Source organism: Lacrimispora xylanolytica, from assembly GCF_026723765.1.
GTDB lineage: Bacteria > Bacillota > Clostridia > Lachnospirales > Lachnospiraceae > Lacrimispora > Lacrimispora xylanolytica.
In genome coordinates, this window is record NZ_CP113524.1 from 1,318,700 (window position 1) to 1,434,042 (window position 115,343).

General features: G+C 39.4%; 113 protein-coding genes, 3 tRNA genes and 2 pseudogenes (2 of these 118 running past the window's edge). 89 read left to right on the plus strand and 29 right to left on the minus strand.

Translation table 11 applies throughout. From position 1 onward, the window contains the following. From OW255_RS06205 to OW255_RS06215, 3 genes are all read left to right on the plus strand, one after another. Positions 1–741, plus strand: partial view of a M20/M25/M40 family metallo-hydrolase gene (locus tag OW255_RS06205; protein WP_268116021.1) — the 3' portion only. It extends 408 nt beyond the left edge of the window; 741 of the gene's 1,149 nt are visible here — the last part of the coding sequence; its start codon lies off the left edge, out of view; its stop codon occupies positions 739–741. Positions 742–1,192: 451 nt separating this feature from the next. Then, the gene (locus OW255_RS06210; protein ID WP_024836761.1) at positions 1,193–1,747 is read left to right on the plus strand and encodes a DUF3793 family protein; all 555 of its coding nucleotides are present in this window, start codon (positions 1,193–1,195) and stop codon (positions 1,745–1,747) included. Between the two features lie 32 nt (positions 1,748–1,779). Then, positions 1,780–2,202: a flavodoxin gene (locus tag OW255_RS06215; protein WP_024836760.1), complete on the plus strand. Its 423-nt coding sequence runs from the start codon at positions 1,780–1,782 to the stop codon at positions 2,200–2,202. 79 nt (positions 2,203–2,281) lie between these two features. Here the strand turns inward: OW255_RS06215 and OW255_RS06220 are convergent, their stop codons facing one another. The 4 genes from OW255_RS06220 to OW255_RS06235 all read right to left on the minus strand — a co-directional run bounded on the left by OW255_RS06220 (position 2,282) and on the right by OW255_RS06235 (position 4,212). Beyond that, entirely contained in the window at positions 2,282–2,635 is a 354-nt protein-coding gene (locus OW255_RS06220) for a DUF4180 domain-containing protein (protein ID WP_268116023.1), read from the minus strand. After that, on the minus strand, positions 2,632–3,486 hold the full coding sequence (locus tag OW255_RS06225) for an alpha/beta fold hydrolase (protein WP_268116024.1): 855 nt from the start codon (positions 3,484–3,486) through the stop codon (positions 2,632–2,634). Before OW255_RS06225 ends, OW255_RS06220 begins: the two co-directional genes overlap by 4 nt. Then, positions 3,467–3,946, minus strand: coding sequence for a helix-turn-helix domain-containing protein (locus tag OW255_RS06230; protein ID WP_268116026.1), 480 nt, complete (start codon positions 3,944–3,946; stop codon positions 3,467–3,469). The genes OW255_RS06225 and OW255_RS06230 overlap by 20 nt, the downstream gene beginning before the upstream one ends. Positions 3,947–4,140: 194 nt before the next feature. After that, positions 4,141–4,212 (minus strand) — tRNA-Glu (locus OW255_RS06235). A 147-nt stretch (positions 4,213–4,359) separates the two neighbouring features. Here OW255_RS06235 and OW255_RS06240 point away from each other — a divergent pair. From OW255_RS06240 to OW255_RS06250, 3 genes are all read left to right on the plus strand, one after another. Beyond that, positions 4,360–5,427 (plus strand): acyltransferase, encoded by a 1,068-nt coding sequence (locus OW255_RS06240; RefSeq protein ID WP_268116027.1) that lies wholly within the window; start codon positions 4,360–4,362, stop codon positions 5,425–5,427. A gap of 2 nt (positions 5,428–5,429) precedes the next feature. Beyond that, positions 5,430–5,612, plus strand: coding sequence for a DUF6472 family protein (locus OW255_RS06245; RefSeq protein ID WP_024836755.1), 183 nt, complete (start codon positions 5,430–5,432; stop codon positions 5,610–5,612). 267 nt (positions 5,613–5,879) lie between these two features. Further along, on the plus strand, positions 5,880–6,803 hold the full coding sequence (locus tag OW255_RS06250; RefSeq protein ID WP_268116028.1) for an ABC transporter substrate-binding protein: 924 nt from the start codon (positions 5,880–5,882) through the stop codon (positions 6,801–6,803). Positions 6,804–6,813: 10 nt separating this feature from the next. Here the strand turns inward: OW255_RS06250 and OW255_RS06255 are convergent, their stop codons facing one another. Continuing rightward, complete coding sequence (locus OW255_RS06255) at positions 6,814–7,785, minus strand: helix-turn-helix domain-containing protein (RefSeq protein ID WP_268116029.1); 972 nt, start codon at positions 7,783–7,785, stop codon at positions 6,814–6,816. A gap of 313 nt (positions 7,786–8,098) precedes the next feature. Here OW255_RS06255 and OW255_RS06260 point away from each other — a divergent pair, with 313 nt between their 5' ends. From OW255_RS06260 to OW255_RS06285, 6 genes are all read left to right on the plus strand, one after another. Continuing rightward, positions 8,099–9,100, plus strand: coding sequence for an ABC transporter substrate-binding protein (locus tag OW255_RS06260; protein ID WP_268116031.1), 1,002 nt, complete (start codon positions 8,099–8,101; stop codon positions 9,098–9,100). A gap of 20 nt (positions 9,101–9,120) precedes the next feature. Beyond that, positions 9,121–10,143 carry a FecCD family ABC transporter permease gene (locus tag OW255_RS06265; RefSeq protein WP_024836751.1) on the plus strand — a complete coding sequence of 341 codons (1,023 nt, stop codon included), beginning with the start codon at positions 9,121–9,123 and terminating at the stop codon, positions 10,141–10,143. Further along, the gene (locus tag OW255_RS06270) at positions 10,140–11,156 is read left to right on the plus strand and encodes a FecCD family ABC transporter permease (RefSeq protein WP_024836750.1); all 1,017 of its coding nucleotides are present in this window, start codon (positions 10,140–10,142) and stop codon (positions 11,154–11,156) included. The genes OW255_RS06265 and OW255_RS06270 overlap by 4 nt, the downstream gene beginning before the upstream one ends. Positions 11,157–11,177: 21 nt before the next feature. After that, positions 11,178–11,990, plus strand: coding sequence for an ABC transporter ATP-binding protein (locus OW255_RS06275; RefSeq protein WP_268116033.1), 813 nt, complete (start codon positions 11,178–11,180; stop codon positions 11,988–11,990). 5 nt (positions 11,991–11,995) lie between these two features. Beyond that, positions 11,996–13,720, plus strand: a complete 1,725-nt coding sequence (locus OW255_RS06280; RefSeq protein ID WP_268116034.1) for an ABC transporter ATP-binding protein — start codon at positions 11,996–11,998, stop codon at positions 13,718–13,720. A 151-nt stretch (positions 13,721–13,871) separates the two neighbouring features. Further along, positions 13,872–14,783, plus strand: coding sequence for an ROK family protein (locus OW255_RS06285; RefSeq protein WP_268116035.1), 912 nt, complete (start codon positions 13,872–13,874; stop codon positions 14,781–14,783). 66 nt (positions 14,784–14,849) lie between these two features. Here OW255_RS06285 and OW255_RS06290 read toward each other — a convergent pair whose 3' ends face one another. Then, complete coding sequence (locus OW255_RS06290) at positions 14,850–16,313, minus strand: nicotinate phosphoribosyltransferase (protein WP_268116036.1); 1,464 nt, start codon at positions 16,311–16,313, stop codon at positions 14,850–14,852. Between the two features lie 1,189 nt (positions 16,314–17,502). Here OW255_RS06290 and ileS point away from each other — a divergent pair. From ileS to OW255_RS06315, 5 genes are all read left to right on the plus strand, one after another. Then, entirely contained in the window at positions 17,503–20,616 is a 3,114-nt protein-coding gene (ileS, locus tag OW255_RS06295) for an isoleucine--tRNA ligase (protein ID WP_024836745.1), read from the plus strand. Between the two features lie 21 nt (positions 20,617–20,637). Continuing rightward, positions 20,638–23,097 carry a glycogen/starch/alpha-glucan phosphorylase gene (locus OW255_RS06300; protein ID WP_268116038.1) on the plus strand — a complete coding sequence of 820 codons (2,460 nt, stop codon included), beginning with the start codon at positions 20,638–20,640 and terminating at the stop codon, positions 23,095–23,097. A 110-nt stretch (positions 23,098–23,207) separates the two neighbouring features. Continuing rightward, positions 23,208–24,128: a SpoIID/LytB domain-containing protein gene (locus OW255_RS06305; protein WP_268116040.1), complete on the plus strand. Its 921-nt coding sequence runs from the start codon at positions 23,208–23,210 to the stop codon at positions 24,126–24,128. A 40-nt stretch (positions 24,129–24,168) separates the two neighbouring features. Beyond that, a complete protein-coding gene (locus OW255_RS06310; RefSeq protein ID WP_024836742.1) occupies positions 24,169–24,927 on the plus strand; it encodes a peptidoglycan DD-metalloendopeptidase family protein in 759 nt (252 codons plus the stop codon). Positions 24,928–25,033: 106 nt separating this feature from the next. After that, the gene (locus OW255_RS06315; RefSeq protein ID WP_268116041.1) at positions 25,034–25,486 is read left to right on the plus strand and encodes a CBS domain-containing protein; all 453 of its coding nucleotides are present in this window, start codon (positions 25,034–25,036) and stop codon (positions 25,484–25,486) included. A 42-nt stretch (positions 25,487–25,528) separates the two neighbouring features. Here the strand turns inward: OW255_RS06315 and OW255_RS06320 are convergent, their stop codons facing one another. Next, positions 25,529–26,923, minus strand: coding sequence for a GGDEF domain-containing phosphodiesterase (locus OW255_RS06320; protein ID WP_268116043.1), 1,395 nt, complete (start codon positions 26,921–26,923; stop codon positions 25,529–25,531). A gap of 153 nt (positions 26,924–27,076) precedes the next feature. Here OW255_RS06320 and OW255_RS06325 point away from each other — a divergent pair, with 153 nt between their 5' ends. Next, positions 27,077–28,411, plus strand: coding sequence for an FAD-dependent oxidoreductase (locus OW255_RS06325; RefSeq protein ID WP_268116044.1), 1,335 nt, complete (start codon positions 27,077–27,079; stop codon positions 28,409–28,411). Between the two features lie 96 nt (positions 28,412–28,507). Here OW255_RS06325 and OW255_RS06330 read toward each other — a convergent pair whose 3' ends face one another. Next, positions 28,508–29,539 (minus strand): hypothetical protein, encoded by a 1,032-nt coding sequence (locus tag OW255_RS06330; protein ID WP_268116045.1) that lies wholly within the window; start codon positions 29,537–29,539, stop codon positions 28,508–28,510. Positions 29,540–29,558: 19 nt separating this feature from the next. Here OW255_RS06330 and OW255_RS06335 point away from each other — a divergent pair, with 19 nt between their 5' ends. The 3 genes and pseudogenes from OW255_RS06335 to OW255_RS20965 all read left to right on the plus strand — a co-directional run. Next, positions 29,559–29,675, plus strand: a complete 117-nt coding sequence (locus OW255_RS06335; protein WP_268116046.1) for a spore coat associated protein CotJA — start codon at positions 29,559–29,561, stop codon at positions 29,673–29,675. After that, positions 29,675–30,010 carry a spore coat protein CotJB gene (locus tag OW255_RS06340; RefSeq protein ID WP_331485810.1) on the plus strand — a complete coding sequence of 112 codons (336 nt, stop codon included), beginning with the start codon at positions 29,675–29,677 and terminating at the stop codon, positions 30,008–30,010. Before OW255_RS06335 ends, OW255_RS06340 begins: the two co-directional genes overlap by 1 nt. Further along, a pseudogene (locus tag OW255_RS20965) lies at positions 30,010–30,105 on the plus strand (manganese catalase family protein); the annotation flags it as partial. The gene OW255_RS06340 and the pseudogene OW255_RS20965, both read left to right, overlap by 1 nt. A 58-nt stretch (positions 30,106–30,163) precedes the next feature. On the opposite strand, the gene OW255_RS06350 reads toward OW255_RS20965, so the two are convergent. Then, positions 30,164–31,612: a recombinase family protein gene (locus OW255_RS06350; RefSeq protein ID WP_024836736.1), complete on the minus strand. Its 1,449-nt coding sequence runs from the start codon at positions 31,610–31,612 to the stop codon at positions 30,164–30,166. A 92-nt stretch (positions 31,613–31,704) separates the two neighbouring features. On the opposite strand from OW255_RS06350, the gene OW255_RS06355 reads away from it, so the two are divergent. Further along, the gene (locus tag OW255_RS06355) at positions 31,705–31,863 is read left to right on the plus strand and encodes a hypothetical protein (protein WP_197029662.1); all 159 of its coding nucleotides are present in this window, start codon (positions 31,705–31,707) and stop codon (positions 31,861–31,863) included. A 256-nt stretch (positions 31,864–32,119) separates the two neighbouring features. Then, positions 32,120–32,470: a phosphatase domain-containing protein gene (locus tag OW255_RS06360; RefSeq protein WP_024836735.1), complete on the plus strand. Its 351-nt coding sequence runs from the start codon at positions 32,120–32,122 to the stop codon at positions 32,468–32,470. Between the two features lie 34 nt (positions 32,471–32,504). On the opposite strand, the gene OW255_RS06365 is transcribed toward OW255_RS06360, so the two are convergent. Continuing rightward, the gene (locus OW255_RS06365; protein WP_024836734.1) at positions 32,505–33,170 is read right to left on the minus strand and encodes a DUF3298 and DUF4163 domain-containing protein; all 666 of its coding nucleotides are present in this window, start codon (positions 33,168–33,170) and stop codon (positions 32,505–32,507) included. Positions 33,171–33,283: 113 nt separating this feature from the next. Here OW255_RS06365 and OW255_RS06370 point away from each other — a divergent pair, with 113 nt between their 5' ends. From OW255_RS06370 to OW255_RS06385, 4 genes are all read left to right on the plus strand, one after another. Next, positions 33,284–33,439 carry a hypothetical protein gene (locus tag OW255_RS06370; RefSeq protein ID WP_268116047.1) on the plus strand — a complete coding sequence of 52 codons (156 nt, stop codon included), beginning with the start codon at positions 33,284–33,286 and terminating at the stop codon, positions 33,437–33,439. Further along, entirely contained in the window at positions 33,423–34,028 is a 606-nt protein-coding gene (locus OW255_RS06375) for a manganese catalase family protein (protein ID WP_268116048.1), read from the plus strand. Before OW255_RS06370 ends, OW255_RS06375 begins: the two co-directional genes overlap by 17 nt. A gap of 435 nt (positions 34,029–34,463) precedes the next feature. Beyond that, positions 34,464–34,736: a hypothetical protein gene (locus OW255_RS06380; protein ID WP_268116049.1), complete on the plus strand. Its 273-nt coding sequence runs from the start codon at positions 34,464–34,466 to the stop codon at positions 34,734–34,736. 378 nt (positions 34,737–35,114) lie between these two features. Continuing rightward, complete coding sequence (locus tag OW255_RS06385; protein ID WP_268116050.1) at positions 35,115–35,990, plus strand: LysM peptidoglycan-binding domain-containing protein; 876 nt, start codon at positions 35,115–35,117, stop codon at positions 35,988–35,990. 80 nt (positions 35,991–36,070) lie between these two features. On the opposite strand, the gene OW255_RS06390 is transcribed toward OW255_RS06385, so the two are convergent. Beyond that, the gene (locus tag OW255_RS06390) at positions 36,071–36,766 is read right to left on the minus strand and encodes a hypothetical protein (RefSeq protein WP_268116052.1); all 696 of its coding nucleotides are present in this window, start codon (positions 36,764–36,766) and stop codon (positions 36,071–36,073) included. 243 nt (positions 36,767–37,009) lie between these two features. On the opposite strand from OW255_RS06390, the gene OW255_RS06395 reads away from it, so the two are divergent. The 8 genes from OW255_RS06395 to OW255_RS06430 all read left to right on the plus strand — a co-directional run bounded on the left by OW255_RS06395 (position 37,010) and on the right by OW255_RS06430 (position 44,403). Beyond that, positions 37,010–38,965, plus strand: coding sequence for a cell division protein FtsA (locus tag OW255_RS06395; RefSeq protein WP_268116053.1), 1,956 nt, complete (start codon positions 37,010–37,012; stop codon positions 38,963–38,965). A gap of 151 nt (positions 38,966–39,116) precedes the next feature. Further along, the gene (locus OW255_RS06400; protein ID WP_024836729.1) at positions 39,117–39,371 is read left to right on the plus strand and encodes a Yae1 family protein; all 255 of its coding nucleotides are present in this window, start codon (positions 39,117–39,119) and stop codon (positions 39,369–39,371) included. A gap of 264 nt (positions 39,372–39,635) precedes the next feature. Further along, positions 39,636–40,448, plus strand: coding sequence for a gluconate 5-dehydrogenase (locus OW255_RS06405; protein ID WP_024836728.1), 813 nt, complete (start codon positions 39,636–39,638; stop codon positions 40,446–40,448). 86 nt (positions 40,449–40,534) lie between these two features. Next, positions 40,535–41,239, plus strand: a complete 705-nt coding sequence (locus OW255_RS06410) for a GntR family transcriptional regulator (protein ID WP_024836727.1) — start codon at positions 40,535–40,537, stop codon at positions 41,237–41,239. Further along, on the plus strand, positions 41,239–42,033 hold the full coding sequence (locus OW255_RS06415) for a DUF7402 domain-containing protein (RefSeq protein ID WP_268116055.1): 795 nt from the start codon (positions 41,239–41,241) through the stop codon (positions 42,031–42,033). Before OW255_RS06410 ends, OW255_RS06415 begins: the two co-directional genes overlap by 1 nt. Positions 42,034–42,192: 159 nt before the next feature. After that, positions 42,193–43,125 carry a type I phosphomannose isomerase catalytic subunit gene (locus OW255_RS06420; protein ID WP_268116056.1) on the plus strand — a complete coding sequence of 311 codons (933 nt, stop codon included), beginning with the start codon at positions 42,193–42,195 and terminating at the stop codon, positions 43,123–43,125. 13 nt (positions 43,126–43,138) lie between these two features. Beyond that, on the plus strand, positions 43,139–44,023 hold the full coding sequence (locus OW255_RS06425) for an ROK family protein (protein WP_268116057.1): 885 nt from the start codon (positions 43,139–43,141) through the stop codon (positions 44,021–44,023). 98 nt (positions 44,024–44,121) lie between these two features. Then, positions 44,122–44,403, plus strand: coding sequence for a hypothetical protein (locus OW255_RS06430; protein ID WP_024836723.1), 282 nt, complete (start codon positions 44,122–44,124; stop codon positions 44,401–44,403). A gap of 60 nt (positions 44,404–44,463) precedes the next feature. Here OW255_RS06430 and OW255_RS06435 read toward each other — a convergent pair whose 3' ends face one another. Next, positions 44,464–44,607, minus strand: a complete 144-nt coding sequence (locus tag OW255_RS06435) for a hypothetical protein (RefSeq protein ID WP_024836722.1) — start codon at positions 44,605–44,607, stop codon at positions 44,464–44,466. 107 nt (positions 44,608–44,714) lie between these two features. Between OW255_RS06435 and OW255_RS06440 the strand changes: the two genes are divergently transcribed. After that, positions 44,715–44,867, plus strand: a complete 153-nt coding sequence (locus OW255_RS06440) for a hypothetical protein (protein WP_166429847.1) — start codon at positions 44,715–44,717, stop codon at positions 44,865–44,867. Between the two features lie 367 nt (positions 44,868–45,234). On the opposite strand, the gene OW255_RS06445 is transcribed toward OW255_RS06440, so the two are convergent. Then, positions 45,235–45,519: a hypothetical protein gene (locus tag OW255_RS06445; protein WP_024836721.1), complete on the minus strand. Its 285-nt coding sequence runs from the start codon at positions 45,517–45,519 to the stop codon at positions 45,235–45,237. A gap of 482 nt (positions 45,520–46,001) precedes the next feature. Between OW255_RS06445 and OW255_RS06450 the strand changes: the two genes are divergently transcribed. Further along, positions 46,002–46,211, plus strand: a complete 210-nt coding sequence (locus OW255_RS06450; RefSeq protein ID WP_024836720.1) for a hypothetical protein — start codon at positions 46,002–46,004, stop codon at positions 46,209–46,211. A gap of 153 nt (positions 46,212–46,364) precedes the next feature. Beyond that, the gene (locus OW255_RS06455; RefSeq protein ID WP_268116059.1) at positions 46,365–46,793 is read left to right on the plus strand and encodes a DUF5684 domain-containing protein; all 429 of its coding nucleotides are present in this window, start codon (positions 46,365–46,367) and stop codon (positions 46,791–46,793) included. Positions 46,794–46,885: 92 nt separating this feature from the next. Here the strand turns inward: OW255_RS06455 and OW255_RS06460 are convergent, their stop codons facing one another. The 6 genes from OW255_RS06460 to OW255_RS06485 form a co-directional block, all read right to left on the minus strand. Further along, positions 46,886–49,279 carry an HAD-IC family P-type ATPase gene (locus OW255_RS06460; protein WP_268116060.1) on the minus strand — a complete coding sequence of 798 codons (2,394 nt, stop codon included), beginning with the start codon at positions 49,277–49,279 and terminating at the stop codon, positions 46,886–46,888. A 439-nt stretch (positions 49,280–49,718) separates the two neighbouring features. Beyond that, positions 49,719–50,372 (minus strand): DUF4397 domain-containing protein, encoded by a 654-nt coding sequence (locus OW255_RS06465; RefSeq protein WP_268116061.1) that lies wholly within the window; start codon positions 50,370–50,372, stop codon positions 49,719–49,721. 366 nt (positions 50,373–50,738) lie between these two features. Further along, positions 50,739–52,832 carry an SPFH domain-containing protein gene (locus tag OW255_RS06470; RefSeq protein WP_268116062.1) on the minus strand — a complete coding sequence of 698 codons (2,094 nt, stop codon included), beginning with the start codon at positions 52,830–52,832 and terminating at the stop codon, positions 50,739–50,741. Between the two features lie 823 nt (positions 52,833–53,655). Beyond that, a tRNA-Val gene (locus OW255_RS06475) sits at positions 53,656–53,728 on the minus strand. Positions 53,729–53,903: 175 nt separating this feature from the next. Continuing rightward, positions 53,904–54,329: a GNAT family N-acetyltransferase gene (locus OW255_RS06480; RefSeq protein WP_268116063.1), complete on the minus strand. Its 426-nt coding sequence runs from the start codon at positions 54,327–54,329 to the stop codon at positions 53,904–53,906. 232 nt (positions 54,330–54,561) lie between these two features. Further along, complete coding sequence (locus OW255_RS06485) at positions 54,562–54,762, minus strand: cold-shock protein (protein ID WP_268116064.1); 201 nt, start codon at positions 54,760–54,762, stop codon at positions 54,562–54,564. Between the two features lie 513 nt (positions 54,763–55,275). Between OW255_RS06485 and OW255_RS06490 the strand changes: the two genes are divergently transcribed. The 3 genes from OW255_RS06490 (at position 55,276) to OW255_RS06500 (ending at position 56,631) form a co-directional block, all read left to right on the plus strand. Next, positions 55,276–55,953 (plus strand): hypothetical protein, encoded by a 678-nt coding sequence (locus OW255_RS06490; protein ID WP_024836713.1) that lies wholly within the window; start codon positions 55,276–55,278, stop codon positions 55,951–55,953. 18 nt (positions 55,954–55,971) lie between these two features. Next, entirely contained in the window at positions 55,972–56,202 is a 231-nt protein-coding gene (locus OW255_RS06495; RefSeq protein WP_024836712.1) for a hypothetical protein, read from the plus strand. A gap of 174 nt (positions 56,203–56,376) precedes the next feature. Continuing rightward, positions 56,377–56,631 carry a hypothetical protein gene (locus OW255_RS06500; RefSeq protein ID WP_024836711.1) on the plus strand — a complete coding sequence of 85 codons (255 nt, stop codon included), beginning with the start codon at positions 56,377–56,379 and terminating at the stop codon, positions 56,629–56,631. Between the two features lie 54 nt (positions 56,632–56,685). Here the strand turns inward: OW255_RS06500 and OW255_RS21050 are convergent. Both OW255_RS21050 and OW255_RS06505 read right to left on the minus strand, forming a co-directional pair. Beyond that, positions 56,686–56,859, minus strand: a pseudogene (locus OW255_RS21050) (IS3 family transposase); the annotation flags it as partial. A gap of 543 nt (positions 56,860–57,402) precedes the next feature. After that, entirely contained in the window at positions 57,403–57,555 is a 153-nt protein-coding gene (locus OW255_RS06505; RefSeq protein WP_155857743.1) for a hypothetical protein, read from the minus strand. 136 nt (positions 57,556–57,691) lie between these two features. Here OW255_RS06505 and OW255_RS06510 point away from each other — a divergent pair, with 136 nt between their 5' ends. Then, positions 57,692–58,171: a tyrosine-type recombinase/integrase gene (locus OW255_RS06510; protein ID WP_268116065.1), complete on the plus strand. Its 480-nt coding sequence runs from the start codon at positions 57,692–57,694 to the stop codon at positions 58,169–58,171. A gap of 144 nt (positions 58,172–58,315) precedes the next feature. Here the strand turns inward: OW255_RS06510 and OW255_RS06515 are convergent. Next, positions 58,316–58,389 (minus strand) — tRNA-Pro (locus OW255_RS06515). A 127-nt stretch (positions 58,390–58,516) separates the two neighbouring features. On the opposite strand from OW255_RS06515, the gene OW255_RS06520 reads away from it, so the two are divergent. Further along, entirely contained in the window at positions 58,517–59,299 is a 783-nt protein-coding gene (locus OW255_RS06520; RefSeq protein ID WP_268116066.1) for a Cof-type HAD-IIB family hydrolase, read from the plus strand. A 46-nt stretch (positions 59,300–59,345) separates the two neighbouring features. After that, positions 59,346–61,133, plus strand: coding sequence for an aminopeptidase P family protein (locus OW255_RS06525; protein WP_268116067.1), 1,788 nt, complete (start codon positions 59,346–59,348; stop codon positions 61,131–61,133). 48 nt (positions 61,134–61,181) lie between these two features. Here the strand turns inward: OW255_RS06525 and OW255_RS06530 are convergent, their stop codons facing one another. Beyond that, entirely contained in the window at positions 61,182–61,502 is a 321-nt protein-coding gene (locus OW255_RS06530) for a helix-turn-helix transcriptional regulator (RefSeq protein ID WP_331485811.1), read from the minus strand. A 171-nt stretch (positions 61,503–61,673) separates the two neighbouring features. On the opposite strand from OW255_RS06530, the gene OW255_RS06535 reads away from it, so the two are divergent. Beyond that, the gene (locus tag OW255_RS06535; protein ID WP_268116069.1) at positions 61,674–62,549 is read left to right on the plus strand and encodes a GGDEF domain-containing protein; all 876 of its coding nucleotides are present in this window, start codon (positions 61,674–61,676) and stop codon (positions 62,547–62,549) included. Between the two features lie 102 nt (positions 62,550–62,651). Here the strand turns inward: OW255_RS06535 and OW255_RS06540 are convergent, their stop codons facing one another. After that, on the minus strand, positions 62,652–63,221 hold the full coding sequence (locus tag OW255_RS06540; protein ID WP_268116070.1) for a prolyl-tRNA synthetase associated domain-containing protein: 570 nt from the start codon (positions 63,219–63,221) through the stop codon (positions 62,652–62,654). A gap of 688 nt (positions 63,222–63,909) precedes the next feature. Between OW255_RS06540 and rlmD the strand changes: the two genes are divergently transcribed. The 29 genes from rlmD (at position 63,910) to OW255_RS06685 (ending at position 96,206) form a co-directional block, all read left to right on the plus strand. Then, positions 63,910–65,652, plus strand: a complete 1,743-nt coding sequence (gene rlmD / locus OW255_RS06545; protein ID WP_268116578.1) for a 23S rRNA (uracil(1939)-C(5))-methyltransferase RlmD — start codon at positions 63,910–63,912, stop codon at positions 65,650–65,652. A gap of 576 nt (positions 65,653–66,228) precedes the next feature. Further along, complete coding sequence (locus tag OW255_RS06550; protein WP_054875897.1) at positions 66,229–66,435, plus strand: helix-turn-helix domain-containing protein; 207 nt, start codon at positions 66,229–66,231, stop codon at positions 66,433–66,435. Positions 66,436–66,481: 46 nt separating this feature from the next. Further along, on the plus strand, positions 66,482–69,682 hold the full coding sequence (locus tag OW255_RS06555; RefSeq protein WP_054875898.1) for a site-specific DNA-methyltransferase: 3,201 nt from the start codon (positions 66,482–66,484) through the stop codon (positions 69,680–69,682). Positions 69,683–69,685: 3 nt separating this feature from the next. Further along, positions 69,686–72,916, plus strand: a complete 3,231-nt coding sequence (locus OW255_RS06560; RefSeq protein WP_054875899.1) for a DEAD/DEAH box helicase family protein — start codon at positions 69,686–69,688, stop codon at positions 72,914–72,916. A 326-nt stretch (positions 72,917–73,242) separates the two neighbouring features. Then, the gene (locus OW255_RS06565) at positions 73,243–73,395 is read left to right on the plus strand and encodes a hypothetical protein (protein WP_268116071.1); all 153 of its coding nucleotides are present in this window, start codon (positions 73,243–73,245) and stop codon (positions 73,393–73,395) included. Further along, positions 73,395–74,459 carry a rolling circle replication-associated protein gene (locus tag OW255_RS06570; RefSeq protein WP_054875900.1) on the plus strand — a complete coding sequence of 355 codons (1,065 nt, stop codon included), beginning with the start codon at positions 73,395–73,397 and terminating at the stop codon, positions 74,457–74,459. Before OW255_RS06565 ends, OW255_RS06570 begins: the two co-directional genes overlap by 1 nt. Before the next feature lie 268 nt (positions 74,460–74,727). Then, a complete protein-coding gene (locus OW255_RS06575; protein WP_054875901.1) occupies positions 74,728–75,198 on the plus strand; it encodes a hypothetical protein in 471 nt (156 codons plus the stop codon). Continuing rightward, the gene (locus OW255_RS06580) at positions 75,185–75,538 is read left to right on the plus strand and encodes a hypothetical protein (protein ID WP_268116074.1); all 354 of its coding nucleotides are present in this window, start codon (positions 75,185–75,187) and stop codon (positions 75,536–75,538) included. The genes OW255_RS06575 and OW255_RS06580 overlap by 14 nt, the downstream gene beginning before the upstream one ends. Positions 75,539–75,798: 260 nt before the next feature. Next, entirely contained in the window at positions 75,799–76,059 is a 261-nt protein-coding gene (locus OW255_RS06585) for a hypothetical protein (protein ID WP_054875903.1), read from the plus strand. A 264-nt stretch (positions 76,060–76,323) separates the two neighbouring features. After that, the gene (locus OW255_RS06590; protein ID WP_054875904.1) at positions 76,324–76,899 is read left to right on the plus strand and encodes a recombinase family protein; all 576 of its coding nucleotides are present in this window, start codon (positions 76,324–76,326) and stop codon (positions 76,897–76,899) included. A gap of 280 nt (positions 76,900–77,179) precedes the next feature. Continuing rightward, complete coding sequence (locus OW255_RS06595; RefSeq protein ID WP_054875905.1) at positions 77,180–77,545, plus strand: hypothetical protein; 366 nt, start codon at positions 77,180–77,182, stop codon at positions 77,543–77,545. Between the two features lie 317 nt (positions 77,546–77,862). Further along, positions 77,863–78,219, plus strand: a complete 357-nt coding sequence (locus OW255_RS06600; protein WP_054875906.1) for a hypothetical protein — start codon at positions 77,863–77,865, stop codon at positions 78,217–78,219. Between the two features lie 340 nt (positions 78,220–78,559). Then, positions 78,560–78,943, plus strand: a complete 384-nt coding sequence (locus tag OW255_RS06605) for a hypothetical protein (protein ID WP_054875907.1) — start codon at positions 78,560–78,562, stop codon at positions 78,941–78,943. After that, positions 78,918–79,484: a hypothetical protein gene (locus OW255_RS06610; protein WP_054875908.1), complete on the plus strand. Its 567-nt coding sequence runs from the start codon at positions 78,918–78,920 to the stop codon at positions 79,482–79,484. Before OW255_RS06605 ends, OW255_RS06610 begins: the two co-directional genes overlap by 26 nt. Positions 79,485–79,697: 213 nt before the next feature. Further along, entirely contained in the window at positions 79,698–80,072 is a 375-nt protein-coding gene (locus OW255_RS06615; RefSeq protein ID WP_054875909.1) for a DUF3846 domain-containing protein, read from the plus strand. 231 nt (positions 80,073–80,303) lie between these two features. Then, complete coding sequence (locus OW255_RS06620; RefSeq protein WP_162838566.1) at positions 80,304–80,447, plus strand: hypothetical protein; 144 nt, start codon at positions 80,304–80,306, stop codon at positions 80,445–80,447. A gap of 111 nt (positions 80,448–80,558) precedes the next feature. After that, positions 80,559–82,049, plus strand: coding sequence for a recombinase family protein (locus OW255_RS06625; RefSeq protein ID WP_268116075.1), 1,491 nt, complete (start codon positions 80,559–80,561; stop codon positions 82,047–82,049). Positions 82,050–82,179: 130 nt separating this feature from the next. Then, positions 82,180–82,599, plus strand: coding sequence for an IS66 family insertion sequence element accessory protein TnpA (gene tnpA, locus OW255_RS06630; protein WP_268115331.1), 420 nt, complete (start codon positions 82,180–82,182; stop codon positions 82,597–82,599). Beyond that, positions 82,593–82,937 carry an IS66 family insertion sequence element accessory protein TnpB gene (gene tnpB / locus OW255_RS06635; RefSeq protein ID WP_268115330.1) on the plus strand — a complete coding sequence of 115 codons (345 nt, stop codon included), beginning with the start codon at positions 82,593–82,595 and terminating at the stop codon, positions 82,935–82,937. Before tnpA ends, tnpB begins: the two co-directional genes overlap by 7 nt. A 71-nt stretch (positions 82,938–83,008) precedes the next feature. Further along, a complete protein-coding gene (tnpC, locus tag OW255_RS06640) occupies positions 83,009–84,610 on the plus strand; it encodes an IS66 family transposase (RefSeq protein WP_268115329.1) in 1,602 nt (533 codons plus the stop codon). A gap of 46 nt (positions 84,611–84,656) precedes the next feature. Beyond that, positions 84,657–84,899: a hypothetical protein gene (locus OW255_RS06645; protein WP_268116077.1), complete on the plus strand. Its 243-nt coding sequence runs from the start codon at positions 84,657–84,659 to the stop codon at positions 84,897–84,899. Positions 84,900–85,373: 474 nt separating this feature from the next. Further along, the gene (locus tag OW255_RS06650; RefSeq protein WP_268116079.1) at positions 85,374–85,550 is read left to right on the plus strand and encodes a hypothetical protein; all 177 of its coding nucleotides are present in this window, start codon (positions 85,374–85,376) and stop codon (positions 85,548–85,550) included. A gap of 507 nt (positions 85,551–86,057) precedes the next feature. Continuing rightward, positions 86,058–87,092: a hypothetical protein gene (locus OW255_RS06655; RefSeq protein WP_268116080.1), complete on the plus strand. Its 1,035-nt coding sequence runs from the start codon at positions 86,058–86,060 to the stop codon at positions 87,090–87,092. A gap of 1,041 nt (positions 87,093–88,133) precedes the next feature. After that, positions 88,134–89,546: a group II intron reverse transcriptase/maturase gene (gene ltrA / locus OW255_RS06660; protein WP_268116081.1), complete on the plus strand. Its 1,413-nt coding sequence runs from the start codon at positions 88,134–88,136 to the stop codon at positions 89,544–89,546. A gap of 673 nt (positions 89,547–90,219) precedes the next feature. Continuing rightward, positions 90,220–90,714 (plus strand): MarR family winged helix-turn-helix transcriptional regulator, encoded by a 495-nt coding sequence (locus OW255_RS06665; RefSeq protein ID WP_024836703.1) that lies wholly within the window; start codon positions 90,220–90,222, stop codon positions 90,712–90,714. Between the two features lie 24 nt (positions 90,715–90,738). Next, complete coding sequence (locus OW255_RS06670) at positions 90,739–92,469, plus strand: ABC transporter ATP-binding protein (protein ID WP_331485813.1); 1,731 nt, start codon at positions 90,739–90,741, stop codon at positions 92,467–92,469. Then, positions 92,466–94,307, plus strand: a complete 1,842-nt coding sequence (locus OW255_RS06675; RefSeq protein WP_024836701.1) for an ABC transporter ATP-binding protein — start codon at positions 92,466–92,468, stop codon at positions 94,305–94,307. The genes OW255_RS06670 and OW255_RS06675 overlap by 4 nt, the downstream gene beginning before the upstream one ends. Positions 94,308–94,321: 14 nt before the next feature. Then, on the plus strand, positions 94,322–95,002 hold the full coding sequence (locus tag OW255_RS06680) for an efflux RND transporter periplasmic adaptor subunit (RefSeq protein WP_024836700.1): 681 nt from the start codon (positions 94,322–94,324) through the stop codon (positions 95,000–95,002). A 22-nt stretch (positions 95,003–95,024) separates the two neighbouring features. Further along, positions 95,025–96,206 carry an efflux RND transporter periplasmic adaptor subunit gene (locus tag OW255_RS06685; RefSeq protein ID WP_024836699.1) on the plus strand — a complete coding sequence of 394 codons (1,182 nt, stop codon included), beginning with the start codon at positions 95,025–95,027 and terminating at the stop codon, positions 96,204–96,206. A 323-nt stretch (positions 96,207–96,529) separates the two neighbouring features. On the opposite strand, the gene OW255_RS06690 is transcribed toward OW255_RS06685, so the two are convergent. Further along, the gene (locus tag OW255_RS06690) at positions 96,530–97,459 is read right to left on the minus strand and encodes a ketopantoate reductase family protein (RefSeq protein ID WP_024836698.1); all 930 of its coding nucleotides are present in this window, start codon (positions 97,457–97,459) and stop codon (positions 96,530–96,532) included. A gap of 158 nt (positions 97,460–97,617) precedes the next feature. Here OW255_RS06690 and OW255_RS06695 point away from each other — a divergent pair, with 158 nt between their 5' ends. From OW255_RS06695 to OW255_RS06745, 10 genes are all read left to right on the plus strand, one after another. Beyond that, positions 97,618–98,184, plus strand: a complete 567-nt coding sequence (locus tag OW255_RS06695; RefSeq protein WP_024836697.1) for a TetR/AcrR family transcriptional regulator — start codon at positions 97,618–97,620, stop codon at positions 98,182–98,184. Between the two features lie 370 nt (positions 98,185–98,554). Next, positions 98,555–100,513 (plus strand): glycoside hydrolase family 9 protein, encoded by a 1,959-nt coding sequence (locus OW255_RS06705; protein ID WP_081752318.1) that lies wholly within the window; start codon positions 98,555–98,557, stop codon positions 100,511–100,513. 327 nt (positions 100,514–100,840) lie between these two features. Further along, positions 100,841–101,251: a peptide deformylase gene (locus tag OW255_RS06710; RefSeq protein WP_268116082.1), complete on the plus strand. Its 411-nt coding sequence runs from the start codon at positions 100,841–100,843 to the stop codon at positions 101,249–101,251. 40 nt (positions 101,252–101,291) lie between these two features. Then, positions 101,292–101,744, plus strand: a complete 453-nt coding sequence (gene bcp, locus OW255_RS06715) for a thioredoxin-dependent thiol peroxidase (RefSeq protein WP_268116083.1) — start codon at positions 101,292–101,294, stop codon at positions 101,742–101,744. Positions 101,745–101,747: 3 nt separating this feature from the next. Beyond that, on the plus strand, positions 101,748–102,488 hold the full coding sequence (gene yaaA, locus OW255_RS06720; RefSeq protein ID WP_268116084.1) for a peroxide stress protein YaaA: 741 nt from the start codon (positions 101,748–101,750) through the stop codon (positions 102,486–102,488). A gap of 133 nt (positions 102,489–102,621) precedes the next feature. Next, positions 102,622–103,602 carry a VanZ family protein gene (locus OW255_RS06725; RefSeq protein WP_268116086.1) on the plus strand — a complete coding sequence of 327 codons (981 nt, stop codon included), beginning with the start codon at positions 102,622–102,624 and terminating at the stop codon, positions 103,600–103,602. Between the two features lie 117 nt (positions 103,603–103,719). Next, complete coding sequence (locus OW255_RS06730) at positions 103,720–104,193, plus strand: MarR family winged helix-turn-helix transcriptional regulator (RefSeq protein WP_024836692.1); 474 nt, start codon at positions 103,720–103,722, stop codon at positions 104,191–104,193. 362 nt (positions 104,194–104,555) lie between these two features. Next, positions 104,556–104,969, plus strand: coding sequence for a metal-dependent transcriptional regulator (locus OW255_RS06735; RefSeq protein ID WP_268116087.1), 414 nt, complete (start codon positions 104,556–104,558; stop codon positions 104,967–104,969). A gap of 226 nt (positions 104,970–105,195) precedes the next feature. After that, positions 105,196–107,436: a right-handed parallel beta-helix repeat-containing protein gene (locus OW255_RS06740; RefSeq protein WP_268116088.1), complete on the plus strand. Its 2,241-nt coding sequence runs from the start codon at positions 105,196–105,198 to the stop codon at positions 107,434–107,436. 86 nt (positions 107,437–107,522) lie between these two features. Then, a complete protein-coding gene (locus OW255_RS06745) occupies positions 107,523–108,467 on the plus strand; it encodes a helix-turn-helix transcriptional regulator (RefSeq protein ID WP_268116090.1) in 945 nt (314 codons plus the stop codon). A gap of 8 nt (positions 108,468–108,475) precedes the next feature. On the opposite strand, the gene OW255_RS06750 is transcribed toward OW255_RS06745, so the two are convergent. After that, entirely contained in the window at positions 108,476–109,387 is a 912-nt protein-coding gene (locus tag OW255_RS06750; RefSeq protein WP_268116091.1) for an AraC family transcriptional regulator, read from the minus strand. A 68-nt stretch (positions 109,388–109,455) separates the two neighbouring features. Continuing rightward, on the minus strand, positions 109,456–110,616 hold the full coding sequence (locus tag OW255_RS06755; RefSeq protein ID WP_268116093.1) for a DJ-1/PfpI family protein: 1,161 nt from the start codon (positions 110,614–110,616) through the stop codon (positions 109,456–109,458). 291 nt (positions 110,617–110,907) lie between these two features. Between OW255_RS06755 and OW255_RS06760 the strand changes: the two genes are divergently transcribed. From OW255_RS06760 to OW255_RS06780, 5 genes are all read left to right on the plus strand, one after another. Then, positions 110,908–111,186 carry an aminoglycoside phosphotransferase/kinase family protein gene (locus OW255_RS06760; protein WP_268116094.1) on the plus strand — a complete coding sequence of 93 codons (279 nt, stop codon included), beginning with the start codon at positions 110,908–110,910 and terminating at the stop codon, positions 111,184–111,186. Positions 111,187–111,264: 78 nt separating this feature from the next. Beyond that, the gene (locus OW255_RS06765) at positions 111,265–111,774 is read left to right on the plus strand and encodes a phosphotransferase enzyme family protein (protein ID WP_326498146.1); all 510 of its coding nucleotides are present in this window, start codon (positions 111,265–111,267) and stop codon (positions 111,772–111,774) included. Between the two features lie 55 nt (positions 111,775–111,829). Beyond that, positions 111,830–112,348 (plus strand): transcriptional regulator, encoded by a 519-nt coding sequence (locus OW255_RS06770; RefSeq protein WP_024836685.1) that lies wholly within the window; start codon positions 111,830–111,832, stop codon positions 112,346–112,348. Between the two features lie 475 nt (positions 112,349–112,823). Next, positions 112,824–112,910 (plus strand): hypothetical protein, encoded by an 87-nt coding sequence (locus OW255_RS21060; protein ID WP_268116580.1) that lies wholly within the window; start codon positions 112,824–112,826, stop codon positions 112,908–112,910. Between the two features lie 15 nt (positions 112,911–112,925). Continuing rightward, complete coding sequence (locus tag OW255_RS06780) at positions 112,926–113,624, plus strand: nuclear transport factor 2 family protein (protein WP_268116097.1); 699 nt, start codon at positions 112,926–112,928, stop codon at positions 113,622–113,624. 539 nt (positions 113,625–114,163) lie between these two features. Here the strand turns inward: OW255_RS06780 and OW255_RS06785 are convergent. Both OW255_RS06785 and OW255_RS06790 read right to left on the minus strand, forming a co-directional pair. Next, positions 114,164–114,397: a hypothetical protein gene (locus OW255_RS06785; protein WP_024836683.1), complete on the minus strand. Its 234-nt coding sequence runs from the start codon at positions 114,395–114,397 to the stop codon at positions 114,164–114,166. 61 nt (positions 114,398–114,458) lie between these two features. Next, positions 114,459–115,343 carry the 3' portion of a M56 family metallopeptidase gene (locus tag OW255_RS06790; RefSeq protein ID WP_268116098.1) on the minus strand. It continues 225 nt past the right edge of the window, so the window shows 885 of its 1,110 coding nt (coding positions 226–1,110); its start codon lies off the right edge, out of view — the gene reads right to left on this strand; the stop codon is at positions 114,459–114,461.

A 115,343-nucleotide genomic window follows, 5' to 3' on the forward strand; every position in this document is an offset into this window, starting at 1 on the left:
TCTCATCCGGACATTGAAATACTTTTCCCAGTGGCAGAAGAAAACTATGGAAAAGGAAGTCAGATCTTTGACTATTCTAAAGTCAGTTCCAATCTGGCATACGTCTTTGATTTAAGCGGAGAGATTGGTCTGGCCGCCACGGCAGCTCCAACCCTCATTTCTTTTGAAATCAGAATACAGGGGAGAAATGCTCATGCGGGATTTTGTCCCCAGCTTGGAATCAATGCCATTGAAATAGGAGCCCATGCCATCTCCCAGTTAATGCAGGGCTGGGTGGATGAAGTGACAACGGTGAATATCGGAAAAATAAGCGGCGGAAAACAGACCAATATTGTACCGGATGACTGCATCATACTGGGAGAAATCAGAAGCCTAAAGGATGAAAGGGCACTTGAGCAGCTGGAAAAATTAAGAGAAATATTCTCAAAGACAGCAGCTCTTTATGAGGGAAGTATAGAATTTATTTATGAGAAGCAGATTGAAGCCTATGAAATCGGTGACGAAGAGGAAGTGGTAAAACGATTCCGCAAGGTCTGCGGCCAGCTTGGTCTCACTCCTGTGACTCAGGTTACGTTAGGAGGAAGCGATAATAATCATTTTGTAAAGAATGGTATCCGCGGAATTGTAGTTGCCTGCGGCATGAATGAAGTCCATACCACAAAGGAATATACCACGGTGGATCAGCTTGAGAAAACCGCTTCTCTTGCCCTGGGATTGATCACCGTAGAATACGACCAATAAAAAAGAAGAAGCCTTGGCTTCTTCTTTCTCTATATAAAAGACTGTTCCAAGTGTTTGAAATTCAGGAATCAGTCTTAATCATTAGGTTGAGCCGGCAAAGAGGCCATTCAGGACGACTCCGCCGACTTAGAAAAACATATGTAGTAAGCTCTCTGACTGCTTTGGGTTTTTTCTATGTTCGTATTAATATCATACCGTAAAATTGTGAAGAAATTTTGTCCTGCTCCTAAAGAAAGCATAAAATTAATGAAGAATTTCTGTAAAAAATTGGAAAAGTATACGAGCCTATGTTGCAGATAATATGATATAGTAGAAAATTTCCCATTAAGCAAATTCAGTATTGCCTGTAGGTGCAAAATATGATATTTATATATTAGTTAGCCAAAACTAACCTAAAACCTGCAAAAAATGGAATAATGGGAAACAACAATTTGACTGTGGAGGTATTGAAATGCTATTGGAAAGACATCTAATCGAATATTGTTCCCCAACGCTGGCTTCCTTAAAGACAGCCAGTCTGTTTAATCATTCCTTCACATCGGAAGAAGAGCTTCAAAAACAGCTGGATCACTTAAACAACCAGCTGGGTGAAAAAGGAATATCTCTCATAGAATTATACCGTCGCAATAACAAGGCGCTGATCTATGTTTATCGGAAAACTCATTTAGAAGCTGATTTAAATCGACCCGGTGTGTGCAGATTTCTTAAAAAATACGGTTATGAGCATATGGATGTAGAGTATGCTCTTAGCAGGCTGACAGAGCGGTTGAAGGAATCCGGCTCCTTCCCTCATGAAATAGGACTCTTTCTTGGATATCCTTTGGGTGATGTGATCGGATTTATTAACAATGCAGGTAAAAACTGCAAATGCATCGGCTGCTGGAAGGTTTATTGCAATGAATGCGAGGCGGAGAAAAAATTTGCAAGATACCGCAAATGCAGAGTCATTTACTCGCGTTTATGGAAAAATGGCAGAACGGTCTGGCAGTTAACAGTGGCTGCCTGAGCAAATAAAGAGGAAAGAAGAGGTAGGATAAGATGAGTAAAGTAGCAGTTGTTTTTTGGAGCGGCACAGGAAATACAGAAGCAATGGCAAAGAAGGTAGCGGATGGAGCGAAGGAAGCGGGCGCAGAAGTATCTTTATTTACAGCATCTGATTTTCAGCCAGAACAGGTGGATGAATTCGATGCGATTGCCTTTGGATGTCCATCCATGGGAAGCGAAGAATTAGAAGACGGCGAATTTGAACCAATGTTCAAGGGCTGTGAGCCAAAGCTGTCAGGAAAAAAGATTGCTTTATTCGGTTCCTACGGCTGGGGAGACGGCGAATGGATGAGAGACTGGGAAGAAACCTGTAAAAAGGATGGCGCAGTGCTCGCTCATGAAAGCGTAATCTGTAACAATGAGCCAGATGCAGATGGAGAAGCACAGTGTGTAGAGCTTGGAAAGGCACTTGCATAACTTTTAATGAAAATAAGCCATGGATCATTGCTAGCGCTTAGCAGTAATCCATGGTTTATTTGATGGAATGATATCTGGTTTAAGGAACAAGTGCCAATAGTGCCTCATCCAGACTTCCCTTAAAGAAAGCCAGATTCCCATGATTGCTCTCATATATAAAATCTCTCAGACTTTTGCTGGTATAATGGGAATAATCCCCGATCACTGCCAGCTTCATATTATAATTAGCAAATTTCTGCAAAATCTCACCTGCAAAGCCAGTCTTAAGATCAAAAAAGCTTTCATCCAGACTCTCCTTATATAAAACAACACCCATGCACTCACTGTTGTAATGAGCAGAAGCCATAATATCAAGCATGGTCTGAACGTCTTTGATTTTCATTTCCTTATCCACCACTCCGATGGACCGATTGTTTCTTATAATCACATTCATTTGTTACCCTCCTTTTCAAGAAATGGGGCGATGATGTCACCTGCATCCCCAATGATATGACCATAACCGGAAAGAATATGGATTTCAGGGGAAAGTGTAAGAGCAGTGAGCCGGTTAGCCACCTGATGAACATCAATGGTCACATCCTGTTCTCCTGCAATCAAAAGAACCGGCATACGAAGTTTTTTAATTTCTTCCTCTGAAAATGCGGGAAGAGGATCTGTCATAGGGTTAAAGTTCCTTAGTATCAGCATAATAAATTCTTTTGCTTTATCTGGTATATCGCTCTCTCCAATAATGGAATCGTCAAAAGACTCCAGCTCATCAGAACCCTGAGCTACATACTCAGATGATTTTGATAAGAATTCAGGCTTAATGGGAGATAGTCCGGAAGGGGAGATCAGCACCAGTTTATCAGCATATTCCGGAAATGCAGTTGTAAATTTAAGAGCCATCCATCCGCCAAAAGAATTCCCTATAATAACAGCATGGGAAATCATAAGCTGGTCAAATACCTCTTTCAGCCAAAGGGAGTAGGCGCTGTCGTTTACATCGTACCGATTCTCCTCACTGTTACCAGCTTCACCGATGGTATCAATGGCATACACCCGGTATTTTTCTGAAAACCGGGAAATCTCAGCAGCCCAGAATGCACTGTTGCTGCAGGAACCATGCAACAATACCATAGGCGGAAGATGAGGCTGTCCACAGGCAAGCACAAACGTTTTTCCATATGTGGTATCAAGATAAATAGATTCTCCGGGAAGATGGTTTATAATCTGATTGTAATAAGTTAAAAATTTTTCTTTTCCTTCTGGTGTTTTAAACACCTTATTGGTCTGATGATTCATAAGAATCTTCTCCTTTCATTCTTTCTGTCAAAGTATCAATAAAGTGAAGCACATCCTGAGCCAGCTTCAAGTTTCCATATAACGTAATTCTAACCTTACTTTCTGGCTGGATGAACAGAGCGTGAACGGCTGGATAATCGTAATCGGTGTGAGGGGAGTTAAGGGCCGCGAGAAGCATATTTGTGATGCGGTCAGCTTCGTCAATTCCTTTTACTTCAATATCAATCACAGAAGATACCTTTATATCATACTGTCCTTTCACTTCCTTCTTGTCTCTATCAAAATCAACGGTTGTTTTCGTAAGCTCCATAAAAATACTTAAATCATGTCCTGTTACTCGCCAGCTTTTCCCCAGCTTGGAAGCCCGAAGCTTTCCTTCCCGGATATAACGCTGAACTGTCTTCGGGTGAATGTGAAGCATTTCTGAAATCTGTTCCACAGAGTAGTATGTCTCATTCATATATTTTTGCTCCTTATTGTTACTTGTAATCTGATTATAGGGAACAATAAGGAATAAGTCAAGGCGTATTTTGAAAAATTATATTCCTTATTATTCCTTTTAGATGGATTCATATCCAACGTTCTCTAGCCTTTAATCAATCAGTAAGGAACGCAAAAAAAACCTGATTTTCCAAAAAGAAAAATCAGGTTTTATGACCTATCCGGGAATCGAACCCGGGTTTCCGCCGTGAGAGGGCGGCGTCTTGACCGCTTGACCAATAGGCCGTTTTTTTCTCTGTCCTTGCTGACAGCTTCATAATAATACCATAGGATTTTTCGTTTGTCTACACTTTTTTTGAAAAAAATAAAAAATTTGTCAATGACCGTATTTTTATGATATACTTTCTACTAAAAAGGGAGGTGAAAGCTGCCATGGAATCTAAGAAACGTGAAATCAAATATGACTATTTAAGAACCCTGGCTGTCCTTGCAGTTATCATGGTTCATGCCATTCCTGGAGAGACGGCAAATGAAAAGCAATGGCTGTTTTCTGCTGCCCTAACTCCACTGCTCTTAACCTCAGTGGGCATCTTTTTTATGCTAAGCGGCCTTTTTTTATTGCAATCCTACAAACAGGATATCAAAGAATTTTACTGGAAGAGATTTTTGGGAATAGTCATTCCATTTATAGTCTATAGTGGAATCTATTACTGGTATTATAACGTAAATCTGTCCCTGACACCGCGCCCCTTACATGAACATGCAGGACTCTTTATCCGGGAGTTCATTACAGAGTCAATCCCTTCGGCCCCCCATCTGTGGTTTATGTATGTCATCATAGCGCTTTACGTGTGCACCCCGTTTCTTGCCCGTATGTTCCATGCCATGACGGACCGGGAATTAAAAAGCTTTTTCATCATGATTCTTTTGGCTCAGGGAATTAATACCTATTTGCCGGCTCTTGGCCTGGAGGTTTCACCGGTTATGGAATACCTGATATTTAAAGGCTGGCTGATATATTTTGTTTTAGGATACATCATCATTCGTTTATACGGAAAAAAAACGTATCTGCCCTTTGGAGTCCTTGGGGCGGCAGGCTTTTTCATTACCTTATTTCAAAAAATTGTCACTCCTGGCTTTACTCCCGGAATCCACGATATGGCTTATCCCATGATAGCCATGTCAATATCCATACTCTTATTGTTTGAGCATTACGGCGATATTAAAATTCTGGTTTTTAGGAAACTTGTGACCATCATCAGCCGTTACAGCTTTTCTATCTATTTGATTCATTACCTGATCTTAAATCAGGTGGTCAAAGGAATCATAGAAAGAACAGGATTTCGTCATTACTATATCCCAAGGATACTGATTGAGACAGCACTGACCTTTTTGATTTCCCTGGCAGTGGCGGTCATTTTAGATGAAACAGTGGTAAAGCTGTTAAAAAGGGGAGCGGAGGCTCTCAAAAGCAAAGGGAAGTTAAAAAAGGAGAATTAGACATGGCAGGAAAAGATAGCTGCGAAAGCTGTATGTATTATAATTATAACGAAGAATATGAGTACTACGAATGTGAAATGAATTTAGATGAGGACGAGTATATGCGTTTTATCACCAGCTCGTCCAGGCAGTGTCCGTACTACAAATTCGGAGATGAGTACACCATAGTAAGAAAGCAGATATAAAAAAAAGCCCTGTAAAAAGGGAGGAGCCGGTATTCCAATCTGGAACACCGGCAATTATGAAAAAAATTTTTTCTTAAAGTATGTTGGCAACATCTTTATCTGATAAACTTAGTATATCGGTCAAATATGAAGAGAGTTTGACCATGTTGTAAAAAGATTATGACCAGAATGTGAACATTGTCCACTGACATGGTGTACTTTTATTCCCTTCCATGATATACTTTTTCGAGTTAGTCATAACGAACTCATATAAAAGGAGTAACTATCATGTACAAAATGAAAAAAATTGCTACAGCATTTGTGTCTGCAATATCCCTTACCCTCATTATTTCTGGATGCAGCAAGGCTCCGGCAGCCAATGCTGTTACGGAAGCTTCCAATGATTTAAAAACTTCAGGGAGAATTGTTAACACTTCCCAGGGAGATGTGGAGGTGCCCGCAGAACCCAAACGGGTGATTGCTACCTACGGAATGGGAGATTTGCTGGCACTGGGGGTAAAGCCGGTAGCCACCTATAATGCCAGGGGAACCGCCTACGAAAAAGAAGTGGCAGATTTGCCGGTCTGGGATAAGTTTGAGTCAGAAGAGATTATGTCATATGATCCGGATTTGATTTTTGTCGTCAATCAAGAGCAGTATGACAAGGTTTCTAAAATTGCACCAACTATTATGATTCCTTTCACAGAGCTATCCCTGGAGGAACGTGTTACATACCTGGGAGAAGTCCTTAATAAAGAGGAAGAGGCAAAGAAAGCTCTTTCAGAATTTAGGGAAAAGATAGGAAAAGCAAAGGAAACCATGAAAGAGAGCGGTCTTGATACCATGACCTATAGTATTTTTGACACCAGCAGCGATGGACGCATTTTTGTCTATGGTGATAAGTGGGGCCGGGGAGGAGATTTGATTTACAGCCAGCTTAAACTGAAAGCACCTGATGTGATCCAGAAAGATATCATAGGGAAAGACCAGTACCGGGAGCTTTCCATAGAGTCTGTCAAAGAGTATGCCGGTGACTATATCATATTAAGCGGTGAACTGGGATTTCTTTCCGATAATCCTGTCTGGAACTCCATTCCTGCAGTGAAGGCAGGCCATGTTATCCGGATTGACCACGACCTTTTCTATGACATTGATTTATATTCATCCAATGTACAGCTTGATTTCCTCATGAAAGAGCTGACCGGGAAATAAATGAAAAACCCTACAAACCAAATCCTTTCCGGAATTCACTTGGTGTGATTCCGTGAACCTCTTTAAATGCCGCAGCGAATTTTGCGGCATTTTCATATCCACAAAGATGGGCTATGTTTTTGATGTTCAAATCGTCATCAGCCAGCATCTGCATGGCCCGTTTCATAATGGATTCCCTGATATATGAATAAAGTGTTTTGCCGTAGAGGCTCTTAAAGGAAATGCGCAGCTTGCTTTCACTCATTTGAGCGATGCGGCATAATTCCTCGTTGGAGGGGAGGGAGAGAGGAGACTCATCAATCCGCTCCTTGACCCGGTAAAGCTTTATTTCATCGCTCCAGGTGACGTATTTGCGGCGTTCTGGTTTCTTCGCTTCCTTGTCCTTGTTATGTGCAAAAAGGAAAAGAAGCTCCATGGCCTTTAAAAGGTATGCCGGGAGAGGAAGCCGGTTTCCTCGGACACCCCAGCGGAGCTGCTCCATGACCAGCATGACATTGGGGGCGTCTATATTCCCAGGTTTCCATTTGACTGCATCAAGAACCCGTATGGGGTAGGAATATCCTGTGGCAGAGAGAAAATTATCAATGCAGGAATCAAAAATCAGCACACTGGTAAAGCACATATGCATACCTGCCGGTATGGTCAGGCGCAAAGGGGTCCCTTTGCTGATGATCAGTTGAGTGAAAGGACTTAGGGTTTTTGCCTTCTTGCCTTTCTGCGTAATCGTCATATCTCCCGTATCTATGCAGAGAATAAGAAGACATGGTTTTTCTGTAAACATCTTATAATCCAGCTTTTCATCCGCTTTAAACCAGGCACTGGCAATAAACAGACCCTTGGCAGGATTCACCTCTGTGATCCAGCCGTTTTCCCAGTTGCCAGGTACCGTATGCATGGCATAATTTCCCTCTCTTTTTGTATCAAAACCAAAATGCTTTGAAAAAGCGCCCCAGCCTAAATTGTATTCATCGGTATATTCCAAGTCAATCCCTCCTTCCGTCAGTTCTTAAAAGTATATCATGCTTTCCCCGGAGCTTTCAAGCTGATATAATCCAAAATGTGATAAGGGTAATCCAAAATAATAATATAAAAAAAGTGAATTATAGATAGAAAGCTATATATAACGGGATAAATCCAATCTATATCATCGGAATCCACCTACCCTTATAATTGCTCTTCCTCATTGACAGAATAGAGGTAACATGATAGAATATCACCGCGAGTTAGCTAAGTCTAACTAATGTTCGTGCAATATAATAAATACCATTTCAGGGATAAGGATTAAAGGAGATATTATGATGAAGAGAAGCAGCAAACGAATTCTTACTGCTATTTTAGGTATGACCATGTTACTGGCAGTAACTGGCTGTCAAAACACAAAACAAGCTTCCAGTACCAGCACACAGGCGGGCACTGGGACAGAGACAGAACAACCGACTCAGTCTGAGGCAAAGGGGACCCGGAAGGTACAGACGGTAAAGGGAGAAATTGAAGTGCCAACAGACCCAAAGCGGGTAGTAGTAAATTGGTATGTTGGAGATGTAGTAGCACTTGATTTAAATATAGTTGGATATTATGGCTGGGAACATGAAGGTATGCCTTACTATGATAAGATGATGGCTACAACAAAAATCCAAAACTGGGAGCAGGAAGAGGTCATGGCCTTGGATCCGGACCTTATTGTAACCTATAGTGATGAAGATTACGATAAGTTTAAAAGTATTGCTCCTGTTATTGTAATTCCTGAGGGAGACTTAAGTTCCATCGACAGGGTATTGTTTCTGGGAGAAGCAACCGGCACAAAAGAAAAAGCCCAGTCAGTGGTAGACACCTTTGAAACAAAACTGGCGGCTGCAAAGGAAACTCTTCAAAGCGATAAGTTTAAAGACAAAACATTCAGCATCAATGAGGATTGGGGTTCTGGCTCTTATGGCATTTTTTATGAAACAGAATCAAGAGGAGGCACTCTTGTTTATAAATATCTTGGCTTAAAGAAGCCGGAAAAGCTGGAGCAGCTCATTAAAGAAAAAGGGGAAAATCGAGAAGGCTTAAGCTATGAAGTGGCAGCCAATTATTTTGGTGATTACATGCTTTGGTTTCACCCCTATGATTCCGCTGAGGGAGAGCCCAGCGAATATGAAATGTCTGACATATGGAAAAGCCTTCCGGCAGTGGTGAACAATCAGGTGATAAGCATACCAAGCAGTAAGTCTGGTCTCTTCTATTATTCAGATGTGTTAAGCTTGACCGCCCAGATGGATTATATCGTAGATGCCATCAATTCCATAACAAAATAGACCGGAAAGGAACGAAAATAATGCAGAATTTCCCCAACAAGTGGAAAGGCGTGGCCCGCTTTTCCTTCTATATGATATTGGGGGTTGGACTACTTATACTGGTATCGGCAGCATCCATTTCTTTTGGCGCTGCCGATATGCGTTTGTCCACCGCCTGGGGTGCGGTTTTTAACTTTGATCCCACATCCACAGAACATCAGATCATTCAGTCCCTGCGGTTTCCAAGGACCGTGGCGGATATTATCGTGGGATGCAGTCTTGCAGTCTGCGGTGCCCTGATGCAGGGAACCACCAGAAACCCGCTGGCTGATTCCGGACTTATGGGAATCAGCAGCGGTGCTACCTTTGCCATTGCGGTTGCTATGGCATTTTTTCCGGCACGTACCTATGGTCAGACCATGGCATTTGCCTTTTTGGGAGCAGCAATCGCCACTGGGATCACATATTTCATTGCCTCCCTGGGAAAACGGGGGATGACGCCTCAAAGACTGGTACTCGCAGGTATCTCCATCTCCATGTTATTTGGGGCATTCAGCCAATACCTGTCTATTCGGTACCATTTAGGACAGGCACTGGCCTACTGGACCGCAGGCGGGACCGCGGGCGCTAAATGGAGTGAGCTTGCCATCGTTGCTCCCTTTTTTGTGTGCGGTCTCCTGATTGCCATAGGAGTGTCTTCCCAGGTTACCCTCATGAGCTTAGGAGAGGATGTGGCAATCGGACTTGGGCTCAACACCGGATTATTAAAAATAATTTCCACTGTCATCGTTCTGGTCTTAACCGGTCTTTCCGTAGTCGTGGTAGGGCCTGTTGGCTTTGTCGGCTTAATTACCCCTCATATTGTCCGCTATATGGTTGGCGTGGATTACCGTTACATCATTCCAGCCTCAGGGCTTTATGGAGCCCTTTTAACTGTGTTTGCAGATCTCACAGGACGTCTGATCAATAAACCGTATGAGACTCCCATCGGCATTATCTTCGCAGTCATTGGAGTTCCCTATTTCCTCTATCTTGCAAGAAAGCAAAGGAGGGAATTCGAATGAAAAAGAAACGGTTTACCTATGGCCGGGGAATTACGATTCTCCTATTAATGGTCTTTATTATGGTGTTAGCTGCAATCATCAGCATCAATACGGGCAAAATGAGCTTGTCCGTCTCTGAAGTATTTCGTGTTCTCATGGGAGAAGGAACGGATAAGCAAAATCTCATTGTATTTGAATTCCGCCTTCCCCGTATTATCCTGGCTATCCTTGTTGGCTTTGGTATGGGAGCCTCCGGCTGTATTATGCAAAGTCTTTTAAGAAATGATATGGCAAGTCCGGGTACCCTGGGAATCAGCTCAGGCTCCGGTCTTTTCGTACTTATATTTGTCGTAATGTTTGCTTCCAAAGGAGTATCCTCAGCCTTTGTCCTCCCCCTTCTTGCCTTTATCGGAGGTCTGACTGCCGCAGGACTGATATTCATACTTTCCTATCGGAGAGGAAGAGATATTTCGCCCACTGGACTGATTTTAACGGGTGTTGCCTTATCAAGCGGCTACAGTGCCCTCACTACACTTCTGACGTTAAAGCTGGATCAGAATCAGATGGATTTTATACAGCGCTGGAGCGCCGGAAGCCTTTGGGGAGATGACTGGAAATATTTAGCAGTGCTGGCTCCCTGGACCCTCATTTTAATCCTGTACGTAATTTATAAATCACGTATCATCAATACGCTTCACCTTGGAAATGAAACCGCCTCTGGACTTGGTGTAGCAGTAAAGCCTGAATTCATAGGGCTTTCCATTGCAGCCGTGGCTCTTGCTTCCGGCGGTGTTGCACTTGGCGGCAATTTTTTCTTTGTGGGAATGATAACCCCTCATATGGCAAGAAAGCTGGTGGGACCAAACCATAAGCTTTTAATGCCTGCATCCTGCTTATCAGGAGCGATCCTTATCCTCATTGCCGACACCATAACAAGAACCATAAGCCTTGGCACTGACGTGCCTACAGGAATTGTCATTACCGTATTAAGCACCCCTTACTTCTTATATCTATTAGGAAAATCAAACGGGTAGCTTTTTAGAAAAGGAGGATTTATGAACAGCATTACGACAGAAGATCTGGATATTGCATATGAAGATGCCATGATTGTAAAATCCCTGGATATAAATATACCGAAGGGAAAGGTAACAACCATCATTGGTCCCAACGGCTGCGGAAAATCAACGGTATTAAAGGCCGTAGGCCGTATTTTAAAACCAAAAAACGGAATGGTCTATTTAAATGGAGACGACATCAGAAAGCTCCCCACCAAAGAAATAGCCAAAAAAATGGCGATCCTTCCACAGACACCAACAGCTCCAAGCGGTCTGACGGTCAGCGAACTGGTCGCCTACGGAAGATTTCCTCATCAAAAAGGGTTTGGAAAACTGACACCAGAAGATAAAAAAATCATACAGTGGGCTCTTTCTGTGACAAAGCTGACAGAATTTGAGAACCGGGAGGTGGATACCCTTTCCGGCGGACAAAGACAGCGAGTATGGATTTCCATGGCCCTTGCCCAGCAAACCGATTTGATTCTTCTGGATGAGCCTACGACTTACTTGGACCTTGCCCATCAGCTTGAGGTATTGGAGCTGTTATACGATTTAAACCGCAGACAGGGCTGCACCATAGCCATGGTACTGCACGATTTAAACCTGGCCGCACGTTTTTCCGACTATATGATTGCAATCCGATCCGGCAAGGTAATTAAACATGGAGCGCCAGAAGAAGTTATGGTGCCGGAGGTACTAAAAGAAGCGTTCTCCATAGACGCTCAGATTGTTCTTGAACCAAAGACCGGGCGGCCTGTTTGTCTTACCTATGATTTATTATCTACAGAACCAGCCGACGAAAAGGAGGTGTAAGGATTATGGAGACCTCCCTTCGAATATTCAGAGAAGCAAAAAAATATTGGATACATTTGATCGCAGCTCTGCTTTCCCTGATTGTTTCAACCGCAGCAGGCTTTTATACGCCCTGGGCCCTTCGGGAACTGACGAAGCTAGCCACAGAGGGCACTGCTGATTTCGGGAAAGAAGCTCTCCGCATCGGCCTTTTTCTTTTATTTGCCACTGCCCTTCAGGCAGCAGGAAGTTCCGCCTCCGGATACTTAAATCACTATGCAGCCTTACATTATGTGGCTGATTTAAGAACCCGGCTTTATGGCAAGCTGCAGCGCATGAGCCTTAAGTATTTCCACAAAAGCCGTACCGGAGACTTAACCGGCCGTGTGGTCATAGACGCACTGGATGCAGAAGTTTTACTGGCTCATGTGATCCCTGATTTTGTTACGAATATCCTGACCTTTTTAGGGGTCGGAGCCCTTCTTTTTACTATTAACTGGAGACTTTCCATTGTGAGCCTTATAACGGTTCCCATACTGGTATGGATCACCATCTGGCAGAGCAATCATGTCTCTCCCGTATGGAAAGAAAATTCCAGAATAAGAGGAGAGTTAGCCGGAACCGTACAGGATAACCTGTCTGGAATTAAGGAAATTCAGATTTTTAACCAGCAAAAGCAGGAGGAATTAAAAGTAACCGAGTTAGCAAAAAAGCACAGCATGGCATACCTTCGCGCTAGCTTCTTTTTTGAGACTACATACCCCCTGTTATCCTTTGTAACAGCCCTTGGAACTGTAATTGTGATTGTATATGGAGGCCATTTAATCAGCGTTGGTACCGTTTCCATTGCTGATATCGTGGGCTTTGTTATGTACCTTTCCATGTTTTACGGCCCGGTCAAAAACTTCTCAAGTCTCGTGGAAAAGGCAGGAGAGGCAGCCGCAGGGTGCCGCCGTGTCTTTGAGGTCATAGACGAGGTTTCTGATGTTAAGGAAGTGGAGCAAGCCAGGGAGCTGCCTCGTGTTAAGGGTGAGATTCAGCTTAAGAACTTATCCTTCTCATACAATGAGGAAATCCCCATTTTAGAGAATGTCGACCTTACCATAAAACCCGGCCAGACCGTAGCCCTGGTTGGAGCTACAGGTGTTGGCAAAAGTACCATTGCCAATCTTGTGAACCGGTTCTACGACCCCCAAAAGGGAGCTGTTTTAGTGGACGGAGTAGATATCCGGGATGTGACCTTAGAAAGTCTCAGAGATAACATTTCCATGGTGCTTCAGGATACCTTTTTATTTCATGGCACTGTGTATGAGAACATCGCCTATGGCTGGAAGGAAGCCACGAGAGAACAGGTCATTGCAGCCGCTGAGGCTGCCAATGCACACAGCTTCATAAAAGAACTGGAACAGGGATATGAGACAGAAATCGGAGAGCGGGGAATCCGGCTCTCAGGCGGCCAAAAGCAGCGAATCTCCATTGCCAGGGCTATACTTCGTAATTCTCCTATCTTAATCCTTGATGAAGCAACCTCTGCCCTGGATACAAAAACAGAGCAGGAGATTCAGGAGGCACTTGATGAAGTCTCCAAGGAGAGGACCACGCTGGTGGTCGCTCACAGACTTTCTACCATTCGAAATGCAGATCAGATTGTTGTTTTAGAGGGAACCGGAATTGCAGAAACCGGCACTCACGAGGAGCTGATTGCCCGGGGCGGTCTCTATGCCAGACTGCATGAGGCGTCAAAAAACTAAAAAATATAACAAAAACATATTGCCTTTTATTTCACAAAATAATAAGATAGGACATATCTGAAGCCGTAAGAAGAATCCGGGAGGGGTTATGGATTCCTGATACCAATGGTTTCAGAATCATGTTACGAATCAGAATGACAGGAGGAGAAGGATGAAATACTTGGCAATTGACAACGGAGGAACTTTTATCAAGTATGCTGTAATGGATGAGTCCGGCAATATTTTGGAGAAAGGCAAAGAGCCTACCCCGGACCATAAAAAAACAGCAGAAGATTACTTTCATGTCTTAGATCAGATTGTTCTGCCCAGAAAACAGGAGATAGAAGGGATTGCGTTCAGCACGCCCGGACAGGTAGATGTTTTAACGGGCTTTTTGCATACCGCAGGCGGTCTTGTATACCTTATGGGCCTTAACCTGTGTGAGGAAATAGAGAAACGATACCATCTGCCCTCTTCCGTAGACAATGACGCAAAATGCGCTGCCATGGCAGAGCAATGGAATGGAAGCCTTAAGGGTGTAAAGAACGGAGCGGTTATTGTTCTTGGAACCGGTGTTGGAATGGGCATTATCATTGATGGCAAGCTATACCGGGGTACTAATTATACGGCTGGAGAAATCAGCTTTTTGAACCTGTATATCGATAAGCCAAAGCATTCAGACAGCTATATGGCGGTAAACGGTTCTTCTCTGGCTTTGGGACGTACCTATGCCAAAGAGACAGGGATTGACCCATCTGAGATTGACGGACACAGAATGTTTGAATTGATCAATGAAGGAGATGAGACAGCCTGCCGGGTCCTTCGTAATTATGTGCAAAAGCTTGCAGGGAGCATCTATAATTTCCAGACACTTTTGGATCTGGAGATCTTCGCCATAGGCGGAGGCATCAGCCAGCAGCCAGTCTTATTAGAAGAGATAAAAAAAGAGATTGATTACCTGTTTGAAGCCCACCCAAGTTCATCCTATGGAATGGCGGTAAAAAAGCCTAAAATCACAGCATGTCAGTATTATAACGACTCCAATTTAAGAGGAGCGCTCTATCATTTTCTTAACAGGAAATAATATAAAAAGAACAGGAGCATGTCCCTTTTTTGGTCATGCTCCTGTTCTTTTGCTGTAAAATCATAATCAGGAGTTTGTAAAATGATAGCTGTCCAGCAGTTCATTTTTCATCTCCCAAAGCTTCTTTGATAAATCCACATGGACTTCGTGAGGGTTTACAAGACGTCTCGACTCTTCCCAAAGGGTGTTAAGCTCCTTGGTACAGTAAGTCTGAATATCCATAACAGCAGGAGAGTGGTAGATACATTCTCCTTTTTTAAATACCTGAACCATAAGATCACGTATGGTATAGGTCTCAGGCGCCAGATGGGTCTTCTTCCATGTCTCAATGGGATCAAAAAGTAAAAGGGAATGGCTTTCTTTAATGGTCTCTCCGTCCAGGCAGATCAAATCAGCAATGATTTTTCCGGTTTCCTTGCTGTAAATACGCTTAATGACCTTATTTCCTGGATTGGTTATTTTCTCCGCATTTTCTGATAGCTTGATTTTAGGTACAAATTCCCCTGTCTTTCGGTCAAGGATGGCAGCCAGCTTATATACGCCTCCGAAGGAAGGGCAGTCCTTGGAAGTAATTAAATTGGTTCCAACGCCCCAGGAATTGATGGTGGCTCCCTGAATCTTTAAGCTGTTAATGAGGGTCTCATCGAGATCATTGGAAGCAGAAATAATGGCATCGGAAAAGCCTGCTTCATGAAGCATTCGCTTTGCCTTCTTAGAAAGGTAAGCCAAATCTCCACTGTCCAGCCGGATTCCATAATTCTTAAGTGGAATTCCGGCCTCCTTCATTTCCTTAAACACCTGGATGGCATTTGGAACACCGGATTTTAATGTATCATAAGTATCGACCAGAAGAATACAGGAGGTAGGATATAGCCTTGCATAGTTACGGAATGCAGTCAGCTCATCAGGGAAGCTCATGATCCAGCTATGTGCGTGGGTTCCCCGAATGGGAACGTTGAACATCTTTCCTGCCAATACATTGGAGGTTCCCACACAGCCTGCGATCATGGCAGCCCTGGCCCCATAGATTCCGGCATCCGGGCCCTGGGCACGGCGAAGACCAAATTCCATGACCCCATCCCCGTCGGCAGCATAAACCACTCTGGCGGTTTTCGTTGCTATCAGACTCTGGTGATTGATGATGGTTAAGAGAGCTGTTTCAATCAGCTGCGCTTCCATAATGGGAGCAATCACTTTAATAAGTGGCTCTCTTGGGAATACTACGGTTCCTTCCGGAATGGCATAAATATCGCCGGAAAATTTAAAATGGCGAAGGTATTCAAGAAAGTCATCTTCAAAGAGTCCGGTTGATTTTAAGTAATCAAGATCCTCCTGGTTAAAGCTTAGCTCGTTTATATATTCAATGACCTGCTCTAAGCCAGCGCAGATAGCATATCCGTTACCGCTTGGATTACTGCGGTAGAAAGCATCAAATATGACAGTCTCGTTGGCGTCCTTTTCTTTAAAATACCCTTGCATCATGGTTAATTCATAGAGATCTGTTAATAAAGTCAAATTTCGCTGGCTCATAGTTTTTCTCCTTTTACAAATCCTTTTCGCACATTATACCACAAGATTACAAAAAAACAATGGAATTGATAAAAAAATAACAATATCGACAAGATCAGAAACAATAAAGAAATTTTCGAAACAGTTTAAATTATCAGAATAAAGCTATACAATATGACAATTAATAATTTATTTTTAAAATAATTTTAAAAAGACTTGCAAAATAGAAGGGTATGGTATATAATAAAGTCATCAACAAAAGATAAAAACAAATCCATTTTTCCAATGGTATTACGAAAGATGGCAGGTAGAAAAGGAGGTCGATTCCACCAAAAATGTAAACTTAGCCTGATTTTTTAAAACATCAGGCAATAGGACCAACCGTTTCACTTTTGCAGAACAAATATTTACCAATCTCATATATGCCTATCATTCGTTATAACTGCAAGGGAATATTCCCCGAATCAACTTATTTGATTCATGTAATCAAATTAACCCAGGCAGTAAAATAACAAGATAGAAGAATAAATCAGGAAAGCAGTTAAAGTAAGATGGTAGATAAGGCTATAAAGACAAAAGGGAACGGAACAAATTCATATAGAGCATCCAAGGATTGCCAAAGGAAAATAACGAGAGAAAGGTAATTAGAAACGAATGGATGAAAGCATGTAGGGCGGGTATCGAATTTCATGAATATGATTCGGTACCCGTTCTTCTTTTTTGCCTTCCTGTTTCCAATCTAAAATGGCCTTGACATTTCATTTCCAAATCCCTATAATTAGGAAGTATATAAGAAAAATATCTCCTTATATTAAAAATAAAAACGTTGATGGAGACAGTAGGTCTCAGCGAAATGGACAGAGAGCCGGGGAGGGTGGAAACCTGGTGAAAGTAGCTGGAATCGAATATCACTCCGGAGTTTCCGGCTGAACGCTTTGGCATTAGGTCAGGACGTAGTTTCTGCGTTAAAGAAAAGCATATGTTGGTATGCGGTAATAGGTGGTATAACGAAGCGTAAGTATAGCCTTCGTCCTGATTACGGGACGTGGCTTTTTTTTATGTAATATTAAGTGCTTCTTATTACGTAAAAAGCCCTGCCGGGCAGGATGCACATGACGCTTAAGAGGAAGATGTCACTGAAGTGACAGCGCGTCAGCGCCTGAGTCTGACAAGTCAGACTCTTTATATAAAAGAAATGGAGGTCGCAAATATGTACAGAAAAGTCCCTACAGACTTGAATTTCGTAGCGAGAGAAAAAGAGGTTGAAAAATTCTGGGAGGACCGTGAAATCTTTAAAAAGAGCATGGAGAACCGGAAAGAAGCGGAGACCTATACGTTTTACGACGGTCCCCCAACGGCCAATGGTAAGCCTCACATCGGGCATGTGTTAACCCGTGTTATTAAAGATATGATCCCAAGATACCGTACCATGAAAGGGTATGACGTACCACGTAAAGCAGGCTGGGATACTCACGGACTTCCGGTAGAGCTGGAAGTGGAGAAGCACCTTGGACTTGACGGTAAAGAGCAGATCGAGGAATATGGTCTGGAGCCATTTATTAAATATTGTAAGGAAAGCGTTTGGAAATACAAAGGGATGTGGGAGGATTTTTCAAAGACGGTTGGCTTTTGGGCCGATATGGATGACCCCTATGTTACCTATGAAAATAACTTTATAGAATCAGAATGGTGGGCATTAAAGCAGATCTGGGAAAAAGGTCTTCTTTATAAAGGCTTTAAAATCGTTCCCTACTGCCCGCGCTGTGGAACTCCTCTTTCCAGCCACGAGGTTGCTCAGGGCTATAAGGATGTAAAAGAACGCTCCGCAATCGTGCGTTTTAAGGTAAAAGGGGAAGATGCTTATATTTTAGCATGGACCACAACTCCTTGGACCCTTCCTTCCAATGTAGGTCTTTGTGTGAATCCAAACGAGACTTATGTAAAAGTAAAAAGCGGAGAATATACCTACTATATGGCAGAAGCTCTTTGCGAAAAGGTGTTAGAAGAAGGCTATTCTATCCTTGAGACCTTTGTGGGCAAGGATTTAGAGTATAAGGAATACGAGCCACTATTTGACTTTGTAAATCCTGATAAAAAAGCTTTCTTTGTTACCTGTGATACCTACGTAACTCTGACCGATGGTACCGGTGTGGTTCATATCGCTCCAGCCTTTGGTGAGGATGATAATAAGGTAGGGAGAAAATACGATCTTCCTTTTGTACAGCTGGTGAATGCAGCAGGAGAGATGACAAAGGAGACCAAGTGGGCCGGTGTGTTCTGTAAAAAGGCAGATCCAATGATTTTAAAGGATTTAGAAGAAAGGGGACTCCTGTTCTCGGCTCCAGTCTTTGAACATAGCTATCCACATTGCTGGAGATGCGACACTCCTCTCATCTATTATGCAAGAGAATCCTGGTTTATCAAGATGACTGCTGTAAAAGAGGATTTAATCCGCAACAACAATACCATCAACTGGATTCCGGAAAGCATCGGCAAAGGACGTTTCGGCGACTGGCTGGAAAACGTTCAGGACTGGGGAATCAGCAGAAACCGTTATTGGGGAACTCCTCTTAATGTATGGGAATGTGAATGCGGCCATCAGCACGCCATTGGAAGCATTGAAGAATTAAAGAAGATGTCTGGTAATTGTCCGGATGAAATTGAGCTTCACCGCCCATATATTGATGCAGTGACCATCTCCTGTCCGGAATGTGGCAAAGAGATGAAGAGAGTCCCGGAAGTCATTGACTGCTGGTTCGATTCTGGTTCCATGCCATTTGCACAGCATCATTATCCATTTGAAAACAAGGACTTATTTGAACAGCAGTTCCCGGCTAACTTTATTTCCGAGGCTGTGGATCAGACAAGAGGCTGGTTCTATTCCCTTCTTGCCATCTCCACCCTTATTTTCAATCAGGCGCCCTATAAGAATGTTATCGTTCTTGGCCACGTCCAGGATGAGAATGGTCAGAAGATGAGTAAGTCAAAGGGCAATGCGGTGGATCCGTTTGATGCTCTTGAGACATATGGAGCCGATGCCATCCGTTGGTACTTCTATGTAAACAGTGCCCCATGGCTTCCAAACCGTTTCCATGGAAAAGCAGTTATGGAAGGACAGCGTAAGTTTATGGGTACTCTTTGGAATACCTATGCATTCTTTGTGCTCTACGCGAATATTGATGAATTTGACCCGACAAAATACTCTCTGGATTATGAAAAGCTTCCAGTCATGGATAAATGGCTGCTTTCCAAGTTAAATACACTGGTAAAAACAGTGGATACCTGCCTTGAGAACTATCAGATTCCAGAATCCGCAAGAGCTCTTCAGGAATTTGTAGATGATATGAGTAACTGGTATGTCCGCAGAAGCAGAGAGCGTTTCTGGGCAAAGGGAATGGAGCAGGATAAAATCAATGCTTATATGACTCTTTACACAGCCCTTGTGACCGTAAGTAAGATCGCAGCTCCTCTCATTCCATTTATGACCGAGCAGATTTATCAGAATCTGGTCTGCGCAGTGGATAAAACAGCACCGGAAAGCATTCACCTTTGCGATTATCCTGTTGCAGAAGAATCCTTTATCGACAAGCAGTTAGAAGTAGATATGGATGAAGTATTAAAAATCGTAGTAATGGGCCGTGCTGCAAGAAATACAGCTAACATCAAAAACCGTCAGCCTATCGGCCAGATGTTCGTAAAAGCACCTCACAGCCTGCCTGTTTTTTATCAGGAGATCATTGAGGAAGAGCTGAACGTGAAAAAGGTAGTATTTACCGATGATGTACGTGATTTCACTTCCTACAGCTTCAAGCCACAGTTAAAGACCGTAGGTCCAAAATACGGCAAACAGCTTGGAAGCATTAAAAATGCCCTTTCTGAAATCAACGGAAATGAGGCAATGGATACCTTAAATGAAACCGGAGCGCTCACCTTTACCTTTGACGGAACAGAAGTAGTGCTCACCAAAGAAGATTTACTCATTGATACCGCTCAGACAGAAGGATATGTATCTGAGGGAGATAATACCATAACCGTAGTACTGGATACCAATCTGACACCAGAGCTTTTAGCAGAAGGCTTTGTGCGTGAGCTGATCAGCAAGATTCAGACCATGCGTAAGGAAGCTGGTTTTGAAGTCATGGATCACATTTTGGTGTACAGTAAGGACAATGAAGCCATTGAAGGAATCTTAAAGGACAACGAAGAGGAAGTAAAGAGCGAGGTCCTTGCAGACAGCATTCAATTTGGAACAGCAGCCGGATATGTGAAAGAATGGAACATTAACGGGGAAAACGTGACCTTAGGAGTGGAAAAGATTCAGTAAACGGTGAGGAGGTTTTGTGGAATGGGCATGGGATTTGATAAGGAAACCTTTAAAAAAAGCGTTCTCTTTAATATGAAGAACGTGTTTCGCAGGACAGTAGATGAGGCGACGAAAGAGCAGATGTACCAGGCAGTTGCCTATGCAGTAAAAGATGTGATTATCGATGAATGGATCGCGACCCATAAGGAGTATGAAAAGCAGGATGTAAAAACGCTTTACTATCTTTCCATGGAATTTTTAATGGGCCGTGCACTTGGAAACAATATCATTAACATTATGGCGCAGCCAGAGGTAAAGGAAGTTTTAGATGAGCTGGGCTTTGATTTAAACGCCATTGAAGACCAGGAGCCGGACCCGGCTCTTGGCAATGGCGGCCTTGGCCGTCTTGCGGCCTGCTTTTTAGACTCCCTGGCAACTCTTGGCTATCCGGCATACGGATGCGGAATCCGCTATCGTTATGGTATGTTTAAACAGAAGATCGAGAATGGATACCAGTTAGAGGTGCCGGATGACTGGCTGAAAAATGGCTATCCATTTGAAATCCGCCGTGCCGAATATGCCACCGAAGTAAAATTCGGCGGTTACGTCAATACTGTATGGGAAAATGGAAAGGAACGTTTTGTGCAGGAGGGATATCAGTCCGTCCGTGCCGTGCCTTATGACATGCCCATTGTAGGCTATGGAAACAATGTGGTGAATACCCTTCGTATATGGGATGCAGAAGCCATCAACACCTTTAGCCTGGATTCCTTTGATAAAGGCGATTATCAAAAGGCTGTGGAGCAGCAAAACCTGGCAAAGACCATTGTAGAAGTCTTATATCCCAATGACAACCACTATGCTGGAAAAGAATTACGCTTAAAGCAGCAGTATTTCTTTATCTCTGCAAGCGTTCAAAGAGCCGTGAAAAAATATATGGAAGCCCATGAGGACATCCATAAGTTCTATGAAAAGACCGTATTCCAGCTTAATGATACCCACCCGACCGTAGCCGTTCCAGAGCTCATGCGAATCCTTCTTGATGAGTATGGCCTGGGCTGGGATGAGGCATGGGAGATCACCACAAAGACCTGTGCATACACCAACCACACCATTATGTCGGAAGCTCTTGAAAAATGGCCCATTGAGCTGTTTTCCAGACTCCTTCCAAGAATCTATCAGATTGTAGAAGAAATAAACCGCCGGTTCCAGCTAACGATCATGGAGATGTATCCCGGCAATCAGGATAAAGTAAAAAGCATGGCAATCATCTATGACGGGCAGGTCCGCATGGCTAATCTGGCCATTGTAGGCGGCTTTTCCGTCAACGGAGTTGCAAGGCTTCATACAGAGATTTTAAAGAATCAGGAATTAAAAGATTTTTATCAGATGATGCCGGATAAATTCAACAACAAAACAAACGGCATTACCCAAAGACGGTTCCTTCTTCATGGAAATCCTCTCCTTGCGGACTGGGTGACAAAGAAGATCGGGAAGGACTGGATTGTTGACCTTCCTCACATCCACCGCCTGGCCGTTTATGCAGAGGATCCTAAATGCCAGCAGGAATTTATGGATATCAAGTATCAGAACAAGGTCCGTCTGGCAGACTATATCAGGGAACATAACGGAATCGAGATAGACCCAAGATCCATCTTTGATGTACAGGTGAAGCGGCTTCATGAGTATAAACGCCAGCTGCTAAACATACTTCATGTTATGTACTTATACAATCAGTTAAAGGATAATCCAAATTTGGAGATGGTTCCAAGAACCTTTATCTTTGGAGCCAAAGCAGCCGCCGGATATAAGAGAGCGAAGCTGACCATAAAACTGATCAATGCAGTTGCTGAGGTAATCAACAATGACCGGAGTATTAATGGCAAGATCAAAGTAGTTTTTATTGAAGATTATAAGGTTTCCAATGCAGAAATTATTTTTGCGGCGGCTGATGTCAGCGAGCAGATTTCCACAGCCAGTAAGGAAGCCTCTGGTACCGGCAACATGAAATTTATGTTAAACGGCGCTCTCACTCTTGGAACTATGGATGGAGCCAATGTGGAAATTGTAGAGGAAGTGGGAAGTGATTATGCCTTCATCTTTGGCATGACCTCGGATGAAGTGATCCGTTATGAAAAAGAAGGCGGATACGACCCCATGGAAATCTTCAATCAGGATTATGAGATCCGCCGGGTGCTTATGCAGCTGATTAACGGCTACTATTCCCCGGAAGACCCGGAGCTGTTCCGCGACATTTATAATTCCTTATTAAATACCATAAGCAGTGACCGGGCAGATACCTATTTTATCCTGAAGGATTTTAAGTCCTACGCAGAGGCAAGAAGCAGAATCGCTTCTGCATACCAGGATGAAGCATGGTGGGCCAAGGCAGCGATTTTAAATGTAGCCTCAAGCGGCAAATTCACCTCAGACCGAACCATAACAGAATATGTCAATGATATCTGGCACTTAAGTAAGGTAAAAGTTGAGCTGGAAGAATAAAGATTAAAACGCTTCGGAAGTGATTCCGGGGCGTTTTTTTGCATATATTGAAAGAGGCCTTGGACAAAATTAAGTTACACTCTCTATCCAGGCAGAAAGGTGGTATGTTTATGGTGAAAAAAATAACAATGGCATGCATCATCGCTCTGTTATTTCCTTATATAATAACTTTGGCCTGGACGGGTAAAATAGAAGAAAAAAAGAGCTTTCCTTTGGAAATGAGCGGAAAGACCATTATCCTTGATAGAAAAGGCGCATCTTCGTCCATGGATGTGGAAGAATATCTCCCGGGAGTTGTGGCAAAACAGATGCCAGCTGACTATGGAAAAGAAGCCTTAAGAGCCCAGGCAATCATTGCAAGGACTTATATCTATGGTAAAATGAATGGCAAAAATGAAATTAACGAATCAGAGCTTCACATGGAGTACCTGGAAAAAAAACAGATGGAGCGGCTTTGGGGCAGCGAATCATTTGTGGCAAGCTATACACTCATTGAGGATGCCGTGCGCTCTACGTCAAAGATGGTTATGACCTATAACGATACCTTGATAGATCCCCTGTTTCATCGTGCCAGCACTGGTAAGACAAGAAAGGGAGATGATAATCACCCTTATCTGCAGCCTGTTGAATGCAAAAGAGATGTGGAAGCAGAGGGATATTTATCGGTGAATGAATTAAGCAAAGAAGATTTTGCAGGAAAAATCAATCAGATAGCAGGAGATGTGCCGGTAAAGGCAGATCAGATTCCAGGAAGCATTCAGATTATCAGCCGGGATGAAGGCGGCTATGTGGGACAGATTCAGATTGGTACCAAAACATACAGCGGAGAAGATATCCAGCGTGCCCTTGGGCTGCCGTCCACTTCCTATTCCTTTGAAGAATATGAGGGAAGAATCCGCATTGTATGCCAGGGAATCGGCCATGGATACGGCATGAGCCAGTTCGGGGCAAAATGCAAAGCAGACGAGGGGTGGACCGCAGAAAAAATTCTCTCATATTTTTATAAAAATATTGTGATTAATCCTGTATAACTCTTTCACACTTGGTAAGAATATTACCGAGGTGATAAACGTGAAAGAGAGAATAGGTCAAATGTTCAAGGATAAAGTATTCCTTGTCCTGTTGGTTCTAGGCCTGCTGACTATAGTAGCTGCAGCAGGAGTTATTACTGTACAAAGAGGAAATGGTGGAGGAGAAAGCCCTTATCTCAAAGTTCCGGATCAGAGCAATATGATTGTTCAGGAATCAGTTCCCCAGGAAACACAAGTAGCCGTTGCAGGAGATTCCAATGCAACCAAGAGCAAAGAAGAAATGCAGGCAGTTGATTCAGCAAAAGCAACTGCAAAGCAGGAAACACAGGCACCAGCAGTAAAAGCCGGAACAGACAAAAATGCTGCAAAGTCTATGGTACTTAATTTTACCGATGCAACCAGAATGACATGGCCGGTAAAGGGAAATGTCATTTTAGACTACAGCATGGATTCCACCATCTACTTCCCAACTCTGGACCAGTATAAATGCAATCCAGGCGTTGTGATCCAGGGAGATGTGAGCACACCGGTTGTCGCACCAGCTAATGCTAAGGTGAAAGAAATCGGAGCCAATGAAGAAATTGGTAACTACGTTGTTCTTGATATGGGCAACAAATATACTGCTGTCTGCGGTCAGTTAAAAGAGATGCAGGTAAAGGAAAATGAATATGTGAAAGAAGGTCAGGTATTAGGCTATGTGGCTGAACCTACCAAGTATTATTCCGTAGAAGGAGCAAACATATTCTTCGAAATTACCCATGAGGACAAAGCCATTGATCCTCTGAATCAGATGAAATAACAATAAAAACTTCTGGAAAAAAGTTATAAAAAAATAATAAATTGTTCATACACGATTAAGAGTCATCTGCTATACTGATACCGAACAATAAACGGGGAGTGTGGCTATGAACATATTATTTTTTTTAACACCTAAGAACGAAGTGGCTTATATTTACGAGGATGATTCTCTGCGCCAGGCGCTGGAGAAGATGGAGTATCATAAGTACTCAGCCATACCTGTTATTAATCGTACGGGGAAATACGTTGGTACCATAACTGAAGGGGACATGCTTTGGGGGATTAAGAACAAGCTGAATCTAAGCCTGAAAGAATCAGAGCGGGTAACTGTGGCGGCCATTGACAGAAGATCTGACAATCGTCCGGTCTATGCGGATTCTGATATGGAAGGCTTAATCGATAAAGCACTAAAGCAAAATTTCGTCCCTGTGGTAGATGACCAGAAGAATTTCATCGGGATAATTACACGCAAGGATATTATCCGCTATTTCTATGAAAAGTCTCAGGAAGTACAAAAACTGGCGGTGAAAAGCCAGTCAGTGATTGGAAATGAATATTAAAAAGAAGCGTTTCCCGCCCCGGTGGCTGGAAGCGCTTCTTTTTTATGATTGGCTCATCTTTTGCTTTTCTTCTGACAGGAGAGGAATGGAATCATCTAAGGACGTACCAAGGATTTGTAACAACGCCTGTTTCTCCAAGGTAGGAGAGTAGTAAAATCCCTGCTGGTAATTACACCCTGCTTCTGTGAGAAGTGTTACCTGGTTTTCTGTTTCCACACCCTCAGCAATTATGGTAAGGTTTAAATCTCTTGCCATTCGGATGAGGCCTTCCATAATGTACCGGGATTTTGGATTGGTTTCCAGCTGCCAAACAAATAAACGCTCCAGTTTTAACGTATCCACCGGAAGGTCTAAAATCGTGGAAATTCCCGAATAGCCGGAACCGAATTCATTAAGAATCAGCTCAACCCCTAAATCCTTTAAGGTCTGCAACGTGACATTTGCATTTAGGTATCCCGTGGTCAGAGCAGATTCCTGAATTTCCAAAGCCAGCTTTCCCTTGGGAATTCCATATTCTTCCATCTCCCGTTTCACTTCCTGGGGAAAGTCTTCCTGCAAAAGAAGTACCGGGGAGATGGGAAGAGCCACAGATTCAAACTCACAACCCTTTTTAAGAAGCCCTGAAATACACTCACACACCTGTTTCAGTCCGTAGTACTGTATGGCTTTAATCTGCCCGGAGTCTTCCGCCACGGGCAGGAATTCACCTGCACCGATCAGTCCAAGACCCTTAATAAAGATGCGCATATAAAGCTCTGCCCGGACAAATACCTTTGTACCTGCATTTAGAGTAGGCCTGTAACGAATTTCCACCTCATCGTTTTCAAGAGCTGTCTTTAGATAATGTGCAATGGTTTGTCTTCTCAGAAGCTGCTGGTACAATGCGGTATCAAAAACAACAGCCTGGTTAGGTCCGCCTTCTCCCGCTTTTGAAACAGCAAGATCCAGACATTTAAGCATCTGATCCGTCGTTTCCGCATGGCCGGGATAGGAACAAATTCCCATTTGAGCTGAGCATAGACAGTCGGTACCATTCACTTTCCATGCCCGGTCAAACCGTTCTGCCACATCTTCTGCCAGATAAAGAGCCTGACCCTGGGTATATCCGTCCAAAATAATGATGAACTCCACACCAATATAATGATAAACGTTCTTTTGTGTCAATTCCCTTAAAAAATCAAGGATCTGTTCTAAAAGAGATTCACAGTAATCATATCCGAAAATCTGATTCAGGCGCTTGAAGTTTTCAATGTAAAGCTTTAATACAACGCCTCGTTCTCCTGATTCCATGGCTTGATTTAAATGCTTATAGAAGGTATCCCGTTCCAGCTTATATTTCTCAGCTGCTGATTCAGCCGTTGATTCGGCCTGTGATTCAACCTGTGGTTTAACCACCGTCCCGTCTGGTTTGTTTTTTGTTTTTCGGAACCAACTCATTGAATCTGCCTCCTGTTTTCTTCAGTCTGTGTCTTAAGTTATTGTATGACAATTAATGGGTGAAAGCAAGAAATAATTGGCAGGAAATTCATAAGCATTATTCTAAAAATTGGGAGAATACTATTGGTATGGAACGCATGCAGGAGGTTAAACATGAAATCAATTTGGATGGATTCAACATTAATTCCCAGACGTAATTCCCTGACAGGAAACAAACGGACTGAGGTTGTGATCATAGGAGCTGGAATGGCTGGAATTTTGACTGCATTTTATTTGCAAAGACATGGAGTTCACGTCGTTGTATTGGAGGCGAACCGCATAGGAAGCGGACAGTCAGGCTTTACCACTGCAAAAATCACATCTCAGCACAATTTAATTTATCATAAACTGGAAAAATCCGTTGGTAAAGAATCTGCCAGACTATACGGAAAGGCAAATCAGTTAGCTGTGGAGGAGTATGGAAAGCTGATCAAACGATACTCCATTCAGTGCCATTATGAGAAAAAAGATGCTTATCTTTATTCCGTACAGGAATCAAAAAAACTTTTAGAGGAAGTCCAGTCAGCAAAAGAGCTTGGTATGCCAGCCTCTTTTGTCAGAGAGACAAAGCTGCCATTTCCAGTTTGCGGGGCTGTTCGATTTACCGGTCAGGCACAATTTAACCCACTGGAATTTATAAAAGAGATTTCCTCCGGGATCACTGTATATGAACGGACAAAAGTATTAAAAGTACAGGGACATGATGTAATCACGGACAGAGGTGTAGTAAAGGCAGAAAAGATTGTCTTTGCTTCTCACTATCCTTTTGTTAATGTGCCTGGATTTTATTTTGCAAAAATGTATCAGGAAAAAAGCTATGTCATGGAGCTTGGTCCGGTTGAGGATCTTGAGGGAATGTATCTGGGAGTGGATAAAAAAGCCTATTCTTTTAGAAATTACGATGGAAAGCTTCTCCTGGGTTTTGGGAGCCATCGGACGGGGAAAGCACCGGATACGGACCCATTTATTACGATGCGGCATACGGCAGAGCATTTATTTCATCAGGCAGAAGAGTTTCGAAGCTGGACGGCTCAGGACTGTATGACTTTAGACAGCATTCCCTATATTGGAACATTTTCAGCCTTCCGCCCGGACTGGTACGTTGCCACCGGCTTTGGCAAATGGGGAATGAGCTCTTCCATGGTAGCCGCTAAAATGCTTTCTATGCAGATAACTGGTAAGAGAACGCCTTATGACGCCGTATTTTCTCCTCAGAGACATCATATAAAAGCGTCCGCTCTGAGGTTTGCAGAACATGGCCTGGAGTCAGTAAAAGGATTGTCAGCAGGAGTTAAGCCTGGAGCAGTCAATTGCCCCCATATGGGATGCAGATTGATCTGGAACCAATATGACAAGCGCTGGGAATGCCCCTGCCATGGCTCGGGCTTTGAAATAAGTGGAAAAATTTCTGCTGGCCCTGCACAACAGAGTCTTCCTTTCATAGATTGATAGTAGAAACTTTTCATAATTGAAAGGAGTCAAACATCCTATGGATTGTTATGCAAAACAAGGATATCCCGACGGCTTCGACCGTAACGGTACATCCTACCCATGGGAGCCTGCTATGGGCTTTGATATGTCTATGAGCCCCGGTACGGTAATCCGCCCTGATATGCCTCTTGGCTCAGGCCCGGCAAGGACCAATGATCCAGTACCAGCTCCCATACCATTGAGCCGCCAGGATATTTCTGTTGGCCCATGTTCCTGGAACCAAAGACCATGCTGTAACGTATCAAACAGCGCTGCAAATAATTGTACAATGAAATGTCCGGAAAGACCAAGCTGCGTAATGCCGGCAAAATGTCCGGAGAGACCAAGCTGCGTAATGCCGGCAAAATGCCCGGAGAGACCAAGCTGCGTAATGCCGGCAAAATGCCCGGAGAGACCAAGCTGCGTAATGCCAGCAAAATGTGTAGAAAAACCAAGCTGTGTGATGCCAGTAAGATGTCCGGAGAAACCTTCTTGCGTAATGCCAGCAAGAGTGATGCCAGCAAAATGTGTAGAAAAACCCTCATGTGTGATGCCAGCAAAATGTGTAGAAAAGCCATCCTGCGTAATGCCAGCAAAATGTGTTGAGAAGCCTTCCTGCGTAATGCCAGCAAAATGTGTAGAAAAACCCTCTTGCGTAATGCCAGCAAAATGTGTAGAAAAGCCTTCCTGCGTAATGCCAGCAAAATGTGTAGAGAAGCCCTCCTGCGTAATGCCAGCAAAATGTCCAGAGAAACCCTCCTGTGTGATGCCGGCAAGATGTCCAGAAAAGCCTTCCTGTGTGAAACCGGCAAGATGTCCGGAAAGACCATCTTGTGTAATGCCAGCAAAGTGTCCAGAGAAACCTTCTTGTGTAATGCCAGCAAAGTGTCCGGAGAAACCATCTTGTGTGATGCCGGCAAGATGTCCAGAAAAACCTTCCTGTGTAAAACCAGCAAAATGTCCAGAAAAACCAAGCTGCGTGATGCCGGCAAAATGTCCTGAGCCCTCATTCACATCTCCAGCTACGAGTCCCTGCTGGTCTCCAGCTCCAAACGTATGTCCGGGCTGGTGTCCGCCTCCCGCTGCTGAAGCAGCTACCGAATGCATTGACCAATATCCAGTTGGAATGGCTTATGTGCCATGGCAGAACTGGCAGCAGGTTTATTCTGTTGAAACAGCAATAAATATGGGTACAATTTTCCCTGATTTATTTAAACCATTTACGATGGGAGGGTGCCGCTGATGAGTTGTAATATGAATTGTAACATGGATTGTAACATCGATTGTAACATGGATTGTAACATGGGCAATACCATGGGCAGTAACGTGGATTGCGATATGTTATTAAAACATGTTTACCAAGCCAGTTTTGCATTGGATGACGTGGTATTGTATCTTGACACTCATCCCTGTGATAAGGATGCATTAAACTTTTATTATTATGTTTCAGATTTAAGAAGAAGAGCAGTTGAGGCGTATGAAGAGCAGTGTGGCCCTCTGATGACAGATGGTGTTATGGATAAAAATTATTGGACCTGGATTAATGATCCATGGCCATGGGAAGGAGTGTGCGGCTGATGTGGAGATATGAAAAAAGATTACAGTATCCGGTAAACATTACCACTCCCAATCCCAAGATTGCCACTTTCATTATGAGTCAGTACGGCGGGCCTTATTGTAACAGCAGATAAGTTTTCACAAAAGAACCCTGGTTCTACTGGTTATAGTACTTTAATAATAGAAGAACCTCACCGTATTACGCTCCTTATCATAAACGATTCTTTTTACAATAGTCCTTAAAGCAGTCCCTTTAATCGTGTTATCGGTATCTGGGTCGGATAATATTTCATAAGCACTTTTGATTTTGAACAGCTGCCGGCTGTTTTTCTTACCGACATTATCAACCAGTTTTCTTTTTATATCATTATATTGTCTGTCTAATTCCATTCTTTCGCTCTCTAAGCGCTCTTTGCTGCATTTATATTCCTCTATGGAATCAATTCCTTTTTCGTATGCTTCCTTAATTCTTGCCAGCTTAGCCGCATTCCTCAGACGGGCTGCTTTATTTTTTTCTGCTTCGTCATCCTTTATTAAATCTGGCTTCTTTTTATATTCACATTCTTGTTCCCCAAAATCAAGGACATTTTTTAAGGACTCCAGAATAAGAGTCTCTGCTTTGCTTACGGTAATACTACAGGATTGGGAGTGAGTCCCCTTGGCATACCGCCAGCATTGAAAATAACCATTTTTAAGATTTGTTTTACCAGCTCTGTTGCACCCCAGGCTTGCCCCGCAATAACCACAAGTCAGGAGACCTGAGGCCCAATGCCTGCAATCGGAGCTTTCTCTTCTGTTTCTGGGGCGAAATTCCCTTTGAAGCCGGCTCTGATTGTCATGAAAGACAGAGGTCACGGAGCTTCTTACTTCATGAGACCCATGAAAGGATATGTCTTTCCATATGACAATCCCGTTATAAAACTGATTGGTCAATATACGTTCGATGGAACGTCTGTCAAATGAATTTCCTCTCTTGGTCAAATACCCTCTTTCGTTCGCTTCTCTGGCAATGGAAGATAAATCCATGCCGTTATGGTAGGATTGGTGAATGAATTCCACAATTTTATATTCTTCCTCCTGAATAAGAAACGGCTTTCCACCTCCCCGGGCAGTATAACCAAGGCAAGGGGTAGTCTGATATCCTTCCCTTAGGGCCTTTTCTGTCATGCCCCGCGTTACCTCTCCGGAGAGATTAAATGAGTAGTACTCATCAAACCATTCAATAATGCTTTCAATCAAACGTCCGAACATGCCTTCCATAATAGGCTCTGATACACTTTTGATGGTTACCCCGCATTTCTTACGGAGAACACTTTTGTAAAAGGTACTTTCCTCCTGGTTTCTTGCAAATCTGGAAAATTTCCATAGATAAAGATACTGAAAGGGAGAGGGCTGTGATTTTGCAATGGAAATCATTCGCTGAAATTCTTTCCGATTATCAGCACGGCGGCCGCTTACTCCTCTTTCTTCTATAAAAATATATTCTTTTGGAATGATAATACCATCTGCTTTTGCAGCCTTCATAATTTCTCTTACCTGAGCAGCTGGTGATAATTCAGTCTGATCATTGGTGCTTACCCTTACATAAGCAGCCCCGGTTTCATTGGATTCATATCTTTTCAATCTATAATCACTTCTTTCTGCTTGCCCCATGGAAAATGGCGAAACAAGTACAATCCATGTCACATACATTTTATCAGGAAGGGGCGGAGAATATGAATAAAATGCCGGTAATAGAAAATTACATAGAAATAAATGGTAAAACGATTCTTATAGATTCATTGCCAAAGGAAAAAAGAGAGGAAATAGCAGAAGTGCTACAGGACAAATTTATGGAATCCATGGGCTATCAGCGTATTAAGACACTAAAATAGGTTAAATGGAGGAAGCCGGCAGAATGATACCATCCTGCCGGCTGAGTATGAAAAAGTTTTGAATAAAAGGGTTATTACCTTCTATACATGTTAATATACAGGTTATATGTGTTGATAATTTGTAGAAAATGTGATGTTTTAGTGAAATAGATGATGCAAATGGTGGAGTCATTTCCTCCAAGGAATAGGATTGTATCAAAGGGGCCAAAATGTAATGAGTAGAGAAAATTTGATGTGGGATTAAAGGAGGAAAAACGTGAAAAGGACAGTGGTATTTGACTTTGATGGTGTGATCCATAGCTATAAACAGCGTTACGTAAGTGCGGAAGTGATACCGGATGAGCCGGTAGAAGGAATCAGGGAGGCCATCCATAGCATCAGAGCTGCAGGCTATGACGTAGTGGTCGTCTCTTCCAGGGCATCAAGTGCAGAAGGAAAAAAGGCAATTGAAGAGTATTTAAAAGAGTACAAGATCCAGGTGGATGATATTAAATGGGAAAAGGTTCCAGCCATCTGCTATATAGACGACAGAGCTATTTGCTTTCAGGGAGATCCATCTACACTGTTAAGCCAAATACGTTCTTTTAAACCCTGGAATAAGAAATAAGGAAAGCCCTGGAACACTTGACCAGGGCTGTTATCTATGTATTAGAATTTTTCGTGCAGTTCTGAAATGGTAATAAAAATTCTGGTATTCCTGTTGAGTATGGGGCTATGTCATACTGCTGATAATAAATGACGATTCCCTCAGGTGTCACGTAGAATCCTTCTATATTAAAGTTCCCCTGTATTAGAGAAGGGTAATCTTCAAAATAGGTAGAAGGTTCTTTTTCCAGACGATCTGTTACCTGCCTGCTGATTTCAGCAAGAATGGATTCCATAAACATAGGATCATCAGGAAAATAATCAGAAAGACTGAGGCGTTTCCCTGTTTGAAAGTCCCAGGTCTCAGACGTTCTCTCTGTAGTTCCATGGGCTCCGCCCAAATACGTATAATAATCAGTATAGAGACTAACGATACAGTTATTGTTGTATGTAATTTGATAGATGGAAAGAACTTCATAGTTGTTAAATGGGTAATTATTTTCCTTTTGATACTTTGCCTGCTCCACTGCCTCCTTATAAAGTGTGGTACGAGCGTAATTCTCTTTTTGTTTCGCCTGAAATCTATAAAAGTTGTTAATCCTCCAGGCAGTTGTGTAACCACAGGTGGTGGTAAAGTATGGATAGTGAATTGTATAGGTAAGAACAGGGATATCCTCATAATAAAGGGTATCTGCAAGTGTCTTATTCGTAATCGTCTGCATAAATGCCTCGCAAAGGAATGTTTCTACAATATATGGATAAGTTTAAAAGATTATGAGTTTTTGTTTTACATAATTCCCTGTCAACGGGACAGACTAATTATGAGGTGATGATTATGAAAAAAGAAGAAAAAGCCAAAGCACAAGAAAATGCGAAAAAAACAGACAACAGGCCTGAGACCTTCCAAAACCACTGGGAAACCGGTAAGTTTCTAGGTCCCAATACCCTAAGATATGAAGAGAACCGTAAACAATATGAAAATGAGGAATAAAGACAAGCAGGAGGAAGTCCATTATAAACTTCCTCCTGTTTGCTTTCAATATCTGTTTTTGAACTCAGGTGGACCCGATGGAGAGATAAGTGCCTCCTTGCGTTATCTTTCTCAAAGATATGCTATGCCGTATAAAGAGTGTAAAGGTCTTTTAACGGATATCGGGACGGAAGAGCTAGCTCATATGGAGATCGTAGCAGCAATCGTTCACCAGCTTACCAGAAACCTTACACCAGAGCAGGTAGTAGAATCAGGCTTTGGACCGTATTATATTGATCATACAACAGGTATCTGGCCTCAGGCAGCAGGTGGAATTCCCCAGAATGCTTGTGAATTCCAGTCAAAGGGTGATCCCATTACTGATTTAGTAGAAGATATGGCAGCAGAGCAGAAAGCGCGCAGTACTTATGATAACATTCTGCGTGTCATAACAGATCCCGAAATATGTGATCCGATACGTTTCTTAAGAGAAAGAGAAGTCGTTCATTTCCAGAGATTCGGTGAAGCACTCCGCATCACTCAGGATAATCTGGATAGCAAGAACTTCTACGCATTTAATCCAAGTTTTGATATTAGAAAACCATGCTAAAAATGATCGGGCTGCAGCGTATTTATGCTGCAGCCGCTTTTTATATTTAGTAAAAAAAGGAATAACCGATAAAATAGAGTTTATATGATATTAATTTAATTTTGGATGCTAGCTTTATATATTAAAATATTAAATTTATTTATACGTATTAGAGGAGTTAAAAAATAACAATAATGAAGGGGAATAAGTAATTAATTTCTCAGCAAATACGAGCAGTACAATAAAGTTAAATTTGAAAATAACGTGGTACATATAGTTTGAAAAATTACAATGGTTATATAATTATATTCTTTTAATTTGATTGTTTTATAAAGAATGAAGAATAGCAAGGGCATATTCCTATCCTTTAAAAACAGCTTTAAATCTCCATTTAACTTCCAAATTTTTTTAATAAATGATATTATAGGAGTATTAAAAGTATGGGAGGAAATAATTGTGAGTAAGAATGATTTAGCAAATGCATTAGGTTGGGGAGTAATTGTAATTGGTATTATAGGAAGTTTTATTGCAGGTAATGCATACAGATTAGTGTCATATAACAGTAGTGGATATGTTAATGGATCTTATAATTTTGGCGTTGCAATTAGTGGTATAATAGCAAGTATTCTATTTGGTATTATATTCATTTTTATTGGAGAAATCTTGACTACTGAATATGAAAATAGAGATAAAATCGCATCCTTATATGATCAAATGAATAATAAATGAAATAAAGATAGTATGTAGATATTTTATATTTATGATAGAACGAGCGAGGATTAAATCCCCGCTCTTTTTGTTGTATCAAAGACGATACTACCTTTTTGTATAGGAGAGATGTTATAGCTTTTATTCATATAAACAACTTCTGACTATAAAGGATGTGAGTTTGCTAGCCGCAAAACAAACAACTGGAAGTATGTGGAGATTCGAGAGCAAAAATTGTGCTGATTTTTTCTCGAAGGTTTTTGAGACCCTCATAATTAATTCATATGTTCAGATTTTATCAGTATTAATTTATACGTAACCCTCAGCTACGTTTTAAATATAATAGTTCCACTATCTTTTATATCAGAATATAATAATAAAAAGATTAAAGGAATTAATATGATATATGTTGTAAAATCAAATGATACTTTATTTAAAATTGCTGAAAGATTTAAAACTACAGTTCCTTCCATTTTAGATGCGAATATAATCTGCAATCCAGATTTTATCGCAGAGGGTGAGCCTTTGCTAATACCCGATGACATATCCAAATCAGATATTCCTAAGGCAGGGGCTGGTCCATTTTATATTACCAGACCTGGTGATACGTTAGACTGTATAGCAAATCAAGTTGGAATGTCAACTGAATTATTAGCTATAATAAATAACATACAAAATTCCAATGTCTTATACAGTGGAAATGAATTGTTAACCACTGGCTTATATTATGACAACCCAGAAGACCTTAAAAGATTATGGGAAACTACTCCGGGCGACGATTGTTTTATAAACGGTATAGCTGATCATGGAATTTATTATCTCGGTTCATTTCAATGGTTAGCTTATGGTGAGGCATCTATACAGCCTTTATTAGAGTTATTAGCAAATCCATGCGAAGATGTACGGTTAAATGCAATAATCAGCCTTGGGAGGCTTGCTCTTAATGGCAAAGTGTTGAAGGCTTTGATTCCATTTACTAAAAATGAAGATTATATATCAGATTTTGCTAAAATTGCGATAAGAAGAATCGGATTAAAATCTATGGGATTAGATAGAGTCCATATCACTATGAACAATTCGTACTTATCAACAGAATCAGATACAATAGAAGTGCCAAAGGGATCTGAGATAGTAGTATTGAAATGGTTTGTCCCCAATTTAGAAGAGGAGGGACCAAGAGGAGGATATCAAGTTTATGATTATGTTCAAATTGTAAATACAGGTCAAACTGGCTTTTTTCCTCGTGCGGGAGACGCAGCAATTACTTTTATATAGTATCTTTTATAGAAGGTAAAAAATACTTGGACTTGTGTCTACATATTACTGACACAAGTCCAAATCGATTTTAGTGTAAACTATGATATCTTTTTAAGTGTATTTAAAATATCCGTTGATCTTTCCCTGCTAGATTTGCTGTATGAAACTTGAACGATAGAAATTACCTTATGATCTTCTACATAACTATAGAAGTCAATATAGGCAGAGTTATATAATAGATATTCTCTATAATACATATAAAAATCGCCTAATTTTTTATATGAGGTACTAACTTGAACGGCTTCATTTTGGTAATCCTTACAAAACTGAGTTTCTGCTTGAAGTCCATAACCCCAAGGATTTAGGTCTGATTCGATATTAGCAAATCCCAAATTAATATAAAAATCTTCAGATTCAATGGAAAAATTTTCATCTGTTGTATTAAATGCATCTGTAGTCACTTTTGTCGGAATATCTACTGAAAACCCAATATCTTCCCTTATAAATGCTTTTGTATTTTTATAATCTATTGTGCCGGGATTCATACATTTCCCGGAGGTATCAAATGTATAGCTGGCACTGTTGATATCCTGTGTAATATTTGCCAACATAATGCCGTTATCATCTAGATAATACCAGTTTCCCTCATCCTCAACCCACTGATTGGATATATAAGTACCAAATAAATCATACTTCCATTGTCCACTATCAACCTGTACCCAATTTGCAAAGGCTTCCATTGAAAACAGGAAAGAAATACATGCTGTAGTTAATAATACTTTTAATTTTTTCATAGCTCCCCCCATAATTATGTTATTTATATCTTATTATACAAAAGATGGTAATAGGACGCAATGAAAGATATACAAGAATTATTTGAGTAATGAATTAACTTCGAGTAACGTAAATCGATGCCTCAGTCATATTTTATTCGCCAAATTCAGCGTTTTTTCCACAAATATTTCCTTTATTTGATTGACGGAGCCAATTTATGCTAGTAAAATAAAAACAAATATACAAGAGGTGGGGCATTATTTATGGATAACAGAAATAGCATTTTGACAGACACACTTCCGGATCAGGCTATTTTCGCACTGGATATCGGAACCCGGAGTATTATCGGCATGGTAGGCATGCCGGATGGGGAGAGAATTCATATCGTTGCCATAGAGAGGGCCGAGCATACGAAGCGTGCGATGATTGATGGACAGATTGAAGACATAGAGCAGGTCGCAAAAATCGCAGGACAGGTAAAGGACAGGCTTGAGAGAAAGCTGGGCTGTAAGCTTAATAAGGTGTGTGTGGCTGCAGCAGGAAGGGCGCTTCGTACAGAAAGTGTTACCTTTGAGATGGAGCTTTCCAGAGCCCAGAAAATTGATGCAGAATCCGTCAGCAAGCTGGAAGCAGGAGCGATCAGTGAAGCTGAAAAGATGTTTATGGACCGGGAAGGAAAAGATTCTGACCGGCAGTTTTATCTGGTAGGTTATACCGTAAGCCGATATTATCTGGACAACTACATGATATCCAACTTAATCGATCATCATGGACGTGTATTAAAGGCTGATATCATCGCCACCTTCCTTCCAACAGAGGTGGTGGAGAGTCTTTATTCCGCTATGCATAAGATCAATTTGGAAGTAGCAAGCCTCACGTTAGAGCCCATTGCTGCCATCAATGCGGCAATTCCCCAGAATATCCGTCTGTTAAATCTGGCAATGGTGGATATTGGCGCAGGAACCTCAGATATTGCCGTGTGTCGGGATGGAAGCGTGACCGGATACACTATGGCTATTCTTGCAGGGGATGAGATAACAGAATCCATTATGAAAGAATATCTGGTGGATTTTGAAACCGCAGAAAAGATAAAGGCAGAGATAGACGAGGCAGAAGAGATCCAGTTTACTGATATTCTTGGATTTGAACAGACCATTACCAAAGACTCAATTTTTCAAAGTATCCAGGAGGCCTCCTCAAGGCTTTGCGAAGAGATATCTGAAAAGATTCTTGAAATCAACGGAGGAATGCCATCAGCAGTATTCCTGGCCGGAGGCGGTAGCCGCTTGTCAGGGTTAAAAGAAGGTATCGTAGAGCATCTGAAAATAGATTCCAAACGAGTTGCCATTGCAGGTAATAATTTTAAGATAAATGCATTTTCCGAGGAGTACGATCTGGAAAATCCAGAGTATGCAACTCCCCTGGGTATCGTTATTTCCGCAGGCTTTAACATTATAAATGACAGTTACCGGATTGTTTTAAATGACCGTCCGGCTAAAATATTTAGAAATGGCAGCTTTACAGTAATGGATGTGCTTATGATGAACGGCTACAATTATCAGGATATGATTGGCCGTTCCGGACAAAATCTGGTGGTTTCTGTAAATGGAAAAAGAACTATATTTTATGGAGAAAAAGCAGAGCCATCTGTATTAAAGGTCAATGGAGAGGAAGCCCAGCTTTCTGATCCTGTAAACTCAGAAGACTGGATCGTATTTGTACCAGCCACCCATGGAAAAAGTGCTAAGGCCAAACTTTCCGATGTAACAAAACTTGGCCCGGATAAGCTGATTTTTATAAATGAGGAAAGAATACATTCCGATATCCCACTTAAATCCGGTGACAGTATTACGATAGAAGAAGTTATAGAAGATGAGGATCTGTCCATAGAAGAGGACGAGACAGATGTCATACCTGTACCTGGAATTCATTCCGCTCCGGCTGAGATGAAGTCCACATCCATACATCTTGAACCGGTTTCGGAATCTCAAAACAAGGAGGAAGTAAGGGGAGAGCTTACTGTTTTTCTCAATGAAAAACCATTAACACTGCCTCCGAAGCCTGACAACCAGCCTTATTATCTCATGGACATATTGGAATATTCCGGTCTTGATTTTAAGAATCTGACCAGACAGGTTATGCTAGAGATTAACGGAGAGAGCGGATATTTTCAGCAGGAATTACATAGCAGAGACAGTATTAAAATTTATCAGGTATAGAAAATTCACAATTTTTCCGCACTCCTATGGAGACAAAAGAGAACTCGAAAAAATAAGGAAAAAATTGATAAAAAGTTGTTCTAAAACTCACATCTTAAGTATATCAGCATAAAATACATTACAAGCCTGATAAATGAGGAGTAAATATAAAATGAGTTGTAATAATTGGAATAACTGCGGATGCAGTAATAATAACTGGAACTCCAACTGCTGTACCAGCAACGCCAGCAATAACTGTAAACCAGCTGTCAGCGATGCCAACATGAATGCGTGCTATCGTCAGGGTTATGCAGCCGGTTTTAAAGATGGTTATGAGACAGGATTCCGTGATGGCTTCTGGACAGCAACTGGTTGTACTAAAAATACAGTTATGGGTGATACCGATACGAACTGCAGCTGCAGATAATCCATCATAAATAAAAGATTCCGGTTCCCTTTATGGGAGCCGGTTTTTTATATTAGGAAACTACGTCCTATCACATGAAAAATTATGACTAAATAAAAACACCATTGTTTGGCAATAATGTACATTGAAAAAGTATGTGCAATATGTTAACATATATACAAGTCATTAAGTTTGTATACAAATAATAAAGTTTGAATACAAACTCGTTTACAGCAATGACGAAATAACTGACCAAAAAAAACACAGGAAAAGGAGAATTGAATCATGAATAAGGATTACTTAACAAGCCAGTTTTCCCTTGAAGGAAAGGTAGCCTTAGTAACAGGTGCTTCCTATGGTATTGGATTTGCCATTGCAAAATCTCTTGCAGAAGCAGGCGCTACCATCGTTTTTAATGATATTAAACAGGAATTAGTAGATAAGGGCATTGCTGCCTATAAGGAAGAGGGCATCACAGCTCACGGATATGTTTGTGACGTTACCAGCGAAGATGGCGTTAATGCTATGGTAGCTCAGATTGAAAAGGAAGTAGGCGTAATCGACATTCTGGTTAACAATGCAGGTATCATCAAGCGCGTTCCTATGATCGAGATGTCTGCAGCAGACTTCAGACAGGTTATTGATGTTGACTTAAATGCACCATTTATCGTAGCAAAGGCTGTTATTCCATCAATGATTAAAAAAGGTCACGGAAAGATTATCAACATCTGCTCCATGATGTCTGAGCTGGGTCGTGAGACTGTTTCTGCTTATGCAGCAGCTAAGGGCGGTCTTAAGATGCTGACAAAGAACATTGCTTCTGAGTACGGTGAATTCAACATCCAGTGTAACGGCATTGGACCTGGCTACATCGCAACTCCTCAGACAGCACCACTTCGTGAGACTCAGCCAGATGGTTCCAAGCATCCATTTGACCAGTTCATTCTTGCAAAAACTCCAGCAGGACGTTGGGGAGAGGCTGAGGACTTATCCGGTCCGGCTGTATTCCTTTCATCCGATGCTTCCAACTTTGTAAATGGACATATTCTGTACGTAGATGGCGGTATTTTAGCTTACATCGGCAAGCAGCCGCAGTAATCAGATTGATTTTTAATGGGGGCAGGCTTCGATGGTTTGCCCCTGTTTTTTTTAATGCTGATAATATAGAGGACGGAGAGAGATCCATGGAAGGAAAAACAAAGACCTATAAAAACCGTGGTGAGCTGGTGTTTGAGACTTTAAAACAGGAGATTTTAGACCTGGAATTAAAGCCTGGACAGATGATCGGTGAAAATGAAATATGCGAACGTTTTGGCGTTTCCCGGACTCCGGTCAGGGAGGCTGTACGAAGACTGCAGGAGCAGGGCTTTGTCATTTCCGTACCGTATTCCGGAACTCAGGTAACCCTTTTAAACCTGGATAACATAAAGCAGATGATCTATATGAGGGTTGCTGTTGAAACTATGGTGATGCGGGATTTTGTGGAAATGGCTACTCCCATGTGGATGGAAGAAGTCCGTTATTTAATCCGAAAGCAGCAGGCGCTGATTCAGGAAAAGGGATTTGAACCGGAGCAGTTTTACCGTATGGATGCGCAGATGCACGCCATCTGGTACCGGGCCACAGGTAAGAATAAGCTGTGGGACATGATACAGGCTCAACAGTTACATTATACAAGGTTCCGTATGCTTGATTTTGTAACTGAAACGGATTTTACCAGAATCATAAGAGAACACACAGAGCTGTTCGAGCTTCTGGAAAAGAAGGATATAGAGGGCCTGGAACGATCTTTAAGAGAGCATCTGTATTATAGCATGAAGAGAATGAAGTACCAGATTGAAGTAGAATACAAAGACTATTTTGAGCAGGAAGAGCAGGAGGAATTCTAATGGCTTCGGTTTCAATTGCTGTGAAAGATAAAGATGGCAGGGAAAAATCTCTGGCATCAGGAGAGAATCAGGCAATCCTCGTATTTGAAGGACAATATGAGGAAGGGGACGTAATCGTTCTTTCTACGGAAAAAACAGACGCCCATTATGTTGTCAGGATTGATGACTGTATGGACGAATCCCTGGTCTATATAACAAAGCGGGAAGTAACATATTTCATTCCCTTTGGGGAGAAAAAGGTATCCTATAATCCAAAAGCATTTACAGGAGAACGCCATTATCTTACCATACGGACTGCCACTTCGTATGAAGAGGAATCCTACCGGAATTTAGGAAAGAATGTAATGGACCAGCATGGGGATACTGGCTGTTACCCACATGCCTTTGCGAATGTAGAAACAAGAGGAGAAGCGGTATTTGCAGCCCGCAACGCCATTGACGGGGTTCTTGCCGGCGAATCCCATGGGGAATGGCCTTATGAGTCCTGGGGCATCAACCGTCAGGATGATGCAGAGCTTACTCTTGAATTTGGCCGTCCTGTGGATTTTGATACCCTGATTCTCTACACACGTTCGGATTTCCCTCACGATAACTGGTGGGTAAAGGCAACCTTTACATTCTCTGACGGGACATCAGAAGTAGTAGAAATGGAAAAGAGCAGTAAACCCCATGTATTTGAAATAAAGCGCGAACATATCACCTGGATACGGTTAAGCAATCTCATAAAGGCAGACGATCCATCCCCGTTCCCAGCTTTGACTCAGATTGAGGTATATGGAAAAGATTCTCAGTAAATAAGGTTAAAAAGTGTTGAAATGAGCCAAGCCAGGCAACGTTTGAGCACTTTTTTATTGTGGTAAATTTGAGAGAATATAGAAATACCTCTTTCCCTTTTGTATAGATTCAGTTAAAATAATGTCAGATAGAAAATTGACCACATAAGGAGGAAGCAGATGGAATTTTTGTTTTTAGAGCCTGTCTTTAAAGAGGCCATCTGGGGAGGCACCAGGCTGCGAGACGTATTTGGTTATGATATTCCTGGCGATACCACAGGAGAATGCTGGGCAATCAGCGCTCATAAGAATGGGGAATGTCAAATCGCAGGGGGAAGATACGATGGAAAGCTGCTGGGCAGTTTGTGGAAGGAGAGACCAGAGCTTTTCGGCCATTATAAAGGAGAGCAGTTTCCTCTTCTCGTAAAGATCATAGATGCCAGGCAGGACCTAAGTATTCAGGTTCATCCCGATGACGCATATGCCGGTATCCACGAAAATGGTTCCCTTGGAAAAACAGAATGCTGGTATATCTTAGACTGTGAACCTGATACGGAAATCGTCATCGGTCATTATGCTAAGGATAAGAAAGAGATGGAATCTATGATCCGAAGCGGCAAGTGGGATGAGTTTATCCGTAAAGTTCCGGTTCATAAAGGTGATTTTTTTCAGATCAATCCAGGCTGCGTTCATGCCATAAAGGGCGGAACCATGATTTTAGAGACCCAGCAGAGCAGTGATATCACTTACCGGGTGTATGATTATGACCGCTTGCAGGACGGAAAACCAAGACAGCTTCATATAGAACAAAGCATTGATACAATAAACGCACCCTTTGAAGCCGATGAGAGCAAACCGGTGACAGAGTCACTTGAGGGAGCAGATCACACTCATTTTGTAAGCTGTCCCTATTACTCCGTGGACAAGTATGATATAAATGGTGTATTTTCTATAGAGTTTCATAAGTATTTTACCAATGTAAGCGTGTTAAGCGGAAATGGATCCGTCAATGGTATCTCTGTTATGGCAGGGCAGCATTTTATTGTACCGGCAGAGAGTGGAGTGTGCAGATTTGAAGGAACGATGTCAATCATCTGTTCCAATCCAGAATAAGCAGGAGGAGACTATGAGACTTGGGGCATTAGAAGCAGGCGGCACAAAGATGGTTTGTGCCATTGGAAATGAAAATGGGGAAATATTTGAACGCGTATCCATACCAACAGAATCACCGGATGTAACCATGCCGAAGCTGATTGCGTATTTCGCTGATAAGGAAATTGAGGCACTTGGTATTGGCTGTTTCGGACCCATTGACTTAAACAGAAATTCAGAAACTTATGGCTGTATTACAACCACTCCAAAGCTTGCATGGAAAAATTATAATATCGTAAAAGCATTCCAAGACGCTTTAAGAGTGCCGGTAGGGTTTGATACCGATGTCAATGGCTCTGCCCTTGGAGAAGCTACCTGGGGAATTACCAAGGGGCTTCAAAACAGCATGTACATTACCATTGGAACTGGTGTTGGAACCGGAATCATTACAAATGGAGGGCTTCTTCACGGAATGCTTCATCCGGAGGGGGGGCATCTTCTTTTATCGAGACATCCAAAAGACTCCTTTGAAGGAACGTGTCCTTACCACAAGAACTGTCTGGAAGGACTAGCTGCCGGACCTGCCATCGAGGCCCGCTGGGGAGAAAAGGGGACGCAGCTGGCAGACCGCAAGGAGGTATGGGAATTAGAGGCCTATTACATCGCTCAGGCACTTGTTGATTATATTATGGTCATTTCACCACAGAGAATCGTTATTGGCGGCGGTGTCATGCATCAGGAGCATCTGATGCCGTTAATCAGGGAAGAAGTAAAGCGTCAGCTTGCCGGATATATTGATACAAAAGAGCTTTCTGATATCGATCAGTATATCGTATTACCAAGCTTAAATGACAATCAGGGAATTATGGGAGCGCTTAAGCTGGGACTGGACGAATATCAACTGGAAATGAAAGGTTAATTGCCATTTTTCTCCTAATGTAATTCCATTTCCTGTATGTTATCATATGTTTGTAACAGAAATGTAATCAATATGTAACATTTAAGGAGGATATTACCATGAAGAAGTTATCAACACTTGTTTTAGCAGCAGCAACCGTACTTACCGTAGCAGGTGTACCTATGACAGCACAGGCAGCAACCTGTTCCAGTCCAGCCGTTCGTTATTCATCAAACTGCAGCACACAGTACGGAAATATTAATGATTTATTAAACTGTTACGGAATAAAGGGAAGCAACTGCAATACTGGAAACAAAAATACCAGCAACTGCACAAAGGGTAAAACAACTTGTAATATCAATTTCAGCCAGTGTGGTTCTTTCGCAAGATTCTGCAGATAATTTAAATAACACATTATGACAGGCCGGACGGTAATCGTTCGGCCTGTTTTTTTGGGAAAATCATTTCCCGTTTACGATTTCCTCCAGCACCTGGATTAAGTCGTAAATGGTGTTAATCTGAACATTCCGCTCCAGAATCTCATTCTTTAGATCGATGGAAAGCGTTTCAAACTTTGCCTGAACGGCGGGAGCTATATAGGACATGGTCATCACCTCACCATTATACTGTGCACTTGTAAATCAATTATACATTATTTGATGATTCACATAAAATTTATGCTCCCAGCCATACTAAGATTGAGGTGATGGAAATGGACAAAAATAAAAAAGACAAGCACGTAATAAAAAATGAATTTGAAGTGCACAACAATACCAATGATAAGGGAAAAGTAGAAAATCAGAATCAGACCCATAATTCACGCAGGGAAGGCATGGGGCCTAATACGAAGAGAAGGTCGGATTAACAAGATGCATCCTGCAGGTCGTGCTTTTTATTATATAGGGGAGTTCGCAGAACTTTCCTATATAATAAAAAAAGGTGGAGGCCAGGATGCGTTGGCTTCCACCCTTTTGAAGTTCCATACTTATGATCGGGCAGTTTTACAAAACTTCTTACCGAAGGAAGGAGCACAAGGGCGTGCAGAAAATGAGTTGTTTATCTGTAGTAAGGCAGTAACGCGGCGGTTTTTACACTGGCCGTGTACCCCTCCCTCTCTGCTCGATAAGTTGTTTTGTAATAGTATTATATGTAGGAATCCTGTACTTGTGAACAAGCAGAATCTGTCCGTAAAAACAGCCGGTCATGAGAATGGACATGACCGGCTGTTTTATCTATTCTTCTTTGGCAGAAACTATATGGAGAGATGGTTTCTCATCAATCTCCAGAAGACCTAATTCCGATAGAATAGAGAGGGTTGCGATGGTAGCAAGCTCAACGGAAACGCTGACAGAAGCTGCTGTAACACATCCAATCAGTGCAGCAGTATCCGGAGTGATCTCCATGTGCTTATAGGAACTGCTGGATACGGTAGTGCTCACTTTTTCTATTACATAATCCATATTTTGATTGATTACTTTTGCTGTTATTTCTTTGGTCAGGTCATTAAGCTTTGGCATATGTATCAACTCCTTTTCTTATCTCTGGCCCAATCAGGCTCTTGACTAAATTTGAGCAATATTGCTGCCTTTTTAAGTGGCTGCTTACTAAGGTAACTACTTATAATATACCAAGACTGGAGATTCAAGTCTATATTTATTTAAAATCGTAACGAGAATTAAGCACCCCAAATAACTGGTAAATAAGATTGTTCTGATTTAAAGCTGGAATCAGGGGAGGAAGCCGGCAAAAGGGGGGAACTTCTGCCGGCTCTATGAAAAAAGTTATATGTAAAAGGTCTTTCACCTCTTTGTAAATATTAATATAGATGAAAACTGTGACGAGAATTTGAGAAAACTGTGAAGAGTCTGTGAAGGAGAAAATATCCCTACGATTCATTCTCTTGTTGATAGCTGGGATTATTTGAGATAAAATGATAACATTATAAGCTTTTATTCTATAAGAGACAAGATAAATGGATATGAGAGAGGAGACAGGTATTATGAGTAAGTATAATGAGTTATGGGAATATGTAGGCAAGAAGGAGGATATGTCTTTCAAACTAACATTCGCCCAAGTACAGGATATCCTTGGATTTGAGATAGATCATTCTTTTTTAAATTATAAGAAAGAGCTGATTGCCTACGGTTATGAGGTAGGTAAAATTTCATTAAAGGAAAAGACCGTTATCTTCAATAAGATAGTTTCCTAACCTCTGTTGCAAATAAATCAGTTCTTCTTTTTATTAGCGCTCCTAAGGAAATGAATTATAATTTTAAAAATAATAATAAATATTATTATGGAATATATTGTAAAATAAAGTCCTTTATTGTATAATAATAAAAAAATAAAGGGGGAATTGTTCATGGATAGTAGTTTATATGCATCATTGGCTGCATTTGGCGCATTTGTATTTGTATTAGTTATAGCAATCGGTATTTTATTAATCGTGGCCAATTGGAAGATTTTTACGAAAGCAGGCCAACCAGGCTGGGCCACATTGATACCATTTTATAATGTTTATGTTATGTCTCAGATTGCATTTGGAAGCGCCATATATTTTATCGCTCTCATTGTTGTGTGGGTGGTTTCCTTTATTGGAAACATTTCTGGTATTGATTTTATATCCAGCCTCGCAAGCTTGGCACAGTTGGTTTTATATATCATTTACTGTGCTAAGATTTCCAAAGCATTTCAAAAGAGCATTGGTTTTACCGTTGGTCTGGTTGTACTGCCAGTCATCTTTTTCCCGATTCTTGGGTTTGACAGTTCTAGATACATAGGACCACAATAAAAATCAAAATTTAGAATTGAAGTTAATAAAAACGGGCATCTGATTTATTTCAATCAGGCCCGTTTTTATTTGTACTATGGGGATTGTGAAGCTTATTTTTTTCTGTGCTTTATTCTGGAATACAATTCATCCAGTTTCTCTATAAGTATTGTAAGATACCGGAACAAGGACTCTGCAGCAAAGGAAAAGACTATGAGTAACAATACACATATCTTGGACATTTCGCTTATTGCAAACAGCTGGTTGAGAAAGATACCGCAAAATACCAATCCAAATATATTAAAAATAAGAATCCCGTATTTAATCCGATTGAAAGGTTCACTGATCTTAAACAGTATGATAAAACCTACCACTGCAAGGAGCATGGTGGATGCTGTTGCTATATCATTTTTCGGAAGGGAAAAGACCTGGCCGCAAATCACAAGAGAGGCCACTGCCAGTACATCGGTCAGACCAGCTGGTAATGCTTTTAACATAACATTTTTAAGGAAATGACCTTCAATCCGCTTTTTATTTGGCTCTAAAGCAAGCAAGAATCCAGGAATACCAATGGTAAACATGCTGATTAATGAAATCTGAGAAGGCTCCAATGGATATGTGAAGGAAAACCACAGAGACAACAGGGCCAGTAACAGGGAAAATATATTCTTAACCAAAAACAAAACGGAAGAGCGTTGCACGTTGTTGACTACTCGTCTTCCTTCCAGCACCACATCCGGCATATGAGCGAAATCTGAATCCAGAAGAACAACCTGCGCAGCCTGAGCTGCAGCTTCACTGCCTGAGGCCATTGCCACGCTGCAATCTGCGTCCTTCATGGCAAGAATATCATTGACACCATCTCCGGTCATTGCAACAGTATGTCCTGCATTTTTCAGTGCCTGTACAAGCAATTGTTTTTGCTTTGGAGTGACCCGTCCAAATACAGTGTACTGTTCCAGTGCATCAGCCAGCTTGCGATCAGTATTAAGGGTTCCTGCATCTATAAACCGTTCTGCGTTCTCAATGCCTGCACGTTTAGCAACCTCTGATACCGTTTCCGGATTATCTCCAGATATGACTTTGACGGTGACCCCTTGTTCTTTAAAATAAGAGAAAGTGGTTTTTGCATTTTCTCGTATGGGATTTGTTAAAACAATGTATCCCAAAGGCACAACTTTGTCCGTAAGCCCATCCTTCATATTGCTGCCGCTGTATTTGCCTAATACAAGGACTCGGTGTCCATTTTTAACATAGGAACTGATTTCTGGTGCAATGGTATTATAATCCTCCCGCATAACAAATTCAGGCGCACCAAGGACAAAGTTTCCGTCCTCGAAGGATATAGCGCTGTACTTGGTGGTGGAAGAAAAGGGAATGATGTTTATAGGCTTTCGTCTTTCTACGTTTATATTTAATTTTTCAGTGTACTCTTTTATGGCATGGATGGTAGCATTATCGTTGGCCATTGAAAACGCATAGTCCACTAAAAGTTGTTCCGGATCCTCCGTAATTGAAAGCTCCTGGTTGGTCAGGCTTTTAATAAACTCATCCACTTCCATTCTTGTTTCGGTTATGGTTCCTGTCTTATCCACACAAAGCACATCGACGCGCGCCAGTGCTTCTATACTTTTCATATCATGAAGCAGGATATGTCTCTTCGCTAATCTCATAGTACTTAAGGCCAGTGCTATGGTTGTAAGAAGGTAAAGTCCCTCGGGAATCATTCCAATCAGGGCTGCCACCATGGAAACAATGCTTTTTTGCATGGTTTCCTGATTCACAACATATCCCTGATAAAATAAAAGTGCACCAATGGGTATGATTCCGATTCCAATCCATTTAACCAGCTGATTGATAGAACGAATCATTTCCGACTGTTCATCGTTACCCATAGCTTTTGCTTCTGCAGTCAGCTTTGTTATATAAGAGTCATTTCCAACATGCTCTAATTTTGCATAGCATTGTCCGGCTACTACATAACTGCCCGATAAGAGCTTACTTCCGGTGGTCTTTTCGATCTCATCTGCTTCCCCAGTTAAAAGAGCTTCGTTGACTTGTACCGTTCCTTCCATTACCACGGCATCTGCGCATATCTGATTTCCTGTTGTTAGTAAAATGATATCATCCCTTACCAGATTTTCGGATAGGATTTGCTCCTGTGCCCGGTTTCTGATTACGATGGAGTGGGGAGCATTGATAATATTCATTTTATCCAGTATTTGTTTTGCCCTAAGCTCTTGTACAATTCCGATTATGGTATTGCCAATGATGATGGGCAAAAATGTAAGATTCCGAAATGAACCTACGTAGATTAATAAAATGGATATAATGAGAAAAATCAGATTAAAATAGGTCAGAGTATTAGACAGGATAATCTCTTTGACTGATTTTCCTGTTGTGATGGTGGAGCGATTTACAAGCCCTTCCTCAACTCTTTCCTGAACTTCTGCTTCTGACAGTCCATTTATTATGTTATTTTTTACTTCATCTGATAGATTGTTCATGCTGCACCTCATTGATATTTTTACCGGACTTATAGAACATCTTCCATAATCGTAATATGCTTCAAAATGTAGAATTATCTATGATTAAGTCGTGAATCATAATGTACATTACAAGTTTCATTCTGAATTTTTGACAGCTAATTTATACAAAAATACTTTATTTTTTGAAATAACATTTTTATTGTATATAATAATCATGAAAACTACAACGAAAGTATTCTTAAACTATCATGAAAATATTCTAAAGCGTTCATTATTATTCTTGAAAGGTTACCCCGTTTATCGGATGATTTTATATTGTTCATTTAAAAGGGAGGAGGTTATTTTTGATGGAAGAGCCGAGATAAGAATTAGATAAACTTATGGGATTAGTGATTCATTAAAACCCACATAAACAGCGTTTTTTAGAAACGTATTTATGTGGGCCATTGAATTCATTTTATTGGTATTCACCATCAGTAGCAATAACTGCTTCCAGTGGTGGCGTATCTCCAACAAGACCGACTGCGAAAATGGTATAAATAGCACCTGGCGTAAGATACACATCTGGTATTGTTAATACAACTTGATTGCCTCCTGCTGGTCTGACTTGAAGGGTATAGGTTCCAGGATTTACAGCAATGTAATCAGTAAATTGAGTATAGGACACATTTTCAAAGAGTTTCGTTCCATCTGTCAGTGTGATGTCTACAGCTGGAGCATTTGGAGACAGATGTACAAAACGTACATAGGAAGCATTTCCCATTCCCATTGGCATATTTGGCGTGAACATTTCAGGAATAGCCATTAAACCTATATTGGCTAATTCGCCTGCAGCCGCAACCGTAAATGCGCTGTCTTGAGGAATTGTCACATTTGTATCTATGACAGCGTTTGTTTGATTGCCTGCGGGAAATACCTGTATCTGGTAATTACCAGGTACAATGGGAAGATAACTGGTTAATTGTTTATAGGAAAGTCCTTCTGCAATTAAATTATTATTTGCATAGATGTCCACGGCAGGAGCATCAGGGGAAGCGTGAAGAATTCTTATGAATGACATCTGATATGCAGGCTGCATGGAAAAATAAGAGTTTCCTTGATGGGTATACATATACATGGTTTTCGACCTTATGATCTTTGATATATATTATGAAAGAAGATTTGCAATGCTACCATTAATTTAGATGCTTTAAGAATATGTTACGTGTTTGAAACATCGTTTTGTTGAACCTTTGCCAACCGTCCAGTAGCAATATGTGTTCTACTGCTTAGATAAATTTGTTACATTCCTTCCTAAGTGGGGAAGTGCTTGTGGACAGGACTGTGTTCTTAATGCGTAATAGAATGATTTTTTCTCATTCCTCTTTTCTATATCAAATCTAGCGTATTAAGTCATAAAAATCCCTTCAAACTAGTAAGTCTGAAGGGATTTTTGCGTAATAAAATTTAAAAAAATTTCAATGCAATGTCTCATTTTTTATTCATTAGCCTTGTCGATATTAGCTTCTGCATTTTTTGTAGATTCTATTTCCGTACGATCTACACCCTGGCCTTGGTTTGGCTTTGCGATAGAACCAATTGCTTGAGCAGTAGTAGTATTAGTTTTAGCAGAGGATTGAGAATTATGTTCCAAAGATACGCCAAGCTTATCCAATGTAATGAATTTAAGCAGGGTATCCATAACGGTGCTATTTCCGCCGGAATTGCTTGCAGAACCGTTTTCGCCACTTCCCATCTGTACAACAGTCTTGGGAACGATATCGACGGTTGTGTTTTTAATTGCATCAGTCAGCTTATCGGTAACCTCTTGAATGACTCTAAATTCAGCACCACCATAAGCTTTGACCTGGGCTTCAATGGCCTGAGCCTTGGCCAGACCGACATTTGATTCCTTAAAAGCTTCTGCTTCGCCTTCCAGCTTGATCTTGGAAGCATTAGCTTTTGCCAGTGCAATAATCTGATTCGACTCCTGTTCTGCACGGCTTGCAAGAGCCGCACCATTGTTACCCTCTATTTCAATCTGAATTTTGGATTTGGTGAGGAAACTCTGCTGTTCTGCAATGGCCTGTGCTTCACGCAGGGATTTTTCACTTTCCGCTGCGGATTGCTGCTTTTGGTAGGTGACCTTTTTTTCTTCGGCAATCTGACGTTCCCTAAGCTGCATCAAAATGTTTTCGATTTGGGTATCGGCTACTGTTGTTTTAGGGGTGCCAATTAAAACTTCCTCTAATTGAAGATTATATTTTTCGAATTTTTCCTTCATTTCTAAGACTGCCCGCTCTCGAATGGCACTACGTTCCTGTATTAGCTCAATCAGCGTTTTCGTCTGTGCCACATCTTTAAAATATGCGCTGACCAGCGGATCAAGCGACTGGTTTACCAGCATACCGATATCACCAAAGCGTTGAATGACCCACGGTGCCTGCTTGTAGTCAATATGCATTACAACGGAGAGAGGGAGTGACGGCTCAAATGCATCCTTGGTGATAATATCCACCTCAGTGAGATTTTCATCATACTTATGATCTCCAGTTTCAGTTTTGTTCCATTTTAAAATAATATTAGTAGTTGGAACGAGTACAACTTTACCAGCATCGGTATTAAACGCATATTTACCAGGCATCAGAGGTTTTTCAAGTACGCCTTTTGATCCAACGCTGACAAGTTCCCCGTGCTTATAGTTTTCTCCCGAGGTATCCACGCCTTCGCGGCCAAAGAAAGAAACTACAACGCCTACAAAGCCAATGGGGACGACTGTTTTAGGCCGGAATTCCACCGTAGCAAATAGGCGGTTAATATAATAGGTGCCATCCGTTAATACCTGAATCTGTTTTCCTCGTCTGCCGCCAAGTTCCAGAAATTTCTCAGGGTCCTGAAAGCTGGCATGCTCTTCGCCCATATCCGGAGCAATAATCTCTCCTTGCTGAATCGACGTTCCGTCATGCACCGTGACAATGCCCATCATATCACTGGATTCATTGCCTTTGCCCATGATAACGACAGGTGTAAACCCATCCCTGTCAATCAAGGTTTTCTGCATACTCACCAATTCATTTTGCTCCTGCTTGGAATTACCGGATATAGATTTAATGCTATTGGGGGTAATTACAATAAACTGAGCCAGATTGATGGCATATGTTCCTTCTCTCAAAATCCCTCTCTGAGGACCCCGCTGACCACCGTTTTTAAGAAATCCCGAGACATCCTGAAAATTGTTTGCTTCCTCCACAATACGTCCCAACGTCTGCACCGGGGAGAGGGGAGAACCGTCACGGGCAAATAAATAGGCAATTTGTCCCTGGGGGATGGTGATAAGGGGGTATTTATGTATCTTGTACATGAGAACGGATTTGAAATGGATGCCACCACGCAGCAGTCCAGGCGCATAACCAGCTTCCCCGTTCAGCGCTATAATGGAATCCTTAAGAGAACCTTTAGGACTCCACCATTTTTCAACGACAGCCACCTCATTAGAACTGATGACTCTTAACCCAAGGATTTTGAAAATGAGCAGGTAAAGCAACACAAGTATTCCAACAGTAGTTCCTGCTATCATTAGCCATTGTTCCATAAATAATTCCTCCTACTATAATGTTATTGATCCGTTGATAATGCTTTGTGTAGAGTGTTCCGTAGCTTTTGGGGTAAAACGTTTCCTTTTTACAGTGTAAAGCACCACCCAGCTTTCCATAATGACACATGGTGAGATATCCACTCTTATGAAGAGAAAATCAACGATAATTTGCTCACTTAACGATAAAAGATAAGGGGTAAGCAAATTTGCCTTGAAATTAGTTTGGATATGGTGTATGAGTTTTGAACATTAAGGAAGCATTAAGTCATTTTTTTATTTATTATTTTGAAATGAGATAGTTATTATTTCTACTATCTTAATGAGATAATACTCCTTATAATTTCAAATATCAATATTGATTTTCTAATATATACTCATAGGTCGTATCCTGTTCCAGACGATATCTATATTGGGATATAAAAAGAAAGTGGGCAACTTCAAGATAGCTGAGTTGTCCACGATTTCGAGGTAAGCATTAGTTGAATAAAGTATATTTGTTTTATCAGGGTGATTTAGAGATGATAGGTGTATAAATGACCATTACCGCATGTTAAAATTCATGACAACGCTCATTATAAAACTCAAAATCGGGCTTTGTATCGTCAAATTCAAAAACGCTGTTCCGTGCACACCTGGGAAAGGGTGGTAATTCGGAGCCGGGCTTAATAAAGAAACAATATCATTTTAGATTTCATATTTCGTGCAATCACGTGTTGTGTTGATGGGTAAATTCATGCCTTTTAATTAAAAATTAATAAATCTGGAAACGCAAAAGCCCTGATATATACAATAATCTCTTGCATATACCAGGGTTGAAAAGTGGAGACAACAGGACTCGAACCTGCGACCCTCTACACGTCAAGCAGATGCTCTCCCAGCTGAGCTATGTCTCCATATAGGAATTGTAACTGAAAGAGTAGAAAAAGGCAAGCAATATTGTTGTTATAGCGACTATTTCTAATCGACATTTTATTTGCAATTTCGCAAGGCTTTTATATAAAAAACACCGGCAATGGGCGATGCTTAGAAAGTCCGAGTGTAAGATATCAATATAAAGAAGACAGCAAATCACGGTAATTTGAAGGTACAGAGATAACGAACAGTGTCCGGATATTTTTCACCTAAGGATACTATCTGAAAGCCACATTTTCGGTAGAATCCAATAGAGCCATCGTCTGTTTCAGCTTTTATTATACTACAATTGAGATTTTTCGACGCAAAGGCTATCAGTTTTGATGCAACCCCTTTACTTCTAACAGATGGATTGGTAGCAATGCTCATAATTTCATATTCGTCATTGATTAGGTGCTTCAGAATAATTACACCGCAAGGAATGCCATTAACATTACAGGCAAAAGCAAAAATATCGGCGTCTGTCTCATATTTGTGGGCAAGACTATTCATTTTTTCTTCCGTAGGCATGTACTGACTAAGGGAGATAATATCTAAAATGCGCTTATCATGAAGATTACCACTAATATTAATAAAATTCATATTATGACCTCCTTATGTATCTTACGATTATGCGAATAACAAAATATCTTATGACTGTATAGAACACTATTTTAAAGCAGTATTCATAAAATATAATTTCGGCAATTAAAATATTGTTCCAAGTGATGTATATAAGAGAATTAAGAATAATTTATAGCTAAGAAATGGTTCTTTCGCTTCTGTTTAGATAACAAAAAAAGACCACTCATGAGCAGTCTTTTTATCACTTAGTTTATGCGAGACAAACATTAACGGCCTGTGGCCCACGATTATCCTCTGCAATATCAAATGTTACAGATTGTCCATCTTCTAATGATTTATAACCGTCCATAGCAAGACCTGAGAAATGAACGAAATATTTTGTGCCTCGTCCGTCGCTGATAAAACCAAAACCTTTTTGTGAATTAAACCATTTTACAGTACCTTTATTCATTAAAGATACCTCCTTAAATTAAATTTATATTAGCTAAAACTAAAAATCGCATATATAAGTAAATCATCAATAGAATAATGACTTACCAATATATGCGAAATCAAGACTTTATTAAAATACTATTTTAATGTAACACAATAATTAGTATAAGTCAATAAGGATTTTAAAAAGTAATAAATAATAAATAGAGCCTATTTCTAATCGACATTTTATTTGTAATTTCGTAAGGCTATTTTATAAAAAAACACCAGTGATCTTATCAGTTAAATCTTTCAGCATCCACTTTTAGCACATACTAAACGGAAGTGTATACCTCACAAAATATTAATAGTAAAGTGAGAACAATAGATAATTACTGCCAGTAAAGGAAGAGTACATTGAAGAAGTAATGAGTAAATAAAATGCTGATTAATAAGTAGGTATACATAACGTTTATTAAGATGACAATATATAAAAAATATGGTATAATTTCCATGTGACTATCAAAAAAACACAGAATTGAAGGGGGTTTTTATGAAAAAGACAAAAAGGTTGTTGACACTGTTACTTGCATTTGTTATGTTAATGAGCACAAATGTTACTGCTTTTGCAAGTAATACAACCACACTAAGCATTGAAACAATTAATGCCAATGATTATATCTACGTAAACGGTAAATATTTTTCACAAAAAGAATTTACTGATTTACTTAATGCAACAACTCCTGAAAAGAGTTTAGTTAAGCAAAGTAATCAAAACAAATCTTCTACTACACTAATGGCAGGACCAGGAATTGTTGCAGTCTATTTTGTTCCCGGCCTAGGTGAAGTTGCTTTATTAGCTACTGGTGTTATAGTTATTGGCGCGGTAGGTTATGCGGCCGGAACTTGGGCTTATGACACTTTTCATAATTGGTTAAAAACTTCTGCGAAACAAGAAGCGAAAGATGCTGCTGATTCTGTATCTAACAAAGTTAAAGTTAGTGGTTCTAACGACAAAATCGATTTAGGTCAATTTACGGATAAAAACGGAAATACACCAAAAAATAAAAAATCTGGTGTGTTTACTAGCAAAAAAGATAATAGATATACCATTGAAAAAGATACCGCCGGGCATTCAGGATATGATGGAACAGTCAAAGCATGGAAACTATTTTTAAGTGGAAAACGTGTTGCTTCTCTGAATTCCGCTGGTAAAATAGTAGGTAAATAATGAGGAGGATTAAACTAGATGTTCACATATAAACTTGGAGAATGGACGTTAGAATTTACACAAGAATATCGAATAGTTCAAGATGGTACGAACGCTGTTGTAATTGATGATGAACGAACCGCATTAGTTTTGATTAGTTTAAAATCTAATGGAAACATTTGTATAGAGCGTACTTATTATGCCATGATTTGTGAAATAAACGCAACAGAGCATAAAATCACTTTTAATAGTACCGAAGATATAGCTTAATAATTACATTTAGAAGAACAGAGCAAAGGCTCTGTTCTTTTTCTAAAATATACCTCTTATAGTCGTAAGTATGAAGTGGAGTTTAACCAGACAATAAAAACAAGATTTAATTAACTATTAACACCTCTATCGTATCATAAGTAATGATGATATATCAAATTAGGAGGATTGATTATGAATATGAGAGCGTTGTGTGTACATAACGAAAGTTTAGGAAGTTTAATTGTTTTAGAATTGGATCATATGAGATATGTAGATAACATTAAAAGTGCAAAAAATGGCACTTATTCTGGACTTATGCTTTACGCTGGAAGAGTAAGGTACAGTATAAGAGATTTATCGTTGGAAACCTGTAATGAAATATGTAGGAAGATGTTGGTTCAAGGATACGTTGATCTCAGTCAATATGGGGAATATGAAATATGGTAAGATATATAAGAGGCGAGAATTTGAACCGCCCCCCAAAAATTATACAAAAGTTATTTAAACAGCTAATGAGGATTGAAGCCTATATTGTACAGGGCTCAGTCCTTTTAGTTTGCTCTTAATCTTTCTGTTATTTTAATAATCAATATATTTTTCCAATTCAATATGAAACTCTTCCATTGAGCTGAATTCTCTTAAGTAAAGCAGTTCTGATTTTAACAAACCAAAAAAGTGTTATCCTGCGGTATCCGTACCGGCCCTGGTTTTCATGATAAATGGTCGTTATTTTTTCTTTAATTGTTTCATATTTGTCAGCTTTCTTTGATTGCTAAACATAGTAATAATAAGTACTGCGTGGCATTTCCGCCAATTGGAGTAATGCTGTCAGTTTATAAATCTGCCTTAATTCTGTTATGACAGCTACTTTGTCGGTCTCTCTGATTTTTCCCGCTCTCAAATTAAGGCATTTAATTTTTTTAGTTATTCATTCTCCATTCGAAGTTTTTGGACTTCCGCTATTAGGTCTTTTTCTATTTGCTTGTCCAGTGTTTTCCTTTTCGAATCATTTGATTTCATTCCAGAGCCCTTGCCACGGTTCTCTCTATAGAGTCCCTGTACCCCTTCCTCGTAATAGACACGCTTCCATTTATCAACGACGCTGTGGCTTGGAATTAAAAACAATGAGACAGTCTCAAGAGATGATATCTGATGTGTATGCATATATTCTACAACGTGTATCTTGAAATAACCAGTATAATTTCGATTCTTTTTTTGTTATTCCTTCCACTCCGTTCTTTCGATACATATGGACCCATTCCTTAATACTACTCCAGTTAATTCCAAGAGCTCGTTCTGTTCACGAAAGGAATGTCCAGCAAGATAATAGTTAATAGCTCTTAATTTATCCTGTTCCGAATATTTACTCAAAAAAATACACCTCCAAATGTAAGATTTATTTGTCTAACATTTGGGGTGCACTTCATTTCTATCCAGATGAAATAGAAGATCTTATTGAAGAATTTGATAGAGGATATGAGTTGAATGGCAATATTGCTAACTTGGGATGAAAGGCAACTTTGAATTAGAACTTCGCATTGGCGAGTTATGTGCATTAAAGTGGTCTGATATTAAATGGCAAAATGAAACCGTATTTATTCAGCGAATGGAAGATAGTTCTGGACAAGTTGTTGACTATGTTAAGTCAGATGCCGAGACAGGTTATAGGGAATTAAATCTAAGTGATGAACTCATTGATATATTTAAGAAGATTCGGAGAAGTAGTCAGATTCTATCTAAATATATATTCATCAAAGAAGATGGAAATCGAGCAGATAAAATGGTATTTGTTCAACGATTGGAAAAGGCTGAAATTGCATTAGGTTGGAAAGAGCCCGGAAACATGAAGAGGTCTCACTGTATCAGGCGTACCGTTGCAAGTAGAATTAACGCTAACGGGTGGGCGCTTGATGAGATTAGGCGTTGGCTTGGACACACTATGACTTCCACTACTTTAACCTATATATATAACCCATTCAGAGAGTGAAACTCAAAAAAGAGTTAAAGAAATGTCTATACTTCATACGAATAAGGATTGTCTACCAACGTCAGCCGAATTGTCTTCGAATAGAATGACAATAAAAATCCCAGAAGCCTTATAAATACTAGCTTCTGGGCAATCTTAATAGAATCGGAGTAACAGGATTTGAACCTGCGACCTCTCGGCCCCCAGCCGAGCGCGCTACCAAGCTACGCCATACTCCGTCTTCCTGACACTATGACATTATAGCAGAAACTTTCTGATTGGTAAAGTATATTTCTTGAAAAAATTCTAAAATTAGGATATTATTATAAGGACAAGGTTAATTATATTAGAAAAAGGTGAAAATAGATGAAGCCAATCGTAAGCTTTGATGTAGACATGACATTGCTTGACCATAAAGACTGGGCCATTCCGGCCAGTGCCATGGAAGCCATTGAACAGCTAAGGGAAAATTACACCATTGTGATTGCCACTGGCAGAGATATGGATTCCATTTTCAGCACAGCCATTCGAGATCAGGTAAGGCCCGATGCCATCATTCATCTCAATGGGACAAAGGTGACCGTAGGAGATGAAATTATTTATGAGCACACCTTTGATAAGAACCTGCTGAAGCAGATCTTAAAATACGCAGAAAACACTCCATACAGCGTTGGAACTACAGTGGGAGACTGGGACTATTATATCAATCCAGAAGGCGTAAAGGCCCACGACATAGCTCTTTGGGGGCAATCCAGAAGACAGTTTGGAGACCCTTATAAGCTGTTAGAACTAAATGTAAGAACTATGGCTTACATGGGAGATGAGACTGGTGCCAAGGAGATGGAAGAGGAGTTTCCAGAGATTCACGTCCATATGTTTGCCGATAAAAAAGGTGCAGATGTGGTGGAACGGAAAGCTTCAAAGGCCGTGGGTTTACTCCGGCTCTGTGAATATTTTAAAATACCCTTATCAGAAACTGTTGCTTTTGGTGACAGTATGAATGATTATGATATTATAAAAGCAGCAGGGAAAGGAATTGCAATGGGTAATGCCATGGAAGAACTCAAAAAGGCAGCCGATTATGTAACCGATCCCATTGATCAGGATGGAATTAAGAATGCCTGTCTTCATTATGGACTGATTCGCTAAATGGCAGAGGTTCTGGTGTAACAGGAATGTAAAGGAGAGAATAGCTATGATTAAGGAAAGGCTTGAAAAGCTTAGAAGCTTAATGGCAGAGCGAAATATGGATGCTTATATGATTCCTACCTCAGATTTTCATGAGTCTGAATACGTAGGAAGTTATTTTAAATGCAGAGAATTTATGACCGGTTTTACAGGCTCTGCGGGTACAGCGGTGATTACCAAGAATGAAGCTGGACTTTGGACCGATGGACGTTATTTTGTTCAGGCAGCTAAGCAGCTGGAAGGAAGCGGCGTTACGCTTCGTAAAATGGGTTACCCAGGAGTTCCGACCATAGAAGAGTACTTAGATCAGGTTCTGCCGGAAGGAGGCTGCCTTGGATTTGACGGACGAGTGGTCAACTGTCAGACAGGACAGGAGTTAGAAACCCTGTTAGGGGATAAAAATGTTACCTTATCTAACGAGGAAGATCTTGTAGATTTAATTTGGAATGAGCGCCCAAGCCTTTCTGCGGAATCTGCATGGATCTTAAAAGATATTTATGCCGGTAAGAGTTCCTCTGAAAAGATAAAAGAGCTTCGTGACAGCATGAAAAAGGAGAAGGCAACCGCTCATGTTTTAACGACTCTTGACGATATTGCCTGGCTCCTTAATATTAGAGGTAACGATATTGAGTGCACCCCTGTCGTTCTTTCCTATGCTTTGATTACTCTTAACGATTTTTCTCTGTTCATCAATGAGCAGGTTTTAAATGAAGAGCTTAAGGCTTATTTAAAGGAACTTGGAGTTAGTGTTTTCCCATATAATGACATTTATAAAACCGTTGGACAGCTAAAGAATGAAAAGATTCTTCTGGAGACAGGAAAGGTAAACTACTCTATCGTAAAGAGCATCGATGATTCCAACCGGATCATTGATAAAACGAATCCGACCGTTCTTGCAAAAGCTGTAAAAAATCAAGTTGAAGTAGAAAATATGAAGCTTGCACATATAAAAGACGGCGTTGCCCTTGTAAAGTTTATTTACTGGCTGAAGCATACGGTGGGAAAAGAGACCATCACAGAAGTAAGCGCTCAGGAGCATTTGGATCAGCTTCGTTTTAAACAGGAAGGAAATCTTGGCTTAAGCTTTGATACCATTTCCGCCTATGGAGCAAATGCTGCAATGTGCCATTACAAAGCAGTTCCGGAAAATGATACCGTTATAGAGCCAAGAGGACTTTATCTGGTGGATTCCGGTGGTCAGTATTATGAAGGTACTACGGATGTGACCAGAACCATAGCAGTAGGTCCGCTTACGAATACAGAGCGGGAGCATTTCACACTGACTGTTATGAGCATGCTGCGCCTGGGAGCAGTGAAATTTCTGTATGGTTGCCGGGGATTGACTCTCGATTATGTGGCAAGAGAGCCATTTTGGAGTCGCGGAATCAACTATGACCACGGAACCGGCCACGGAGTGGGCTACCTGTTGAATGTCCACGAGCGCCCCAATGGAATCCGTTGGCGCATGGTACCGGAGCGTCAGGACAATGGAATTTTAGAAGAAGGAATGGTTACCTCTGATGAACCGGGGGTATACATTGAAGGCAGCCATGGCGTCAGAACAGAAAATCTGATTGTCTGTAAAAAGGCAGAGCTTAATGAATATGGTCAGTTCATGGAGTTTGAATTTTTAACCATGGCTCCTATTGATTTAGATGCACTTGATAAGTCTATTATGACAGAGGAAGATGTGAGACTTTTAAATAAATATCACAAGGAAGTTTATGAAAAGCTTTCTCCATATCTTACAGAAGAGGAAGCTTTGTGGCTGAAAGATAATACAAGAGAGATTTAATAAGAAAGGAAAGCAGAACCAGTATGTTTTGGTTCTGCTTTCCTTTTGCTAGTCCGCCATTTCCTTCAGCCTCAGCAGAATTGGAAAAACTGCTTCCAGATCTTCTGGGGTCAAATCCTTCATCAAAGATGTAGCCTCTTGAAATAGAGGCCTTTCCTTTTTTTCCGTATTAAAAAAATCTTTGGGAGTAATCTCAAGATATTCGCAAATTTCAAAAAACTGTTTCATAGAAGGCATTGACCGTCCTGAAGAGATACCCTGGATATAGCTTTTATTTTTTCCTAAATCCAGGCTCATCTGATACTCAGAGATATCTTTTTTTAAGCGGAGCTCCGTGATTCGATTCCTTACGAACTGCTCATTCAACATAATCACCTCTTGGTTAATCATAAAGGATATTCTAACTAAACATTACGTATTATATGCGTAATAATAGCTGAAAAACAAGTTGCATATACGTTTGAAAAGCGTTATCATATATGTTATACGAATGGAAAAGATGCGGAATGAGGGATTCCGGAAGGTACAGGGGGAAGTATCATGGTAGGAAATTCGGGAAAGGAATTTGTGGATGGGAGCACTCAAAATGAGTATAAATTCTTCCATTACAGTGAATCGGATCATTTATACAGAAACATAAGCCATTTTGCAGATACAGTTTTATTTGAATACACTTACCAGGATAGACAGCTATACTTATCAGCTAATGCGAAAGGGCAGTTGAATTTACCTGCCTTTAAAAATTTTTTTGAAACATACAGAGACAATGCTCCCAGGTTTGGAGAGATACTTTCCACGGAAATATGTCTTGGAGATTCCGGAGAACCCTATCATTGGTGTTCATGTAAACTGAGTACCAAATGGGAAGAAGGAAAGAATTATCCTGTCAGTCTCATTGGAAAACTCCATGATATCACTTGTCTGAAAAAAAGAGAAGAGCAGCTTTTGCTTCAATCCATAAAAGATGGTTTAACCGGGGTATATAATAAGACAGCATTTGAGTACCGGGTAGAGGAAAAGCTAAAAGGCGGTCGTTCCGGTTGGCTGTGTATGATAGACATTGATAATTTCAAGGAAATCAACGACAGCTTTGGTCACCCTGCAGGCGACCGTATTCTGGAGCAGGTGGGAAGAATGCTTTGTCATATATTCCCTGAGCCTGACTTGATTGGAAGAGTGGGTGGAGATGAATTTGTGGTCTTTACATCCGCTGGCGATGTTCATGATAAGGCTCAATGCCTCTTAGATATGGTAGAAAGCATTGTGCCAGAGGAAGAAGGACGTCTTTCCGCCAGCATAGGTATCGTATCAAGTCTTGGGAAAAAGAAAGAGGAATATCAGGAGCTGTTTTCAAGAGCTGACCGTGCCATGTATTTGGCAAAAGAATCCGGCAAGAATCAGGTTGCCTTTTGTTAAAAATCTTAGAGACAATTTCATTAAGTACATGATGCAAGGAATGCAGTTACGGGACAGGAATTAGGAACCTGCCCCGTTTTTTGATGCATCTATTTATATATGTTATGGCAAATCAACCAGTGTGTATCGGCAGCTCATGGCTGGAATAATTTTATCGAATAGATCTGAGGTCTTAAATTTCAAACTGGAAGTATTGATACAGGGATGGCAGGCAAAATACTCATGGTCTAATACTTCACGGTCAATAAGAAGATGCACTCGTTTCTCTTTATCATTCATAAGCCCTAAAACGGAAACAGAGCCAGGAGTGATATCTAAAAACTCTTCCATAAATTCAGGCTCTGCAAAGGATAATCTTGCAGTTCCAATTTGTTTTGAAACAACAGCGGTACGAAACTTTTTATTTCCAGGCAGCAGGAGGAGATAAAAATTAGTTTTTTGAGCATTGCAAAGGAATAAATTTTTACATACATTAGTCTCTAAGATGGAATCCACTTCCTGGCATGCTTCAATTGTTGGAAGAGGAGAATGGTCCAGTCGAACAAAAGAAATATTTAGATCATCTAACAGGTCATAGGTCCGTAGTTCTTTTGGAAGACGACCACTTGAATTAAGGGGGCGTCCGGAATAAAGAGTTTTATCTATATAAAACGAGTCAATTTGATCTGCCATTATAATACTTCCTTCCTGTTTTTTTATAATTATATCCAGAGGAAAAGAAAATGCAAGCCTTTTTCAGCGGTTGAAAGGATTTTAATGGTTTTATGGGACAAAATGTATTATAATAGAATAAATATCGATAACAAATTTACCCGGCGGAAATTCAGAAGGGATATTCTAAACTGAACAGCCGGGGTTTATTATGTGCGATGGAAAGAAAAAGGTGGTTAATTTAATGATAGATAATAGATTAAAAAAAGAAAAATTTCGTAAGGATGTTTTGATAAATGATGAGAGGAAAGATGAAAGAAAAGGAGAGCGGAAAGGATTGAAAACTGGAAAGAGGCCAATGGAAGGGTCAGGAAAAAAGATGGAAGAAAAGGGTCAAAAGAAATTTGGAGATAAGACGTGGCAGAAATCTGGAGATAAGCCTGGAAAGAAAGCTGGAGAAAAGGTCAGAGAAAAAGCTGGAGATAAGTCTGATAAGAGATCTGGAGAGAAAACGTGGGAGAAATCCGGGAATAAGTTTGATAAGAGAGCGGGAGAAAAAGCGTGGGAGAAATCCGGAGATAAGTCTGATAGGAGATCTGAAGAGAAAACGTGGGAGAAATCCGGAAATAAGTTTGATAAGAAGCCGGGTGAGAAGGAGTGGAAAAAAACAGGACAGTGGTCAGATAAGAAGCCGGGAGAAAAGACTCGGATAAATTCAGGGGAAAAGTCAGGTAGGAAGTCAGGAGAGAATACCTGGCAGAAAACTGGAGAATGGTCGGATAAGAAACTGGGAGAAAAGGCACGTAAATATCAAGGAGAAAAATCAGGTAAAAATTCAGAAAAGGAGACATGGCGTAAATCAGAACAGTGGTCAGATAAGAAGCTTGGTGAAAATCCTCGGAAGAATTCTGGGGAAAAATCAGACAAGAAGTTTGGAGAAAAGCAAACTAAATGGAGAAAAGAGAGCGCTGAAGGTCAACAACGTGGAGAAAGAAAGGCTGAGGATAAAGCTTTTTCTAAAGAAACTAAAAAGAACCGATCCCAATGTCCTGTTTTCCGTAAATGCGGTGGCTGCCAGCTTTTGGATATGCCATATAAAAAGCAGTTAGAATTAAAGCAAAAGCAGTTAGAAACTCTGTTAAAGCCTTTTTGCCGTCTTGAAGCTATGATTGGTATGGAAGATCCCTATCATTATCGTAACAAAGTGCATGCTGTTTTTGACCATGATAAAAAAGGAAATCCCTTCTCTGGAGTCTATGAAGCAAACTCCCACCGTGTTGTTCCAGTGGAAAGCTGTTTGATCGAGGATGAAAAGGCAGATGAAATTATTGGGACAATCAGAGGTATGTTGAAATCATTTAAAATTCGTACCTATGATGAGGATACGGGATATGGCTTGCTTCGCCATGTTCTGATACGACGTGGATTTACAACGGGAGAGATTATGGTCGTCCTTGTAACCGCATCTCCCATTTTTCCATCAAAGAATAACTTTGTAAAGGCGTTACGTGACAAGCATCCGGAGATCACTACAGCAATACAGAATGTAAACGGGCGTGGAACCAGCATGGTATTGGGAGATAAAGAACATGTATTATACGGAAAAGGATACATTGAAGATATTCTGTGCGGGTATCGTTTCAGAATTTCTTCCAAATCCTTCTACCAGGTAAACCCTGTTCAGACTGAAATTCTTTATAAAAAGGCCATTGAAGCCGCAGGACTTACAGGTAATGAACGAGTGATAGATGCTTATTGTGGAATCGGTACGATTGGTATTGTCGCCAGTCAGTATGCAAAAGAAGTGATAGGTGTTGAATTAAATAGGGATGCAGTGAAGGATGCGATAGAAAATGCAAAGCTTAATGATGTAAGTAATGTTAAATTTTATTGCAATGATGCAGGCAAATTTATGGAGAATATGGCAGAGAGCGGAGAACATGCTGATGTCGTATTCCTCGATCCACCAAGAAGCGGAAGTACGGTTGAATTTATTGATTCGGTAGCGAAGTTGAAGCCTGCGAAAGTCGTTTATGTTTCATGCGGACCAGAGACGTTGGCTAGGGATCTGGAGTTGTTTAGAAAAAGAGGGTATGAAGCGAGGAAAGGGTGGGGGATTGATCTGTTTCCTATGACGGCTCATGTTGAGACGGTTGTCTGTTTGTCCAGAAAAAATCCTGATGATAGAATTGAGATTGACCTAAGCCTTGATGAGCTTGATATTACTACTGCTGAAAGCAAGGCAACCTATGAAGAAATAAAGGATTATGTTTTAAAAAATCATAGTATGAAAGTATCAAGCCTATATATTTCACAGGTAAAAAGAAAATTGGGTTTGGAGATTGGTACAAGTTACAATCTTCCAAAGTCAGAAGATGCACGAGTGCCACAATGTCCACTTAATAAAGAGAAAGCCATAACAGAAGCTTTAAATCATTTTAGCATGATATGAGTAACAGCAAAAAGTATAAATGAAAAAATCTTGGTATATAAAGAGGATTTGAATGAGGGTAATAGCAATAGATACGGAAAAGGATTTGTCGGAGTTATATAAGCAAATTACATCGGAATTACTGGAATACTATCATTTCGCATACCTTGCTTCAAATCAATTGAAGTATAGATAAGTTTAAACTGCCAGTTCAAAAAGGGTAGCAGGTAACGGTGCCAGCAATGGATTTGCTTAGAGGGGAATGAAATGATACGCATCGATACGACCCATACTACAGTGTTAAGAATTGGTGTCGGTTGCATTGTGTGTTTGAATATGCGGGTTTGAAAGGCTATACTAATACGGAAAATATGAAAAACACAAAAGTTAATTAACCTGTCCTTTTTATTAGGGGGCAGGTTTTATTATTTCAAAAGAGAATTTCTGATTTTTTGTTAGTAAAACTCCTATGTTGAGATAAGCAAAAAAAATGCGACTTATCATAAGTAATTATTGGTTTGTCGGAATAACTGTGATATAATTCTAATTGTTGTAACAAGATATTACTTTTTTATCGTTAAAGATAGGGGTGAAGGCATGAGTGTCAGTTATAAAAAGCTGTGGAAACTCATTATTGACAAGGATTTAAAGAAATCTGACGTAAGAAAATTGGCGAATGTTAGTGCCAGTACATTTTCAAAAATGAGTAAGAATGAGTATGTTGCACTTGAGGTGATTGAGCGCATCTGCAATGTACTTGAATGTGACATAGGAGATGTTGTGGAAGTTGTCAAAGAAAAGTAATTTAGCAAAAAAGGATAAAAATATAGTATAGAGAGAGGTTAAAGTAATGTCTGAAAAGCTAAATCGTTTTGTTAATTTAATGAAAAGCATATTTGAATTGGATAAGTCTGATTTGGATTTTGGTATCTATCGTATCATGAATATTCGCAGAGACGAAATAGAGAGATTCCTAACTGAAGGACTGCCAAATAAAGTTCAGGATACCCTTGCACCTTTTGCTTCAAATACAGTGGACATTGAGAATCGTCTTGCCGAGATAGAAAAGCAATGTGCAGACTTAGGCATTGAAATTTCAGCGAGCCCTAAGCTTGCAGAAGAGTACTCTCGCTTGAAAGGTCAGCTTACGGCAGGTGTTGATTTGTCTGCTTTGGAAACTGACGTTTATTCGGCATTGTATAGCTTTTTTAATCGCTATTATGACGAGGGTGATTTCATTTCAAAACGCCGCTATAAAGAAGGTGTATACGCCATTCCCTATGAAGGTGAGGAGGTCAAGTTATATTGGGCTAACCAAGACCAGTATTACATAAAGACTGCTGAGAACTTCAAGGATTATACCTTTATTGACGAAGGGCGTAAAGTTCATTTCCGTATCGTGGATGCCACAACAGAGCAGAATAACAACAAGGAAAGCAATGACAAAAAGCGTACGTTCATGCTTTATGAGGAGACTGACGAAAAGCCTGAACTTAAGACAATGGAAATATTAAATGGTGAGCTTTATATTCGCTTTGTTTTTGATGTTCCTGCTGATAAGAAGATCAAATATGCCGAAGAAAATTATAAGAAAATCAGCGCTGCTATATCCAGTCAATTTAAAGACTGGTTTAGTTTACTACGTCCGGCTGCAACGAAAGACCAAAAGAAAGTTAAATCTGTGTTGGAGAAGCATTTAGAAAGCTATGTTGCCAAAAATACATTTGATTACTTTATACATAAGGATTTACGTGGTTTCTTAACGAGAGAGTTGGACTTTTTTATTAAAAGCGAGGTCATTCACCTTGACGATATTGATACAACAGATGAAAAAAGAGTGGATGCTTATATTGCCAAAGTAAGGGCTATTAAGCGTGTTGGAAAAATCATTATTGATTTCGTTGCACAAATTGAGAATTTTCAGAAAAAACTATGGCTCAAAAAGAAATTCGTAGTTAGCACGGATTGGTGTATTACGCTGGATAGCATTGATGAGGCTTTTTATGAGGAAATCATAAAGAACAAGATACAAGTACAGGAATGGGTTGATATGTATGCAATCAATGAGATTGAGGGCGATTCGACAACAGTAGCATACTCTGAACCATTGACGTTGGATTTTTTGCATCAAAACAAGAATCTTATAGTTGATACAAAGTATTTTTCAACAGACTTTAAGGACAGGTTGATTTCAAGTTTTGAGAATATTGAAGAGCAAACCGGAGGTTTGATGTTTCATAGTGATAACTTTCAAGCCATTAACTTACTGCTTGAAAAGTATTATGAGAAAATTAGGTTGATATATATTGACCCTCCTTATAATACGGATGCAAGTAAAATTCTTTATAAGAATGGATATGAACATTCAAGTTGGATTTCTCTAATGGAATCAAGGCTCATGGCTGCCAAAAAACTTATTTCACCTAAAGGTATTATTGAAGTTGCTATTGATGATTATGAATTCAGGTATATAAATTTATTACTTGATGAAGTGTTTGGAATTAATAACGCTATTTCAAACATTGCAATCTTCACAAATCCTAAAGGGCGTGACCAAGGATTTATTGCACAAGCGCATGACTATACACTTTTATATGCAAAAGATAAACGATTTGCACAGACTAATAACTTTATACTTAGTGACGAGGAAATAAAAAAGAAATTCTCAAAACAACAAGGCGAGCAGGCGTTAAGAGAACTACCGCTTAAAAGGACAGGAACTGGAAAGCGTAGAGAAGAACGTCCTTATATGTTTTTTCCATTCATTTATGATATAAGTGCTAAAAAACTTAGTGTTATACCTGAAGATGAATATAAAAAAATATATAATCCTGAAGATGATACTTTCAATGATGATTTTGTAAGGGAATTGCAAAAAGAATATGAAGAAAAAGGTTGTGCTTTTCTTTTACCACTTAGTAGCAAAGGGGAAAATCTACGTTGGCGTTGGGGATATAAGAGTTGCTGTAAGGGCTGTGAAAATGGAACATTGTTTGCCAAGTCTATGAGAGACGGAAGATATGCCGTTTATCAATATGATTTTGCCGATTCAGAGGCGACTCCTAAGTCTCTTTGGTTCGGAGAACGCTACGATGCATCGTCTAAAGGGACAAATATCCTTGAGAGCATATTACCTAATAACCCATTTGATTATCCAAAAAGTCTTTACACAGTTGAGGATAATATAATAATCGGGTCTGATGAAGCTGACGTAGTATTAGATTTTTTTGCAGGTTCAGGAACAACGGGTCATGCTGTAATCAATATTAATAGAACAGTTGATGATTCACAACGAAAATATATTCTTGTAGACATGGGTGAATATTTTGATTCAGTCATAAAAGCGAGAATGAAAAAGGTTATTTATGCTAATGATTGGGAGAATGGAAAGCCAAAAAATAGGACAACAGGTGTAACTCATATTATGAAGTATCACCATTTAGAAAGCTATGAAGATGCTCTATCAAATATCAGTCTTTCTGAAGAAAAGCATAAAATGTCCGTATTGTTCGGTGATGAATATTTAATCAATTATATGTTTGACGTTGAGGCTAAAGATAGCATGATAAATCTTGACAGCTTTAAAATGCCATTCAGTTATAAAATGAAAATTAATGAGAATAACGAAACCAAGGAGAAAATAGTTGACCTGTGCGAAACTTTCAATTATCTCATTGGTATTAACGTGGTGCGTCAAAGTGTGGTTTCGTACTTTAAAACAGAGCCTGACAAAGCAGGGATTTATGAAGGTGCGGTGCAGTTAACCGAGGATATTGATGGAGAATTTGCATTTAAACAGATTGAGGGTATACTTCCAGATGGGCGACATACACTAATTATTTGGCGTACCATCACGGATAATCTGATTGAGAGCAATGCCGCTCTGGATGCTTATTTCAATAAGCACCGTATAAATCAGCTTAACCGTGAATTTGACATAATCTATGTTAATGGGGATAACAACCTTGAAAATCTAAAGGCAGATGAGGAACATTGGAAGGTTAATATGATAGAGCCTGAATTTAAGCAGCGTATGTTTGAGGAGGTATAAGCAGTGGCAAAAAAGAAGAAGACAGAGATAACCATAAAATTCAATGACCAACTGTTACTGTTCAGGTACTTCCTAAATTTGTTCGGAAAGAACACGCTCGCTTCTCTTGCAGGACAATTAAACAGTATGGAGCAAGAAGGATACAACGAAAATCAAAATACATGGTTTTATGTATACTTAGATCGTATCTGCACTGTTAATAAGGATATAGTAAAAATAAACCGTGATAAACTACGTTTGTATGATGAGAATATCTGTCGGTATGTAAAGCAGATAGGAGATAAGCGTGGGGGTATTGTGCTGAAGTACTTTCAGTACATATCTTTGCTGTTTACTGAGATGTATTTAGATAGATATTTTTTCGATAAAGATGAGTTTTGCAAGGATTTAAACGAGTACGCAAAACAGGTATCTACTCAAACAATGGGTAAGATTGATATTGAGTTTAAGCCCGAAGGAATGAATAAGTTGGCATTCATGTGTGCAACCGGCAGCGGAAAAACTTTGATTACTCACGCAAATATTCTGCAGTTTTCATATTATCTGAAAAGGGCTCAAAGGTTGAATAGTCATTTAACCATAAACAAGGTGATTTTGCTTTCACCTAATGAGGGGATGTCTAATCAGCATTTAGAGGAATTAAAGCTATCTTCAATTACAGCTGCTCTGTTCCAGAAGGATACTGGTTTTCTTTCGCAAAGGGAAGACGTCATTATTATCGACATGAATAAGCTGAAAGAAGAAGGTAAAATTAAGACCGTTTCTATTGATAGCTTTGAGCAAAACAATCTAGTACTGGTTGATGAGGCTCATCGTGGGCTTGCTGGTGACGTGTGGTATGATTACCGATCTCGCCTGTCTGCCGATGGGGGGTTTGCTTTTGAGTATTCCGCAACATTTAAGCAGGCTATGAAGACCTTGAAACCAACCAAAGATAAGGATTTGCTGGATGAGTATTGCACATCAATAATCATGGATTACTCCTATAAATACTTTTATGAAGATGGATATGGCAAGGAATATCGCATTTATAATTTAAAAGATGGAATAGACGAGGAACAGCGTCATTTATATTTGACTGGCTGCTTACTCTCGTTTTATCAGCAGCTTAAATTGTTTGAATCATATCCAAAAGAATTTGCACCTTTTGAGATTGAAAAACCATTGCTTGTGTTTGTGGGTAACCGTGTAACTGCAAAAACTTCTAATGCTGAAATGACTGATGTGGAGGAAGTAATAGAATTCATAGATAAGTTTGTAAACCGTAAAGCGAAGACGATTGAACGTTTAAACGCCGTACTTAATGAAGATACAGGATTGATGGATGGCAGGGGTGCTGAGCTTTTTTCACAGGATTTTAATGCGTTAAAATCAATATTTGGTGGTTCTCCAAAGGCAGAAGACATTTATACTGACATCCTGAGGTTGGTTTTTAACAGTGATACTTCATCTGAAGAACCACGCTTGCACATTGAAAATATCAGGCAGGTGCCAGGTGAGATTGGGTTAAAGATAGGAGAGTACGGAGATTATTTCGGTGTCATCAGTATTGGTGATACGGCTGGCCTGGTGAAGAATTGTGATAAGAAAGGGATTGTTGCCAAAACTGAGGAATTTGTTTCAGAATCCTTGTTTAGGAATATAAATAACTCTACTTCAAATATAAAAGTACTTGTCGGCTCACGAAAATTCACTGAAGGCTGGAATAGCTGGAGAGTTTCAACGATGGGTCTGATTAACTTTGCAAAAGGCGAAGGCTCTCAGGCGATTCAGTTGTTCGGTAGAGGTGTGCGTTTAAGAGGATATCATGGTTGTCTGAAACGCAGCCGTAAATTAGATGACCAGAGTATTAATGTGCCAAAACATATTGAATTACTTGAGACGCTGACTATATTTGGAATTAGGGCGCAGTACATGGAGGATTTCAAGAAATACCTTGAGCTAGAAGAAATGTCAGCTAATGAGAAGCCTCATGAATTTACACTTCCTGTTGTCAGCAGGTATGATATGGTTAAAGAAAAAAAACTTAGAGTCATTAAGCTAAAGTCTGGGGTAAACTTCAAAAAGCAGTCTCGCAGATTGGTACTGGATAAGCCTGACGAAAGATTTATGAGTTACCTTGTGAAGAATAAGATAACAATTGATTGTCGTTCAAAGGTGCAAACCATTGAATCTAGCTTTAGTATGCAGATGATGTCGGTAACCGATGAACATACTCTGGATAAGGAGTACATTCCATACTTAGATTATGACCGCATGTTTGAGGAACTGGAAGCATATAAAAACGAGAAATTCTATTACAATATCAGCATTGAGAAGGACAGACTTAAAGATATCTTGTTGGTGGATGGGTGGTACTCGCTTATCATACCAAAAATGCACATCAAGATAGATTCCTTTGAAAAACTGGAGGCAGCAACGGATTACTGTGTAATGGTGATGAAAATCTACATAGATAAGTTTTTCAAGTATGAAAAGGAACGCTGGGAAGCTCCTTTTCTCGAATATCAGGAACTTACAGCAGATGATAATAATTTTGTATCAGAATATTCATTAAAGTATGCAGATTTGTTTGACGGTGATAATGGAGCCGAACAAGTCGAGGGATTCATAACAGAGCTGACTGCTCTATTGGACAAGGATAAAGGAATTGCTGAATATGAGAGAGCTGTATTTAGCAAATCTTTAGTTGCCTTTGACTTTCATTCACACCTATATGCACCACTTATTAGCTTGAAATCCAATGGATTGAAAATACAGATATCTCCTGTAAGCCTTAATGAAGATGAAAAACTGTTTGTGGACAGACTAAAAAACTATACTGAAAAAAATAAAGAAGTATTCGACAACAGAAATCTTTACTTGCTTCGTAACAAAAGTAAAGTAGGCATGGGTTTTTTCGAAGCAGGCAATTTTTATCCAGATTATGTTTTATGGATAGATACGCCTGAAGTACAATATGTATCATTCATAGATCCTAAGGGACTAATGAGGGTTAGACCTGATGATCCGAAGGTGGAGTTTTACAGGAAAATTAAGGAACTGGAAGATCGCTTGCAGCCATCATGTACAGATAAAAAAATTGTGTTAAATTCCTTTATTATGTCTGGTACAAAATCAGCTGATTTGCGTGAATGGTGGCAGATGAGCAAGCCAGAGCGTGAGTCAAAGCATGTTCTTTGCCTTGACAACGATGATTGTATTGATATCATGGTTAGCAAAATACTGGATTAATACATGTCAGATAAAATGATAAAATTAAACAAATTTGTTTAAAATTTAAAAGTAGGAGAGCTGCCGAATGGTGGCTCTTTTTTTCTGCGTTTTTATATACTAGTTGCTAACTCAGGCTATCATTAACTACATTTGCCCAAACATTGCAATAGTGTAATGACTAGTTAGGATTTTTATTCAAACATGGCATCTTGTGTAGAACATTGAGCATTAGAGGGCAGTCATCTTTCGTTTCCATCAACATCTTCATTTAGATATTAAACCTAATGTAAGTGTATACATCAAATCAAAATTTTGATGATTCATTTACAAAGGGGGATTTTTAAGTGTATAGAATATTGAGAGCTGGTAGAAAACAGGTCAAGGAAACAGGGTTTAGCAGGATAACAGAAGCAAGCTATTGCTACAACCAAAGAAGAAAACAAAATGAGCTCACTGACTTAGTAGGCATTATTACTAAGGATGGAGGTGTTCATTGATGGCAGATAAGAAGTTGATTATAGGGGCAACCGAAACTACAGAGGTTATTTATATTGGCTCAAATCTTAAGGCCAAAGGTGGTAAAAGAGAAATGCAGGGTTATTATTTAGGTGATAAAACTTCTGAATTTAATTACGATAAAGATGGCCGTCAAGTTCATGAAAAAGAAATTATTGTAGGCAAATATCATGCTAAGAATTATAAGCAACGCAATAAAAATAGGCGTAACCTTGTTAAAGAACTCATCGAGAATAATTTTCAAACAAGAAAATGTATGATGATAACTCTAACATTTGCCAATATCGTAAAAGAGCAACCAAAGAGCACTAGCTTAAGTAGCAAAAAAAACAACCTATTCCAGGAAATTTACCAAGACTTGGAAATCATAGAGGGCAATTTCTTGAAAACAATGAACGATATTTTTACACCAGACAATGTAATAGAAAATAAAGAAAAGATTAACGACGTAGCATATGACGATAAATATCACGATTTAAAAACCTGCAACAAGGAGTTCAAAAAATTCATACAGAAAATGAACTACAGATATGAAAATTTTAAATATGTTGCAGTTATGGACAAGCAGGAAAATGGCAATTGGCATTATCACATTATATGTAATCTTAACTATATAGAATATAACGAACTTAAAGGAATCTGGAACTTGGGTGGAGTGTTTATAGGTAAAATAGGAAGCAAGAATCAGCTGCTAAAAGTAACGAACTATCTTAAGAAAAATATGATTAATGCAAGATTATATTTAAAAGGCGAAAAGGGTTATCTGGCATCTAAGGGGTTAAATAGAAATATTGTCCTCCGTTCATGGGCAACAAATGAACAGACAGAATTCCAAGAGCAAGGACAACGGCTTGAGGAAATAAAAAGAGAAGTTGAGTATAGCAAAAAACGCATTGTTGAGCATAATTACTCTTCGTGGGAAATGCGTGATGGCTACTCTACAGAAATAGAACGTAATTGTACATTTAAATACTATACCTATCCAATTGAATCCAATCAATATTTTACATTTGCAGATACTGCCATAAGAAAACATGGTGGATAACATAACGGTTTCTTTATTTATCAATAAAGATGTGAATTAGACGAAAGAATCTTTTAAAAAAATAAAAATAAATATGAGATAACCCAAACCAAAGCCGCAGCTTGTGCGGCACGATGTAAACTGAAAGGTGAAAAAGAGGTCTACTTATATAAAAGAGGACCTCTTTTACCCTTAAATGGTAATGACATTTTATAAATTAATATAAGCTACCCCCTAAGCATGATTTTCAATAGATAAAAACCACACAAAAGAAAAGGAGGGAATTAACATGATTATACTACCAGAGATACCAATAATTTTGGAATTTGACAACAAATTAATAAAGACACCAGCCATGTGGTCGCTTGCATTAGCTTTGAACTGCACCCTAGGATATTACATAAAGAAACATAACAAAAAAATGTTACGTGCTATTTATGATGATCAATCAGCAATCATGCCAAAGAATGACGCAGCACTGCTTTTGCAGGTATCCACAGAGCAGGAAACTATTATTATAACGGGTAAGGCTGTAAAAGAAGGAGCAAAAATAACTATAATGACACAGGTTAGTTTTGATGTATATTATTTTGTAGTCTTGCAAAGTAATTTATTACAGTCGCTGCCAGTGGTAACAGATGAATCTTTGCATCATGACTTAAAATTATTAAAAAAACTGATAAATCCAAGTACTGAGACGCAAAAATTATTTCATAACAAGGTTCTAAAGATTGGGGGTAGTATGGATGATACATATTGATATGACCAAAACAGTAGTAACAGATAAGCAGGCGGCAAAATTTATGTTAGAAATATTGGAGCTATACCAAAAGGAAAGTTTAGTGATTAATGACATTCAATTTAGAAGCAAATCATCTCAGGCTAAGGAAATGATTCGCCTTAAAAAAGGAAGAGAGAAGTTTTTAAATGCTCTGGATGAGCTAGTTAAAATTAGCGATCAGCTTAAGGATTTTGCTAGTATGGATTCTGATGCTCAAATTGATAAACTTCTGCATGTGCTAGAGGCATTAATAGGTTTATCAGTCAGTATTGTAAATGTAGAAAATGAGAATTGTAGGAACAATTGCGACATTTTATAGGCTAGTTGTCAGAGTAAATAAGGCGATGTCTAAATCTTCAATCTGTGTTATTGTAGGGTAAATGCTTTTTTTAGTGGGATTCTGCTATGTGTCAATCAAAATGACAAATGTTGTGGTTTTAGTTAGTGAAAAAATAGTTAACTAACTAAATTATGCTCTAATATGGGTGAAGAAATGGGGATGTAAAGTGAGTAAAATGGTTTTTAAAGAAAAATATTTGCTGGAATAGAAAAATATATTTGAAAGGGTGTAATAGAAAGATGACAGTAAATAAGATTTCCACAGAGAACATAGATAAAAAGTTAGACGAGCTTCTTGCCAATCAGAAATTATTGATGGAACATTTGAAAATGCAATCAGGCAGAAAATTAAAAGGCGCCAGCCTTAGGGAGCAGGTAAAGTACTTAACGGAGCATGGTTATTCTATAAGGGAAATAAGCTCTATGCTTAAATGCTCTGCCACTACAGTATCAGCTAAAAGATCAGAAATTAATACAATAGGTAGTAATATAGAACAATAAATGGTACTATGCAGCGTTTGTTTGGCTTATGCTAACATAGCCAAAATCTAAAATATCGAGGATTATTGCTCTAAAATGAAAAAGAGTGTTAAATAGTACAACGCTCTAAAAGATGTTTCAAAATTCCAATATAGTTTTATTGGATCAGATTTTGCGCCATATGGGTATATTAGCAGTTTGCTCTATTAGGGTATAGTCATATGGACAGGGTGACTTTTAGAGTTTTGGAGCTTTAATAATACTTGTTATATGGAGGAATTGACTATGAAGGTAGGATATATTCGTGTATCAACCACAGAACAAAATACGGAACGGCAAAAAGCAATTATGGAAGGTCTTGGGGTAGAAAGATTATATACTGATATGCTGTCAGGGAAAAATACAGACAGGCCACAGCTTAACGCACTGCTGGACTTTGTTCGTGAGGGTGATATCGTAGTGGTTGAGAGTTATTCAAGGCTGGCACGTTCCACAAAGGATTTACTGGACTTGGTAGAAAAGCTGAATCAGAAAAAAGTGCAGTTTATCAGCCAAAAAGAAAATATTGACACATCAACGCCACAAGGTCGGTTGATGTTTACTATGTTTGCAGGACTGGCACAGTTTGAGCGTGAATGTCTGTTGCAGCGGCAGCGTGAAGGCATTGAAATTGCTAAGCAGCAAGGTAAGTACAAAGGTAGACCTAAAAAGTCATTGGATAACTTCACGGAGCTATATGTTTCTGTAAAAAATGAAGAAATAAGCGTATCTAAGGCAAGTAAGCTATTAGGGGTGTCACGCTCAACCTTTTACAGGAAAATGAAGGAGCATGAGGATAGCAGCGAGATTGATTTTGGCTAACCTCTCCCCTTCTGCCCTAGAAAATCCTTGGTATACAGTATGGAAAAATTGAATAACAGGGACTAATTATCTACATTATGTTAAAATTCAAGTCGATTGTGAGTATTTAATTGGTTTCTATAATCAGTCAAAAGCAAGGCAATGAAAAAGGAAAGCAGGATAAATTCTTCATATAGTACAGTTCGGATAAATTGGTGATGCAACAAAATGAAAAGGACTTTAATTGAAGGTTTATTAATTTCCAAAGTTTGTTGGGATTAAGAAAATGGAGGCTAAGAACATGGATTACATGGAGTACTACGGAAATTATATTTTTAATGAAATGTCGTATGAGGACTTAGTGCAAGAAATATTGCGTTTAAATTGGTTTGTAGATGAAATGCAAAAAACGATTGATAAGCTTGAAAAGATCAACGATACGTTAATGAAAAAACACCCTGCATTTAAGGAAAATATAAATGCTGATGACATTATGGATAAACTGTTGGATGGCGATAGTCTTACCAAGATAGGCAAATGCTATGGTTGCGATAAAAAGACTATTAAAAATCGGCTATATCGGGAGCAATATACAGATAGAGATATTGCCAAATTAAGGCAAGGAATTGATGTGCGCAAGGAAGATTGGTTTAATAATGGATATTAACTGGTGGCAGTTGCCTGAAGATATATACAAGGGGAAAAAACATCCGGGGAAAACAGATTCACTAGGGTAACAGTTGAAAGATATTAAAACGGAGTAGCCATAGGATCCAGCATTTTGGGTTTTATGGCTATTCTTCACTCCCTACCCTCAATATATATAAAGCAGGAAAATAACAAAATAGAATGGAAAAAATATAGAACACTATAAGAAAGAATTACATTAATTTAGTGCTATCACGAAGCCTTAAAAACCTTGATGTTGATTTGTATGTGGCTTTTACTTTATAATTAGTATAGAAAAGTTTAGGAGGTTCATTAATGGAAATAACTTTTAATAGTAATAGAGAAATCGACTTTTATTTAAAAAAAGCCTATATGACCATAGACCCAAACAAAAATGTACTATACCTGAGAGGGTTTATAAGTAGAAAAGTAAATGCCAATGATGTGCAAGAGATAGGAAGACATTATGCGGCATATATGAATAATAACTTGATATCAGTAGGTTTAAAGAAGGAATATGACTTTAATCATAATAACCTATTGCCAATTTTAGAAGAAATAACTTCTATGGTAATTCAGCAAAACCTTGATATACATGATATATTGAACCTTTGGGAAGATGAAAATGGTGCAAAATTAATTTCATATATCAATGTTGAACCAGAGAAATAAAAATAGAGGTCATGTCAAATATTTACAATTTTTATTTTCAATAGATAGAGAAAACCGAATAACAGATAAGTAAATATGTGTACTTAACCATAGAAAACTTCAAAACAGCCTTAAAATTCAAGCGCAATGGATTTTAAGGCTGTTTTTGGTGTTTGTTTTCAAAAATTATTTTTAGTATCTGGACTATAAGCGGGGTAATAAAATCAACTTTCTAAAAACTAAAAGCATAGCTCCAAACATTTTGAAAAAGATGTCTAAACCTTCCTTTAAGGTTGATTTTGGGGGAGTTGAAATCCTCCGAAATCAGCGTTATTGTGGTTTAAGGAGGTGATTCAGATAAATGGAAGTAGAAAATAAGAAAGTTACGAAACAAAGCAAAAAGCCAAAAGAACCTGCGGTAAAAGATGCCGTAAACCTTGTGACTAAAGAGGAATTCACAAGTTTAAGCGGCAGGTTAGATTCTATCCTTGAAAGATTTGATGGTATAGCCACTGAACTGGAAATGACCAATCATATTTGTAGGATTCTAATTGAATTGGTTGGTGGAGTAGACCCAGGGAGAAAAAATCTAACTAACCTTGAATTGGTAAAGCTTCGTAATGAAGGGGTTAAGGTCAAGGATTTGGCCAGAATGCAAGGCGTAAGCCAATGTGCTATGGGTAGAAAATTGAAAGAACTAAGAGAGGCAGGTATATTACATGATCGAGAAACAGAAAACAATTGAAGTGGCTATCAAAAATATGGTTAATAGCCATATGAACAGCTATAGTAGAGATTTAATTCTATGTGCTGAATTATTAAATCAGATTACAGAAAAGGGATTCGTGTTTGATTATACAAGGTTTAGCTTGGATGATCAGGAACTAGCCAGTGATATAGCATATCAAATATCTCATATGGAGGAGATGGTAAACAATGTAATTAAAAGTGAACGAAATAATCAACTCTATGCAGACGAGGAAATTGGTGAATTATACTGTGGAGATGATGAAGTTGACCAGTCAGCGAAAGAAAATGAGCCAAAGTTTGAATTTGATGATATTGGGGATTTTTTCCCTATCACGGATAATTGTGATAGTTTATCCGAGGTTTTAAGCTGCATGCAGATACCTCATATTATTTTTGACGGTACAGGGTATTGTTTTAACGGCAATTATTATTCTATAGTTGATGCTGGAATTGATCGAATGGTGCTTAAGGTTACTAAAATTCAAGAAAGCGATATAGACCCATTGTGTTTGGAGATTCTTAATAATCAGATGTAGTTACATCGGATGAAAGAGAAAAATTATGTTGTCCATTTATGGTTGTCAGAGTTATGGAGTTACTAATGTCCAGAACTAACCTAAGGGGTTTCCAAAGGATTTAAGGCTAGGGCTTAGGGTTAGATATGAAATGGGTGGTTTAAGCTGAGCCAGAGCAAACCAAGGGAGATTTAGAATTGGTGGATAAAAGTATCTGTACAGGAGAGATAAAAAATGAAGGTGGTTTATGTAGAGCCAAACAAAGTGGCAGAAATCAGGAATATAGATTCAGGACTGAAGTCAATGCAAAAAGTCGTAGGCGGTTATATCGAGGCGATATATCCTTTTTCTGACCCTGTAGCAATTATATGTAATGAGGAAGGAAAAATAAATAGTTTGGAGCTAAACAGAGGACTTGCTGATGACAATGGGGATTTATATGAAATCATAGCTGGTTCTTTCTTTATCTGTTTAGCAAGACCTGATAGCGAAGATTTTGAAGGTCTTACAGATGAATTGGCCAGCAAGTATTTGGAAATATTCAAATATCCTGAAGTGTTTATGATGGAGAATAGAAAACTGGTATCTCTAAAGTGGGGTAAAAACTAATCATAATTATTAATTTGAACTACCAAGAGCAGGTGGCAGTTATCCTTTTTAGAGATAATTCGCCACCTGTTATTAATTTGGACTACTTGATGGTTAAAGGGCTGTATGCGAAATCATTTAGTCAACCAATCGTCTACTTAGAGCCTCAATCATTGGTAGTTTAGCGCTTAGACTTGAGTCAGAACGTCTTTCTATTACATAGCGTAAATCAAATTTAAGGAGAGATACGCTATGGGAAAAAAGGAAGTAACTAATCAAAATAATTTCAAAGAAAAAAAAGATGCATCTTTTGAGCGCTGCGTAGATTTTATGGCAAGAATGATAGAAAAGTATGGTCAGGAAACAGAACAAGATAGAAATAAAATAGCATCATAAATTTAGAAAAAACCCTAAAAGGGTTTTTTCTAAATTTATATATATATTTCACATAAAATCCGTTATAATAGTTGGGACAGAGAATTACTGTTTAAATGGGGGTGGATATAGATGAATCAGAGGTGTTACATATATACAAGAGTTTCAACAGAAATGCAGGTTGATGGGTACAGTTTAGACGCTCAAAAAGAAGAAATCAAAGAATATACACAATATAAGAAAATGACTATTGTGGATGAGTATTCTGATGTCGGCTCAGGTAAAAATGTAAAAGGACGACCTGATTTCTTGAGGATGATTAATGATATAAAAGAAGGAAAAGATAAAGTTGACTTTGTGTTAGTTTTTAAACTTTCAAGGTTCGGACGTAATGCCGCAGATGTTCTAGGCACTCTTCAAATAATTCAAGACTATGGAGTTAATTTGATTTCAGTTGCAGATAATATAGATAGTAGCCAAGACGGTGGAAAACTTATGATATCCGTTTTATCTGCTGTTTCAGAAATCGAGCGTGAAAATATCTTAGTTCAAACTATGGAAGGACGTAAGCAGAAAGCTAGAGAAGGTAAATGGAATGGGGGCTTTGCTCCTTATGGTTATAAACTGGAAAATGGAGAGCTAGTAATAGCTAAAGATGAGGTAAAAGTTGTAGAAGTTATCTACGATAAATTTACATCTACAAACATGGGTATAAATGCAGTAGCTTCATATCTCAATAATAATGGTTATAAAAAGAAAAAGCGTCAAAATGGTACACTTGATGCCTTTTCTGCTTCTTTTGTAAAGGCTGTTATAGATAATCCTGTTTATTGTGGAAAACTAGCTTATGGAAGAAGAAAAAATGAGAAAATACAAGGTGAACGAAATCAATTCCATATTGTAAAGCAGAAAGAGTTTCCTGTTTATGATGGAATTCATGAGGCTATAGTATCAGAAGAAATATGGCAAGCAGCACAAGAAAAGCGTAAAATAACTGGTTTTAAACATGAAAAGAGGTACAGTTTAGAACACGCACATATTTTATCTGGTATACTAAAATGTCCCAATTGTGGTGCGCCCATGTATGGTAATGTAAATCGAAAGAAGAAAAAGGATGGTACTTATTATAGAGATTACTTCTACTATGCTTGTAAGCATAGGAGGAGTGTAAGTGGTCATAAATGTAATTACAGTAAGCAGTGGAGTCAAGACTTAGTAGATGATGCTGTTGCTGAGATTATTACTAAGTTAGTTCATAATGAAAAGTTTGAGAATGCTATAAAAGATAAAATTAATTCTAAAATTGATACTGCTCAACTGGAAGAGAATTTAGAAACTCTAAAAAAATCATATCGCCAAGAAAATACGGCAAAAAATAAATTAGCACAACAAATTGATGGGCTAGATGTTATGGACTCTTCGTATGAAAGAAAATATAAGGACATGCAGGAACGTCTAAATAAATTCTATGAAAGGATAGACTCTATTGAAATAGAGATGGAAGAGGTTAAAACAAGAATACAGAACGTTAAGTTAGATAGACTTAATTCTGATGGCATTTACAACATTTTAAAAATGTTCGACCAGTTTTATGATGAATTTACAGACTTTGAAAAACAGTAAGCGCCTAATCTAAGGGTGGATTTTAAATTGCACCGTTTTTCTTTATAATTGTTATCAGGAAATGCGAGCGTTTTACTCTAAGCCTTTGCGAGAATGCAAGCATTTTACTCTATTTCGGAGACTAGCAATTATGAGATCAAAACGAATTTCTGCCGATGAGCAGTTTCTGCTCATCATGGAGTGCCGACAAAGCGGCCTCTCCGACTATCAATGGTGCCAAATGAATGATATTAATCCAGGCACCTTTTATAACTGGATCAGTAGACTTCGTAAGCGTGGAATGGTGATCCCCATGTTAGATGATCAAGGAAAGAAAACATCTGCTCCTTTGCAGGAAGTGGTAAAGGTTAACTTAATGCCGGATTCGGCATCAATGCCTGCTCCTTTGCAAGTAGAGCAAAATACTTGCATTGTTCCGGATCTTGCTACCAAAGAATTGCCTACGGTTGAAATTCTGATTGGCAATGCAACAATCCGCTTCTTTAATAACACAGATAAAAACCTGATCGAAACTACTCTCAAATGCATGGGAGGTGTTATGTTGTGCTAGGTGATATTTCCACAGCAATCAACATCTATATCATTACAGGCTATACGGATATGCGTAAGTCCATAGATGGACTCTACGCCATCATTCTAGACCAGTTGAAAGCGGAACCGGATGCCAGATCAATTTATCTATTCTGTGGCAGACGATGTGACCGAATCAAGGTTCTGCTCCGAGAGCCTGATGGAATGGTTCTTCTCTATAAACGGCTTGACGTTGTTCAAGGCAAGTATCGATGGCCAAGAAATAGCAATGAGGCAAAAAATATTACCTGGCAACAATTCGACTGGCTTATGACGGGGCTTGAAATCGAGCAGCCAAAAGCTCTTAAAACCGGCTGAAACCCTTGATTTTACTGGCTTTTTCGCTCTTTTTATGGTATACTTTTTATAGTAAACTAAGGAGCAAAAACGTGGCCAACAGTAGTAAAGATATCCAGCTCATTGAGCTTAAAGATATGATTTCACAACTAAATACTACGATCAAAACACTTGCGGAAGCATTGAATAAACAGCAGGCTGAAAATGATAATCTTAAGTCTGAACTGGCTTGGTTTCGCCAGAAGTATTTTGGTGCTTCCAGTGAACGCCGCGTGGATGACGTCGCAGGTCAATTGAACCTTTTTGACAATCTTACAGAGGACGAAAAACCGGTGGAACTAATCGAACCGGAAGTTATCCCCGCTCCAAAGAAATCTCGAAAAAAGAAACCTACTTTAGCAGAACAATTTAAGGATATTCCAACCAGACAGCTAAATGTAGATACACTGACCAAAGAGGAAAAAACATGTCCAATCTGTGGAACCCAAATGATTCCGATTGGAACAGAACTGATCCGAAGCGAAATCGTTTATACTCCGCCAAAGCTGGAGCGTATCGAATACATGGCAACCACGTATTCATGTCCAGAGTGCAAGGATACGGAGGAGCCACAGTTTATAAAGGATAATGGAACGCCTGCATTGATTCCCGGAAGTTATGTTTCAGAATCCCTGCTGGCATATATCATTTATCGAAAGTACGGATTGTACATCCCTCTTTATCGTCAGGAGCAGGATTTCCAGCAGATGAACGCTCCAATAGGACGAACATCTATGGCACACTGGATTATTATAGTTGGCATTGAATATATAACGCCGCTGTATGATTACTTTCATAGGGAACTGCTAAAACGCAGATTCCTTATGATGGACGAGACACCAATCCAGGTATTAAAAGAGGAAGACCGGCGGGCACAGACAAAATCTTATTTATGGGTTGTCCGAACTGGTGAAGATGGATTAAATCCTATCGTCCTCTATAATTACACGCCCACAAGAGCAGGAGAAAATATCAAACAATTCCTAAAGGGTATGGAACCTGGATTTTATCTAATGACAGATGCATACAAGGGCTACAACAAGGTGAATGAAGCCAGGCGTTGTTGTTGCTTTGCACATATCAGGAGATATCTATTGGAGGCTATCCCAAAAGGCCATGAGAAGGATTACAGTCATCCGGCAGTACAGGGAGTCTTGTATTGTAATAAGTTGTTCGAGTATGAACGGGTCTATAAGGAAAAAGGACTCTCATACAAACAGATAGGCAATCGTCGCCTCAAAGACCAAAGACCAGTCGTTGAGGGCTTCTTGGCGTGGGCAAACCAAGTCAATCCCGGAGATAATGCCAAACTTAAGAAAGCAATCACATATATTAAAAACCGTCGAGACTTTCTTATGACATATCTGGAAGATGGCCGGTGCAGCTTAAGCAACAACCTTAGCGAAAATTCAATCCGTCCAGTAACTATAGGCCGGAAAAACTGGCTCTTTTCAGACACTCCGGAAGGAGCGACAGCCAATTCGCTCTATCTCACTATCATAGAGATGGCAAAGGCGTATGACTTAAATCTATATGAATATCTGAAGTTCTTGCTAGAGAATCGTCCCAGCAAGGGCATGTCAGATGATGAGATAGCAAAACTTGCGCCTTGGGATAAAACAGTCCAAGAACTTTGCAAGAACAAAATGGAGTAAAATGCTTTCATTTCCGAATCCTAGCAATAGGATCCGGAAATTATTTATGAGTCATACCCCGAAACTATGCGCTTACGAAAAACAGGAGTTTATAAAGAGTTTTGTTGAGAAAATTGAAATTTATCCAGAAGAATTAGAAGATGGTCGTATCTTAAAGAACATAAAGTTTAGATTTCCAGTATTCTTTAATGGTAGTGAAGTGAGTGAAATAAGTTGGGACAAAGAGAGTACAGTTGAAGCGGTGATAATGATGACGTATTGTGGTTTGGACAAGAAAAGCAGGGGTTAGACCACAAGATGTTGTGGCTTTTGAACTAAAAATGAGCAAAAAACGGAGCTAAAAAATGATGTGACCCCTAAAAGTTAGACTTTATGGCGGAGTGGATTTTTCCACTTCGTCTTTTTCTTTATGCTGCCAATAGGCTGAGCCTGTATTCAACAGGACTCATCCAGCCCAGTTTCTGTTTTATTCTTTGTTCATTGTAAATACTTTATGCATTTCTCTATCGCTTTTTTCAGCTCATCATAGCTATAGTAAACTACTCCATAGTACATTTCTTGTTTTTCTAATTAAGCTATATGAAAAAGTATTATTAAAATAACATTGTAATTATTATATATTACTATAATTGATTTTATATGTAAAATAATTCAAATTAAATTAATTATAATTTGAGAGGCTAGTAACAGTCTATTATAGACTTAGTTACAAGCGTTTTTTATTTATATATCAATAAAAATATTAAGTAAGGAGGTGAAAACTATGTCAAGTAGTATTTTCATTATTACTGATTTTAAAATTATCTTTGAGATTGACAACAACGGAGATAACATGAAGAGATTCATAGAGAAAGTAATTAAGCAAGGCACTAAAATACATCAAGAACTTAAGAAAGACTGTATTGAGTTAGAATACATCTATAACTGTTATATAATATAATAAATTGTCTAAACATCTTTCTCCAGCGATTATGATATGGTATAATTTTACATATACTAAATTTATGGGGGACTGGTGATGTGTCTATGAAAGGTAACATCGGTTAAAGTAGTGGAGAGTAAAGAATTATCTGTAGATACAAGTTCAGGAAGTTTGGCTTATAAAAGACTTGATATGCAAGTTAGTTAAACGTTACATATGGCTATATATGGGGAATTAATGCAACTTGAGAGTAATAAAACTCAGTCATTTCAATATAATGGACAAGATGGTGTCATCCATGATACTAATGATTTATATTATATGCGAGCCATGTATTATCATACAGGTATAAAAGGTCGAATATAGAGTACAAAGTACCAGCGTTTAATCTTTTTTGTACATTTTTAAAATATTTATAAAAATAATAATTATTTACATAAATCAGCACAATAAACAATTTGGCTATGAATTTTCCTATATATGGTTCATCAGAATGATAAAAAGAATAGAACAGGAGTGTTTAAAATGAAAAAACGTAGTTTATCAACCATCATGATAGTTTCTTTACTTCTAAGCAGTTCAGGAACACAGATGGCATTGGCAGAATCAGTTACAGATCAACAAGCCACCACTGAAGCAAGTGAGAGTGTTAAAACTCAAGCTGAATTTTTAAAAATGTTAATTTTATCACAGAAAGTAACGGTTAATTCTACCGATCAAGTTCAAGCGTGGTATAGCCCATATATTACGGTTGCAGAAAATAAAGGAATTGTTAAATCTGGAGAGAATAAGGCTGAACAATGGACAGGGCCAATCACACGTCAAGAAATGGCTAAAATGGCGGTTGAAAGCCAAGGAGAAAAGCTCCCTATTGACGATAAAGAATCATCAACAGCAGAACAAGTAAAAAATGCACCCAAAGATCCATGGGGAAGAGCAATTAGAACAACTAATTTGCCTGAAAACTATAAGGATTTCCCTTATATATTAGCCGATGCGCCTAATGAGTTATATGATTTGAAGCACGAATACAAGAGCTATAATTCAAACCTAACGCCAGTTCAGTTTTTAGATATAGACGGCTATAAAAAGGAAGACATTGATAAATGGGCTGAATATGTAGAGCAATTCGTTTATCAGATAGTAAATGTAGACTATACAACACTAGATGAACAGTGGGGAAACAAATTGACTTCTGTGATGAATAAATCAGCTGCACTGGATAAGGATGTAGCTAATTATATTAAAGAAGCAAAAGAGAATAAAGTTAAAATTGTTGGTACTGTAAAGGCAGAACCTTCAATCGTATTTTTGGATGGGCCTAGTTATATGCGTGTACATTTTACATTTAAGGTTACTAGTTTTGATGATTCTAACAAAGCAATATTTTATGAAGACTGGAAAAGTAAGGTGAAGATTGAAAAAAATGTTGAATATGAAGGCTATTCGAATATATCATTAACCACTGCTGTATATGGGGCTGTTGGAGATTTATCTTATGCTAGAGTAGCAGTACTAGCATCCTTATTTAAGGAAGCAAGCTATAAACCAAAACAATGACAGTAACTAATATATCTTCTAAAAAGGAAGTATTACTGATAAATGAAGATTAAAAAAGCAGTTAAGTAAGCTTAAAACAATGATTGGCCCAAAAGAATGATATTTAAATGGCGCAATTCCTGCCTCTGTTAATCAGAAGAGAGCCAACGTTTCTGTACAACGGTGGTATGGATAATATAGCATACCTGCTGCTCCGTATATTGTAAAAAAGTAATCCAGATGGTTTTATTATGGTTAACTTTAATATTGTATATATTCATGCACCGATGATGAATCAGACAGTGGGAGAAGGAGCAAACAAAGAGAAATATCTAAATCAATGGTTAATGTAACAGAGGCGTGTGGGTTTCATTTCTCACACACCGATAGGAAAAGTGTGTATGGTCACCAAGTCCCAGATCCCCATCACCCTTCCTATGTGCATTGTGATAGCTGGTCACGTCTAAGAAAGATCATCCATGCTGCCTTAGAAAAGGGACATCACCTCATCGGTGTGCTTAAAAACAAACGAATCTTGTATCCGCAGAGAGATATTAACAATACTCAGACATAGCAGGATACGAAAGATTACTTGCGAGATTAAGATAACTATATATACTTTGAGAACTAAGGAGTACTATAAAAATGGTACTCCTTTTTTGTGTGCGCCTTGCGGCGCACGTTTCTAATGGGTGAAAGTCCCTAATCCGCCCTAGTAGTGGGAAGGATACAGCCAAGACCAAGGGTGTCCACCGTGAGGTGGAATCTGAAGGAAGGTGGAGGCAAATCTCTGATCTGACGAACAGAAACCACATCAGGCTATGGTTAAGGATAAAGTTGCACAACAAACTGAAGTCCAATAACTACTCGGAATTAACTGTAGTAAATGTGGCAGATAGATGGAGAGAAAGAAATGTGTGGTACCAAGGGAGGTCTTGTCAGCAAGCGAAAACAGAGTATGAAACTTGTAGTAATAACGAATGGCAAGAAGTCAGCAGAGGTCATAGTACCAAGATGGTTGCAAGCATAATGGGAAGGACTGAACTTTAGGAGATACAAGCAATGAATGTAACTGAAGGTAGATTTAAGAACAGACAACTTCATATGGAAGACTATCTGCAAATGGTATCTGCAGAACAGAAAGAGAATGCAGAAGTGTTCGACTACTCTAAGATTACTGAAAAGAGCGGTATCATCACAGACTATTGGACGAACAATCTTTTGGATTTGATTTTGCGGAAAGATAACCTTAATAAGGCATATAAACAAGTGAAATCAAATAAGGGAGCAGGGGGAATTGATGGAATGCAGGTAGATGAACTTCTACCCTACTTAAGAGAAAACCAAGACACTCTAATCCAAGAGATAAGGACAGGGAAATATAAACCCAATCCAGTTCGACGGGTAGAAATACCCAAAGAAACAAAAGGCGAAGTAAGAAGACTTGGTGTTCCTACGGTAGTTGACCGAGTGATACAGCAGGCAATCACCCAGGAACTGACTCCAATCTACGAAGAGAGATTCTCAGATAACAGTTTTGGATTCCGCCCCAAAAGAGGAGCACATGATGCGCTCAAACAGTGCCAAAAGAATGTAAATGACGGCTATGGATACGTGGTAGATATGGACTTGGAAAAGTTCTTTGACACGGTGTGCCAGAGTAAGCTGATAGAGGTATTGTCAAGAACCATCAAAGATGGCAGGCTGATTTCGTTAATACATAAATATCTCAATGCGGGAGTTATGGCAAAGGGGATATTTGAACGTACAGAAGTGGGAATGCCCCAAGGTGGACCACTTAGTCCGTTGCTTAGCAATGTCATGCTGAATGAGTTGGACAAGGAACTGGAACGCAGAGGACACAGATTCGTCCGCTATGCGGATGACTGTATGATTTTCTGTAAAAGCAGAAAAAGTGCAGAAAGAACCTTAGAAAACATACTCCCATACATCGAAGGAAAATTATTTCTTAAAGTGAATCGGAAGAAAACAGAAGTGGCTCATATCAGCAAGGTAAAATACCTTGGATACAGCTTTTACAGACACAAGGGAAAATGCAGATTAAGAGTACACCCGAAGTCAGTGGAGAAGATGAAAAATAAAATCAGAGAACTGACAGACAGAAAAAATGGCATGAGCAATGCGCAAAGAGAAGAAAAGTATCAACAGTTTGTGAGAGGTTGGGTGAACTACTTCAAACTTGCAGACATAAAAGCACTTCTCAAAGTGATAGATAAGTGGGCAAGACGAAGAATAAGGGCAGTCTACTGGAAACAGTGGAAGAAAATCAAGACGAAATACAGAATGCTCAAAGCATTAGGCTGTGAACATTGGAGAGCCAAGGAACTTGCATGTAGCAGAAAAGGTTATTGGAGAATGGCCAAGGTGCTAAACCAAATCTTTTCAAATAAAATAATAGCCAAGCTGGGATATACCTCCATGCTTGACTATTATTCAATAGTTTATGAAAACTAAGGAACCGCCTAGTACCGAACGGTATGCTAGGTGGTGTGGGAGGTCGGTAGATAAAATAATTATCTACCTCCTACCCGATTACAGGAAAGTACTTCTGACGATGTCATTAAAAACATAAAGGCCTTCTTCAAATTTGTAATCATCAAGGTCGTCATTTTTGATAAAGATGTAATACATATCTAGTAAATTAAAGTCTGTCATGTTCCATACAAGTTTTGCAGTCATTCCTTCCGTAGGATTTGGATATAGTTTTGCCTGAGCGCCACTATAAGTTATGGCATAAAAGTAGAACCTATTTTTATCTTTATGGTATATATAATTTCGGTTTTGTTAAAAGACGAGCTAAGACATACGATTCATTCATTTAAAAGAGGCAAGGCTGTCCAAACGTGTAAACCAAGCAGATAAAGTCGGGGAAAAGTTTTTGGATTTGTTTATGTTATAGAACACGAGAAGGACCAAATTGCCACAGCCTGAAAGAGGAAGTCAAGGAGAGAACGACCATCTAAAGAGAGGTGGCGGAGTTGGAGTGTCAAAAACAATTTTTAATACTGACGCTATAAATAAAAAAAGGAAAAAAATATTTATTGACACAGGAACTAGAGAAGAGTAAAATCATGAACGTTGATAAATGTTAACGATGTTAATAATTAAAAGGGGATAAAAATTTTTAATGGATGAAAAAGAGAAGTACATAAAAAAAGTAAAAACCCAACTGGCAGTTATGATGGGCAAAGGGAGAAAGGTTGATAAAATCCTGCTGTCCCAGGGGCTAACCCGCCTTGAGCTGTTTGCGATTCAGCAGATTTATGAAGCGACAAACGGAGATAAGGAACACAAAGGCATCTATGTATCGGCACTGGCTAAAAAAATGGATATTGTCTTATCCTCAGCATCACGGACTTTGAATTCTCTGGAAAAGCGAGGACTGATATCCAGGGAGATTGATCCTGACAACAGAAGAAACATCTGTGTCATGCTTACGGAAAAAGGATATTCAGTAAGGAAGCAGTGTCTGGAAAAGGTGAATCTGATGGTAGGAAGAGTCGTGGAAGGCATGGGAATAGAAGATATGGAACAGCTGATTAAATTGTGGAACCGATTTATTGATCAAATGGAAAACGCAGTGAATGATATGACGGAAGAAATTGATGAACCTACAGATTGATGAGACAGAAAAGAGGGAACTGACTTGAATGTATTTTTCAGATATTTCAAACCCCATTTGATATCTTTAGCAGCGGTCATGCTGCTGCTGTTCGGGCAGGCTGCTTGTGATTTATCGCTTCCAGATTATATGTCTGATATCGTAAACAAAGGTATCACATCGGGAGACACGATGTACATAGTCAAAGCCGGAGTTCAAATGATGGGGATTGCCTTTTTAAGCGCGTTCTGCACCGTAATTGTGGGATTGATCGGTGCGAGAATGGCAGCGGGTATCTGCCGGAATCTACGGCAGGATGTATTTACAAGAATTGAGAGCTTTTCCAGTGCGGAGATGGAGAAGTATTCCACTTCCTCATTAATAACCAGAACCACGAATGATATTACCCAGATCCAGCAGCTGATTGTTATGCTGGTCCGAATCGTGTTTTATGCGCCCATTCTTGGAGTCGGCGGGGTCATTCATGCCCTGGAAAAGGATAAATCCATGTCGTGGATTATCGCCTTATCCGTGGGATTGCTGTTAGTAATGATTATTTCCATGATGATGGTGGTTATGCCCAGATTCCAGTATGTGCAAAAGTTAATCGACCGGTTAAACCTTGTAGTCAGGGAAAGCCTTGACGGAACTCTGGTCATTCGTGCATTTAATACTCAGAGATTCGAGGAAAAGCGGTTTGATAAGGTGAATGCCAGACTGACAGAAACAAATTTATTTGTCAACAGGATTACATCCGGTATGATGCCTGCCATGATGCTTATCATGAATCTGACTAATTTATTAATTGTCTGGGTGGGATCAAAAGCAGTATCCAGCTTTAAAATGGAAGTAGGAGATATGATGGCATATATGCAGTATGCCATGCAGATTATTATGGCCTTTTTGATGATGGCAATGATGTTTATCATGATTCCAAGAGCCATTGTATCCATAAAGAGAGTGGTTGAGATACTGACTACGGAGTCAACCATTAAAGAACCTGAAAAAGCTGCTGTCATTTCAGAGTCGCCAAAAGGAACCGTGGAATACCGGGGAGTGTCCTTTCGCTACCCCGATGCCGATGAAGCGGTTCTTCACGATATTACGTTTACGGCACTGCCGGGACAAACAACAGCTTTTATCGGCGCGACCGGAAGCGGAAAAAGCACACTGGTCAATTTGCTGCCCCGTTTTTACGATGTGACGGAGGGAGAAATCTTAATTGATGGTATTGATATCAGAAAATGGACGTTAAAAAAGCTGAGAGATATGATTGGTTTTGTGCCTCAGAAGGGAATCTTATTTTCCGGTACAATTGAGAGCAATTTAAAATATGGTGACAGAGAGGCTGGCAAAGAAGTAGTGGAGGAAGCCGCCAAAACGGCTCAGGCGGAAGAATTCATCGATTCCAAGCCGGAGGGCTTTTTGACAGAGATTGCTCAGGGAGGTCAGAACGTATCGGGCGGTCAGAAGCAGCGTCTTTCCATTGCAAGGGCACTGGTTAAAAAAGCACCGGTCAATGTATTTGATGATAGCTTCTCCGCTCTGGATTTTAAGACAGATGCAAAGCTTCGTGCTGCGCTGAAAGATAAGACAAAAGACAGCGTTACCATTTTAGTAGCCCAGAGAATCAGCACCATCATGAATGCGGATCAGATTATTGTTTTGGATCAGGGCAAAATTGCCGGAAGAGGGACTCACCAGGAACTGATGAAAGCCTGTGAAATATACCGGGAAATCGCGCTGTCACAGCTGAGTGAGGAGGAACTGAAATGAGTGAAGAAAAATCCTCAGGCGGACCGATCGGTCGGGGCGGCGGACTTGGACAGAAGTCTGAAAAAGCTAAGAATTTTAAAGGCACCATGCTCCACCTTGCCGGTTATTTAAAGCATTATAAAATTTCTGTCATTGTTGTAATCTTGTTTGCATGCTGTTCCTCTGTATTTTCCATTGTTGGACCGAAGGTATTAGGAAAAGCCACCACCAAGCTTTTTGAAGGCTTGATGGCATGGGCCATGGGAACTGGATTGCTAACGGATTTTCGCTATATTAGAAACCGGCTTCTGCTTTTAGTTGTCCTGTATCTTGTATCGGCTATCTTTTCCTATCTGCAAAGTTACATTATGTCAGGGGTGAGTATGAAGATCACCTATGAACTGAGAAAAAACATATCGGAGAAGATGAACCGCCTTCCGTTAAATTATTATGATACCAGAACTCACGGGGAGATACTTTCAAGAATTACCAACGATGTGGATACGGTAAGTCAGACATTAAATCAGAGTCTGACCCAGATGATTACATCGGTGACCACCTTAATCGGTATTATAGCTATGATGCTTTCCATCAGCATACGAATGACTCTGGTGGCAGTTTTCGTTCTGCTTGTTTCCATGGGCTTAATCGCCACAGTAGTGAAAAAGTCACAGAAATATTTCACCCAGCAGCAGAAAAGTCTGGGGAACTTAAACGGTCACATTGAAGAAATATATGCAGGTCACAACGTCGTGCAGATTTTTAACGGTGAGAAAGAAGCCATTGAAAAATTCCAGCTGATCAACGATAAACTCTATGGATCTGCGTGGAAATCCCAGTTTTTATCCGGAATGATGATGCCAATTATGTCTTTCGTGGGCAACCTCGGATTTGTATGTGTTTGTCTGTTAGGAGGATATTTAACGGTGAAAAAGGCGATTGAGATCGGTGACGTTCAGGCATTTATCCAGTACATGAGATCATTCATGCAGCCAATTTCTCAGATCGCCAACGTTTCCAATACCCTGCAGTCAACAGCTGCGGCAGCAGAGCGTGTATTTGAATTCTTAGATGAAGAGGATGAAGTCAGGGAGACAGAAAGTCCCATTGTATTGACTGAGGTTCATGGAAATGTGGAATTTAAAAATGTCTGTTTTGGTTATCAGCCAGATACCATGATTATCAATCATTTTTCTTCCAACGTGGAGGCAGGACAGATGGTTGCGATTGTAGGTCCTACAGGAGCTGGAAAAACTACCATAGTCAAGCTTCTGATGCGTTTTTATGAGCTTAATTCCGGACAGATTCTGATTGATGGGCATGATAGTCTTACATTTACAAGAAGGGATTTACGTGCTATGTTCGGCATGGTGCTTCAGGATACCTGGCTTTATAACGCCACGGTTATGGATAACATCCGCTACGGTAATTTTGATAAGACGGATGAAGAGGTGATAGCGGCGGCAAAAGCGGCTCATTGCGATGAATTTATACGAACTCTGCCGGGAGGTTACCATATGGTGATTAATGAAGAATCCAGTAATTTATCCCAGGGACAGAAACAGCTGTTAACAATTGCAAGAACCATTCTGGCAGATCCCAAAATCCTGATTCTTGATGAAGCAACCAGTTCCATTGATACAAGGACCGAGGTCTTTATACAAAAAGCCATGGATAAGTTAATGAAAAACAGAACCAGCTTTGTCATCGCCCATCGTCTTTCTACTATCCGGGACGCGGATATGATTCTGGTCATGAAGGATGGCGATATCATTGAACAGGGTAATCACGAAACATTGCTTGAAAAGAAAGGATTCTATTCCGATCTCTATCACAGCCAGTTTGCAGAACAATCATAGCGGAGGATAATGATATGCAGGAAAACGAACACATCAATATTGAAGATCAGGAGATCAGCAAGGGAACGGGGAAACTGAAAAAAGTACTCATTCCCCTTTTGCTGGCAGTTATTTTTTTGGGAGCAGCCACCGCAGGATATTTCTATTATGTGAGCACGAACTATTTTAAAACGGACAATGCCAGAGTAACAGCAAAGCTGTATTCGGTAAAAGCCGTAGCAAATGGAAAGCTTTTATCCTGGGAAGTAGAAAATGGAGATCTGGTGGAACAGGACCAGGTGCTAGGACGTCAGGAAACCCTTCCTTATATTACATCACCAATAACCGGAACCGTAGTGAAAAATGAGGGAGCTGCCAATCAGGCAGTTGCCATGGGTACAGAACTGGCAGTTGTGGCGGATACCTCCGATCTTTATATCGGGGTAAACGTGGAAGAGACAGATATCATGAAAATAAAGCTGGGACAGAAAGTGGATATTAAACTGGATGCCTATCCAGGAAAACTGTTTAAGGGGCAGGTAATTGAGATCGATCCCGCAACCCAGACCTATTTTTCAGGAGGAACCAGTTTTACCACCAGTGGAGACTATACAAAGGTAACACAGCTGATACCGATTAAGGTAGCGATTGAAAATCAGCAGAATCTTCCTCTTGTTTTTGGAATGAATGCTTCTGTGAAAGTTCATTTAAAATAATAGTCTGAGAAGGAGAAAACGGATGAAGAAGATAGCAGCAGTTTTAATGGTAACAACAATACTTTCGTCGGCTCTTTTTGGCTGTGCGGGAGCTGGAAAACAGACAGAAGTAACGGTTGCTGCAGCGAAAGAAGGAAAAGATTTATCCGCCATGGTATGGCAGGGAACGGTAGAGGCATTAAGCAGCGTTGATATTATTCCCGTTGCAAGCGGTAAGGTGACCAATATCTTAGCCAAGGAAGGCGATCATGTAGAAGCAGGTGCTCCCTTATTTCAGATAGACAATCAGGATGCCAGCCTGCAGTTAGAGCAGGCAAAGGCAGGCCGCCAGGCAGCCCAGGCTACTTATGACAGTGCACAAAAGGCAAATCAGTTAAACACAGTGGTAAAGCCTGCCCAGATCAGCTTCACCACGGCAAGTGACAATTTTAACCGGATTAAAGTGCTTTATGAAAGCGGTGATGTATCCCAGGCAGATTATGAGGCGGCTAAGGCCCAGATGGATGTGGCCCAGGTTCAGCTGCAGGCAGCTCAGAACAGTCAGACCACAAGCTGTGAGGTGGCAAAGGCTCAGCTTGAAAGTGCTGTAGCAGCTCTTAATATTGCCCAGAAAAGATACGATGACTGTATGGTAGTATCCCCTATCAAAGGTCTGGTGACAAAAATAAGTGTGGAAGCAGGTCAGACGGTTTCTCCCCAGATAAAAGCGGCCACTGTTATTGATGACAGCGGTAAAAAAGTTAAGATCAAGGTGGCTGACATGGATATAGACCAGATTAAAATCGGAACAGAAGTAGAAGTAAATCTTCAGACGCTTGGGGAAAATTTAAAGGGCAGTATAAACGATATTTCTGCAGTCAGTGATTCCAGTACCGGAATGTTTCTTGTGACGGTCTCTCTGGGAGAGGAAAGTACAAACAACGCAATCGGACTCATGGCGGATATCAGACTTGTTGGCAATAAGGGGGAGAATTCAGTCTATATTCCGGCAAAGTCCGTTCAGTCCGATGATTCAGGGGAATATGTTTATCGGGTATCTGAGAGCAGCGTTGTGAAAACACCTGTCACACTGGGAAAGAAAAAGAATGCTTATATTGAAGTGGCAAATGGACTTTCAACTGGTGACCTGGTTGTTTTGCAAAGCAGTAAACCATTGACAGATGGAGAAAAAGTCAGTATATTGACTGTGAAACAGCAGGGTTAAATAGAAAAAGGTTTATTAAATATATGAAGGAAGTAATGAACGCAGTCACTGCCGATATTTACCGGCGGAAACTGCGTTTATTTGTCGTATAAGATTTTTGATTTTTCTTTCCAAAGTCGTATGAATCTTTGGATTTGGCGTTTGCTCTCGTTTTCAGGACTTTTTGCTACAGGGTTTTATAAGCTATGCTCTTTTATCCACTCAATCACATCACTTTGTTCCTCTCTTGAGATGCGGTGTTCAATCGGATAGGTATGGAATTAAGACCGCAGACAAACCCAGCATGTCGCTCCGACCAATTGCTGGAATACAAAAGGCTGGAGTCAATTCGTAATCAAGCTTTCTACTTCGCTAAGCCGTGGTGTTTTTATTCCGTACTTTCTGGCATCTGTAATAACTTCCTGTACGGCATAGCCAACTTTAAAATGGTTATGCGCAACAAGTGAATAGGATATGCCTTTTGGAGAGAACACAACGTGACTCATAAGAAGTCCAACAATTCTCGGCGGCAGACCACTCAACACCTTTGCCATAACATCAAGTTTTGAGCCCCTTGCTTTTAAAACAGGAATCATTTCTTTCATGTTCCGGCCTATTCCTTCGAGTGCTTCGCGCGAAGAAATCACCTCCTTAAAACTTCCGCTTTTTAATACTTCGGTTTCCATTGCAGCGTTTAATGCGAAGTGATTCCAGAGCCAGCTTTTTACATCTTTTTGAACCATCACCTTAAAGCCTGTCTGAGCAAAAAGCTTGCGAACCTCTAAATCCCTATTGGTAGGCTCGGATTCCAATGTTCCAAATTGAACCGTCTTGTAAAGCCCCCCGTAAAGAGTGTTTCCTTCAAAACCGCCGCCTGCACCGGGAAAGCCATAAACGATTTGACCGGGCGGAAGCGGCTGAACAGCCAATTTAGGGTCTTGCCAGAAGTTGCTGAAAAAAAGAACTGTTGCGTTTCCTGTGCGTGGTGCCAGGTACTTCACCGCACTGGATATCTGTTCGGGGTTGACACTCATAAAAATGAGGTCGTAGTCGTGATTTTCCTTTATCTCTTCCAGCATGACAATCGGCCATTTTTCTTTGACCATCCGGTCTTTTTTACTTTGCCTTGCATCCCATAGTTCTAGATTTACATAAGAACCGTATTGTGCCTTCCTGCCTTCACGAACATAGAACTCAACGGTGTGGCCAGCTTTTTCAAACGCCCAGGCATATTGGGTTCCAATGACACCGCGCCCAAAGAATAGTATTTTCATAAAAATCCCTCCATAATAATCATGTGTTGACTTTTCGACATCTGTTTGATATTCTGAGTATACTGATTGGTGGTGAGAATTTCAATAGTTACAATTGTTCCAACTGTTGATAACTCAACACATTACGCTAATTTGTTGATTATAGGGAGGAGAACCATGTGGATAGAAGAATAAAGAAAACAAGGCAGTTAATTATGGATACCTTCATCGACTTGTTGGCCGAAAAGGGATTTGAGAAAATAACCATTAATGATATAGCAGAACGCGCAGATATAAACCGTGGGACTGTTTATCTGCATTACGTAGATAAATTCGACTTACTGGACAAGTGCATTGAAAAATATGTTGAGTTGCTGCTAAATCATTGTGCCAATAGTACGGATTCCACTCTAAGTGCAAGTGCATTGCAAAGTATATTTGAATATATAGAAGAAAATTTCACAATTTACAAGTTGCTTCTTAATAATGAGAAATTTGGATTTTTCCGTAGCCGCTTATATTCCTTAATTGAGCAAACCGTAACCCAGGTTATGGGGGGAAAGTCAGAAAATAAAGCATTCTCCAATGGTGTCGCCTCTCATTTTTTGGCTTCCGGGTTCATTGGAGTATTGGAATGGTGGATTAATCATTCCATGCCTTGCAATGTACAGGAAATTACAGAGCAACTTATGTCTATGCTTGAACCATATACCAAGCATCTTGTATCAACTGATGAAAGCACTTGATCAGTATATACGCGTATCCCAATGATTATCAAGTCATAAGAATCAAAGCAATCGATACTTTCTGTTTAAATCAGATGGCCGAATTATTTCATAGAGATAAGTCTACTATCTCTCTTCATATAAAAAATGTTTATAATGAGGGTGAATTTACTTGAGATGAAGTTGTTGCAAAATATTGCGACAGCTTCGTTTTTTTGATTGTTTCATTCGGTGAAAAAATAAAGGTATTTAATAATGACTATAAATTGGTTTACAAAATAACTTTTTATTTCTTTATATAGTTTATAACTGGAACAAATATAAATCGCCGGCAACATATTAATTCAGTTATATCCTAACTAAATGTTAAAATCTAAAGGAGGAAATAAAAATGAATGTTAATTCTTCAGGAAAAACTTTTACTAAGGAACATGAAAATATGGGTGGAAATCCCGACTTAACAGGGCTTGAATCAGCAAATTCTGTAAAAGCGCAGTCGAATTATAATTACGGAGAAGCTTTACAAAAGGCAATCATGTTTTATGAATTCCAGCGCTCAGGGAAACTTCCAAAAACCATCCGGAATAACTGGAGAGGGGATTCCGGTCTGACTGACGGAGCAGACGCCGGAATCGATCTGACCGGCGGTTGGTACGATGCAGGTGATCATCCGAAATTCAATCTGCCGCTGGCCTACACGGCTGCTATGTTAGCATGGAGTGTCTATGAATCAAGGGACGCCTTAAAACAGAGCGGTCAGCTTGATTATCTACTGGAGGAAATTAAGTGGGCAACCGACTATCTGATAAAATGCCATCCATCAGCCAATGTATTCTACTACCAGGTAGGTGATGGCAATATTGACCATTCCTGGTGGGGACCTGCCGAGGTTATGCAGATGGTACGCCCATCCTTTAAGGTAGATTTATCAAGGCCAGGTTCTTCCGTAGTCGCTGGGTCAGCCGCAGCTTTAGCAGCCGCAGGTGCTGTATTTGCAGAGAGTAACCCGGCTTATGCCGCAGAATGTATCCGTCATGCCAAAGAGCTCTTTGCTTTTGCAGACAGCACAAAGAGTGATGCAGGTTATACTGCAGCCAATGGTTTTTATACTTCCTTCAGCGGCTTTTATGATGAGCTTAGCTGGGCAGGTACCTGGCTGTATCTTGCAACAGGTGAAGCTACTTATCTGAATAAAGCTGAATCTTATGTGGGAAACTGGGGAACGCAGGGACAGTCGAATGCCATTGCATACAAATGGGCTCATAACTGGGATGATGTACATTATGGTACAGCTATCCTTCTTGCCAGAATAACAAACAAAGCAATCTATAAGACAGCAACAGAAATGCATTTGGATTACTGGAGCACCGGCTATAACGGAGACCGCATCTCCTATACACCAAAAGGTCTTGCCTGGCTGGATTCCTGGGGAGCTTTGCGTTATGCAACCACCACAGCCTTCTTAGCAAGTGTTTATGCAGACTGGTCCGGCTGTACCGCTTCCAAGGTTTCTACTTATAACACCTTTGCAAAGCAGCAGGTGGATTATGCACTGGGCAGCGCAGGACACAGTTTTGTGGTTGGCTTCGGTGAGAATCCTCCGAAGAGACCTCATCACAGAACGGCTCACAGTTCCTGGGCTGACAGTCAATCCGTTCCCAATTATCACAGACATACCATCTACGGTGCTTTAGTTGGCGGTCCCGGAAGAGATGACAGCTACACCGATGATATCGGTAATTATGTAAATAATGAAATTGCCTGCGATTACAATGCAGGATTTGTAGGTGCCCTTGCTAAATTATATGGCAAGTACGGCGGAACGCCCATTGCTGATTTTAAAGCAATCGAGCCGGTAACCAATGATGAGTTCTTTGTTGAAGCTGGAATCAATGCCTCTGGTAGTAATTTTATTGAAATAAAGGCACTACTAAACAACCGTTCCGGCTGGCCTGCTAAAATGGGAGATAAGCTGTCCTTTAAATACTTCATCGATATTTCCGAAGCGGCAAAGTTGGGATATAAAGCTTCTGATTTTACGGTAACGACCAATTACAATAACGGAGCTGTGGTATCCAAATTACTGCCCTGGAATGAAGCAGCCAACATCTATTATGTAAGTGCAGATTTTACCGGTACCAAGATTTATCCCGGCGGACAATCTGCTTACAGAAAAGAAGTACAGTTTCGGATTGCAGCACCAGGCGCAGTGACCTGGAACAATGCCAATGATTTCTCCTATAAGGACCTTTCTGGAGTTACTTCCGGAAATACCGTAAAAACCCCATATATTCCGGTATATGATGCAGGAGTAAAGGTATTTGGCTATGAACCCGGCGGTACCGTATAGTTCCCTATAAAAATCGGGCATACGAATTAGAAATAGCAGCCGATAGACATTCTTGGCGTTCTGTTATTCGACTCATTAAATCCCCAAACCAGGTATCAGCGGTTTGGGGATTTTTAATACTCATTTTAGGCAGTACTTTATTTTCAAACATAGATTCAAATCAATAATGAAGTTTTTTTTAATCTTTGAATGTGTTATAATTTGTATGTGAGAATGTACTACGGTGTAGTGAAATAATATCTTTTTATGCCAGGAGAAAGTTGGTCGAAGCCGAGTACCGAAGCAAAAAGTGCATAACTATTTTGAACAAATGAAAGAAGGTCTGTAATGATTAGATCAGTAATGAAGGATGTCATTTTCCTGAATCAGAAGTCAGAACCGGCAACGGAAGCGGACAAGCAGGTGGTTCAGGATTTGCTTGATACTTTAAAAGCGAATGAAGCAGGCTGTGTAGGAATGGCGGCTAATATGATTGGTGTCAGGAAGAGGGTCATAGCAGTGAGTATGGGGTTTGCCAATATTGCCATGATTAATCCAGTGATTGTAAAGAAGTCTGGTGCGTACGAGACAGAAGAAGGCTGTCTTTCTTTAACTGGAGTTCGCAAGACCACCAGATATAAGGATATCGAGGTGGAGTTTCAGGATATAAATTTCAATAAACAGTGCCAGAAGTTTTCCGGATGGATTGCACAGATCATACAACATGAAGTGGACCACTGCGATGGCATAGTGATATAGAAGTATTTTATACTTAACATAAGAATCAGGAGGTCAGATTATGATAGAGACAGGAACAAAAGCACCAGCATTTTCATTGCCGGATCAGAATGGAGTGATGCGTACGTTAGAGGAGTACAAGGGGAAGAAGGTCATTTTATATTTCTATCCAAAGGACAATACTCCGGGCTGTACCAAGCAGGCCTGCAGCTTTGGAGAGCTGTATCCTCAGTTTCAGGAAAAGGGAGCTGTGGTTCTTGGGGTGAGCAAAGACAGCGTAGCATCTCATAAAAGATTTGAGGAAAAGTATGGGCTGCCATTTACATTGCTTTCTGATACGGAGCTTACCTGTATTAAGGCATATGATGTCTGGCAGGAAAAAATGAACTATGGTAAGGTTAGCATGGGAGTGGTTCGAACCACATATCTCATTGATGAAGATGGGGTAATTGTAAAAGCCTTTGGTAAAGTGAAGGCAGAGGAGAATCCGGCACAAATGCTGGAGCAGTTATAGGATATGAAGATAATAATTTCTCCGGCAAAGAAGATGAATGAGGATACGGATTCCATTGAGATCACCGGAATGCCCGGATTTATTAATGATGCTAAAATATTGATGCATGAAATGAAGTCCATGTCCTTATCAGAGGGGAAAAAATTGTGGAAATGCAATGATAAATTAGCAGAATTAAACCATAAGCGCTACAAAGATATGACTTTGGTTCATAGACTGACACCGGCGGTAATAGCATATGAGGGCTTGCAGTATCAGCATATGGCTCCGAAGGTGCTTACAAGCAGAGCACTTTCGTACTTATCAGATCATTTGCGGATACTGTCAGGCTTCTATGGAGTACTGAGGCCATTTGATGGGGTAACCCCATATCGACTGGAAATGCAGGCAAAGCTTTCCGTGAATGATTGTAAGGATTTGTATGATTTCTGGGGAGACCGGTTGTATCATAGCCTAATGGACGATGACAGGATTATCCTTAACTTAGCTTCCAGGGAATACTCACAATGCATCGAGAAATATATCACACCAAAGGATCGGTTTATTACGATTGAGTTTGGTGAATTGGTGGAGGGAAAAGTAAAGCAGAAGGGAACAATATCGAAGATGGCTCGCGGTGGTATGGTGCGGTTCATGGCAGAGAATAATATTTCTGACTTAAATGGTCTTAAGGATTTTAAGGAGCTGGGTTTTACTTATTCCAAGGAGCTTTCCAGCGATTCAAAATACGTATTCCTGGTGTGAGATGAGAGTTCTCCATGAGAATCAGTAAAGAGGTATTGCTTATTGTTTTACATTCAAAGATGAAGCAGATACTTTTCTATCGTAGATAGAAGAGGTAAAAAAATATGATAATCTTCGAATGGAGGTGCTAGGAATGGAAAGCAAACAAAAAGAAATACCAGATGGCAAAAAGGTTTTATCGGATAATTCTAAGGTTATCAATATTAGATTACGCAGGAGTATACTAGCAGGAACGATAGTATACTCAGCTTTAATTTTGTACTTCATGTTCTTTGGGTTTCATAGATTGGATCCGAAAAGCAGTTATAATCAATATACGTTTCTGTTTATCCCAGAAGGGATCCCCCTAAGGTTTCCGGAACTAACGATGTCATGGCTGTACGATTTTGGAAACATTGCTGCTTTTATTCCTTTTGGAATTATATTTCCGTTGCTGTATCGAATCCGTTTTAGAACGTTTATCCCATTATTTATATTAGTGATCGCCTTTTTGGAAGTGATGCAGTCTTTAACGTTCCTGGGCACATTTGATGTTATGGATATTATATCCAATACTTTGGGGGCGATTATAGGTTGTGTTGCTTATAAAGTAGGGTTTTCCTCAGAGATTACCTTTAAAAAGCTAGTTGCTTCGGCTATCTCTATTTTTATACTATTTATTGGGATTATGACTGTTTCTGAAACAATTGATTATGGTGTGCATGTGAATGAAAGAATAGGACGTGTCGAAGCAATAAACGAGATAAGTACAACCGCACCAGAATCCGAAGGTCTTTCAACTTTTACGGTGCAAGGCGAAAAAATAAAGCCTGCATTAAATTTATTCAGCAGTAAGGATGGGATAAGTAAGGAGTATCAATTTATTCTGAATAAGAAAAGTTTGTGGTTCTATGCCAATTGTGGTATTCCCGACGGAGAAGAATATAAAGGGTCGGTCATGATTATGGTTAATGGAGAAGAACTGATCCAATTTAGTGATAAAGACGAAGATAAAAATGTGTGGAGAGTGAAGACGTTTATTGACACAGATATAGAAGATTTTAAAATTATTGTAACGGGAAACGCTAAAGTATGGGACGTTGGCATCGCAGAAATAAAGCATTGGTGGGAGTAATTTTGATTGCGATGAAATCATCTGATCGCTCTTTCGGTGAAGAATTTAAACTTGCATTTGCAAAATATAGCAAAATAGTGACTTGACAAAAGTGTATAGCAACCATATACTGTTGGTATGGAAAAAAGTAAAAATAACAATCATAAAATTGCAAATGAATCATTAGATTTGGCGTTTGCTCTTATGGAGCTAGATAAAAAGACGCGATATTACGGAACGGATGTTCCGATTTTTCACTCTGAAATTCATGTAATAAAGGCAATCGCCGAGCATTCATCCATTCATGTGGGGGGCCTGGCTGATATTCTGGGTGTAACAAAGGGAGCTGTTTCCGAAATTCTCAAAAAGCTGGAGAGAAAGGCTCTGGTTAAAAAGGAAGTTGATGAATTGAATTTATCCAGGTATTTACTGAGTCTAACGGAAAAAGGGGAAAAGGCCCATAAAATTCACATGCATTATCATGATATTATAGACAGCATGGTGGAAGATGAGCTGCAAAATGCGACTGAGTCAGAAATACAATTTTTGTCGAATTTTTTGTCAGCCTTGATAGACAGGATAGAAAACTTTGATGAAAATATGATGAAATAAAAATTTTGCATAAGTGTATGGCAACCATACACATTTTGCGCATTGTAGTTAGGAGGCACTAACATTAAAAAGAAAATAATTAATCATCATGTCACTGATAATAGTAAGGCCAGAGAACGGGAGTATCAGCAAAAATTAAAGGGTGAAAAAAGAATGTTTCAATCATTTTTTGGTTCTTTTATTCAATGCTTCCGTGTTCCGTTTTATCCATATGATTTTATAAAATTTCCAGAAATCGATCCGTTCATCAATCAACAAGAAGATAACGAGAATAAAAAGTATTAAAAGTTAAAAATTTTACTTTAATCAAAGCGTATGGCAACTATACACATAATGTTGAAATTCAGTATGGAGGGGTAGATGTGAAACAAAATAAGAGTCATCATTTGGAGAAAAAACTTAGTCCTTCAAGGGAGGATTATTTAAAGGCTATATATAAGCTTTCTAAAAAAAGTAAACTAGTACGCTCCATTGACATTGCGGTATATTTAGGAGTTACGAAACCTAGCGTTCATAGCGCTGTCACTGAATTGCAAGAAGAAGGACTGGTGATCAAGCCTTTGGGTGGTGAAATCCAGCTTACGGAGGAAGGCCGAAAACAAGGAGAGATTATAACAAATAAGTATCAGATTATAAGACAATTTTTAATTACGTGCTGCCATGTGGATGAATTGATTGCAAGCGCAGATGCCTGCAAAATGGAACATGTTATCAGCAATGATGCTATTTTTGCTATCAAGAAATATTTGAGGATAGAGCAAGGAGAAGCTTTTTGAAGAATTACGGATTTGCTGTTTGTTACAAAAAACTTGCTGATTAGATACAATTATTCCAATTTGTAATGATTCTTATTCCTATTAATATGTAAACTGATGTAAGCCGATTAAATGATTATGGCTTATATCTACGTATTGACCTTAAATCACAACATATCCAGCAGTGAACTTAAATCCATGCGCAGAAGCCGTATTTGAAAATAGAATTCATTTCGGAGGAAAAATTGTGAACAAGAAAAAAGGCGGCATGTATTTAGTTGTAATTCTGTTGATTCATTTATTTGTTTTTAATTGGTATGGGGAAACTGCAAAGGCGGCTTCCGTATATTATGTTTCTACCACGGGAAATGACAAAACTGGAACCGGTACAGTATCAAATCCGTGGAAGACCATACAAAAGGCAGCTGATATCATGGAAGCCGGAGATACCTGTATCATACGAGGTGGTACATACCGGGAAACAGTAACACTTGATACCTCCGGAACTTCTGCAAATCCCATAGCCTTTAAGGCTTATACAGGAGAGACGGTAACAGTATCTGGTGCAGATCCAGTCACTGACTGGGTAAAACACTCCGGATCCATCTATTATGCAACCATGACTGATTCCCTTGGAACAAAAAATCAGATATTTGTTAATAAGCAAATGCAATTAGAAGCCAGATGGCCCAATTCAGCAACGCTTGATCCCTTAAATTCAACGCTTGCAGCAGTTGATTCAGGTTCTGCCACAACCATCAATGATGGAGATTTAATTCAGGCAGCAGGCTACTGGGTTGGCAAAACGGTTTGGTGTGTTCCGGGAACAGGCTACAAATCCTATAAAAGTACCATCACAAGCTCAAATGCCGGCTCGATTACCTTTGATAAAATGGATATTGCAGCTAAAGCTGGTAACAGCTATTATATTATCGGCGATCTGAAAGATCTTGACAGCTCAGGAGAATGGTATTATGACAATGGTACCAGCAGGCTTTATTTATGGGCACCTGGTGGAGTTAATCCGAACACTTTGACAGTGGAAGCAAAAAAGCGGACTTATGCTTTTGATTTAAGCTCCTGCTCCTACATAAATATTACCGGAATTAATATCTTTGCTTCCAGTATTAAAATGTCTGCTTCTAATTACTGTAAAGTTTCTGATATGACTGCGGAATACATCAGCCATGATTCCGATGTTTCAAACCAATACAGTACAGGGATATTTATGTCTGGTACCAATAATGAGCTTAGAAACAGTACTCTGACCTACAGCTCCGGTAATTTAATCAGTATTCAGGGAACGGGAAATAAGGTAATTAATAATCTTATGCACGAAGCAGATTATTCGGCAGCAGAAATGCCGGCAATCTATCTACTGGGGGCTAACCATCTAATCAGTCATAATACGGTATATAACGCCGGGCGTCATCTTATATTTATGCCTACCCAAAATAGTCGTATACAGTATAACAATCTATACAATGCAGGTAAGCTGACAAACGACTGCGGAATCATCTATGAGTTTGGCTGGGATGGGAATGGGACAGTGATTGACCATAATTTCGTACATGATAATCTGGCAAAGAATTATTCCGGCACTGGCATCTATCTGGATAATGGGAGTAAGGGGTATATTGTACATCACAATGTTGTATGGGGAAACTATACTGGGATAAGGTTGAATACGCCCAGTAATTTTAACATGATCTATAACAATACGACTTACGGTAACGGAAATATAGGATATTGGGGAAGTGATTTTCAAACAGATATGTACGGTGACAGAATTTTCAATAATATTTTTACAACGGCCTTTACATTGCCTGGTACTCATATAGAGAAAAATAATATTACCTCAGGAACCAACCCGTTATTTGTGAATCCCACAGCACATAATTTCAGGCTGCAGGCTGCTTCTCCGGCTATAAATGCAGGGGCTTTAATACCTGGAATCACCAATGGTTATGTTGGTTCGGCACCGGATATTGGAGCCTATGAGTATGGCGGACCGGATTGGACTGCCGGGCATAATTTTGCTTCACCTCCAGCCCCGGTTTTTGAGAATGTCAGCGTACTTTATGATAATAAAGTACGGCAATCTGATTTTGAAAAAGGGATTATCTCACCCTGGATAACAACACATTCACGTACTGCTGCAAGTGTATCTATATCAAGGAGCTGTTCTAAGAGTGTTAGACTGGGCACTGGAGAAGATGGTATCAAGCAGGTACTTACGGGTCTAAATCCTGATACCAGCTATATATGTACTGCCTGGGTTAAGGCAGACCCAGGGGAGCAGATTCAGATTGGTGTCAGTGGTTTTGGTGGAACGGATGTATCCGCTACATCTGCCAGTACAACCTGGACAATGGTAAGCATTCCTTTTAAGACCGGAACAGGTGCCACCAGTGCAACGGTGTATGCTTACAAGATGCCTGGTACATCATATGTCTATGTGGATGATTTTGGGGTAGTAGAACATTAAAATATGATACTCAAACTTCATTCAATCACTTGACACACTGCTGTCATGTTCTTATTCTATAATAGAATAAGATTGGAGAAGAAATCATGCAGATAAACAGACTTTTTGAAATTATATATCTTTTGCTGAACAAAAAGCTTACGACTGCCAGTGAGCTGGCAGAATATTTTGAGGTATCTGTCAGAACCATTTATCGCGATATTGATACACTGTCTTCGGCAGGAATCCCAATTTACGCCCTCCAGGGAAAGGGTGGCGGAATTTCATTGCTGGATAATTACGTTCTGGATAAATCAGTTCTATCGGAACGAGAGCAAAATGAGATATTATTTGCGCTGCAAAGCCTGTCAATAACACAAGCCCCAGAGTCGGATAAAGTTCTTGCTAAACTAAGTAATCTTTTTAATAAGAATAGAACCAATTGGATTGAGGTGGATTTAAGCCCCTGGGGCAGTGATGATAAAGGGATAAGTCAATTTAAGCTAATAAAGGATGCAATTCTAAGTCATAGATTGATTGAATTCAATTATTTTGGCTCATCTGGTGAGAAAACGATACGAAGAGTTGAACCAATGAAGCTGATTTTTAAAATAAATGCCTGGTATTTGCAAGCCTTCTGCCTGACTCGAAATGCAATAAGAATGTTTAAAATAGTAAGAATGTCAGACGTCCAAATGACACAGGAAGTTTTCATCGAAAAAATGCTGGAATCATTACCAAGTGGCAGTCAAACACTAAATGACCCCAAATGGATAGAAATATGCTTAAAAATATGTGCTGATGGTGCCTACCGGGTATATGATGAATTCGAAGAGAAAGATATAACTAAAAATAAGGATGGCTCCTTTACAATCATTACCCGTCTGCCTGAAAATGAATGGCTGATACGCTATCTCCTTTCTTTTGGAGCCGATGCCGAAGTGGTAAGTCCACAACATATACGTGATACGATTGAAAATGAGTTAAATAAAATTATCTTGAAATATAGGGAGACAACTAAAATAATAAAAGCGGGGCGTAGAATATTGTAATTGATATGTTACAGCATGGTGCAATGGATCGCCCTGAATTCTGAAGGAGAGTAGCCGAAGTTCTTTTTGAACATCCGCCCAAAGTGTGTAATATCAGAAAAGCCCACCCTCTCAATGATCTCAGAAATAGGTAATAGAGTTTCTTTGAGCATTTTCGACGCTAAATACAGTCTTAGTCTAATAAGATAATCCATGACTGGATAACCTGTGATTTCACGAAATCGTTCTGTTAAGGAAGTTCTATTCATATGGAATTTATCCGTAAGCTCCTGTATGGTTATTTTATTCATATAATTTGTGTACAAATACAGAATGATCTCTTTGATTTCGCCAGGGTCTTTATGAAGTTCCATGCTTACAATGGTCTCCTCAATAATTAGCAGTCTTGGCAACAAAAAAAGCATTTCAATTAGATAGGTTCTGCTTCGACAGGGCCAATCTTTATCCATCTGAATGTCTAAGGCATTTTTAATGTTTTCTATAATGTTACGGATCCTTTGTGCATTGCTGAGACCAAGGTGCAACAGACCTGTAAATTCATTTGTTTTTCTTAAAAACGGATTTAACCAATATAGGTCTTGTATTTCATTAACAGATAGCTGATTATTGGTTGCTTTAAGTACAGGAAAATCGAAATGTTGATTAATGATTTGTGGATGAAAAATAATAACGTTACACTGAAGGGATACTTCTGATTCCAAAGAAAATGTATCTGTTTCATTCAGACAAAGGGCCGATGGAGCTACAAGGATTTGCGTATGACTATTAAGAGTAAGTAATCCAGTACCAGAGATAACAAAAATCATTTTATAATACTCTCGCTTAATTGCGCCATCTGAGAAACAATTTTCACTTGTATGACAGATTGGAAACTGAAAGCCTGGATAAAAGTTCCTTCCTAATGTAAAATACGTACTCATACGGCACCTCCTGAGCAATGATATTCTTAATTATATCACTGCTCAGGAAAAAAATATAGAATTCTGTATTAATGACCAAGTATTTTTAACTCTTCACAGAGCTTTAATCCGAAAGCCACAGAAGCATCTGGATTTCTTCCTGTTACAATATTACCGGATACAACAACCTCTTGATCAACGTATGTAGCATCATGGTTGGTTAATTCCTTAATACCATTACTCCAGGGGAACATGGTTGCTTTTTTATTTTTGAGAAGACCGGCTCTTGCCAGAATTGGCGGTGCCGCACATATTGCTGCTATCATCTTGTTTTCCTTATCTGCATCCTTTAGTAGGTTTCTGAGATCTGTATCATTCCACAGGCTATTGATTACTCCTGTACCGCCAACGATAACGATTCCATCATAATCCTTTGCTTTTGCATCGGATATTAAAATATCAGTGTTACAAGTAGATCCATTTAACCCAATTGCTGTTGAATTAGTACTTGCTACCGTCACATTAGCTCCGTTTATCTCAAGCAGCGTTTTAGGAGTGTAGTACTCTACATCTTCAAAATCTTTTGGAGCTACCACAATAAGTATGTTTTTAGAAAACTTTCTAATGTTCAAAGCGTTACAGATGGCAAGACCAAAACTTTTCGATGCAGCTGGATTTTTGCCTGTTACGATATTTCCGTCAGTAACAGTCTCTTCATTCACATATGTAGCCCCTCTTGTGGTAAGCTCCTTTATTCCATCGTCCCAAGGGAACATGGTAACTGTTTTATCCTTTAATATTCCCGCTTTAGCGAGAGCAGGGGGGGCTGCACACATAGCTGCTACTATTTTGTTTTGAGAATTAAATTGCTGAAGCAGTGTTCTCAATTCTTCGTTATCCCATATATGACTGATAACACCCGTTCCTCCTGGTAAAACGATGGCATCGTAGTCATCAGCGTTAGCATCACTAATTTTGATATCTGGTGTTACCCTAAATCTATTAATACCAATCGCTGGATCCATGGTTGTACTTGCTATTGTTACCTCTGCTCCGTTAGCCTTTAAAATAGCCGTAGGTTCAACCACTTCACAATCTTCAAAGTCCTTAGGTGCAATCACCATAAGAATTTTCTTCTTTGGAGATGTTTCCATTGCGCTAACGGTTTTGATTGGACCACATACAAATGCTCCTATTACCATAAATAGACTCACTGCAAAACAAATCACTTTTATGAATACTCTCTTCATCTCAATTACCTCCTTCTAATATTCATAGTTTATCAAATGTGTATTTGCTCTGTAATAGCGGATTATCAGCGCTTTTCGGCGTATTAACAGGAGTATACTTTAAATTTGTGACAGGCAAGCTCATGATACCTGGTTTGAGCGTATTAATTTCCCAACGCCTATTGAGATGATTGCCAAATTGTGGTTAATAGGGTTATAATGAAATTAATGGTTAGAAACAGATAAGAGAAGCAGTGAGGTCTGACTTAGACTACGTGAAAAACTGTTTATAAACTTTAAAGGAGTATATTTATGCCCTTAGATATCAGAACGTATTGGAATATTCAAGGAGAGCCGGTTGCAACTACACCAACAACATGGGAAATCGCAGGAAAATATATCTTAAAGTTAGTGAAAGCAGATGTCAATGCACAGCGTAATGTAAGGTTTTCCTCAGCATTGCGCGCAGAGGGAGTCCCTGTATCTCAAATCCTATTGCTAAAGGATGGTAGAAATTATCTAACTGCTCAAGAGGGCTGTTATCTTTTAATGGAGAAACTAGGCGGTTTTCATATAGGTGAGGTATTTTAGCAAAACTATATAGATATTGCTTATCAAACAGGAATTATTATTGCAAAAATACACTGTGCACTTATAAAAATAACCGATGTGCAGGCAGACAAGAATTTTTTAGATAAGGAACTAAGAGGCTGGATTAGTGATGGACTCTCCGCAAGCACTCTCTTGACAAAAGAAGAATGGATGAAGCCTATAGATGCACTATGCAGCATTTACCCCCAACTGCCGAAACAGCAGATTCATCGTGATTTGCATTATGGTAATTTGCTATTTGAAGGAGCAACATTGACAGGAGTACTGGATTTTGATCTGGGCAAGCAAGATGCTCGTTTATTTGACATAGCATATATTCTGGTGGGACAATTATTAGGTCAGAAAGACCTTACTTCAGTTGAGAATGAGTGGCTTATATTTGTTAGTCAGTTCCTTAATGGATACGAAAGCATTACTGTGTTAGAAAGAGATGAAAAGGAAGCACTACTGCTTATGATGCAGTGTATTGAACTTTTGTTTGTGGCTTTTTGGCAGCAACAAAAGAATCAAAAGGCGACAGAAGAAACAATTGAAATATTTAAATTTTTACAAAATACAAAAAAGTGAATGGATGAAAAGCAGTAATAAGAAAGAAAATAAGATGAATGTGTGGGGGGTATATATGGCAAGCAAAATTTCCTTTGAAGCAGTAAAATTTCATGCAGTAAGATTTATAGGGAAAGAAGTAATCGTCGGAAAGAAAAATCCTGTTCCAGATCTATGGAAAAAGATGTTAAACGATGGAACAAACGATTTTCTTCAATCTTTGCAAGAACGAGTATCTCCATTGGGAGATACCATTGGGTGGATGGGTGAGTATAATCAGCAGACAAAAGAGTTTGTTTATATTGCTGGTATATTTGCGACCCCTAATGCTACAGTTCCAGATGGATTTTCTTATCGTGATATCCCTGATTGTCTGATGGGAGTAGGTTGGATACAAGGTAATACATCCAATCTGGAAAAAGGAGCTCATATTAAAACAGAGAAGATAATGAGAGCAAATGGGTATGTTCCAGATTACTCCATTGTAGGAATTTCAATGGAATATTATTCGTTTGACAGATATGCAAATGTTAAGGAAGATGGTAATAACACCTTTACGTTTGGATACTATTTACCCTGCAAAAGAATGATATAAAATGGAGTAGTGATTAACTTATCGGATATATGAAGAGTCCGAATAAAAAAATATTACTAAAAATCCAGATGGCTCGTTTACAGTTATAACCTGGCTGCCTGAGCATGATGGTTGATTCGCTATGTCCTTTCCTTTGGTGCCGATGCAGAAGTGGTAAGCCCACATCATATAAGTGATACGCTTCTGAATGAATTAAAATTACTTTACATTATAAAATATAACCTGACACGATGCTGTCAGGTTATATTTTATATAATGGAAGAGTGTAAAGGCATCTATAAACTGCAAGAAGGAGGACTATTAATGAAACAGTTCAACCCTATATGGATGGATCCCAAGGAATTTCAGGGAAAGCGTGTTCTTGTAACCAGTGGTACGAAGGGCGGAATGGGGGAGGCCATTGTGAACCGTCTTACGAAAGCTGGGGCCACAGTGATTACAACAGCGCACCGCACGTCCGGAGGAAATCGCAGAACTGGTTGCTTTTCTTGTTTCAGACCGCGCCTCTTACATAGTGGGAGCGGAGCATACCATTGATGGCGGAATTGTTCGAACCATATAAAGGAGAAAGATGAATATGACAAACTATAAAAATAAATTACCTAAAGCTGTTGAGATGCATTTTCAGGCAACAAACACGGACGACCCTGAGACCTTTCTTTCCATATTTGCAGAGCATGCTGTCGTAATGGATGCGGGAAATGAATATCATGGGAAACCAGCCATTAAAGAGTGGTGTGAACGGGAATATTTTGGTGTACATCTAAGGCTGGAAGTTATTAATGCCGTTCAAGTTGCAAAAGAGATTGTTGTAACTGCTAAATGTGATGGTGATTACAATAAGGCTGGTCTGCCGGACCCATTGTTTCTTGATTTTCATTTTTCCATGGATGGGGATAAAATTGCCCGGCTTTGCAATGTTATTTCCTCTAACAGCAGGGCAATTCCGTTGCCGCAGCCGGTAGCAGCCTTTTATTATGCTTCGGATATTTTTGATGAGGGTCTTCTTTCAGGCTGTTTTGCGGAGGATGTAATTATGATTGATGAGGGAAAAACATACTATGGACCCAAAGCAGTCAGTAAATATATTCTTGAAGCAAACAGGTCGGCGAATGTTATGACTGAAATCATAAATTGTATAGAGAAAAGTGGTGAAACAGTTGTGACTGCTATTATTTCTGGTGATTTTGATGGTAGTCCCGTTCCGCTGGACTTTCATTTCACTCTCAATGAGGACAAAATTAAGAAATTAGATATTATGGTGGCGGGAGAATAAGATGACTGTAGAAATTATAAAGTGAGTGCGTTGGGTGAATGTACGCAGAGGAGGCTCGTTTTTTAGCTTTTTAACGAAGAATATGGGGTAGTCAGAGCGTATAAATTGGTATTTATGGCGTCAAGTAACAAAGATGAGCATTAATAATTCGGTTAAAAAAAAGCCTTGTTCAAAATCTATATTTATTATATAAAAAAAGCGGCTTCTAGCTATTATTTTTGTAGTTTAGAGGTGTAGAACTCGTAAAGCTCACAGAGTGTTTCAGGTATAAGCCATCCATTAAGTGGGTGGCTAAATCTTAATAAAAATACATCTCTCCAATATAATGATGTTTATTAAATCAATTATATCGGATAAGTGTTTTAATAACCAATAAGACAAACTGTTACTTGCACACCAAATAGATGTATAAGTATCATATAATGTTCACACCAAGGTGCAGGAGATAAATGATTTATTACCAGTTCAGCGGAATGATCAGATATATTCTGAAAAAGCTAAGGGATCAAGATTATATGAATTATATAAAAGAAATTTATTTAGGGAATTAACTGCCAGTTTCCTATCCAGCGATCTTTGGTACAATTATATTGTCTCTTGTATAGTTTTCCATTGATGGTTTTGTATCGCCATTCTATTATATCAGAAAGTGGTGAATAATTTTCAGTTTTTATCTCATATGCTGGGGCATATGCAAATGCATCTATACCTATGGTTGATGATATCGTAACACATATAAACAATATAAAATAAAATGTAACTATTTTTTTCATATAAGCATACCTCCTTTCTTAGATTATATTTAAGTAATTCTTACAACTAAAGCACACAGTTTTATTTATGTATGTTAATGTTTCTTAAATCTTCTGGAATACTAGTAATTGTAGCAACGTACTTTCCATTTAAGTATAGGTCATATAATTTATCTTGTCGTAATACAAAGTAATCATTATCAGGTTGAATCGTAAATGTGCCTGAAATTTTTCTGGCACTTACATTATATGGCTCAAAAGTGAATGAAAAAGAAATTATGAGAAAACATAATGATATAACAAGTGGTATAAGATAGTAAAATGAAATTCTTTTTTCTTTATTAGTATATTTGTATTTTAATGCCATGTTTATACGGTACTCTATCATATTGTCTTTTAAAGAAAATGGAAGGACTAAATTAGTGCTTTCATTTTTATGCATTCTTTTTGATACATTTAGTAGAGTTTCTAAATAGCATAAGCTTGATTTTAAATTTAGATTTCGTAATACATTAGTATCAGCGTGTGTCTCTAAGGCCCTAATTATTGCTCTATGTAGTAACCAAACTATTGGATTCCACCAGTAAATGATGGTTACTAATTCTGTAAAAGCTTTTATTAAGTTGTGATGTTGCTTGCAATGTTCCAGCTCATGTAGAAGAATAAAATTTGTTTCATTTTCGGTTAATTTTGTTGGTAATACAATCGTAAGATTACATAACCCAGCAACGAATGGTCCATTGTTAATATCTAACTGAATGACCTTAGGTTTATGCTTTATTTGCTTTTGATTACAAATGTTTAGAAGTTTGTAAAGAATTTCTTTATTATCTGTATCAGGTATCATAGATAATAAATGAATTAATTTGAAATCTTTAATAATAATGAATATAAATAGTAGTGCTGAAATGGATATCCAAATATATACTAGGATACTACCGACACGAATACTTTTTATCAAGTCTAT

Coding starts and splice junctions, on each gene's coding strand:
- OW255_RS06210 (WP_024836761.1), top strand. CDS start 1,193: ATGCTATTGGAAAGACATCTAATCGAATATTGTTCCCCAACGCTGGCT.
- OW255_RS06215 (WP_024836760.1), top strand. CDS start 1,780: ATGAGTAAAGTAGCAGTTGTTTTTTGGAGCGGCACAGGAAATACAGAA.
- OW255_RS06220 (WP_268116023.1), bottom strand. CDS start 2,635: ATGAATGTGATTATAAGAAACAATCGGTCCATCGGAGTGGTGGATAAG.
- OW255_RS06225 (WP_268116024.1), bottom strand. CDS start 3,486: ATGAATCATCAGACCAATAAGGTGTTTAAAACACCAGAAGGAAAAGAA.
- OW255_RS06230 (WP_268116026.1), bottom strand. CDS start 3,946: ATGAATGAGACATACTACTCTGTGGAACAGATTTCAGAAATGCTTCAC.
- OW255_RS06240 (WP_268116027.1), top strand. CDS start 4,360: ATGGAATCTAAGAAACGTGAAATCAAATATGACTATTTAAGAACCCTG.
- OW255_RS06245 (WP_024836755.1), top strand. CDS start 5,430: ATGGCAGGAAAAGATAGCTGCGAAAGCTGTATGTATTATAATTATAAC.
- OW255_RS06250 (WP_268116028.1), top strand. CDS start 5,880: ATGTACAAAATGAAAAAAATTGCTACAGCATTTGTGTCTGCAATATCC.
- OW255_RS06260 (WP_268116031.1), top strand. CDS start 8,099: ATGATGAAGAGAAGCAGCAAACGAATTCTTACTGCTATTTTAGGTATG.
- OW255_RS06265 (WP_024836751.1), top strand. CDS start 9,121: ATGCAGAATTTCCCCAACAAGTGGAAAGGCGTGGCCCGCTTTTCCTTC.
- OW255_RS06270 (WP_024836750.1), top strand. CDS start 10,140: ATGAAAAAGAAACGGTTTACCTATGGCCGGGGAATTACGATTCTCCTA.
- OW255_RS06275 (WP_268116033.1), top strand. CDS start 11,178: ATGAACAGCATTACGACAGAAGATCTGGATATTGCATATGAAGATGCC.
- OW255_RS06280 (WP_268116034.1), top strand. CDS start 11,996: ATGGAGACCTCCCTTCGAATATTCAGAGAAGCAAAAAAATATTGGATA.
- OW255_RS06285 (WP_268116035.1), top strand. CDS start 13,872: ATGAAATACTTGGCAATTGACAACGGAGGAACTTTTATCAAGTATGCT.
- OW255_RS06290 (WP_268116036.1), bottom strand. CDS start 16,313: ATGAGCCAGCGAAATTTGACTTTATTAACAGATCTCTATGAATTAACC.
- ileS (WP_024836745.1), top strand. CDS start 17,503: ATGTACAGAAAAGTCCCTACAGACTTGAATTTCGTAGCGAGAGAAAAA.
- OW255_RS06300 (WP_268116038.1), top strand. CDS start 20,638: ATGGGCATGGGATTTGATAAGGAAACCTTTAAAAAAAGCGTTCTCTTT.
- OW255_RS06305 (WP_268116040.1), top strand. CDS start 23,208: ATGGTGAAAAAAATAACAATGGCATGCATCATCGCTCTGTTATTTCCT.
- OW255_RS06315 (WP_268116041.1), top strand. CDS start 25,034: ATGAACATATTATTTTTTTTAACACCTAAGAACGAAGTGGCTTATATT.
- OW255_RS06320 (WP_268116043.1), bottom strand. CDS start 26,923: ATGAGTTGGTTCCGAAAAACAAAAAACAAACCAGACGGGACGGTGGTT.
- OW255_RS06325 (WP_268116044.1), top strand. CDS start 27,077: ATGAAATCAATTTGGATGGATTCAACATTAATTCCCAGACGTAATTCC.
- OW255_RS06330 (WP_268116045.1), bottom strand. CDS start 29,539: ATGCATTCGGTAGCTGCTTCAGCAGCGGGAGGCGGACACCAGCCCGGA.
- OW255_RS06335 (WP_268116046.1), top strand. CDS start 29,559: ATGGCTTATGTGCCATGGCAGAACTGGCAGCAGGTTTATTCTGTTGAA.
- OW255_RS06340 (WP_331485810.1), top strand. CDS start 29,675: ATGAGTTGTAATATGAATTGTAACATGGATTGTAACATCGATTGTAAC.
- OW255_RS06355 (WP_197029662.1), top strand. CDS start 31,705: ATGAATAAAATGCCGGTAATAGAAAATTACATAGAAATAAATGGTAAA.
- OW255_RS06365 (WP_024836734.1), bottom strand. CDS start 33,170: ATGCAGACGATTACGAATAAGACACTTGCAGATACCCTTTATTATGAG.
- OW255_RS06370 (WP_268116047.1), top strand. CDS start 33,284: ATGAAAAAAGAAGAAAAAGCCAAAGCACAAGAAAATGCGAAAAAAACA.
- OW255_RS06375 (WP_268116048.1), top strand. CDS start 33,423: ATGAAAATGAGGAATAAAGACAAGCAGGAGGAAGTCCATTATAAACTT.
- OW255_RS06385 (WP_268116050.1), top strand. CDS start 35,115: ATGATATATGTTGTAAAATCAAATGATACTTTATTTAAAATTGCTGAA.
- OW255_RS06390 (WP_268116052.1), bottom strand. CDS start 36,766: ATGAAAAAATTAAAAGTATTATTAACTACAGCATGTATTTCTTTCCTG.
- OW255_RS06395 (WP_268116053.1), top strand. CDS start 37,010: ATGGATAACAGAAATAGCATTTTGACAGACACACTTCCGGATCAGGCT.
- OW255_RS06400 (WP_024836729.1), top strand. CDS start 39,117: ATGAGTTGTAATAATTGGAATAACTGCGGATGCAGTAATAATAACTGG.
- OW255_RS06405 (WP_024836728.1), top strand. CDS start 39,636: ATGAATAAGGATTACTTAACAAGCCAGTTTTCCCTTGAAGGAAAGGTA.
- OW255_RS06410 (WP_024836727.1), top strand. CDS start 40,535: ATGGAAGGAAAAACAAAGACCTATAAAAACCGTGGTGAGCTGGTGTTT.
- OW255_RS06415 (WP_268116055.1), top strand. CDS start 41,239: ATGGCTTCGGTTTCAATTGCTGTGAAAGATAAAGATGGCAGGGAAAAA.
- OW255_RS06420 (WP_268116056.1), top strand. CDS start 42,193: ATGGAATTTTTGTTTTTAGAGCCTGTCTTTAAAGAGGCCATCTGGGGA.
- OW255_RS06425 (WP_268116057.1), top strand. CDS start 43,139: ATGAGACTTGGGGCATTAGAAGCAGGCGGCACAAAGATGGTTTGTGCC.
- OW255_RS06430 (WP_024836723.1), top strand. CDS start 44,122: ATGAAGAAGTTATCAACACTTGTTTTAGCAGCAGCAACCGTACTTACC.
- OW255_RS06435 (WP_024836722.1), bottom strand. CDS start 44,607: ATGTCCTATATAGCTCCCGCCGTTCAGGCAAAGTTTGAAACGCTTTCC.
- OW255_RS06440 (WP_166429847.1), top strand. CDS start 44,715: ATGGACAAAAATAAAAAAGACAAGCACGTAATAAAAAATGAATTTGAA.
- OW255_RS06445 (WP_024836721.1), bottom strand. CDS start 45,519: ATGCCAAAGCTTAATGACCTGACCAAAGAAATAACAGCAAAAGTAATC.
- OW255_RS06450 (WP_024836720.1), top strand. CDS start 46,002: ATGAGTAAGTATAATGAGTTATGGGAATATGTAGGCAAGAAGGAGGAT.
- OW255_RS06455 (WP_268116059.1), top strand. CDS start 46,365: ATGGATAGTAGTTTATATGCATCATTGGCTGCATTTGGCGCATTTGTA.
- OW255_RS06460 (WP_268116060.1), bottom strand. CDS start 49,279: ATGAACAATCTATCAGATGAAGTAAAAAATAACATAATAAATGGACTG.
- OW255_RS06465 (WP_268116061.1), bottom strand. CDS start 50,372: ATGTATACCCATCAAGGAAACTCTTATTTTTCCATGCAGCCTGCATAT.
- OW255_RS06470 (WP_268116062.1), bottom strand. CDS start 52,832: ATGGAACAATGGCTAATGATAGCAGGAACTACTGTTGGAATACTTGTG.
- OW255_RS06480 (WP_268116063.1), bottom strand. CDS start 54,329: ATGAATTTTATTAATATTAGTGGTAATCTTCATGATAAGCGCATTTTA.
- OW255_RS06485 (WP_268116064.1), bottom strand. CDS start 54,762: ATGAATAAAGGTACTGTAAAATGGTTTAATTCACAAAAAGGTTTTGGT.
- OW255_RS06490 (WP_024836713.1), top strand. CDS start 55,276: ATGAAAAAGACAAAAAGGTTGTTGACACTGTTACTTGCATTTGTTATG.
- OW255_RS06495 (WP_024836712.1), top strand. CDS start 55,972: ATGTTCACATATAAACTTGGAGAATGGACGTTAGAATTTACACAAGAA.
- OW255_RS06500 (WP_024836711.1), top strand. CDS start 56,377: ATGAATATGAGAGCGTTGTGTGTACATAACGAAAGTTTAGGAAGTTTA.
- OW255_RS06510 (WP_268116065.1), top strand. CDS start 57,692: ATGAAAGGCAACTTTGAATTAGAACTTCGCATTGGCGAGTTATGTGCA.
- OW255_RS06520 (WP_268116066.1), top strand. CDS start 58,517: ATGAAGCCAATCGTAAGCTTTGATGTAGACATGACATTGCTTGACCAT.
- OW255_RS06525 (WP_268116067.1), top strand. CDS start 59,346: ATGATTAAGGAAAGGCTTGAAAAGCTTAGAAGCTTAATGGCAGAGCGA.
- OW255_RS06530 (WP_331485811.1), bottom strand. CDS start 61,502: ATGTTGAATGAGCAGTTCGTAAGGAATCGAATCACGGAGCTCCGCTTA.
- OW255_RS06535 (WP_268116069.1), top strand. CDS start 61,674: ATGGTAGGAAATTCGGGAAAGGAATTTGTGGATGGGAGCACTCAAAAT.
- OW255_RS06540 (WP_268116070.1), bottom strand. CDS start 63,221: ATGGCAGATCAAATTGACTCGTTTTATATAGATAAAACTCTTTATTCC.
- OW255_RS06550 (WP_054875897.1), top strand. CDS start 66,229: ATGAGTGTCAGTTATAAAAAGCTGTGGAAACTCATTATTGACAAGGAT.
- OW255_RS06555 (WP_054875898.1), top strand. CDS start 66,482: ATGTCTGAAAAGCTAAATCGTTTTGTTAATTTAATGAAAAGCATATTT.
- OW255_RS06570 (WP_054875900.1), top strand. CDS start 73,395: ATGGCAGATAAGAAGTTGATTATAGGGGCAACCGAAACTACAGAGGTT.
- OW255_RS06575 (WP_054875901.1), top strand. CDS start 74,728: ATGATTATACTACCAGAGATACCAATAATTTTGGAATTTGACAACAAA.
- OW255_RS06580 (WP_268116074.1), top strand. CDS start 75,185: ATGATACATATTGATATGACCAAAACAGTAGTAACAGATAAGCAGGCG.
- OW255_RS06585 (WP_054875903.1), top strand. CDS start 75,799: ATGACAGTAAATAAGATTTCCACAGAGAACATAGATAAAAAGTTAGAC.
- OW255_RS06590 (WP_054875904.1), top strand. CDS start 76,324: ATGAAGGTAGGATATATTCGTGTATCAACCACAGAACAAAATACGGAA.
- OW255_RS06595 (WP_054875905.1), top strand. CDS start 77,180: ATGGATTACATGGAGTACTACGGAAATTATATTTTTAATGAAATGTCG.
- OW255_RS06600 (WP_054875906.1), top strand. CDS start 77,863: ATGGAAATAACTTTTAATAGTAATAGAGAAATCGACTTTTATTTAAAA.
- OW255_RS06605 (WP_054875907.1), top strand. CDS start 78,560: ATGGAAGTAGAAAATAAGAAAGTTACGAAACAAAGCAAAAAGCCAAAA.
- OW255_RS06610 (WP_054875908.1), top strand. CDS start 78,918: ATGATCGAGAAACAGAAAACAATTGAAGTGGCTATCAAAAATATGGTT.
- OW255_RS06615 (WP_054875909.1), top strand. CDS start 79,698: ATGAAGGTGGTTTATGTAGAGCCAAACAAAGTGGCAGAAATCAGGAAT.
- OW255_RS06620 (WP_162838566.1), top strand. CDS start 80,304: ATGGGAAAAAAGGAAGTAACTAATCAAAATAATTTCAAAGAAAAAAAA.
- OW255_RS06625 (WP_268116075.1), top strand. CDS start 80,559: ATGAATCAGAGGTGTTACATATATACAAGAGTTTCAACAGAAATGCAG.
- tnpA (WP_268115331.1), top strand. CDS start 82,180: ATGAGATCAAAACGAATTTCTGCCGATGAGCAGTTTCTGCTCATCATG.
- OW255_RS06645 (WP_268116077.1), top strand. CDS start 84,657: ATGAGTCATACCCCGAAACTATGCGCTTACGAAAAACAGGAGTTTATA.
- OW255_RS06650 (WP_268116079.1), top strand. CDS start 85,374: ATGTCAAGTAGTATTTTCATTATTACTGATTTTAAAATTATCTTTGAG.
- OW255_RS06655 (WP_268116080.1), top strand. CDS start 86,058: ATGAAAAAACGTAGTTTATCAACCATCATGATAGTTTCTTTACTTCTA.
- ltrA (WP_268116081.1), top strand. CDS start 88,134: ATGAATGTAACTGAAGGTAGATTTAAGAACAGACAACTTCATATGGAA.
- OW255_RS06665 (WP_024836703.1), top strand. CDS start 90,220: ATGGATGAAAAAGAGAAGTACATAAAAAAAGTAAAAACCCAACTGGCA.
- OW255_RS06675 (WP_024836701.1), top strand. CDS start 92,466: ATGAGTGAAGAAAAATCCTCAGGCGGACCGATCGGTCGGGGCGGCGGA.
- OW255_RS06680 (WP_024836700.1), top strand. CDS start 94,322: ATGCAGGAAAACGAACACATCAATATTGAAGATCAGGAGATCAGCAAG.
- OW255_RS06685 (WP_024836699.1), top strand. CDS start 95,025: ATGAAGAAGATAGCAGCAGTTTTAATGGTAACAACAATACTTTCGTCG.
- OW255_RS06690 (WP_024836698.1), bottom strand. CDS start 97,459: ATGAAAATACTATTCTTTGGGCGCGGTGTCATTGGAACCCAATATGCC.
- OW255_RS06705 (WP_081752318.1), top strand. CDS start 98,555: ATGAATGTTAATTCTTCAGGAAAAACTTTTACTAAGGAACATGAAAAT.
- OW255_RS06710 (WP_268116082.1), top strand. CDS start 100,841: ATGATTAGATCAGTAATGAAGGATGTCATTTTCCTGAATCAGAAGTCA.
- bcp (WP_268116083.1), top strand. CDS start 101,292: ATGATAGAGACAGGAACAAAAGCACCAGCATTTTCATTGCCGGATCAG.
- yaaA (WP_268116084.1), top strand. CDS start 101,748: ATGAAGATAATAATTTCTCCGGCAAAGAAGATGAATGAGGATACGGAT.
- OW255_RS06725 (WP_268116086.1), top strand. CDS start 102,622: ATGGAAAGCAAACAAAAAGAAATACCAGATGGCAAAAAGGTTTTATCG.
- OW255_RS06730 (WP_024836692.1), top strand. CDS start 103,720: ATGGAAAAAAGTAAAAATAACAATCATAAAATTGCAAATGAATCATTA.
- OW255_RS06745 (WP_268116090.1), top strand. CDS start 107,523: ATGCAGATAAACAGACTTTTTGAAATTATATATCTTTTGCTGAACAAA.
- OW255_RS06750 (WP_268116091.1), bottom strand. CDS start 109,387: ATGAGTACGTATTTTACATTAGGAAGGAACTTTTATCCAGGCTTTCAG.
- OW255_RS06755 (WP_268116093.1), bottom strand. CDS start 110,616: ATGAAGAGAGTATTCATAAAAGTGATTTGTTTTGCAGTGAGTCTATTT.
- OW255_RS06760 (WP_268116094.1), top strand. CDS start 110,908: ATGCCCTTAGATATCAGAACGTATTGGAATATTCAAGGAGAGCCGGTT.
- OW255_RS06770 (WP_024836685.1), top strand. CDS start 111,830: ATGGCAAGCAAAATTTCCTTTGAAGCAGTAAAATTTCATGCAGTAAGA.
- OW255_RS06780 (WP_268116097.1), top strand. CDS start 112,926: ATGACAAACTATAAAAATAAATTACCTAAAGCTGTTGAGATGCATTTT.
- OW255_RS06785 (WP_024836683.1), bottom strand. CDS start 114,397: ATGAAAAAAATAGTTACATTTTATTTTATATTGTTTATATGTGTTACG.